This window comes from Streptomyces sp. NBC_01390 (genome assembly GCF_045040105.1).
In the GTDB taxonomy this organism is placed as follows: domain Bacteria; phylum Actinomycetota; class Actinomycetes; order Streptomycetales; family Streptomycetaceae; genus Streptomyces.
In genome coordinates this window covers 5041212-5156554 of record NZ_CP109551.1, presented here as the reverse complement: position 1 = coordinate 5156554, position 115343 = coordinate 5041212, and the positions used below count along the sequence as shown (strand labels likewise).

General features: G+C 67.7%; 107 protein-coding genes and 1 pseudogene (2 of these 108 cut by a window edge). 75 read left to right on the top strand and 33 right to left on the bottom strand.

The features are described from left to right. Window positions 1-1444 carry the 3' portion of an acyl-CoA dehydrogenase gene (locus OG241_RS23235; RefSeq protein WP_405817482.1) on the top strand. Its footprint begins 347 nt before the window's first position, so the window shows 1444 of its 1791 coding nt (coding positions 348-1791); the start codon falls outside the window, past its left edge; it ends in the stop codon at window positions 1442-1444. Between the two features lie 213 nt (window positions 1445-1657). On the opposite strand, the gene OG241_RS23230 is transcribed toward OG241_RS23235, so the two are convergent. Both OG241_RS23230 and OG241_RS23225 read right to left on the bottom strand, forming a co-directional pair. Further along, on the bottom strand, window positions 1658-3049 hold the full coding sequence (locus OG241_RS23230; RefSeq protein ID WP_405817480.1) for a purine-cytosine permease family protein: 1392 nt from the start codon (window positions 3047-3049) through the stop codon (window positions 1658-1660). 157 nt (window positions 3050-3206) lie between these two features. Then, complete coding sequence (locus tag OG241_RS23225; RefSeq protein WP_405817478.1) at window positions 3207-3611, bottom strand: PLD nuclease N-terminal domain-containing protein; 405 nt, start codon at window positions 3609-3611, stop codon at window positions 3207-3209. Between the two features lie 97 nt (window positions 3612-3708). Between OG241_RS23225 and OG241_RS23220 the strand changes: the two genes are divergently transcribed. Both OG241_RS23220 and mqnP read left to right on the top strand, forming a co-directional pair. Further along, window positions 3709-5166 (top strand): menaquinone biosynthesis decarboxylase, encoded by a 1458-nt coding sequence (locus OG241_RS23220; protein ID WP_405817476.1) that lies wholly within the window; start codon window positions 3709-3711, stop codon window positions 5164-5166. 115 nt (window positions 5167-5281) lie between these two features. Further along, complete coding sequence (gene mqnP / locus OG241_RS23215) at window positions 5282-6184, top strand: menaquinone biosynthesis prenyltransferase MqnP (RefSeq protein WP_405817474.1); 903 nt, start codon at window positions 5282-5284, stop codon at window positions 6182-6184. A gap of 97 nt (window positions 6185-6281) precedes the next feature. Here the strand turns inward: mqnP and OG241_RS23210 are convergent, their stop codons facing one another. Further along, window positions 6282-6830: a rhomboid family intramembrane serine protease gene (locus tag OG241_RS23210; protein ID WP_405826392.1), complete on the bottom strand. Its 549-nt coding sequence runs from the start codon at window positions 6828-6830 to the stop codon at window positions 6282-6284. Window positions 6831-7117: 287 nt separating this feature from the next. Here OG241_RS23210 and OG241_RS23205 point away from each other — a divergent pair, with 287 nt between their 5' ends. The 7 genes from OG241_RS23205 to OG241_RS23175 all read left to right on the top strand — a co-directional run bounded on the left by OG241_RS23205 (window position 7118) and on the right by OG241_RS23175 (window position 11883). After that, the gene (locus OG241_RS23205; protein ID WP_405817472.1) at window positions 7118-7792 is read left to right on the top strand and encodes a UbiX family flavin prenyltransferase; all 675 of its coding nucleotides are present in this window, start codon (window positions 7118-7120) and stop codon (window positions 7790-7792) included. A gap of 142 nt (window positions 7793-7934) precedes the next feature. Beyond that, a complete protein-coding gene (locus tag OG241_RS23200; RefSeq protein WP_319090557.1) occupies window positions 7935-8390 on the top strand; it encodes an Lrp/AsnC family transcriptional regulator in 456 nt (151 codons plus the stop codon). A 57-nt stretch (window positions 8391-8447) separates the two neighbouring features. Further along, window positions 8448-9611, top strand: coding sequence for an aminofutalosine synthase MqnE (gene mqnE, locus OG241_RS23195; RefSeq protein WP_405826390.1), 1164 nt, complete (start codon window positions 8448-8450; stop codon window positions 9609-9611). A 125-nt stretch (window positions 9612-9736) separates the two neighbouring features. After that, window positions 9737-10156 carry a hypothetical protein gene (locus tag OG241_RS23190; protein ID WP_405817470.1) on the top strand — a complete coding sequence of 140 codons (420 nt, stop codon included), beginning with the start codon at window positions 9737-9739 and terminating at the stop codon, window positions 10154-10156. A 71-nt stretch (window positions 10157-10227) separates the two neighbouring features. After that, window positions 10228-10752 carry a GNAT family N-acetyltransferase gene (locus OG241_RS23185; protein WP_405817468.1) on the top strand — a complete coding sequence of 175 codons (525 nt, stop codon included), beginning with the start codon at window positions 10228-10230 and terminating at the stop codon, window positions 10750-10752. 97 nt (window positions 10753-10849) lie between these two features. Further along, a complete protein-coding gene (locus OG241_RS23180; protein ID WP_405817467.1) occupies window positions 10850-11179 on the top strand; it encodes a DUF4229 domain-containing protein in 330 nt (109 codons plus the stop codon). Window positions 11180-11229: 50 nt separating this feature from the next. Next, the gene (locus OG241_RS23175) at window positions 11230-11883 is read left to right on the top strand and encodes a TetR/AcrR family transcriptional regulator (RefSeq protein WP_405817465.1); all 654 of its coding nucleotides are present in this window, start codon (window positions 11230-11232) and stop codon (window positions 11881-11883) included. A 93-nt stretch (window positions 11884-11976) separates the two neighbouring features. On the opposite strand, the gene OG241_RS23170 is transcribed toward OG241_RS23175, so the two are convergent. Next, window positions 11977-12903: a MaoC family dehydratase gene (locus tag OG241_RS23170; RefSeq protein WP_405817464.1), complete on the bottom strand. Its 927-nt coding sequence runs from the start codon at window positions 12901-12903 to the stop codon at window positions 11977-11979. 388 nt (window positions 12904-13291) lie between these two features. Here OG241_RS23170 and OG241_RS23165 point away from each other — a divergent pair, with 388 nt between their 5' ends. Then, window positions 13292-15190, top strand: a complete 1899-nt coding sequence (locus OG241_RS23165) for an AMP-dependent synthetase/ligase (RefSeq protein WP_405826388.1) — start codon at window positions 13292-13294, stop codon at window positions 15188-15190. Window positions 15191-15279: 89 nt separating this feature from the next. On the opposite strand, the gene OG241_RS23160 is transcribed toward OG241_RS23165, so the two are convergent. Then, window positions 15280-16170 (bottom strand): LysR family transcriptional regulator, encoded by an 891-nt coding sequence (locus tag OG241_RS23160; RefSeq protein WP_405817462.1) that lies wholly within the window; start codon window positions 16168-16170, stop codon window positions 15280-15282. Between the two features lie 294 nt (window positions 16171-16464). On the opposite strand from OG241_RS23160, the gene OG241_RS23155 reads away from it, so the two are divergent. After that, window positions 16465-16962, top strand: a complete 498-nt coding sequence (locus OG241_RS23155; protein ID WP_405817460.1) for a DUF6817 domain-containing protein — start codon at window positions 16465-16467, stop codon at window positions 16960-16962. Window positions 16963-17137: 175 nt separating this feature from the next. Continuing rightward, window positions 17138-18286, top strand: a complete 1149-nt coding sequence (locus OG241_RS23150) for a N(5)-(carboxyethyl)ornithine synthase (protein ID WP_405817458.1) — start codon at window positions 17138-17140, stop codon at window positions 18284-18286. 31 nt (window positions 18287-18317) lie between these two features. Here OG241_RS23150 and OG241_RS23145 read toward each other — a convergent pair whose 3' ends face one another. The 3 genes from OG241_RS23145 to OG241_RS23135 form a co-directional block, all read right to left on the bottom strand. Further along, on the bottom strand, window positions 18318-18803 hold the full coding sequence (locus OG241_RS23145) for a hypothetical protein (protein WP_405817456.1): 486 nt from the start codon (window positions 18801-18803) through the stop codon (window positions 18318-18320). Window positions 18804-18866: 63 nt separating this feature from the next. Further along, complete coding sequence (locus tag OG241_RS23140) at window positions 18867-19109, bottom strand: DUF397 domain-containing protein (protein ID WP_405817454.1); 243 nt, start codon at window positions 19107-19109, stop codon at window positions 18867-18869. After that, window positions 19106-20056: a Scr1 family TA system antitoxin-like transcriptional regulator gene (locus OG241_RS23135; protein ID WP_405817452.1), complete on the bottom strand. Its 951-nt coding sequence runs from the start codon at window positions 20054-20056 to the stop codon at window positions 19106-19108. The genes OG241_RS23140 and OG241_RS23135 overlap by 4 nt, the downstream gene beginning before the upstream one ends. Window positions 20057-20101: 45 nt before the next feature. Here OG241_RS23135 and OG241_RS23130 point away from each other — a divergent pair, with 45 nt between their 5' ends. After that, window positions 20102-20539, top strand: a complete 438-nt coding sequence (locus OG241_RS23130; protein ID WP_405817450.1) for an ATP-binding protein — start codon at window positions 20102-20104, stop codon at window positions 20537-20539. A 30-nt stretch (window positions 20540-20569) separates the two neighbouring features. Here OG241_RS23130 and OG241_RS23125 read toward each other — a convergent pair whose 3' ends face one another. After that, window positions 20570-21307 (bottom strand): SDR family oxidoreductase, encoded by a 738-nt coding sequence (locus OG241_RS23125; protein WP_405817448.1) that lies wholly within the window; start codon window positions 21305-21307, stop codon window positions 20570-20572. Between the two features lie 93 nt (window positions 21308-21400). On the opposite strand from OG241_RS23125, the gene OG241_RS23120 reads away from it, so the two are divergent. Further along, entirely contained in the window at window positions 21401-22264 is an 864-nt protein-coding gene (locus OG241_RS23120) for a LysR family transcriptional regulator (protein ID WP_405817446.1), read from the top strand. Window positions 22265-22319: 55 nt separating this feature from the next. Here the strand turns inward: OG241_RS23120 and OG241_RS23115 are convergent, their stop codons facing one another. Next, window positions 22320-22889, bottom strand: coding sequence for a YciI family protein (locus OG241_RS23115; RefSeq protein WP_405817444.1), 570 nt, complete (start codon window positions 22887-22889; stop codon window positions 22320-22322). A 74-nt stretch (window positions 22890-22963) separates the two neighbouring features. On the opposite strand from OG241_RS23115, the gene kstD reads away from it, so the two are divergent. From kstD to OG241_RS23100, 3 genes are all read left to right on the top strand, one after another. After that, entirely contained in the window at window positions 22964-24754 is a 1791-nt protein-coding gene (gene kstD, locus OG241_RS23110) for a 3-oxosteroid 1-dehydrogenase (protein ID WP_405817442.1), read from the top strand. A 168-nt stretch (window positions 24755-24922) separates the two neighbouring features. Further along, on the top strand, window positions 24923-25669 hold the full coding sequence (locus OG241_RS23105) for a DsbA family protein (protein ID WP_405817440.1): 747 nt from the start codon (window positions 24923-24925) through the stop codon (window positions 25667-25669). 128 nt (window positions 25670-25797) lie between these two features. Next, on the top strand, window positions 25798-28182 hold the full coding sequence (locus tag OG241_RS23100) for an alpha-L-fucosidase (RefSeq protein ID WP_405817438.1): 2385 nt from the start codon (window positions 25798-25800) through the stop codon (window positions 28180-28182). Window positions 28183-28286: 104 nt separating this feature from the next. Here the strand turns inward: OG241_RS23100 and OG241_RS23095 are convergent, their stop codons facing one another. Then, entirely contained in the window at window positions 28287-28490 is a 204-nt protein-coding gene (locus OG241_RS23095) for a cold-shock protein (RefSeq protein ID WP_006380707.1), read from the bottom strand. A gap of 289 nt (window positions 28491-28779) precedes the next feature. Between OG241_RS23095 and OG241_RS23090 the strand changes: the two genes are divergently transcribed. Further along, window positions 28780-29628 carry a menaquinone biosynthetic enzyme MqnA/MqnD family protein gene (locus tag OG241_RS23090; protein WP_405817435.1) on the top strand — a complete coding sequence of 283 codons (849 nt, stop codon included), beginning with the start codon at window positions 28780-28782 and terminating at the stop codon, window positions 29626-29628. Between the two features lie 67 nt (window positions 29629-29695). After that, window positions 29696-31372: a serine/threonine-protein kinase gene (locus OG241_RS23085; RefSeq protein WP_405817433.1), complete on the top strand. Its 1677-nt coding sequence runs from the start codon at window positions 29696-29698 to the stop codon at window positions 31370-31372. Window positions 31373-31675: 303 nt separating this feature from the next. Here the strand turns inward: OG241_RS23085 and OG241_RS23080 are convergent, their stop codons facing one another. Next, a complete protein-coding gene (locus OG241_RS23080; protein ID WP_405817431.1) occupies window positions 31676-36307 on the bottom strand; it encodes an FtsK/SpoIIIE domain-containing protein in 4632 nt (1543 codons plus the stop codon). A gap of 298 nt (window positions 36308-36605) precedes the next feature. Here OG241_RS23080 and OG241_RS23075 point away from each other — a divergent pair, with 298 nt between their 5' ends. Then, entirely contained in the window at window positions 36606-36905 is a 300-nt protein-coding gene (locus OG241_RS23075; RefSeq protein ID WP_006380729.1) for a WXG100 family type VII secretion target, read from the top strand. A 134-nt stretch (window positions 36906-37039) separates the two neighbouring features. Here OG241_RS23075 and OG241_RS23070 read toward each other — a convergent pair whose 3' ends face one another. Continuing rightward, window positions 37040-37720, bottom strand: coding sequence for a hypothetical protein (locus OG241_RS23070; protein ID WP_405817429.1), 681 nt, complete (start codon window positions 37718-37720; stop codon window positions 37040-37042). Window positions 37721-37931: 211 nt separating this feature from the next. Between OG241_RS23070 and OG241_RS23065 the strand changes: the two genes are divergently transcribed. The 6 genes from OG241_RS23065 to OG241_RS23040 all read left to right on the top strand — a co-directional run bounded on the left by OG241_RS23065 (window position 37932) and on the right by OG241_RS23040 (window position 43106). Continuing rightward, on the top strand, window positions 37932-38255 hold the full coding sequence (locus OG241_RS23065; RefSeq protein ID WP_405817427.1) for a hypothetical protein: 324 nt from the start codon (window positions 37932-37934) through the stop codon (window positions 38253-38255). A 26-nt stretch (window positions 38256-38281) separates the two neighbouring features. Continuing rightward, entirely contained in the window at window positions 38282-39781 is a 1500-nt protein-coding gene (locus OG241_RS23060; protein ID WP_405817425.1) for a hypothetical protein, read from the top strand. After that, window positions 39774-41138 carry a hypothetical protein gene (locus tag OG241_RS23055; protein ID WP_405817423.1) on the top strand — a complete coding sequence of 455 codons (1365 nt, stop codon included), beginning with the start codon at window positions 39774-39776 and terminating at the stop codon, window positions 41136-41138. Before OG241_RS23060 ends, OG241_RS23055 begins: the two co-directional genes overlap by 8 nt. After that, a complete protein-coding gene (locus tag OG241_RS23050) occupies window positions 41135-41773 on the top strand; it encodes a hypothetical protein (RefSeq protein WP_405817421.1) in 639 nt (212 codons plus the stop codon). The genes OG241_RS23055 and OG241_RS23050 overlap by 4 nt, the downstream gene beginning before the upstream one ends. Next, a complete protein-coding gene (locus tag OG241_RS23045; RefSeq protein ID WP_405817420.1) occupies window positions 41770-42363 on the top strand; it encodes a hypothetical protein in 594 nt (197 codons plus the stop codon). The genes OG241_RS23050 and OG241_RS23045 overlap by 4 nt, the downstream gene beginning before the upstream one ends. A gap of 131 nt (window positions 42364-42494) precedes the next feature. Continuing rightward, entirely contained in the window at window positions 42495-43106 is a 612-nt protein-coding gene (locus OG241_RS23040; protein WP_405817418.1) for a hypothetical protein, read from the top strand. A 19-nt stretch (window positions 43107-43125) separates the two neighbouring features. Here the strand turns inward: OG241_RS23040 and OG241_RS23035 are convergent, their stop codons facing one another. Next, window positions 43126-43578 carry an ATP-binding protein gene (locus tag OG241_RS23035; protein WP_405817416.1) on the bottom strand — a complete coding sequence of 151 codons (453 nt, stop codon included), beginning with the start codon at window positions 43576-43578 and terminating at the stop codon, window positions 43126-43128. Window positions 43579-43818: 240 nt separating this feature from the next. On the opposite strand from OG241_RS23035, the gene OG241_RS23030 reads away from it, so the two are divergent. Then, a complete protein-coding gene (locus OG241_RS23030; RefSeq protein WP_405826386.1) occupies window positions 43819-44670 on the top strand; it encodes a helix-turn-helix domain-containing protein in 852 nt (283 codons plus the stop codon). 9 nt (window positions 44671-44679) lie between these two features. Continuing rightward, complete coding sequence (locus tag OG241_RS23025; protein WP_405817414.1) at window positions 44680-44883, top strand: DUF397 domain-containing protein; 204 nt, start codon at window positions 44680-44682, stop codon at window positions 44881-44883. Between the two features lie 46 nt (window positions 44884-44929). Here OG241_RS23025 and OG241_RS23020 read toward each other — a convergent pair whose 3' ends face one another. The 8 genes and pseudogenes from OG241_RS23020 to OG241_RS22985 form a co-directional block, all read right to left on the bottom strand. Further along, entirely contained in the window at window positions 44930-45484 is a 555-nt protein-coding gene (locus OG241_RS23020; RefSeq protein WP_405817412.1) for a hypothetical protein, read from the bottom strand. Beyond that, window positions 45477-46148 carry a hypothetical protein gene (locus OG241_RS23015; protein ID WP_405817410.1) on the bottom strand — a complete coding sequence of 224 codons (672 nt, stop codon included), beginning with the start codon at window positions 46146-46148 and terminating at the stop codon, window positions 45477-45479. The genes OG241_RS23020 and OG241_RS23015 overlap by 8 nt, the downstream gene beginning before the upstream one ends. Beyond that, window positions 46145-46657, bottom strand: coding sequence for a hypothetical protein (locus tag OG241_RS23010; RefSeq protein WP_405817408.1), 513 nt, complete (start codon window positions 46655-46657; stop codon window positions 46145-46147). The genes OG241_RS23015 and OG241_RS23010 overlap by 4 nt, the downstream gene beginning before the upstream one ends. A gap of 100 nt (window positions 46658-46757) precedes the next feature. After that, window positions 46758-47966 carry a putative T7SS-secreted protein gene (locus OG241_RS23005; protein WP_405817406.1) on the bottom strand — a complete coding sequence of 403 codons (1209 nt, stop codon included), beginning with the start codon at window positions 47964-47966 and terminating at the stop codon, window positions 46758-46760. Continuing rightward, window positions 47963-48274 (bottom strand): hypothetical protein, encoded by a 312-nt coding sequence (locus OG241_RS23000; RefSeq protein WP_405817404.1) that lies wholly within the window; start codon window positions 48272-48274, stop codon window positions 47963-47965. Before OG241_RS23000 ends, OG241_RS23005 begins: the two co-directional genes overlap by 4 nt. Before the next feature lie 38 nt (window positions 48275-48312). Further along, window positions 48313-49401 carry a hypothetical protein gene (locus OG241_RS22995; protein ID WP_405826384.1) on the bottom strand — a complete coding sequence of 363 codons (1089 nt, stop codon included), beginning with the start codon at window positions 49399-49401 and terminating at the stop codon, window positions 48313-48315. Next, a complete protein-coding gene (locus OG241_RS22990; RefSeq protein WP_405826382.1) occupies window positions 49392-50063 on the bottom strand; it encodes a hypothetical protein in 672 nt (223 codons plus the stop codon). Before OG241_RS22990 ends, OG241_RS22995 begins: the two co-directional genes overlap by 10 nt. Window positions 50064-50343: 280 nt before the next feature. Next, a pseudogene (locus tag OG241_RS22985) lies at window positions 50344-50565 on the bottom strand (flavin-dependent monooxygenase); the annotation flags it as partial. 1722 nt (window positions 50566-52287) lie between these two features. Between OG241_RS22985 and OG241_RS22980 the strand changes: the two are divergent. The 16 genes from OG241_RS22980 (at window position 52288) to OG241_RS22905 (ending at window position 69642) form a co-directional block, all read left to right on the top strand. Next, complete coding sequence (locus tag OG241_RS22980; protein ID WP_405817402.1) at window positions 52288-57417, top strand: DUF6531 domain-containing protein; 5130 nt, start codon at window positions 52288-52290, stop codon at window positions 57415-57417. Window positions 57418-57437: 20 nt separating this feature from the next. Further along, complete coding sequence (locus OG241_RS22975; RefSeq protein WP_405817400.1) at window positions 57438-57884, top strand: hypothetical protein; 447 nt, start codon at window positions 57438-57440, stop codon at window positions 57882-57884. A gap of 345 nt (window positions 57885-58229) precedes the next feature. After that, a complete protein-coding gene (locus OG241_RS22970) occupies window positions 58230-58616 on the top strand; it encodes a hypothetical protein (protein WP_405817398.1) in 387 nt (128 codons plus the stop codon). 125 nt (window positions 58617-58741) lie between these two features. Further along, window positions 58742-59191, top strand: coding sequence for a hypothetical protein (locus OG241_RS22965; protein ID WP_405817397.1), 450 nt, complete (start codon window positions 58742-58744; stop codon window positions 59189-59191). A 254-nt stretch (window positions 59192-59445) separates the two neighbouring features. After that, window positions 59446-60114, top strand: coding sequence for a hypothetical protein (locus tag OG241_RS22960; RefSeq protein WP_405817395.1), 669 nt, complete (start codon window positions 59446-59448; stop codon window positions 60112-60114). Next, a complete protein-coding gene (locus tag OG241_RS22955) occupies window positions 60111-60809 on the top strand; it encodes an ABC transporter ATP-binding protein (RefSeq protein ID WP_405817393.1) in 699 nt (232 codons plus the stop codon). The genes OG241_RS22960 and OG241_RS22955 overlap by 4 nt, the downstream gene beginning before the upstream one ends. A 494-nt stretch (window positions 60810-61303) precedes the next feature. Next, window positions 61304-61945: an ABC transporter permease gene (locus OG241_RS22950; protein WP_405817391.1), complete on the top strand. Its 642-nt coding sequence runs from the start codon at window positions 61304-61306 to the stop codon at window positions 61943-61945. 837 nt (window positions 61946-62782) lie between these two features. After that, complete coding sequence (locus OG241_RS22945; RefSeq protein ID WP_405817389.1) at window positions 62783-63511, top strand: hypothetical protein; 729 nt, start codon at window positions 62783-62785, stop codon at window positions 63509-63511. A gap of 16 nt (window positions 63512-63527) precedes the next feature. Further along, window positions 63528-64466 (top strand): hypothetical protein, encoded by a 939-nt coding sequence (locus OG241_RS22940; RefSeq protein WP_405817387.1) that lies wholly within the window; start codon window positions 63528-63530, stop codon window positions 64464-64466. Continuing rightward, the gene (locus OG241_RS22935) at window positions 64463-65773 is read left to right on the top strand and encodes a CpaF family protein (protein WP_405817385.1); all 1311 of its coding nucleotides are present in this window, start codon (window positions 64463-64465) and stop codon (window positions 65771-65773) included. Before OG241_RS22940 ends, OG241_RS22935 begins: the two co-directional genes overlap by 4 nt. 83 nt (window positions 65774-65856) lie before the next feature. Beyond that, window positions 65857-66831, top strand: coding sequence for a type II secretion system F family protein (locus OG241_RS22930; RefSeq protein ID WP_405826380.1), 975 nt, complete (start codon window positions 65857-65859; stop codon window positions 66829-66831). Next, complete coding sequence (locus OG241_RS22925) at window positions 66828-67751, top strand: type II secretion system F family protein (protein ID WP_405817383.1); 924 nt, start codon at window positions 66828-66830, stop codon at window positions 67749-67751. Before OG241_RS22930 ends, OG241_RS22925 begins: the two co-directional genes overlap by 4 nt. Window positions 67752-67825: 74 nt before the next feature. After that, entirely contained in the window at window positions 67826-68077 is a 252-nt protein-coding gene (locus OG241_RS22920; protein WP_405826378.1) for a hypothetical protein, read from the top strand. Window positions 68078-68342: 265 nt separating this feature from the next. Further along, window positions 68343-68723, top strand: a complete 381-nt coding sequence (locus OG241_RS22915) for a TadE family protein (RefSeq protein WP_405817381.1) — start codon at window positions 68343-68345, stop codon at window positions 68721-68723. Next, a complete protein-coding gene (locus OG241_RS22910; protein WP_405817379.1) occupies window positions 68723-69142 on the top strand; it encodes a TadE/TadG family type IV pilus assembly protein in 420 nt (139 codons plus the stop codon). The genes OG241_RS22915 and OG241_RS22910 overlap by 1 nt, the downstream gene beginning before the upstream one ends. Before the next feature lie 14 nt (window positions 69143-69156). After that, window positions 69157-69642 carry a pilus assembly protein TadG-related protein gene (locus OG241_RS22905; RefSeq protein WP_405817377.1) on the top strand — a complete coding sequence of 162 codons (486 nt, stop codon included), beginning with the start codon at window positions 69157-69159 and terminating at the stop codon, window positions 69640-69642. A gap of 39 nt (window positions 69643-69681) precedes the next feature. Here OG241_RS22905 and OG241_RS22900 read toward each other — a convergent pair whose 3' ends face one another. Further along, window positions 69682-70029, bottom strand: a complete 348-nt coding sequence (locus OG241_RS22900) for a hypothetical protein (RefSeq protein WP_405817375.1) — start codon at window positions 70027-70029, stop codon at window positions 69682-69684. A 150-nt stretch (window positions 70030-70179) separates the two neighbouring features. Here OG241_RS22900 and OG241_RS22895 point away from each other — a divergent pair, with 150 nt between their 5' ends. The 5 genes from OG241_RS22895 to OG241_RS22875 all read left to right on the top strand — a co-directional run bounded on the left by OG241_RS22895 (window position 70180) and on the right by OG241_RS22875 (window position 77099). Next, a complete protein-coding gene (locus OG241_RS22895; RefSeq protein WP_405817374.1) occupies window positions 70180-70827 on the top strand; it encodes a hypothetical protein in 648 nt (215 codons plus the stop codon). 94 nt (window positions 70828-70921) lie between these two features. Further along, complete coding sequence (locus tag OG241_RS22890) at window positions 70922-75553, top strand: DUF6531 domain-containing protein (protein ID WP_405817372.1); 4632 nt, start codon at window positions 70922-70924, stop codon at window positions 75551-75553. 22 nt (window positions 75554-75575) lie between these two features. Continuing rightward, complete coding sequence (locus OG241_RS22885; RefSeq protein ID WP_405817370.1) at window positions 75576-76040, top strand: hypothetical protein; 465 nt, start codon at window positions 75576-75578, stop codon at window positions 76038-76040. 17 nt (window positions 76041-76057) lie between these two features. Next, a complete protein-coding gene (locus OG241_RS22880) occupies window positions 76058-76555 on the top strand; it encodes a hypothetical protein (protein WP_405817368.1) in 498 nt (165 codons plus the stop codon). 214 nt (window positions 76556-76769) lie between these two features. Then, the gene (locus OG241_RS22875) at window positions 76770-77099 is read left to right on the top strand and encodes a hypothetical protein (RefSeq protein ID WP_405817366.1); all 330 of its coding nucleotides are present in this window, start codon (window positions 76770-76772) and stop codon (window positions 77097-77099) included. 208 nt (window positions 77100-77307) lie between these two features. On the opposite strand, the gene OG241_RS22870 is transcribed toward OG241_RS22875, so the two are convergent. Next, entirely contained in the window at window positions 77308-77502 is a 195-nt protein-coding gene (locus tag OG241_RS22870; protein WP_405817364.1) for a DUF397 domain-containing protein, read from the bottom strand. Window positions 77503-77512: 10 nt separating this feature from the next. After that, window positions 77513-78364 (bottom strand): helix-turn-helix domain-containing protein, encoded by an 852-nt coding sequence (locus OG241_RS22865; protein ID WP_405817363.1) that lies wholly within the window; start codon window positions 78362-78364, stop codon window positions 77513-77515. Between the two features lie 236 nt (window positions 78365-78600). Here OG241_RS22865 and OG241_RS22860 point away from each other — a divergent pair, with 236 nt between their 5' ends. Beyond that, window positions 78601-79050, top strand: a complete 450-nt coding sequence (locus OG241_RS22860; protein ID WP_405817362.1) for an ATP-binding protein — start codon at window positions 78601-78603, stop codon at window positions 79048-79050. A 45-nt stretch (window positions 79051-79095) separates the two neighbouring features. After that, a complete protein-coding gene (locus tag OG241_RS22855) occupies window positions 79096-79998 on the top strand; it encodes a hypothetical protein (protein ID WP_405817361.1) in 903 nt (300 codons plus the stop codon). 30 nt (window positions 79999-80028) lie between these two features. Here the strand turns inward: OG241_RS22855 and OG241_RS22850 are convergent, their stop codons facing one another. Both OG241_RS22850 and OG241_RS22845 read right to left on the bottom strand, forming a co-directional pair. Continuing rightward, entirely contained in the window at window positions 80029-81081 is a 1053-nt protein-coding gene (locus OG241_RS22850) for a hypothetical protein (RefSeq protein WP_405817360.1), read from the bottom strand. Then, on the bottom strand, window positions 81078-81734 hold the full coding sequence (locus OG241_RS22845; protein ID WP_405817359.1) for a hypothetical protein: 657 nt from the start codon (window positions 81732-81734) through the stop codon (window positions 81078-81080). Before OG241_RS22845 ends, OG241_RS22850 begins: the two co-directional genes overlap by 4 nt. Before the next feature lie 243 nt (window positions 81735-81977). Here OG241_RS22845 and OG241_RS22840 point away from each other — a divergent pair, with 243 nt between their 5' ends. The 4 genes from OG241_RS22840 (at window position 81978) to OG241_RS22825 (ending at window position 87702) form a co-directional block, all read left to right on the top strand. After that, a complete protein-coding gene (locus OG241_RS22840; RefSeq protein ID WP_405817358.1) occupies window positions 81978-85067 on the top strand; it encodes a BTAD domain-containing putative transcriptional regulator in 3090 nt (1029 codons plus the stop codon). Next, window positions 85064-85867 carry a prepilin peptidase gene (locus OG241_RS22835; RefSeq protein WP_405817357.1) on the top strand — a complete coding sequence of 268 codons (804 nt, stop codon included), beginning with the start codon at window positions 85064-85066 and terminating at the stop codon, window positions 85865-85867. The genes OG241_RS22840 and OG241_RS22835 overlap by 4 nt, the downstream gene beginning before the upstream one ends. Window positions 85868-86014: 147 nt before the next feature. Next, a complete protein-coding gene (gene mqnC, locus OG241_RS22830; RefSeq protein ID WP_405826376.1) occupies window positions 86015-87208 on the top strand; it encodes a cyclic dehypoxanthinyl futalosine synthase in 1194 nt (397 codons plus the stop codon). A gap of 23 nt (window positions 87209-87231) precedes the next feature. Further along, entirely contained in the window at window positions 87232-87702 is a 471-nt protein-coding gene (locus OG241_RS22825) for an imidazolonepropionase-like domain-containing protein (RefSeq protein WP_405817356.1), read from the top strand. A gap of 12 nt (window positions 87703-87714) precedes the next feature. Here OG241_RS22825 and OG241_RS22820 read toward each other — a convergent pair whose 3' ends face one another. Continuing rightward, complete coding sequence (locus tag OG241_RS22820) at window positions 87715-88788, bottom strand: chitinase (RefSeq protein WP_405817355.1); 1074 nt, start codon at window positions 88786-88788, stop codon at window positions 87715-87717. Between the two features lie 228 nt (window positions 88789-89016). Here OG241_RS22820 and OG241_RS22815 point away from each other — a divergent pair, with 228 nt between their 5' ends. From OG241_RS22815 to OG241_RS22800, 4 genes are all read left to right on the top strand, one after another. Then, the gene (locus OG241_RS22815; RefSeq protein ID WP_405817354.1) at window positions 89017-89490 is read left to right on the top strand and encodes a hypothetical protein; all 474 of its coding nucleotides are present in this window, start codon (window positions 89017-89019) and stop codon (window positions 89488-89490) included. A gap of 18 nt (window positions 89491-89508) precedes the next feature. Then, complete coding sequence (locus OG241_RS22810) at window positions 89509-91941, top strand: bifunctional polysaccharide deacetylase/glycosyltransferase family 2 protein (protein WP_405817353.1); 2433 nt, start codon at window positions 89509-89511, stop codon at window positions 91939-91941. Further along, window positions 91941-93218, top strand: a complete 1278-nt coding sequence (locus OG241_RS22805) for an acyltransferase (RefSeq protein ID WP_405817352.1) — start codon at window positions 91941-91943, stop codon at window positions 93216-93218. Before OG241_RS22810 ends, OG241_RS22805 begins: the two co-directional genes overlap by 1 nt. Window positions 93219-93354: 136 nt before the next feature. Continuing rightward, window positions 93355-94050, top strand: a complete 696-nt coding sequence (locus OG241_RS22800; protein ID WP_405817351.1) for a demethylmenaquinone methyltransferase — start codon at window positions 93355-93357, stop codon at window positions 94048-94050. 24 nt (window positions 94051-94074) lie between these two features. On the opposite strand, the gene OG241_RS22795 is transcribed toward OG241_RS22800, so the two are convergent. Next, window positions 94075-94386, bottom strand: a complete 312-nt coding sequence (locus OG241_RS22795) for a PASTA domain-containing protein (protein WP_405817350.1) — start codon at window positions 94384-94386, stop codon at window positions 94075-94077. Window positions 94387-94519: 133 nt separating this feature from the next. Next, window positions 94520-95026: a GNAT family N-acetyltransferase gene (locus OG241_RS22790; RefSeq protein WP_405817349.1), complete on the bottom strand. Its 507-nt coding sequence runs from the start codon at window positions 95024-95026 to the stop codon at window positions 94520-94522. 99 nt (window positions 95027-95125) lie between these two features. On the opposite strand from OG241_RS22790, the gene OG241_RS22785 reads away from it, so the two are divergent. Next, the gene (locus tag OG241_RS22785) at window positions 95126-96409 is read left to right on the top strand and encodes a geranylgeranyl reductase family protein (RefSeq protein WP_405817348.1); all 1284 of its coding nucleotides are present in this window, start codon (window positions 95126-95128) and stop codon (window positions 96407-96409) included. Between the two features lie 15 nt (window positions 96410-96424). Here the strand turns inward: OG241_RS22785 and def are convergent, their stop codons facing one another. After that, entirely contained in the window at window positions 96425-97060 is a 636-nt protein-coding gene (gene def / locus OG241_RS22780) for a peptide deformylase (protein WP_405817347.1), read from the bottom strand. A gap of 147 nt (window positions 97061-97207) precedes the next feature. Further along, entirely contained in the window at window positions 97208-98062 is an 855-nt protein-coding gene (locus tag OG241_RS22775; protein ID WP_405817346.1) for a C40 family peptidase, read from the bottom strand. A 723-nt stretch (window positions 98063-98785) separates the two neighbouring features. Between OG241_RS22775 and OG241_RS22770 the strand changes: the two genes are divergently transcribed. The 14 genes from OG241_RS22770 to nuoN are packed head-to-tail and all read left to right on the top strand — an operon-like array spanning window position 98786 to window position 114728. After that, entirely contained in the window at window positions 98786-99145 is a 360-nt protein-coding gene (locus OG241_RS22770; protein WP_257566486.1) for an NADH-quinone oxidoreductase subunit A, read from the top strand. A gap of 14 nt (window positions 99146-99159) precedes the next feature. Next, complete coding sequence (locus tag OG241_RS22765; RefSeq protein WP_006382209.1) at window positions 99160-99714, top strand: NADH-quinone oxidoreductase subunit B family protein; 555 nt, start codon at window positions 99160-99162, stop codon at window positions 99712-99714. After that, on the top strand, window positions 99711-100472 hold the full coding sequence (locus OG241_RS22760) for an NADH-quinone oxidoreductase subunit C (protein WP_405817345.1): 762 nt from the start codon (window positions 99711-99713) through the stop codon (window positions 100470-100472). Before OG241_RS22765 ends, OG241_RS22760 begins: the two co-directional genes overlap by 4 nt. After that, window positions 100469-101791 (top strand): NADH-quinone oxidoreductase subunit D, encoded by a 1323-nt coding sequence (locus OG241_RS22755; protein WP_405817344.1) that lies wholly within the window; start codon window positions 100469-100471, stop codon window positions 101789-101791. The genes OG241_RS22760 and OG241_RS22755 overlap by 4 nt, the downstream gene beginning before the upstream one ends. Before the next feature lie 29 nt (window positions 101792-101820). Next, on the top strand, window positions 101821-102642 hold the full coding sequence (nuoE, locus tag OG241_RS22750) for an NADH-quinone oxidoreductase subunit NuoE (RefSeq protein ID WP_405826374.1): 822 nt from the start codon (window positions 101821-101823) through the stop codon (window positions 102640-102642). After that, window positions 102642-103988 carry an NADH-quinone oxidoreductase subunit NuoF gene (gene nuoF, locus OG241_RS22745; protein WP_405817343.1) on the top strand — a complete coding sequence of 449 codons (1347 nt, stop codon included), beginning with the start codon at window positions 102642-102644 and terminating at the stop codon, window positions 103986-103988. The genes nuoE and nuoF overlap by 1 nt, the downstream gene beginning before the upstream one ends. Continuing rightward, window positions 103985-106489: an NADH-quinone oxidoreductase subunit G gene (locus tag OG241_RS22740; RefSeq protein WP_405817342.1), complete on the top strand. Its 2505-nt coding sequence runs from the start codon at window positions 103985-103987 to the stop codon at window positions 106487-106489. The genes nuoF and OG241_RS22740 overlap by 4 nt, the downstream gene beginning before the upstream one ends. Continuing rightward, entirely contained in the window at window positions 106486-107850 is a 1365-nt protein-coding gene (gene nuoH / locus OG241_RS22735) for an NADH-quinone oxidoreductase subunit NuoH (protein WP_405817341.1), read from the top strand. The genes OG241_RS22740 and nuoH overlap by 4 nt, the downstream gene beginning before the upstream one ends. Next, the gene (gene nuoI / locus OG241_RS22730) at window positions 107843-108454 is read left to right on the top strand and encodes an NADH-quinone oxidoreductase subunit NuoI (protein WP_405817340.1); all 612 of its coding nucleotides are present in this window, start codon (window positions 107843-107845) and stop codon (window positions 108452-108454) included. The genes nuoH and nuoI overlap by 8 nt, the downstream gene beginning before the upstream one ends. Further along, the gene (locus OG241_RS22725) at window positions 108451-109293 is read left to right on the top strand and encodes an NADH-quinone oxidoreductase subunit J (protein WP_405817339.1); all 843 of its coding nucleotides are present in this window, start codon (window positions 108451-108453) and stop codon (window positions 109291-109293) included. Before nuoI ends, OG241_RS22725 begins: the two co-directional genes overlap by 4 nt. Then, window positions 109290-109589, top strand: a complete 300-nt coding sequence (gene nuoK / locus OG241_RS22720; protein WP_006382214.1) for an NADH-quinone oxidoreductase subunit NuoK — start codon at window positions 109290-109292, stop codon at window positions 109587-109589. The genes OG241_RS22725 and nuoK overlap by 4 nt, the downstream gene beginning before the upstream one ends. Window positions 109590-109603: 14 nt before the next feature. Continuing rightward, window positions 109604-111505, top strand: coding sequence for an NADH-quinone oxidoreductase subunit L (gene nuoL, locus OG241_RS22715; protein ID WP_405817338.1), 1902 nt, complete (start codon window positions 109604-109606; stop codon window positions 111503-111505). 5 nt (window positions 111506-111510) lie between these two features. Beyond that, the gene (locus OG241_RS22710) at window positions 111511-113082 is read left to right on the top strand and encodes an NADH-quinone oxidoreductase subunit M (protein WP_405817337.1); all 1572 of its coding nucleotides are present in this window, start codon (window positions 111511-111513) and stop codon (window positions 113080-113082) included. Then, window positions 113079-114728, top strand: coding sequence for an NADH-quinone oxidoreductase subunit NuoN (nuoN, locus tag OG241_RS22705; protein ID WP_405817336.1), 1650 nt, complete (start codon window positions 113079-113081; stop codon window positions 114726-114728). The genes OG241_RS22710 and nuoN overlap by 4 nt, the downstream gene beginning before the upstream one ends. A gap of 64 nt (window positions 114729-114792) precedes the next feature. Here the strand turns inward: nuoN and OG241_RS22700 are convergent, their stop codons facing one another. Beyond that, a protein-coding gene (locus OG241_RS22700; protein ID WP_405817335.1) for a hypothetical protein crosses the window boundary here: on the bottom strand, window positions 114793-115343 show its 3' portion. 91 nt of this gene lie beyond the right edge of the window; 551 of the gene's 642 nt are visible here — the last part of the coding sequence; its start codon lies beyond the right edge, outside the window; its stop codon occupies window positions 114793-114795.

Below are 115343 nucleotides of genomic sequence, written 5' to 3'. Positions count from 1 at the left end.
GGTCTCCCCGCAGCGCGAGTTGACGGACTTCGCCACCATGTCCCGTATAGGCACCTTCCTGTGCACCGAGCGCGCGCACGGAAACGACGTGGCCGCGCTGGAGACCGTCGCCCGGTACGACAGGGAGCGCGACGAGTTCGTCCTGCACACCCCCCACCCCGGCGCGCAGAAGTACATGCCCAACACCAGCTCCGCCGGCGGGCCCAAGACCGCGGTGGTCGGCGCCCGGCTGATCGTCGACGACAAGGATCTGGGCGCCTTCCTCTTCCTCACCCCACTGAGCGACGACTACGGCACCCTGCCCGGCATCACCGTCACCCTGCTGCCCGAGCGCGTCGGCGCCTCGGTGGACCACTGCGCCACGAACTTCGACCACGTACGGCTGCCCCGCACCGCCCTCCTCCAGGGCGCCCACGGTCAACTCCTGCCCGACGGAAGCCTCGTGAGCTCGGTCGGCAGTCCGCGCAAGCGGTTCCTGCACGCGATCAGCCGGGTCACGGCAGGCAAGCTGTGCATGAGCGCGAGCGGGCTCGGGGTGGCCCGTACGGCGCTCGCCATCGCCGTCCGGTACTCGTACACCCGGCACATCTCCGGGCCGGTGGCCGGGCAGCGTGTCCCGCTCGCCGCACACCGCAGCCACCACACCCGCCTCCTCGACCACACTGCCACCGCCTACGCCATGACGTTCCTGCACCGCCTGGCCACCGAGCGCTGGGTCAACCACGCGCCCGAGGAACGCGCCGACGCCGAGCGGCTGGTCGCCGTCACCAAGGGGTGGGTCACCTGGCGGTCCCGCGAGATCGCGACCGAGAGTCGCGAACGGTGCGGAGCCCGGGGCCTGTTCGGCGTGAACGGACTCGCCGCCCTGGCCGGCGACATCGACGGCGCGATCACCGCCGAGGGCGACAACCTGGCGATCTGGTGCAAGGCCGGCGCCGAGATGATCTTCGGGCACGATCTGGCGCCGGAACCCCTCCGGCCCACCGGCGACGAGCCGTTGACCGACCCGGGACTGCTGCGCCGCGCCCTCACCACCGCCGAGCGCTACTGGCACACCGCCGCCCGTCGGGACCTGCGGCGCGGTGACAGCGGCGACGCCCTCGGCCGCTGGAACAACGCCTCCGACGCCGCCCTCGCCCTCGTGGAGGTGTACACGGTGGGTCAGGCGGCCGACGCTTTACTCACTGCCTGCGCCAAGGTCTCCGACCCGATCACGCGCGCCGTCCTGGAGGACCTGGCCACGCTCTTCCTCCTCCGTCAGGTCAGTGCCCGCAGTGGCCTGCTGCTCGCCGAACAGGCCCTCACCGCCGACCAGGTACGCGCCCTCCCGGAGACCCTGCACGCCCTCACCACCCGGCTCGCCCCGCACCTCTCCACCCTGACGCAGGCTTTCGACGTCCCGGAGGAGCTCCTGTCGGCGCTGCCGATGCTCTCCGGCGCCTGACCGGTGTGGCGGGTGTCTCGGGTGAGTCGGACGAGGCAATTCTTGACCTAAAGGTGACGTGCACATGACGCTCAATTGATGTGCCCTGACTGACGTAAGCGACAAACGACAAGCGACAAGTGCCGGGCGTGTAGGGGATGTACGCCCGGCCGATCCGCGAACCAGTACCCGAGCCGTTCCGTCGACCGGTACCCGAGCCGATCCGGGATCCGGTCAGTCCGCCCGCCGCAACACCCAGTACAGCCCCGCGCTCACCGCGAACCCCACCAGGCACGTGATGTCGCCGAAGGACGGCCACTGCTGCGGCACCCACCCCACGTACTTCTCCTGGTTCGAGAAGAGCGGCACCGACACCGCGATGCCCGCCAACAGGGCAGCCATTCCGGGCCAGTTGGTGAAGGCCCGGTCGGACAGCCGCGCGCTCAGCGCCTCCACCGGGGTCCGGGCCCGAAGCCACCGCTCCACCAGCACAACCCCCAGCCACGGCCCCACCCAGTACGCGATCACCAGCAGAAACGCCTCGTACGCCTGCCCTGCGTCGGCCAGCGACGACCAGGCCGCCGCCGTACCCGCGAGCCCGCACAGCACCACGATCGCGCCGCGCCCCAGCCACACGGGCAGCCGGAAGCCCAGGGACGTGACCGACATCGCGGAGGAGTAGACGTTCAGGGCGTTCGCCGAGACCGCGCCCAGGATGATCGCCAGCAGCACCAGGTCGCTGAGCCAGCCCGGGAGATGACCCGTGAAGGCCGCCGTCGGGGTCGCGCCCTCGGGAGCGACGATCGTCGCCGAGGCCGCGCCGATCAGCGACACGACGGCCACGGACACGAACAGTCCGACGGCCGGGTAGAGCGCGGTGCGGAAGCGGTTCGCCGTACGCGGAAGGTAGCGGGAGTAGTCGGAGGCCCCCGGGTTCCAGCCGGCCGTGTACCCCCAAGCCGCGCTGAAGGCGAGCAGGAAGCCGCCGATACCGCCGCCGGCGCCGGGCGCGCCCAGGTGCGCCTCCTTGAACGTCCACACGCCGGCCAGCAGGAAGACGACGGCCAGCGCCGGGAACGCGTACTTCTCGAAGGCGTGTACGAAGTTGTGGCCGATGAAGCCGATCACGATCTCCGCCGCCACCACGAGGAGCAGGGAGGGGAGCGGACGCAGACCGGTCAGCGTGTTCAACGCGAAAGCGGCGCTCACACTGTTGACCGCGAACCAACCGACGCCCGCGACAAGGGCGTTCACACCGGCGGGCAGCAGATTCCCCCGGAACCCGAAGGCGAACCGCCCGATCGCCATCTGCGGTACGCCGAAGCGGGGACCGTCCAGCGAGAGGATCCCGTGCGTCAGCGAACCGAGCGCGGTGCCCAGCAGCAGGGCCGCGGACGCCTGCCAGAAGTCGAGGCCGAAGAAGAGGACCGAGATCACGCCGATGTAGACGGTCGCGAACTCGATGTTCGGGGAGGCCCAGGTCCACAGCAACTGGAGCGGGCCGCCGTGCCGTTCGGCGTCCGGAATGGGTTCCGAGCCCGCCGTCTCCACGGCGATGACCTTGTCGCCGTACTCAGGGGCCGGGGTCACGGGGGTACCGGCCGAAGCAGCCGAAGCAGTCGTCATGCGAGGCAAGTGTCCGGTCCGCGCCGGCTCCGGCCCAGGGGCGCGATGTCCGCTTCGGGGGGCTCGCCGGCGTACACCTTGTACGGGGGCAGGCGACCACCCCGTACGCGCGACCCCTTACGCGCTGCCCCGTACCTGGTTACTCCTTGGGGCCTGGTTACTCCTTGGGGTCCTCGCCGCTCTCCCGGCGCTTCAGCTCCTCCTCGCGGCGGCGCAGGTCGGCCTCCCAGTCCCGCAGATGGGTGTCGTCGTCCACCACGGGCTCCGAGTCCTCACCCTTGTCACCCTTCTCGTTCTTCTCGTCCTTGAGGGACTTGAGGAACTCCGGGTTGTCGTCCGGGGCGATCCACTGGCCGCCTGCGCCGCCCAGGCGCTGGGAGGTGGCACGGTCGCGGCCGATGATCAGCCAGGAGACGGAGCCGACCAGCGGGAACAGAAGAATGAGGATGGCCCATACGGGCTTGGGCATGAAGCGGACGTCCTTCTCCTGCGTGGTGACGCAGTCGATGAACGCGTAGATGCTCAGTGCGAGAGGCACCAGGATCATCAGCACCCGGAGCATGTATTCGATCCCCTTGAGTCGCTGTCCGGGCGCGCTGACGGTCGCGTCCGGCCCCCGCTGACCAGTCCAGGGTAGTGCGTGACGGATACTGGAACGCATGGCTTACGACGATCTTCGCTCCCTGCTCAGGGCGCTGGAGCGCGAGGGTGACCTCAAGCGCATCAAGGCCGAGGTGGACCCGTACCTGGAGGTCGGGGAGATCGTCGACCGCGTGCAGAAGGCAGGCGGGCCCGCGCTGCTCTTCGAGAACGTGCGCGGGTCGGCGATGCCGCTGGCCATGAACGTGTTCGGCACCGACCGGCGGCTGCTCAAGTCGCTCGGGCTGAAGTCGTACGCGGACATCAGCGACCGGATCGGCGGGCTGCTGAAGCCCGAGCTGCCCCAGGGGTTCGTGGGTGTGCGCGAGGCCTTCGGCAAGCTCGGATCGATGGTCCACGTACCGCCGAAGAAGGTGAAGTCGGACAACGCGCCGGTCCAGGAGGTCGTCCTCAAGGGTGACGAGGTGGACCTCGACAGCCTCCCGGCGCTCTTCACCTGGCCCGAGGACGGCGGCTCCTTCTTCAACCTGGGGCTGACCCACACCAAGGACCCGGAGTCCGGCGTACGCAACCTCGGTCTCTACCGGCTCCAGCGGCACGACAAGCGCACGATCGGGATGCACTGGCAGATCCACAAGGACAGCCGCAACCACTACCAGGTGGCGGCCAGGAAGGGCGAACGACTCCCGGTCGCCATCGCCTTCGGCTGCCCGCCCGCGGTCACCTACGCGTCGACGGCCCCGCTCCCCGGTGACATCGACGAATACCTGTTCGCCGGGTTCATCGCGGGCAAGCGGATCGAGATGGTCGACTGCGAGACGGTGCCGTTGCAGGTGCCGGCGCAGGCGGAAGTGGTGCTGGAGGGCTGGCTGGAGCCCGGTGAGATGCTCCCCGAGGGCCCCTTCGGCGACCACACGGGCTTCTACACCCCGCAGGAGCCGTTCCCGGCGCTCACGATCGACTGTGTGACGATGCGGCGGCGCCCGCTGCTCCAGTCGATCGTCGTCGGCAGGCCGCCCACGGAGGACGGCCCGCTGGGCCGCGCGACGGAGAGGTTCTTCCTCCCCCTCCTCAAGATCATCGTTCCGGACATCGTGGACTACCACCTCCCCGAGGCCGGCGGCTTCCACAACTGCGCGATCGTCTCGATCGACAAGAAGTACCCCAAGCACGCGCAGAAGGTCATGCACGCCGTCTGGGGCGCCCACATGATGTCCCTGACCAAGCTGATCGTCGTCGTCGACTCGGACTGCGACGTCCACGACCTGCACGAGGTCGCCTGGCGGGCCCTCGGCAACACGGACTACTCCCGCGACCTGAGCATCGTCGAAGGCCCCGTCGACCACCTCGACCACGCCTCCTACCAGCAGTTCTGGGGCGGCAAGGCGGGCATCGACGCGACGAGGAAGTGGCCCGAGGAGGGGTACACGCGGGACGGCGGCTGGCCCGAGATGGTGGTCTCGGACCCGGAGACGGCCGAACGGGTGACGCGACGGTGGAAGGAGTACGGGCTGTGAGGTCCGGGACGAGCATGGGACGCGGCAGCACGGCGGTGTCATCGGCGGGGCTGCTCCGCCGACGCGGAGGTGTTCCGGTCGAGAGACGCTGGAGACGCTGGATGGAGTACGGACTGTGAGTGCCTCTGCCGCCGCGATGCCCCAGCCGGGCCGGACACGCGCCTTCCTGCGCCTGGTGATGATCGAACACTCGGTCTTCGCACTGCCCTTCGCCTATATCGCCGCGCTGACGGCGATGTTCCAGCTGGACGGGAACATCCACTGGAGCCGACTGCTCCTGGTCACCGTCTGCATGGTCGGTCTGCGGACCTTCGCGATGGCGGTCAACCGGATCATCGACCGCGAGATCGACGCCCGTAACCCGCGCACGTCCCACCGCGAACTGGTCACCGGCGCGATGTCGGTCAAGCACGCCTGGACCGGCGCCCTGATCGCCGTCGTCGTCTTCCTCGGCTCGGCGGCCCTTCTGAACCCCCTGTGCCTGGCCCTGGCCCCCGTCGCGGTGATCCCGATGGTGGTGTATCCGTACGGCAAGCGGTTCACGAACTTCCCCCAGGCCATCCTGGGTCTCGCCCAGGCCATGGGCCCGGTCGGCGGCTGGCTGGCGATCACCGGGGAGTGGTCCTGGGACGCGGTGATCCTGGGGCTGGCGGTCGGCATCTGGATCGGCGGCTTCGACCTGATCTACGCCTGCCAGGACGTCGACACGGACCGCGAGACCGGCGTGCTGTCGGTACCGGCCCGCTTCGGCATCCCGGCGGCGGTGTGGAGCGCCCGCGTCTGCCACACCCTGACGACAGCCCTGCTGGTCTGGTACGCGCTGGCCACGGACGCGGGGGCGTTCTTCTGGCTGGGGCTGCTGGTCGTCGCGGGGGCGTTCCTGTACGAGCACACGATCGTGCGACCCGATGATCTGTCGCGACTGAACCGGGCGTTCTTCAGCGTCAACGGGTTCATCGGCATCGCTCTTTTCGGGTGCGCTCTGCTCGACCTGCTCGTCCGTGGGCTCACGGTCTGACCCGATCGGATGATCGGGGATCCGCCGGATCCGGTGGCCCGCTGGTCTGCCGGTCGAGTGAAGGCTCGCCCCGGAGGACACCCCCGGCCGCGCCCCGCTACGGCATGAGCGGCGCAGCCTGACGCACCCGTCGTCGCCGGAACACGAACGCCGCGCCGACCCCCGATATCAGCCCCGCAAGGTGACCCTGCCAGCTGATGCCCGTCTGAGTCGGGGCCAGGCCCGTCAGAATCGAGGTGCCCCAGACCGCCGCCACGAGCAGACCGACCAGGATGCCCGACGGACGGCGCTCCACGAAGCCCGTCACGATCAGGTAGCCGAAGAGGCCGAAGATCAGACCGGAGGCACCCGCCGTGTTGCTGTGCGCGGGCGCCACGAGCCAGACCCCCAACCCGTCGGCGACGATGATCAGCGCGCAGATCGCGGCGAACCGGCGCAGGCCGCCCAGAGCCGCGAGGAAGCCGAGGACCAGCAGGGGGACGCTGTTGGCGGCGACATGGCCGAAGCCGAAGTGGACGAAGGCGGCGGGCACGACATCGACCAGCTCGGAGGCCGTACGGGGTGTGATGCCGAGGCCGTCCAGCGCGTGGCCGCTCACCACGTCGACGACCTCCAGCAGCCACAGCAGCGCCACCCAGCCGAGCATCAGCTTGGCCGCCGCCCTGGCGCGTTCCCTGCCGGACAACAGCGCGCCGGACGCCTCGCCGTCACGCGCGAGCCGGTCGCTTCGCGACGGACCTCGGCCCGCACCGGCCCGGCCCGCTCTCGCAGCGTTCCACTTGTCCCACACGACAGACCCCCGGCCCCCGCCCGTGACGGGCGATTCAAGTCGCCCCCACAGGGAACGCCCGGACGCCCTCGCCCGGTTCCCGCCCCACGATGCCGGATAAGCTCCGTGTCGTGAACCCACTCAAGCCAGGAGAGACGCCCCGCGTGCCTTGGATCGTGGGGGTGTCCGGCGCCTCCGGCACTCCTTACGCCGCCACGGTGCTGCGCGGCCTTCTCGACGCGGGCGAGAGCGTCGACCTGATCGTGTCCCGGGCCTCCCGGCTCACGCTGCTCGACGAGACGGGGATCTCCTTCCGGGACGCCCACTGGCAGGACGACCTGCGGGAATGGCTGGCCCGGGGCGCCGACGGCAAGCCCGGCACCTTCGACGTGGACATCAGCGGCGTACGGCACTGGAGTGCCGGGGATCTGGCGGCCGGGCCCTCCTCCGGGTCGTACGCCACCAAGGGGATGCTGATCGTGCCCGCCTCGACGGCCTGCGTGGCCGGGGTCGCGCTCGGCCTGTCCAAGGACCTGCTGCAGCGGGCGGCCAGCGTGACCCTCAAGGAGCGGCGCGCTCTCGTCGTCGCCGTACGGGAGTCCCCGCTGAACGGGCAGACCCTCCGCCACCTGGTGACCCTGGACGACGCCGGCGCGAGCGTCGTACCGGCGTCGCCCGCCTTCTACGCCGGCGCCACCCACATCCAGGATCTCGTGGACTTCGTCGCCGGGCGCGTGCTCGACGCGGCGGGCGTCCCGCACGGGCTGTACCGCCGCTGGAAGGGTGAACTCGGCGGCGCGGCCGGGACATCCCGTACGTCCCGTACTGATAACGACTGACCCGGCGTACGTATCAGCAACTGGCAGTACCACTCATGACTTTCAGGAACCTCCAGTACGCGCAGCAACCTTCACCCGCAGCATTCTTCACCTTCAGCAATCTTCAGGACTCTCAGCAATCTTCATCGGAAGGCTCGATCGCATGGACGCCGTGGACAGGCAGCTCATCCAGGCCCTGAGGGAGAACGGCCGGGCCTCCTACGCCGAGCTGGGGCGCCTCGTCGGTCTGTCGGGACCCAGCGTCACCGACCGCATCAACCGGCTGGAAGCGGCCGGTGTCATCACCGGGTACCGCGCCACCGTCGACTCCGCCTCGCTCGGCCTGGGAGTCATCGCGCTGATCGGCATCTCACTCTCCGACGCGGCCGACCACGAGGACGTGGCACGCCGGATGCGGGACCTCAGCGAGATCGAGGACTGCTGGTTCATCGCGGGCGACGACTCGTTCATGCTCAAGGTGCGGGCGAGCGATGTCGACGGCCTGGAGAAGACCATCCGGCGGCTCAGCGGGACCCAGGGCGTCTCCAGGACCCGTACGACCATCGTGCTCTCCACGAAGTGGGAGAACAGGGTCGGTGAGCTGCCGGAGGAGCAGTAGGGGCGGGGGCGTACGGTTTACAAAGTTGTACGAAGTCGGTCTGGGAGAGGGATGAGCATGGACGTCGGGCTCAAGCGCGAGCTGGAGGAGAAGGTCAGGGCCGGTGAGCGGCTGACCCGCGAGGACGGCATCGCGCTGTACGAGTCGGACGACCTGGCGTGGCTGGGCGGGCTGGCGCACGAGGTGCGGACCCGTAAGAACGGCGACGTCGTGCACTTCAACGTCAACCGGCACCTCAACATGACGAACGTCTGCACGGCCTCCTGTGCCTACTGCTCGTTCCAGCGCAAGCCGGGCGAGAAGGACGCGTACACGATGCGCATTGAGGAGGCGGTGAAGCTCGCCAAGTCGATGGAGGGCGAGAACCTCACCGAGCTGCACATCGTCAACGGCCTGCACCCGAGCCTCCCGTGGCGCTACTACCCGCGCTCCCTGCGGGAGTTGAAGGCCGCCCTCCCGAGCGTCTCCCTCAAGGCGTTCACGGCGACGGAGATCCACCACTTCGAGACGATCAGCGGTCTGTCGGCGTCCGAGATCCTCGACGAGCTGATCGACGCGGGCCTTGAGTCGCTGACCGGTGGTGGCGCCGAGATCTTCGACTGGGAGGTCCGCGAGCACATCGTCGACCACCGGACGCACTGGGAGGACTGGTCGCGCATCCACCGCCTCGCGCACGAGAAGGGTCTCAAGACCCCGTGCACGATGCTGTACGGCCACATCGAGGAGCCCCGGCACCGGGTGGACCACGTCCTGCGCCTGCGTGAACTCCAGGACGAGACGAACGGCTTCCAGGTCTTCATCCCGCTGCGCTACCAGCACGACTTCGTCGACATGAAGGACGGCAAGGTCAGGAACCGCCTCCAGGCACGCACCCAGATGGCGACCGGCGCCGAGGCCCTGAAGACCTTCGCGGTCTCCCGGCTGCTCTTCGACAACGTCCCGCACGTCAAGGTCTTCTGGGTCATGCACGGCGTCCAGACCGCCCAGCTGGCCCTCCAGCACGGCGCCGACGACATGGACGGCTCGGTCGTCGAGTACAAGATCACCCACGACGCCGACAACTACGGCACCCCCAACAAACTCACCCGCGAGGACCTCCTCGACCTGATCCGGGACGCCGGCTTCCGCCCGGTCGAGCGCAACACGCGCTACGAGATCATCCGCGAGTACGACGGCCCGGACCCGGCCCGACGCGAGTCGCCGCAGCCGATGCGGGTGTGAAGGCCTGACGGACATCAGTGCCCGGAGACCGCACAGCTCGCGGCCGCCGGGCCCGGACCTCGGTCGGGCGACGGGGATCACCGTCGCCCGCCTGGGCGCGAGAGGACGGACTCCTGTCCAGGACCGTGGACGTCGGCTTCTCTTTCGGCGAGCCGATCTCGGTCGCGGACGTGCTGCGCGGTCTGCTGGCCGGCGGGCTCCGTACGCCGCCGGATGACGAGGTGTCGTACCTCATCGACGAGGACGGCATGTTCGAGTGGCGGTCGGCGGCCGCCTCCGACGTGGACGACGTGATCTCCCGGCTGGCGGACAAGCGGTGGGAGGACAGGGTTGTCGGCATGACCCTGCTTCTGCCCGGAGGCCCCCACGGCGGTGATCTCCTGTTCCACCCGGGACGGACCTCGGTCTCGTTCGTGATCGCTGTCCATCCCCGGCTCCTGCCCGGTTCCTCCTGCTTCTGCGACCTGGGCTGGTACTTGGCGAGACTCGTCCCCCTGCTGGAGCCGCTGGGCCTGTCAGAGGTCGAAGCCCTGGACACGACGTAGGTGTGCCGCCTGTGCCGCCCTGTGTGCCAGGTCCCCACCCGGCATCCATGGGTAAGGCTTACGATGCCCAGGTGTCCCTTACCTTCACTCTTGATCCCGCAGTCACCCCCGATCTCCGTGACGGGCTTCTCGATCTGTGGACGGACGTCTCCAATGCGGGTGGTGCCGTCGGGTTCGTCGCTCCGGTGGAGAGGGAGACGGTTCGGCCCGAGTTGGTGAAGCACTTCGCGGCGATGGCGGGTGGGCGTACCCGGCTGCTGGTCGGGCACGACGAGGACGGGCGGGTCGCCGCGAGCGTCTTTCTCGGCTTCAACAGCCACCGGCTCATGACCCACTGGGTGTGGCTGTACACCGTGATGGTGCACCCCCGCCATCAGGGGAAGGGCTACGGCCGCACCCTGCTGGCGGCGGCGGCCGACGCGGCCCGCACCGTCGAGGGCATGGAGGCGATCCGCCTCACCTGCCGAGGCGGCCTCGGCCTGGAGCGTTTCTACGGCTCCTGCGGCTACAAGGAGGTCGGCCGCATACCCGGCGCGATACGGGTCGCGCCCGGCGACGACCGCGACGACGTCATCATGCTGCTGCCCCTGCTGTGAGCCCCTGCTGTGAGGCCCTGGACCCCCGTGCAAGATCGGGACCTCGCCGTGCTTCACTGGACGGTGCCCCTTTTTGGAACCGGAAGAGTGGATTGAGATGCTCCGCTACACGCTGATGCGCCTCGGGATCTTGGTGGCCTGCCTGCTGGTCGTCTGGGGCGCCGTCTACTCGGGTATCGCCCCGCGCGGCCTGGGCGGCTCCAACGGCATGTGGATCATCCTGCTCTCCCTGGTGATCTCCGCCCCGATCAGCTTCGTGGTGCTCCGCAAGGAGCGGGACCGAGCGTCGGTGCAGATCGTCGAGCGGGTCGACCGCGTCAAGGCCAACCTGGACGCGAACCGCAGCCAGGAGGACGAGGCGATCGACGAGGCGGCTGCCCGCACGCAGGCACAGGAGCAGGCGCAGGCCCAGAGCCAGCCCTCCTGACCGACGGCCCACAGGCTCCCGCACCGGCCCGCGCAACTACCCTTGCCCTCATGGGTGCTGTGAAGAACAAGCGGATGCCGCGCGCCGTCCGTGAGCAGCAGATGCTGGACGCCGCCGTACGGACCTTCGGTCAGCGCGGCTACATGGCCGCGTCGATGGACGAGATCGCCGAACTCGCCGGTGTCTCCAAGCCGTTGGTCTATCTGTACCTGAACTCGAAGGAAGATCTCTTCACCGCCTGTATCCGGCGCGAGGCCAGTTCGCTCACCGCGGCGGTGCGCGCCGGCGTCGAACCGGCGCTGCCGGCCGACCGCCAGCTCTGGGACGGCCTGCGCGCGTTCTTCACGCACACCGCCCAGAACCCGGACGGCTGGTCGGTACTGCACCTCCAGGCCCGCACGCACGGCGAGCCGTTCGCGACCGAGGTCGCGGCGATGCGCGAGGAGCTCGTAGCGTTCGTCACGCAGCTGATCGTGGTCGCCGCCCGAGAGGTCCACTCCGACCCCTCGCTGCCCGAGCGGGAGGTCGCCGGCCTCGCCGTGGCCCTGGTCGGCGCCGCCGAGTCCCTCGCGGCCTGGGCGAACACCACCCCGGGCGTCACCGCGAGACAGGCGGCGACAACCCTGATGAACTTCGCCTGGGCAGGCCTGGACAGCATGATGGCGGGCCGCCCTTGGTCCCCCCCACCGGACCCCGAAGCCTGAAGAGGGCCGCAGGCCCCTCCAGGGGCGCGGGGAACTGCGCGACGAGCCACAACGGCGCAGCAGCGACCCGACAACCCCAACACCCCACCCCCCTCACGGCCCCTTGAGCGGAGCGCTCCGCACCTCACCCCGTAGGTGTACGCGTCCCCCGCCCCGCAGTTCGAAGCTCCCGAAGCCGTCCGCCCCGTACTCCACCGTGCCCGGCAGCAGTACCGGCGCCCTGAAGTCGGTGCGGACCAGGGCCGATTCGGGGGTGCCGTGGGCGGCGAGGCAGCGGGCGGCGGTCCACATGCCGTGGGCTATCGCGCGCCGGAAGCCGAAGAGGCGGGCGGCGAGGGCGTGCAGGTGGATGGGGTTGCGGTCGCCGGAGGTGGCGGCGTACCGCCGGCCGATGTCCTCGCCGAGCCGCCACCGGGTGACCAGGGGCAGCGCCGGCGCCTCGGGCTCGTCGCCGCCGCCCCGTGCACCGGCGCCGGGCGCGTCACTCCGGTGCGGCACCGGATGCCGGGCCAGATAGGTGCTCCGCGACTCCCACACCGGTTCCTCGCCCCCACTCTCAAGCTCACCCTCACCCTCCCGTACCTCCGTCCGCACAGACGCTTCGGTGCCGCGCCGGTGGGGCGTCAACTCATCGACGTACACCGAGAGTTCGTAGGTGCCGGTGGCGGCGAGCGGGCGTCGGTGGACGATCTCCACCGAGGTGTGGACCAGCCCGAGCAGCGGGAGCGGGAAGCTGCTCTCGGTCATCAGGAGCATGGCCAGCGGGAAGCCGAGGACGTGCGGATAGGTGACGGGGAGGGCGTCGTCGCCGACGGGGAACCCGCAGACCCGTTCGTAGGCGGCGAGGCGGGCGAGATCGATGCGTACGCCGGGCAGGACGAGGCGGGTTCCCGGGAGGGTGTCGGCGGGGCGGGGTCGGTTGAGTGCGGCCTTCTTGAAAGGGGACGCGAAGGCGCCCCGGGCGAGCAGGGGTGCCAGGGCCGGAGACCGGTCGAGGGTGCGAAGCGCGCGGTCGGGCATGGTCAACTCCCACCTCGATACCTTACTTACCCTAGAGTCAGGTTACCGGAGGTAAGTCCTGGATCACCCCTGGACGAAAGTGTGAAGAAGGGCTGGGAAGGCGCATGGGGCCGGTGCTAACGTGAAAAACGCTCAGGACAGGGCAAGATGACCCATCGGTAACCTGTGTGACACCTGAGCTTGCACATCCCCGCCGCTCCACCGCCCCGGAACCCGCACGACCCCCACACGTGCGAGCCGTACGATCCGGTTTCTGAACAGCGGCACCGCCGAAGTCGTACATCTGTGGTGAACACCGTCAGAGGTGTACACGCCGGAAGGCCGCCGCACGTCACAGGAGCCGCTCGTGTCCTCGTCGTTCCCGTCCTCCCCGACCTCGCCGCAGATCGTGACCGCCGTCGGCTACGACGGCGAACCCCTGCTGGTGGAGCCCGAGATCCGGCGACTGGACGGAGCCGTGCGGGAGGTGTCCGTACCGGCGTTCGTCACGCCCGTGACGTACGGCTCGCTCGCGGACCTTCCCTTCGACAACGCGAACGAGGACCCCGAGGTGAAGGCCCTCAGCCGCCGTACGCCGGACGGCAGTTGGGAGGACGTCACGGCGGCCGAGTTCGCCGCGCAGGTCCTCGCGCTGGCCAAGGGGCTGATAGCCGAGGGCCTGTTGCCCGGCGACCGGCTGGCCATCATGGCGCGGACGACGTACGAGTGGACGCTCATGGACTTCGCCGCGTGGGCGGCGGGACTGGTGACCGTACCCATCTATCCGACGTCCTCCGCCTTCCAGACCCGCTGGATCCTCCAGGACTCCGGCGCCGTGGCCCTCGCCGCCGAGACGATCGCCCAGGCCTCCGCCCTCGGCCCGGAACGCGACCGCATCCCCGACCTCAAGCACATGTGGGTCTTCGAGAAGGGCCACGTGGAGCGGCTCGCGGAGCTCGGCAAGGACGTACCGGACCAGGAAGTCGCCGTACGCCGTGGGGTGTTGGGGCCGGACACCCTCGCCACGCTCATCTACACCTCGGGCACCACCGGCCGCCCGAAGGGCTGCGCGCTCACGCACGGCAACTTCTTCGCCGAGGTCGACAACGCCATCGAACTCCTCTACCCCGTCTTCCGGGAACGGACGAAGGAGGAGGCGTCGGTGCTGCTGTTCCTGCCGATGTCGCACGTCTTCGGCCGGATGGTGGCCATCGCCTGCATACGGGCCGGCGTGCGCCTCGGCCACGCCCCGAGCCTCAGGTCGGAAGACCTGCTGGGGGACCTGGCGGCCTTCCAGCCCACCTGTCTGCTCGCCATCCCGTACATGCTGGAGAAGGTCTTCAACACGGCCCGCGCGAAGGCCGAGACGGGCAAACGGGTCTCGTCCTTCGACCGCGCGGTGAGCGTGGCCCGCCGCTTCAGCGAAGCGGTGGAGGACCAGCGGCACGGCATCGGCAACGGCCCGAGCCGCTCACTGCGCACCGCACGCGCCTTCTACGACCCGCTCGTCTACCGCCGTATCCGCAACGCCATGGGCGGCAGGGTCCGTTACATGATCTGCGGCGGCTCCCCGCTCGGCCGCCCGCTGGCAGGCTTCTTCGCCGGGGCGGGCATCGAGATCTACGAGGGATACGGCCTGACCGAGTCCACCGGCGCGGCCACGGTCACGCCACCGCTCAAACCCCGTGTGGGCACGGTGGGTTGGCCCCTGCCCGGCACCCGGGTCCGGATCGCCGCCGACGGTGAGGTGGAGCTGTCCGGTGAGCAGATCCTGCGCGGCTACTGGGATCCGAGCGCGGGCGGCGTCGTCCCGGCGGCACCGGAGGGCTGGCTCGCGACGGGCGACATCGGCTCCCTCGACGAAGAGGGCTATCTGACGATCACCGGCCGCAAGAAGGAGATCCTGATCACGGCCGGCGGCAAGAGCGTGGCCCCGGCGCCCATGGAGAACTGGCTGCGGGCCCACCCCCTGATCTCCCAGGCGATGGTCCTGGGCGACGGCCGCCCCTACATCTCGGCCCTGATCACCCTCGACGCCCCCGGCCTCACCCACTGGCGCCAGATGCAGGGCAAGCACCCGGTACCGGTCGAACTCCTCATGGACGACGCCGACTTGAGGGCCGTCATCCAACGCGCGGTGGAGGAGGCCAACAAACTCGTCTCCCGCCCGGAGTCGATCCGCCGCTTCACCATCCTCCCCGTCGACTTCACGGAGGAGGCGGGTCATCTGACGCCGTCGATGAAGCTGCGCCGCTTCGAGGTCATGCGGGACTTCGCGGAGGAGGTGGAGGGACTGTACGAGCGCTGACGGGCGCTGACAAGCGCCCCGACAGGGGCGCGGGGAACTGCGCGACAAGCCCCCACGGCCCGCAGCCGACGAACAACCTACCTACGTGCCTACCTGCCGCAACTCTCAGCGACGGTATCCGCAAAAGCCCGGGCAGCCGGACTGAGCGCATCCCACCTCCGCACAGCCCACCCCACCGCCAACGGCCGAAGCGCGGGCAACGGAACAAGCCGCACCGGCCCGCCGGAACCCGGCACCGCCAGGTCAGGCACAGCAGGGACGATGGCGGCCCCGAGCCCCAACTCGGCCAGCAGCAAAGCCGTATCCCAGTCGGCGACACTCGTGTCGAACACCGGCCGCACCCCCACCTCCGCGAACGCCGCGTCCAGCCGGGCGGCAGAAGTGGAGTTGGGCGGCAGCCGTATCAGCCGCAGGTCGCGCAGATCGTCGACCTCGGCGTAGGCCCGCCGGGCGAGAGCCTCACCGGCACCCACAGCCAGCACCCACGGCAACTCCATCACCACCCGCTGCTCGATACCCCGCACCGGCGCCCCGATGGTGACCCACGCGAGGTCCAGCTCACTGTCGGCAAGCGCGGCGAAACATCCCCGGCTGGAGTTCTCCGTACGGAACTCCAGGCTCACCTTGGGGTGTTGACGCCGAAAGGCCACCACCGCGTCAGCCATGAAGTGCCGCACAGTGGTGGCGCCGGTGGCGACCCGCACGGACCCGCTCTCGCCGTCGACGAGCTCCTTGAGCTGTCGCAGAGCGAGGTCCAGCCCGGCTATGCCCTGCGAGGCGGCGGTCTGCAACACCCGTCCGGCCTCGGTCGGTACGACTCCCCGAGCATGCCGCTCCAGCAGGGCGACGCCCGTCTCCCGCTCCAGCCGCTTCACATGCTGACTCACCGCCGACTGTGTACACGCGAGGTCACGGGCGACCGCGCTCAGGCTCCCGGCCCGGCACACGGCGACGAACACACGCAGGTCATCCAGGGTCACAACACCCAAGCTAACACCCAAGCAAACACTTGGAGTTGATGACAGAACCTTAGGATTGACTGGTTGCGGGCGAGTACGTCACGCTCTGGACAGGGCCCAGGCGGCAACCCGTCCCGCGCCCCCGCCGGGGTCCGGACCAAGGGGTGGGGAGCGGACGGGTGCCGACCTTTCGCGCACCGAGAGGACGCCACCCCCATGTCCGCTTCCCTTCCCTCTCCTCCCTCCCCCTCAACTTCTTCTCCTCCCGCTGTCGTCACGTCCACGGCAGCCCAAACCGTGGGGTTTCTACGGCAGTTGGGCGCCGAACAGATAGGGCACCCCGGCGGCACCCTGCTCGCCCACCTCTGCCGGGTCTACCGACTGCTCGCCGCCTGGGAGGCCCGGCCGGCCCTCCGCCTGGCGGGCCTCTGCCACGCCGCCTACGGCACGGACGGCTTCCCCACCGCCCTGCTCTCCCTCGACCGCCGCGTCGAGCTGGCGAGGGTGATCGGCCCGGAGGCGGAGGAGATCGTCCACGTCTACGCCGCCATGGACCGCAAGGCCACCTATCCGGGCCTGGCCCGCCCGAACACGCCGTTCTACGACCGCTTCACCGGCGGCGCCCGAGCCGTGAACCGGAGCCGGCGCGAGGACCTCGCCGAGCTGACGGCCGCGAACGAACTCGACCTGGCCCGCGTGAGCCCGGTGTTCCGCGACCAGTGGGGCCCGGACCTGCTCGCCCTGTTCAGCGGCTTCCGGCCACTGCTGAGCGGACGGGCGTGGGAGGACGTAGAGGCGACGCTGGGTCGCTGAAGGCACCGATCCCGATCCTTCGAGCTCAAACGAGCGGCGGGCGCCCCGCTGGCCTGGACCGGAGTACGGTTGCGATACCGAGCGCACTTCGCACGCCGTCATCCGTTTCGGCGTCGCCCTCGGGGAACGGCAATGCCGGATCGCCTCGCGTCCGGTCGGAAATGAGCCGCCCCACATGAGCCTGATGACTCTCGGAGTACTCGCCTCCTCGCACAAGGAGAACGAGTTCCGTCTGCCGCTGCACCCCAGCCACCTCGACCGGATCGCCCAGGACCTGCGCGACAAGATCTTCCTCGAACAGGGCTACGGCGAGCGGTTCGGCATCGCCGACGACGCGCTGAGCCCCCTGGTGGCCGGGCTGCGCACCCGCGAGCAGCTCCTGGCCGAGTGCGACGTCATGCTGCTGCCCAAGCCCACGCACGAGGACGTCGCCGAGCTGCGCGAGGGCCAGGTGCTGTGGGGGTGGCCGCACTGCGTGCAGGACGAGAAGATGACCCAGCTCGCCATCGACCGACGGCTGACCCTGGTCGCCTGGGAAGCCATGAACCACTGGACCTCGACGGGCGCCTTCAGCGTCCACGTGTTCCACAAGAACAACGAGCTGGCCGGCTACTGCTCTGTCCTGCACGCCCTCCAGCTCGGCGGCCTGACCGGCCACTACGGCCGCCGCCTGCGCGCGGTGGTCATCAGCTTCGGTGCCACGGCGCGCGGAGCGGTCACGGGCCTGGGCGCGATGGGAGTCACCGACGTCACTGTGCTCACCCAGCGCGCTGCGGCGGCGGTGGCCTCGCCGATGCCCTCGGTGGTGATGGCCCACTTCGAGGAGCAGGAGGACGACCCGTCACGCCTGCAGGCCGCCACCCCGGCCGGTCCCGTGCCGCTGGCCGAGTACCTGGCCGGGTTCGACGTCATCGTCAACTGCGTCCTGCAGGACACCGACGCGCCACTCACGTTCGTCACCGACGAGGAACTCGCCCTGTTCCGGCCGGGGACCTTCTTCGTCGACGTCTCCTGCGACGAGGGCATGGGCTTCGAGTGGGCCCACCCGAGCACCTTTGTCGCGCCCATGCACACCGTGGGACCGGGCTGCCACTACTACGCGGTCGACCACAGCCCGTCCCACCTGTGGAACTCCGCCACGTGGGAGATCAGCGAGGCGCTCCTGCCCTACCTGCGCAAGGTCATGAGGGGCCCGGCGGCCTGGGACGCCGACGTCACGGTCCGCAAGGCCGTCGAGATCCGGGACGGCGTCATCCAGAACCCGAAGATCCTGTCCTTCCAGCACCGGTCGGCGGCCTATCCCCATGCTCCCTCGCTGAGCTGAGCGGCCCCCTAGCGGGTTTGCGGGGGGTTGGTCACTGCCCGGCGGAGACCGACCAACGCACGCCGGAGGTGCCGGTGACCTGGAGGTAGGCGTCCGGGTGCGCTTCGCTGACCTCGGTCTCGTTGTAGATGCTGGCGACCTTGCCGGGCACGCATTCCTCGGTGAAGGTCCAGGCGCGGTAGGAGACCTCGACCTTCACCGTGCCCTTGCCCTCGCAGTTGAGGGCGATCCCGAGGGTTCCCTTACGGAGGCCGCCCTTGAAGGGGATGGCACGCCCGAACTGCCCGTTGGCGAACGAGGCGATGGTCTTTCGCTCGATCTTCGGAGCCTTGGTGACGGTCTCGCCGGCGACGACCTGAACGGCGTCGTCGTCGGCGGTGTGGACGGGCTTGGCGGGGGCGGACTTCTTGGCCGAGGTCTTCGGGGCGTCGCCGCTGCCGCTGGTGCAGGCGGTACCGGTCAGCAGTACCGCCGCGCAGAGCGCCGCCGTTGTGGTGGCGCGGGTGATCGTGGTCATGTCCGGATCATCACCGGGAGGGGTCCCGGCGAATCGGCCCCGGCCGGGTGTGCAGCAGGGCTGTTACACAACGGCCTGACGGAGGAAGGTGGCCCACGTGGTGGGGGAGAGGGTGAGGTGCCCTCCGGTGGGGTTCTTGGAGTCACGGAGGTGGATGGCGTGGGCGCAGGTGGCGACCTCGACACATTCGCCGCCCTCGCCGCCGCTGTGGCTGGACTTGCGCCAGGTGTAGGCGGCTTCCAGGCATTCGCCGCCCTCGCCGCTGCTGTAGCTGGACTTGAACCAGTTGAGTACCTCGCTGCTCATAGCTCCTCCAGCTTCTTTTCGATCAACGACCGGGAATCTCGGGGCGAAAGCGCCATCGCTCGCATGATCCCATAGCGGTCGGCAATCATCCTGACCTCCTCCTGTTCGGTGATCAGGCGGGGGTGGCCCTGCGCCTCGGTGTACGCGACCTGTCCGCGACTCTTGGGGGTCACCAGGTTGAACGCGCTGTCCAGGTTGGGGTGTTCCTCCCGGTGGGTGGACATCACCTGGATCTCCACGTTGCGCATGCTGCCCACGCGCAACAGATTCAGCAACTGGTCCTTGAAGATGGCTCGCCCACCGATCGGCCGGTCCAGCATGACCTCTTCGAGTACGTAACTCACGGCGGGCGGCGGCCACCGGTCGAAGACCTGTTGCCTGTCGAGCCTGTCGGTCACCCTCCTCTCGATGGTCTCCTCGCTCAGAAATGGACGCCGGTTGCGGAACACGGCTCGCGCGTAGCCCTCGGTCTGCAAGAGGCCAGGTACGCCTTGATTGGCGTAGAAGTGCAGCTCGATCGCCGTCTTCTCCATCTCGGCGTGGCTCCGATACCACTCGGGATGACGCGTCCGCGCTCTCTTCATCGCCTCCTCGACCTCAGGAATCGCGTCAGTCAACAATCCACCCGCGTTGAGGATTTCGTCCGCGTTCAGAAGCAACTCGGGCCTCGTGATCCGCACCCCCCGCTCCATCGCGGAGATGGCGTCCGGCCCGTACCCCACGATCTCCCCGAACTGCTTCTGCGTCAGTCCAGCCCGTTCCCGCAGACGCTTGAGCATCTTGCCCAGCGCCGTGAACAACCCCGTCGTACCCTCTTCCTCCGCCGGAGTCTCCGGCTTCCGCTCGGCATCCTCGGTCACGTACGCCACCGCCCTCACCTCGTCGTGGTCACGGCCGACAATCCGTACCCCTGACTCACCGCATCCGTACGGATACCCGGAGTCCACCGTCGCCCCTGGTCAGGGTAGGGCGAACCGGCCACGCTCAGTGACGTGAACTCACAAATCTCCACCCCCCTCCCCGCCCCCACCGACGAACTGACCCAGCGCCTCAGCTGCACCCCGCGCGGCGCCCGCCTCGCCAGACGCCTCACCGCTCAGCAACTCGCCGAGTGGGGATACCCGCACGACAGCGACGCGAACGACGCCGCGCAGCACGTCGTCGCCGAACTCGCAGCGAACGCCGTCACGCACGGCCGCGTACCGGGACGGGACTTCGAACTCCGCCTGCTGCTGCTCCCGGAGGCCACCCTGCGTATCGAGGTGAGCGATACGCGAGGTGACCGGCGACTGCGCATGGTGCCCAGATGGGAGGTCGACGAGGGCGGCCGGGGCCTGATCATCGTGTCGGTGCTCGCCCGCACCTGGGGCGTGGCGGAACGGGACGTCGGCAAGACGGTGTGGGCGGAACTGCCCCTCAAGGACAGGTGAGTCGGGACAGGCCGGGACGGGTCACCAGGGTCACCAGGGGACGACGCCGTCGTCCTCGAAGAACGCACCCGTGGGGCCGTCGTCGGGCAGTGTGGCGAGCCGGATCGGTGTGGCCGCGCCCTGCTCGGGAGTGCGGGGTCCGTAGAAGCCGTTGAAGTCGGTCGCGACCAGGCCCGGACAGGCGGCGTTGATCAGGATGTTCGTCCCGGTGAACTGCCGGGCGTACTGCACGGTGACGGCGTTGAGGTACGACTTCGACGGGGCGTAGGCCGCCATGACGGGGCCGATCTGGATGTCCGGGTCCGCCTGCCGGGTCAGGGAGCCGACGGAGCTGGAGACGTTGACGATGCGTGGAGACGCCGAGCGCCGCAGCAGCGGCAGCATCGCGTTGGTCACCCGGATGACACCGAGGACGTTGGTCTCCAGGACGGTACGGACCATGTCGAGGTCGAGGGCGGTCGGGTCCTGTTCCCAACCCGGCCCCGTCTCTCCGGAGATGCCCGCGTTGTTGACCAGGACGTCCAGGCGTCCGGCCTGCCGTTCGACCAGTTCCGCGGCCTCGGTGACGCTCCGGTCGCCGGTCACGTCCAGCGGGACCCCGAAGGCGTCCACTCCTCCGGCGCGCAGCTTCTCGACAGCGGTCGCGCACCGCGCCTCGTCGCGGGCTCCCACGGCCACCCGGTAGCCGAGGGCGCCCAGCCCGCTCGCGATCTCGTACCCGATTCCCTTGTTCGCGCCGGTGATCAGCGCGATCTTCTTTTCACTCATGCCGTTGATGCTCGCTCGCCGACCGGCGGCGCATCCAACACCGATACGGTGGCCTGTGATACCCGGTGAGTATCACGGGCGTACTCTGTGACCGTGGACAGCTTGGAGACCCGCGAACTGAGGTACTTCGTCGCCGTCGCCGAGGAGCAGCACTTCGGTCGTGCCGCCGAGCGCCTGGGCATGGCCCAACCGCCGCTCTCCAGGGCGATCCAGCAGCTCGAACGGCGCCTCGGCGTCTGCCTGTTGGACCGTAACCGCCGCGGAGTCTCGCTGACCGGCGCCGGAGAGGTGCTGTTGCACGAGGGCCGCGCGGCGCTCGACGCGACCGCCGCCGCGGCTCGCCGCGCCCGTCGTGCCGGTGGCGCCGACGGCCCCGGAGGGTCTCGTGAGCGTCTGGTGCTGGCGGTGAAGGCCGCCGCGGCCCACGAACTGCTGCAGAAGCTTCTCGATGCCTACGCGGCCGAGCCGGATGCCGCCGAGGTCGAGGTGCTGCCGTGCGGCTTCTGTGAGCAGGAGGAACTGCTGCGCGACGGCCGTGCCGATGTGGCGCTCATGCACACGCCGTACAACTCCCTTGCCGGGTTCGACAGCGAGGTGCTGATGTCCGAGGGGCAGATCGCGATCCTGCCCGCCGGACACCCCCTTGCCGCGCGCAGGACTCTGACCATGGCCGACATCAGTGACGTCCCCGACCTCCCGCATGCCCGTTGGCCTCGCCACGGCACCTACCCACCCGGCCCGGGCCCCGAGATCCGCGACCAGACGCAGCTGGCCCAGTTGATCGCCCTCGGCCGCACGATGGCCGCCTTCCCCGAATCCGCCCGCGCCTGGCTGTGGGGCGAGCACGCCGCCGTGCCCCTGACCGACGCGCCTCCCGTCGTCACCCACATCGTCTGGCCCGCGCACAGCCGCTCCCTCTCCCTCGCCGGGCTGATCCGTACGGCCGCACGACTGTGACCGCTCGATCAGCCCACCGGTGGCGTACGGTGGGCCGGCTGTGCGAGGCGCCCGCTCACGACCGCCCGCCGAACTGCCAGTTGTGCACCTCGATGTCCGCGTACCGCTCGGGGGTCGTGAGGACGGCGCGTGCCGCGTCCCGGTCCGCTGCCCGCAGGAGTGCCGCCGTGCCCAGCCAGGTGTCGCCGTCGTCGGCGAGCAGCGGGCCGTAGGCGATCAGGTCGCCCAGGTCGACTCGCGCCGGCAGGGCGAGGTCGATCGCCTCGCCTGCGTCGACGCGGTGTCCGAGGCCGATCACCAGGTATCGGTCGCCCTCCGTCGGGCCGCCCGGGAACTCCCACATCGTGCGGCCCAGCGTGTTGCGCCAGCGGCGGAGCATCACGTCCCGGTAGACGCCCGCCTGGTAGCCCGGCTCGTCGAAGGCGAACGCGCGGGCGGTGGCCGGATCCGGCAGGTCGAGGATGTGCACGCTGCCGGTGGCTGTCTCGCGGTCGTCGGTGAGGGTCGGGCCGCGGGCGATCATCTCCTTGGCGTACCCGTCCATGTACGACCAGTGGTCTTCGAGCAGTTCGTCGCGCAAGGCCCCGGAATCGGGGCGGTCACGGTGGTAGCAGAGAAACTCCATGTCCGCAGACCTACCAGGTTTCGCCCGGGCATGCTTCTTGACTTCACAAGACCCAAGTACGACATTCCCGCCCCATGAACCCAGAAACGGACTCAAAGAGACGTACCGAACTCCCTTCCAGGCGAGGCGTGTTGGCCGGAGCCGCCGCTGCCGCCGGTGTCGCGGCGGGTGTCACGGTCGCGGCAGGTGGCACGGCCGAGGCAGCGGCGCCGCCCCTCCTCGGGACGTACGACGTCGTGGTCGTCGGAGCGGGGGCCGCCGGGATGACCGCCGCGCTGACCGCCGCCAAGCAGGGGTTGACCTGCGTTGTCGTCGAGAAGGCGCCCACCTTCGGCGGGTCGGCCGCCCGTTCCGGTGCCGGGATCTGGATCCCGAACAACCCCGTGATCCTGGCGGCCGGGGTGCCGGACACCCCCGCCAAGGCCGCCGCCTATCTCGCGGCGGTCGTCGGGCCGGATGTCCCCGCCGCGCGTCAGCAGGCCTTCCTCGCCCACGGGCCCGCCATGCTCTCCTTCGTCATGGCGAACAGTCCGCTCCGCTTCCGCTGGATGGAGGGATACAGCGACTACTACCCGGAGTTGCCCGGCGGGCTGCCCAACGGGCGTTCCATAGAGCCTGATCAGCTCGACGGGAACGTCCTCGGCGCCGAGCTCGCCCACCTCAACCCGCCCTATCTCGCGGTCCCTTCGGGCATGGTCGTCTTCAGCGCCGACTACAAGTGGCTGGCCCTGGCCGCCGTGAACGCGAAGGGCACGGCCGTCGCCGTGGAGTGCCTGGCGCGCGGCACGAAGGCGGCCCTCAAGGGGCAGACCCCGCTCACCATGGGCCAGGCCCTCGCGGGCGGACTCCGCGCGGGGCTGGCGTCGGCAGGGGTGCCCGTCTGGCTCAACACCCCGCTCACCGACCTCTACTTGGAGTCCGGAGCGGTCACCGGAGCCGTCGTCACCCGGGGCGGCACCGCCGGTCTCCTCCGTGCCCGGCGCGGCGTGATCGTCGGCTCGGGCGGCTTCGAACACAACGCGGCGATGCGTGCCCAGTACCAGCAGCAGCCCATCGGCACGGAGTGGACGGTCGGCGCGAAGGAGAACACCGGGGACGGAATCCGGGCGGGTGAGCGCGCCGGCGGTTCCCTCGCCCTGATGGACGACGCCTGGTGGGGCCCGGCGATCCCGTTCCTCGACGAGCCGTACTTCTGCCTGGCCGAACGCACCCTCCCCGGCGGCCTGTTGGTCAACGCGGCGGGCTCCCGCTTCGTCAACGAGGCCGGGCCCTACAGCGACGTCGTCCACACCATGTACGAGCGGAACGCCGCCGACCCGGACATCCCGGCCTGGCTGATCGTCGACCAGAACTACCGCAACCGCTACCTCTTCAAGGACGTCACCCCGACCTTCGTACTCCCGGCCGAGTGGTACAACTCCGGTGCCGTGTACAAGGCGTGGACGGTCGACGCTCTCGCGACCGCCATCGGCGTTCCGGCCGCCGCCCTCCGTACGACCGTCAGCCGCTTCAACTCCCTTGCCCTGAACGGCGACGACACCGACTTCGGGCGCGGCGACAGCGCGTACGACCACTACTACACGGACCCGGCCGTCCTCCCGAACTCCTGCCTGGCCCCGCTGTGGCTGCCCCCGTACTACGCCTTCCGGATCGTCCCCGGCGACCTCGGCACCAAGGGCGGCCTACGGACCGACGCCCGGGCGCGGGTACTGCGGGCCGACGGTACGGCGATCCCCGGCCTGTACGCCGCAGGCAACGCCAGTGCCGCCGTCATGGGCCACAGTTACGCGGGCGCCGGCTCGACGATCGGCCCGGCGATGACGTTCGGGTATGTGGCGGCACTGGCGGCTGCGGGGGTGATCTGACGGAAGGGGGCCCCGGACGGGATATGCCTGTGCGTTCCGCATGAACATGCCCTAGTGTCACGCTGATTGCTGGGGAGGCAACAGGTGCGTGTGAGGCACGGGGGGCGGTTCGCCGCGTCGAGAAGGACCAGAAGGCCGAGAAGGGTGACGGCGGTCGCTGGGGTCGTCATGGCCGTAGTGGGAATGGCGTTCGTCGCGGGATGCGGGCAGAGATACGGGGATCCGGAGCCGTACGACACTCTGGCGCAGGTGCCGGAGAAGCTCGCGGTGAGCGGGACGACCATCACGGTCGGCGACCCGACAGCCGAGGTCACCGTGCACATGTACGAGGACATGCGCTGCCCGTTCTGCGAGAAGTTCGAGACGGTCGGCGCCGGCCCGGAACTCCAGGCCGCCGTGCTGCGGCGGGAGGTGAAGACCGAGTACACCCTGGCCTCCTTCCTCGACGACCGGCTCGGCGGGAGCGGCTCGAAGAAGGCGGCCAACGCGCTCAGGGCGGCCCTGGACGTCGGCAGGTTCGCCGAGTACCACGACGTGCTGTACGCCAACCAGCCCGAGGAGGAGGACGACGGCTTCACCGACGCGCGCCTCCTCCAACTGGCGGAGAAGGTCGACGGGTTGCGCACCCCCGCCTTCGAGTCGGCGGTGAAGACGATGAAGTACCGCTCCTTCGTGACCGCCTCCGAGGATGCCTACGAACGCGTCGGCACGGCGGAGGAGCGGAGCAAGGGCCAGGGGCCGGGCACACCCACCGCCGTGATCGACGACGTCAAGGTCCCCGCGGAGATCAGCGGGGTGCTGTACGACCCGAAGCTCTTCGCGGAGCTGCTGCAGCTGGTCCAGGACCGCCCCGGAGAGTGGCAGGCGTACAAGGACTACCAGCCGCTTCCGGACCCCGAGGACTACGGATTCTGAGCCGGACGCCCTGACCGTCCCGACCTTAATTGACCCGACCTATCCATCAAGTCCTGTGCCTGTGCGCACCATTGACAGCCCTACACCCCTCCTCAATCATCAAGACACCCGATGATTTGGGAGCCGCCATGAGTACGTATCCACGACGTCATGTCCTGGGCGCCACCGCGGGAGTCGCCGCTTCGGTCGCCCTTCCCCTCGCCGCCACGACGGACGCGCACGCCGCCGAGACGGTCGAGCGACAGACCGGAGCCGGAACGGGAGCAGGCACCGGAGCCGGGACCGGTGTCTGGGTTCCCGTGCCGAGTCCGGTGCCCGTCTCCCTCTCCGGCCTCTACGACAACGACGGCGTGGACACCGCCTCCGCGCGGGGCGGCGACTTCGACGGGTCCGGCTACACCTTCCCGGGCGAGGAACTCCCGTCGGGACAGGTGCGGGTGGAGGGCGTTCCCTTCGACTTCCCCGCCTCCACCGCCGGCGCCAAGAACAACGTCGTGTCGCTCGGGCAGCGCCTCGACATCCCCAAGGGCCGCTACCTGACAGCCCACTTCCTCACCGCCGGGAGCTACGGCAACGCCTCCGGCAAGGCCACGGTCCACTACGCGGACGGCTCGACCACGACGGCCGGCCTCGGCGGGTCCGACTGGTACGCGTCGGGCGGCGCACTGTCCGCCCCGTACCGCTACCGTCCGGACGGCACGAAGGACGAACACAGCGTCGGCATCGGGACGTCGGACCTGTGGATCGACCCACAGCGCGAGGCCGTCGCCATCACCCTGCCGGTCACCAACCCGGCCGAAGCGAACAAGGCCTGCCTGCACGTGTTCGCGCTCTCCCTCCAACCGGTCGCCCAGGGACGGGCGTTGACCCTGCGCGACGCCCACTCCACGAACTCGCTGCTGGAGTCCACCGGAGCCCAGAGCGTCGAGGCCACCGTCGTCAACGCGGGCACCGTCGCCGTCCTGGCCCACGACAACGTCACGGTACGGGTGGACGTGCCCGGCGCCCGCACGGTGGAGCCCGCGCGAGTCCGCCGCCTCGACCCCGGCGAACAGGCCCGCGTCCGGGTCGGCATCCGCAACCGGACAGGCACCGCGCCGGGCACCTTGCAGGAGGGCGTGGTCACGGTCACCGGACGAGGAGCCCAGGCCGCCGCGCAACGCAGCCCGCTCTCCCTCGGCGTCGCCGACTACCGGCCCACCGAGGAATCGCTCTCCGGCCACCAGGCGCCGTACTGGTTCCACAGCGCCAAGTTCGGCATCTTCATCCACTGGGGCGTGTACTCGGTGCCCGCCTGGTCGCCGGTCGGGGAGCAGTACGCCGAGTGGTACTGGAACCACCTCCAGGACCCGAACAACGCCGTGCACGCCTACCACCGGCAGACATACGGCGAGAACTTCGCGTACGACGACTTCATCCCCATGTTCACGGCCCAGCGGTTCGACCCGCGCGCCTGGGTCGAGCTGTTCCGGGACGCCGGCGCCCAGTACCACGTACTGACCTCGAAACACCACGAGGGATACGCGCTGTGGGACACCAAGCTCTCCGACCGGAACTCCGTGAAGACGGGTCCGCGACGGGACCTGGTCAGGGAACTCTTCGAGGCGTCCCGTCGCTACACGCCCGAGCTGCACCGGGGGCTCTACTTCTCGATGCCCGAGTGGTTCAACCCGGACAGCCCGTGGATGGGCCACGCCCCGCGCAACCCGTACACCCTCGACCCGGTGCCGTACACCGGATACACCGCGGGCAAGGACTTCGTGAAGGACTACCAGGCCCCGCAGCTGCTGGAGCTGATCCACGGCTACGAGCCCGAGCTCATCTGGTGCGACATCGGGGGCGCCAACGACAGCCTGCACGTGCTCGCCGAGTACTTCAACAACGCCAAGAACCGCAAGCGCCCCGCCGAGGTCACCGTCAACAACCGCTCAGGCATCGCCTTCCACGACTTCACAACCCCCGAGTACACGACGTACGACAACACGGTCGTCGCCAAATGGGAGTCCAGCCGCGGACTCGACCCGTTCAGCTACGGGTACAACCAGGCGACGCCCGACGGCAAGTACATGACCACGGAGCAGGTCGTGCACAGCCTGGTGGACATCGTCTCCAAGAACGGCAACTTCCTGCTCGACATCGGTCCGCGCGCGGACGGCACCATCCCGGAGATCATGCAGACCCGGCTGCGCGAGACGGGCCGGTGGCTGAGCACCAACGGCGAGGCGATCTACGACACCACGTATTGGTCGAGGATGGCGCAACTGGGCGACGACCTGCGCTTCACGGTCCGCCCCGACCAGGCCTTCTACATCCACTCCCTGGCCGAGCCGGGCGCCCGGCTCACCGTCGAGGCCCCCGTACCCATCCGCAGCGGCGACACGGTGACGATGCTCGGCCACGACCGACCCCTGACCTGGACCGTCAGCAACGGCGCACTACGAATCGACGTCCCCGCGACGGCCCGAAAAGCCGGGCAGCACGCCTGGGTCTTCAAGGTGCACTGGAACTCCTGACCCCGGAAAAGGCAGGAGCTCCGATGCCGTCGAGACGGCTCGGAGCTCCTTGGGGTACTGCACACGTTCCGGATCAGAGCAATCGGCTCAGCTGAGCCGAAGACTTAGATCGGGCTGACGTTCTCCGCCTGCGGGCCCTTCGGACCCTGCGTGACGTCGAAGGAAACCGCCTGGTTCTCTTCGAGAGAGCGGAATCCGCTCGCGTTGATCGCGGAGTAGTGGACGAAGACGTCCGGGCCGCCGCCTTCCTGGGCAATGAAACCAAAGCCCTTTTCGGCGTTGAACCACTTCACGGTTCCGGTAGCCATAAGCCCTCCCTGGGCCCAAAGGGTTGCCCTGCTCCAGAACCTGCAAGGTGTAAACAAAAGCTTGTAAACAACTGCATTCATCTGAATACGACGAGAGCCCGCGGTCACATGCTCCGCAGGCTCTGTACTGCAAGGGAAACCAAACTGCAACTTGCGGCGAGCCTAGCATGCAGGCACCGGAATGCAATAGAGGTCAAGATCACGTCACCCGGACGTTTGAGAGGCGGCGCGCGGCCTTGACAGCCCCCCGGGAGGGCTCATGGTAAGGACGGCCCGTTAGCCTCGCGAGGTGGACAATTCTCGCACCCGGCCGCGCGTCGGCCACATCCAGTTCCTGAACTGCCTGCCCCTGTACTGGGGGCTCGCGAGAACAGGCACGCTCCTCGACTTCGAGCTGACCAAGGACAGCCCTGAGAAGCTCAGCGAGCAGCTGGTGCGCGGCGACCTCGACATCGCGCCCATCACGCTCGTCGAGTTCCTCCGCAACGCCGATGACCTGGTCGCCTTCCCTGACATCGCCGTCGGCTGCGACGGCCCGGTGATGTCGTGCGTACTCGTCTCACAGATCCCCCTGGACCGCCTGGACGGCGCACGGGTGGCACTCGGCTCGACCTCCCGCACCTCCGTACGCCTGGCGCAACTGCTCCTGTCCGAGCGCTACGGCGTACAGCCCGACTACTACACGTGTCCGCCCGATCTCAGCCTGATGATGCAGGAGGCGGACGCGGCGGTGCTGATCGGCGACGCGGCCCTGCGCGCCAACCTCCTGGACGGCCCGCGCTACGGCCTCCAGGTGCACGACCTGGGCACCCTGTGGAAGGAGTGGACGGGGCTGCCGTTCGTCTTCGCGGTGTGGGCGGTCCGTAAGGACTACCTGGCGCGCGAACCGTTCGTGACCCGCAAGGTCCACGAGGCGTTCCTCGCCTCCCGCGACCTCTCCCTGGAAGAGGTCGGCAAGGTCGCCGAGCAGGCGGCCCGCTGGGAGGAGTTCGACGCCCAGGTCCTGGAGCGCTACTTCACGACCCTCGACTTCCGCTTCGGCGGCCCGCAGCTCACGGCCGTACGGGAGTTCGCCCGACGTGTAGGCCCCACAACGGGCTTTCCCGCGGACGTGGAGGTGGACCTGCTGGAGCCGTAGGCTGCTGCTCGTCGCCGGCGGGCGCGGGGTCGGCGTATGAGGTGTGTACGGGGGAGAGGTGGGGGCCATGCAGCCGCTGGACGTCGGTGAGTCGGACGTCGTGGGGCCCTACCGGCTGCTCGGGCGGCTCGGCGCGGGCGGGATGGGCCGGGTCTACCTGGGGCGCAGCACCGGCGGCCGTACCGTCGCGGTCAAGATCGTGCACCCGCACTTCGCGCTCGACGAGGAGTTCCGGGCCCGGTTCCGGCGCGAGGTCGAGGCCGCCCGGCGGGTCGGCGGCGCCTGGACGGCCTCCGTCCTGGACGCGGACCCCGACGCCCCGGTGCCATGGGTGGCGACGGCGTACGCGGCCGGCCCCTCCCTGACGGCGGCGATCACGAACGACGGCCCCTTGCCCCTGAATTCCGTACGGGCACTCGGCGCGGGCCTTGCCGAGGCACTGACCGCCGTCCACGCCCTGAACCTCGTCCACCGCGACGTGAAGCCCTCGAACGTCCTGCTCACCCTCGACGGCCCCCTCCTCATCGACTTCGGCATCGCACGGGCCACCGACGGCACGGCGTCCCTGACGTCGACCGGCGTCTCGGTCGGCTCGCCCGGCTACATGTCCCCGGAACAGATCCTCGGCCATCCGGTCACCGGAGCGGCGGATGTCTTCTCCCTGGGCGCGGTACTGGCGTACGCGGCGACGGGCCGCTCACCTTTCCCCGGCGACTCGTCGGCCGCGCTCCTCTACAAGGTCGTGCACGAGGAGCCCCAGCTGGGCGGTCTTGGTGGTGAGTTGCGGGAGGTGGTCGAAGGCTGCCTGGCGAAGGACCCGGCCACTCGACCGGCCCCCGCCGAGGTGGGCCGGCGGCTCGCCCCTCAGGGGGCGGCACGGCTGGTGGCGGGCGGGTGGCTGCCGGGGGCGGTGGTGGAGCGGGTCAGCCGGGACGCGGTGGCGTTGCTCAACCTGGAGGTCGCGGAGGCGGCGGCTCAGGAGGGCGCGCTGTCCGGGCCGGTGGGGTTCAGTACGCCCATGGTCGCGGGGGCGGGCGTAGGCGCGGGCGAGTTCGGGCCGCCGCCGGTGATGCCGGGGCCCCGGGACGCGGAGCCGGAGCCGGAGCCGTCGGATCGGGTGCCCGGCAAGGTCTCCGTCAGCGTGGCGGCGACCTCCGTACCCGGTGCCGACGGGCGCGGACGGAAGCTGAGCTGCACGGTGGCCCTCGCGGTGGCCGGCGCGCTGGCGGTGGTGACGGTGGGCTCGGCGTTCCTGTTCGACCTGCTGCCGGGCGGGGCCGAGGACAGGGGTACCGACGCGGCAGGGAAGAGTTCTGCGTCGAGTGAGGACTCCGACCGGGCAACGCAGAGTCCGCCACAGAGCACGGTGCCCGGGCCGGCGAGCGGCACGATGACGGTGCCCGCGTCCTACGTCGGCACCTGGGAAGGTCCGGCCGTCGCCCTCGACGGCACGCTGCCGATGGGGACGTTCCGGGTGACGGTCCAACGGGCCGCCGTGGGCGACAAGTTGGGCACCTTCCGGCAGACGGACCAGATCGGCGGCATCTGCGACGACGATCTGTTCCTGAAGGAGGTCACGAAGACCCGGCTCGTCGTCACGTCGATCGCCGACAAGTCGAACAGAAGCGTGTGTACGACGGGCTCGCACAGGGTGCTGCTCACGCCGGTCGGCGACGACCTCAAGTACGAGACGGACAACCCGGAGGCGGGGGATCCGGTGGCTCGGATGTCGCGGGTGGGGTAGGGGTGGGGGCGGGCCGCGTTATCGGCGTCCGGCGTTCACAGGGTGGGGGCGGGTGCAGCTCAGGCCGCGGGTTTCCCGCCCGCCCACCCGTTCGCCGCATGTGTCCAGCGCAGGTCGCGGGTTTCCCGCCCGCCCACCCGTTCAACCGCATCTGTCCAGCCCAGGCCCGCTTTCCAGCCCGTCCGGCGTTTGAGGACAAGGCCCGTTCAGGGCCGGCAGCGGGGTCTGGGGGCGCAGCCCCCAGGTACAGGATGGGACGGGTAGGGGCGGCGGGGGCGAAAACCTCACCGCCCACACACCAACTCACCCAGGAATAACGACCGTCCGCAACTCCCCGTCCCCCAAATGCAACATCCCCTTACCCGGCGCGATCTGCCCACCCACCATGCTCCGGTTGATCCGCACCCCGATCAGATCCCCACTCGAAGACTCCTGCGGAGACAGCAGAATCCCCCGCCGCCCCTTCTTCGCGTCGACCTGCCATCCACTGAACCCACTGCAGACATCTTCCTCGTCACCCGCGATGACCAGCCCGAGCCCCCGCTCCGCCCCCCGCGAGACGATCTTCTTCATCTGGCTCGCGGCATCGCAGTCCTCCAGGATCTCCCCGTCGTCGATGAGGACCACGATCGGCTCCTCCAACGACGCCTGGTCGATGATCTCCTCGAAGTCGTCCTCGTCGATGTCGTCCCCGGTGTACACCTTCAACACGCCATCCGCACCGTCCAGTTGCCGCAACGGCGACTGACGAGGCGCCGCGATGACCAGTCGTACACCCTGGGACAGATACGACTGCGCGAAGTTCATCAGCACCGTCGAGCGGCCCGACTTGGCCGGCCCCGCGATGACGAACGTAGGCACACCGGTCGCGAGATCAGGCCCGAAGCCCGTGATGTCGTCACCGCCGATGCCCACGAGGCCCCACAGACGGGAGCCGGACGTCTCCGGGTCGCGCATGCCCCACGCGTCCGCGAACGAGATCCGCGACGGCAGGCTGTCCACCCTGAACGGGCGCCGGGAGCGCGGGACTTGGGCGTCCCGGGCCGCCGCGGCCTCACCGATCGCCGTGATCGCGGCCGCCTGTCCCTGCCCGGTCGTGTCCTGCGACAGCAGCGCGAACTGGGTCTCGATACCGGACTCGTTCTTGTAGCCACGCCCCGGCGGAATCTCCTCCGGGACCTTGCGGTGCGGGATACCGAGCGCCGAGAAGTCGCTGCGGTCGGCGAGCCGCAGCCCGTACTTGTCCTCGGTGAGGGTGGCGATCCGGCCGACCAGCAGGGTGCGGTCACCGGTCAGGACCAGGTGGATGCCGATGCTCGCACCCTCGCGCATCATCGTCGTCAACTCGTCGGTGAGCGTGCCGTGGTCGATCTCGCCGAGGGTGGGCACCCAGCCCTCCCAGCGGTCCAGCAGCACCACGATGTGCGCCAGGCGCTCCTCCTCCGGAGACGCGGCGCGCTGCTCGCCGATGTCCGCGAACCCCTTCTCCGCCAACAGGTCCTGGCGGCGCGCCATCTCGGCCTTGAGCCGGTTCACCAACCGAATGACCCGCTCGGTCTGGTTACGGCTGACGACAGCACCGCAGTGCGGCAGCCGGGTCAGCGCGTTGAGTGCGCCGTTGCCGCAGTCGATGCCGTACAGGTGGACGTCGGCGGTGGAGTGGGTGCGGGCCAGGGAGGCCGCGATCGTACGCAGGATCTGTGAGCGGCCGCTGCGCGGGGCGCCGCCGATCATGAGATGGCCGAAGGTGGAGAAGTCGACGACGACCGGGCGGCGGGCCTGCGCGGACGGCAGGTCCTCGACGCCGTACGGGACGGGCGCCAGCTTGCCGGTGCCGTGGTCGGCGAAGGCCGGGACCTCGATCTCGTCGAGCAGCAGCGTCTCGGAGAGGGCGGGCAGCCAGGGGCTGTGCTGGGGCGGGATACCGAGCGACCGGTTGGCGTCGCGCACGGCGTCGACGAGCACCTTGAGGTCGGTGATCTCCTCGTCCTCCCGCTTCTCGACCTTGGGCTTCTTCAGCGCGGCCCGGCCCAGGTCCTCCCAGGCCAGCGAGCCGGACCAGGGCATGAGGACCGCGGGGTCCGCCGCTCCGGGCCGGCGTCCACCGACACGTCCGGACTGGAAGGGCACGAGGGAGGCGTGGCCGAGTCGTACGTACGCGCGACCGGGCGTGTTCTTGGAGATGTGCCCGGCCTCGGGCGAGTCGATGACGTCGGACGACTCACCGCCGTCCGTCACGCGCAGCGCGATACGGAGGTTGGTGTTGGCGCGGATCTCGGGGGACACGACACCCGACGGCCGCTGTGTGGCGAGGAGCAGGTGGATGCCGAGGGAGCGGCCTCGCTGGGCGATGTTCACGAGACCGGTGACGAAGTCGGGCAGGTCACGCACCATCGAGGCGAACTCGTCGATGACGATGAGGAGTCGGGGGACGGGGGCATGGGACGGATCCCGACGCACCAGATCCTGGTAGTCCTCGATGTCCTTGGCGTCGGCGTTGGCCAGGATGTGTTCCCGGCGGTGCAGCTCGGCGCCGAGCGATTCGAGGGCGCGCTCGACGAGATGGGCGTCGAGGTCGGTCACCATGCCGACGGTGTGCGGGAGATGCACACAGTCCTTGAAGGCGGCGCCACCCTTGTAGTCCACCAGCACGAATGTCATGTTCTCGGGGGTGTTGGCGACGGCGAGCGCGGCCACGATGGTCTGCAGCAGCTCCGACTTGCCCGAACCGGTCGTACCCGCGATGAGCCCGTGCGGCCCGTCCTTCCGGATATCGATGCCGAACGCCCCGTCGTACGACTCACCGATGACGGCCATCGTCGACTGCCCGCCCATACGCCAGCGCGCGGTGATCGCGTCGGGCGTCGGCGGCTCCAGCTGAAGCACGTCGAGCAGCCGACTCGACCCGGGCAGCGCCGAGTCCTCGGTCTCGCCGCTGATGTCACGCAGCGCGGACAGCGACCGGGCCAGGCGCAGACACCAGGCGGCGGAGACGAAGTCGGGCCGTACGTCCCGTACGCCCTCCGCGCTCTCCTCCTCGACGCGCAGCCGCAGCTTGTCGGCCTGGGCGCGCCGGTCGGGTTCGCTGTCGGCGGCATGCCACGCGTGGAACGACGGGAACCCGCCCGCGACCTGCGGCTGAGCCGGTGTGCTGCTCGCGTACGCCGGGTCGGTGTGTTCCTCGGCCCTGGGCTCGGCGACGACGAAGGCCTGGCACTCGCCGGGCAGGAACCGCTCCTCGGCGTCGAGGCAGAGGGCGTACATCGCCACGGCCGGCCCCTCGCGCAGCAGCTTGACGACACCGGGAAGCGACCGCAGCCGCCGGGACCCGTCCCATACGACGACGATGTCCGGGTCGCTGAACGACGCCCGCTGACCCTTGTTCTGCTCGGCGGCCTTCTTGCGCGCGTCGAGGATCTGGGTCAGCTCGCCGATCCGCGCGCCGACGGTCTCCGCGTCGGTGCCGATGAGGACGTTGACGTCCTGCCCGCCGGACGGCCTGGTGTGCGGCAGCCAGCGGACCCAGTCCCAGCTGTCCTGCGCGGTGCTCTCGCTCAACACGTAGAACTGGACGTCCATCGGGCTCTGCAGCGCGGCGGTCTGGGCGACGGCCCACCGCCCGAGCGCGCGCGCCGAGTCCCCGGGGCCCGCCATACCGATGACCCCGAGCGAGCGCAGCGACAGCGCGACGGGCGCGTCCTCGATCTTCCACGTCACCTGACGCCGGTGCTCGTCCTGTTCCGGGTCGTCGAGCACGACCTCGGACGGCAACTGCCCGGTGCCGACGCGCAGGAGGAGATGGTCGCGGTCGGTGCGTCGGCGCTCCCAGAGTCTCGTACGGGGGCCGGTGCCGAGGGAGAGGACGGTGGCGGGGTCGGGAATGGCGTGCCGTCGGTCCTGCCGCTCGGCGAGCAGGGCGTCCTGCGCGTCCTTCTCGATCCGCTCCTTCTGCTCCTTGTACTCCTTGACCTGCTTGGCATGGGACTTGCGCCCGTGCTTCTTGTCCATGAAGTAGTTGGCGAAGAGCATGATCGGGCTGAGGCCGGCCATGATCAGGTAGTACCAGCGCCCGAAGATGGTCACGGCCACGATCGCACCCACCAGGGGCGTCAGCGCCATCAGCCAGGGCAGCGGCCGGGCCTCGAACTCACGCGGCGGCGACGGCAGCCGGAACTTGGTCTGCCGGTCGGGGGAGCGCAGCCGGGGCGGCCGGTTGTAGTCGAGACCCACGCCGTCCTCGGACCACTTGAGGGCCGCGTTGGGTGGGGTGTAACGGGCCAGCTCGACAAGGGAGTTGCCGACGGCGATCTGCCCACCGAGGGGCCACTCGACCCCCTTGGCGTCTTTGGCCCCGTTGCCGTCTTTGGTGTCCTTGGCGCCCTTGGCATCCTTGGCGGCCTTGACGTCCTTTATCGGTGTGCCGTCGAGGGTGACGTCGTCCGTCTCTCCGTGCACGGTGACCTGGCAGGTTCCGTCGGTTGCAACTGACAACGTGAGGGCGCGCGCGTCGACCTCGGGATCGTCGATCCGGATGTACGAGGCGGGCCCGCTGCCGATGTCGTAGCGCCCCACCCCGAGCCGGTGCACGAACCCGGCGACGGGCCCGCCCACGACCCGCAGCTCGACGAGCCCGGTCGGCTCGCCGGGCAGACACCCGGCGGGATCCTGGAGGCTGACCACGGCGCCTTCGCGCAGGGGCGACCCGCCGACGTTGGCGGACGGGTCGACGGCGTAACCGTCCACATAGACAAGGGGGGAGTTGTTCGCGGGCACCTGCCCGTGGTGCCCGAGCGGAATGATCTGGGCACCGCTGTGGCCGACCTGTTTGGCCAGTTCCTGTGCGATGTCCCCGACGGTGGACTCGGGATCCGCGTCGAGCACGACGTCGGCGGTGCTCCCGCCGAACGGATCGACGACGGTCAGAGTCAGGCGCACGGTTGTCCTCCCCAACGGCCCCCGTGGCCGCTCACGCAACGCCGGCCACCGTACGGAGTGACGATATCCGCTCCATATGACAGAAGGGCAACGGGTGGGCCGGAGAGGCGCTGGGACCCTTTCCTATGGTGAATTGGTGACGGAACGGTGTTGAACGGTCTTGTTCCAGAACCGAGATGTATCCACTCGCGCCACACCCGTAAGCTGCTGCCTCAGCCAGCTGAAACCAGTTGGTACCAGTTGGAACAGGGAAGCCACGGGGGTTGGCCCTGCGGCACTTTGACGAGGGAGCGGCTTCATGGCCAAGGACCTTGATGTCACATATCAGGACATGCGGGATGCTGCCAAGCATGTCGTGAAGGAGAAGGAAAAGCTCCAGGAGAAGCTGGACGGCCTGCGCAAGTACATCGCGAACCTGGTCGAGTCCGGCTATGTCACGAAGAGTTCGTCGAAGGCCTTCGACGAGAACTTCGAGGAGTTCACGCGCGGCGCGAAGGACACGCTGGACGGTCTCGACGGCATGGGTGACTACCTGACCATGGCCGCGGACAAGTTCGAGCAGATCGACGAGGAACTGGCGAAGTCGGCGAAGAAGTAGCAGAAGTAGCCGAGGCGCGGTTCAGCGGCAGAGCCTGCGAGGCGCCCGCTCGGTGCGGCAGTGAACGCCGTACGCACCGGGTGGGCGCCGCCCGCTAGTCGCCGTCGCCGCCCGGAAGGCGCCCTGTTTCGCCGTCAGTTGTCGGACCGGGGCTGCCTGAGTGCGTACATGTGGAGCTCGCTGCGCAGCTCTTCCGTGTCGACTCGCAGCCAGGATCCGTCACGGAAACGGATCAGCAGCATCCTTGTCTCGAACTCCCCGAAGAAGGGGTCGACGAGGGTCGCTTCGGTGGCGGGGATGCGGGCGACGATCTGCATGTGCTTCTCCCGCCCCACGCTGACCCGCTCCGGCGGAGCGGCCAGGACGATCCCGTCCTCGGTGGCGAGCAGCAGTCGCTGGTGGTGGGTGGAGTGGCCGTACCAACGCAGCAGGAACTGCCCGGCGTCGGCGTGCCAGTCCCCGTCGAAGACCTTGTCGAGGCCTTGGGCGGCGATGGTGGCGTCCCGGCGCCTGCCATCCTCCTTCTTGGCTTGCCACCGCTCCTTTTCTTCCTTCGAACCGAGGGAGCGCTCGACGGCTTCCTCCGCGTCCGACAGAAGGCTCAACAGCATGATGAGTGGTATGAAAGGCGCACCGAGCACCGCGCCGACCATGCCCAACGGGGGCAGCCTGGCAGGACGGAGCTGTGGATTGCCCGCAGCCTGGAGCACGTCGGCCGGCGGCTGCGGGATCTTCTCGATCCAGCACCATTCGCCGGCCTCGGCGCGGATGCCGAGGCGGTCCGTTATCAGGCGCTGCTTGCCTCTGGATGTCACGTCGGGACTCTCCTTGCCGATGCGGACGGGACTGGACACCGTCGAGATCCTGTTGTCCCGCGGGCCTGGGAACCGACAGCCCCACCCGTAGGATCCTTGCTCATACGGAAGGCTGAGAGACGCACACGACGCAGCCAGCCATGGAGGTCGCGGGAAGCCGCCTTCGGCTGCGCTACGCGAGCCTCTCGAAGCCTGCTCGATAGGGGGGGCCATGTCGGACCAGACTGCCGATGTCACGCGCATCAAAGAGAGCGCGCGATCACTCTCCAAGATCCATCGGGAGTTTACCCAGAACGCGAATCCGGCCGACGGCCTCGGCGTCGATGTGCTCGGTGACCGGAGTCTGGTCGACACCTTCGATGACTTCGGCGACAACTGGAAGATCCACCGAGAGCGGCTCACGGACGAGATCGAGAAGCTTTCGAAGATCCTCTCCACTGCGGCCCAGGCCTATGAAGACATTGATCACCAACTCGCCGAAGCCCTTCGCGGCACTGACAAACAGGGTCCGAGCGGTAAAGGGGGAGCGAAGTGACGCGCCCTCGGTCTGACGAGTGGGCTGTGATCGGGGAAACGTCGGACCCGATCCCTGGTGATCCCGAGCAGGTTGCTGGGCTCGGCCGTGATTTCCGTAGGACCGCGGAGTCCATCAAGAAGCAGGCGGACGAGATCAAGGCGCTCGCGTCCGTCGAAGCCTGGAAGAGCAAGACGGCTGACGAGTTCCGTACGCAGGCTGAAGGGGCCGAGGGGAAGCTGCGAAAGGCTTTCAAGCGCTACGACGCGGCGGCGGATGCCCTCGGTGAAAAGGTGATCGAAGGCGGCTCGTCGAAGGAGTATGCCTCGGAGTTGCATCACGCCCAGACCATGGCCGACAAGGCACTCCGCGACGCCCAGGACGCGGACACGGACCAGAAGACGAGCACCGGCGCGATCGACGGGCTGCCCAAGGATACGGCGGACGACGATCCCGGCCGGAAGAAGCTGGAGAAGCGCCAGGAAGCGGCGACTTCGGCGATGGAGCGGGCGAAGAGGGACCTTGAGGCTGCCAAGGGCATCCGTGACGCGGCGGTCAAGCGTGCACGCGATGCCATTCGCACCGCGATCGACAACGACGGCCTGAAAGACGGCAACTGGGACAAGTTCAAGGACTGGGTCCACGACAATGCCGGCTGGATCAAGCAATTGGTCGACGTTCTTGGCTGGGTTGCCACTATCTGCGGAGCTTTGTCCCTGGCGGTCGGGTGGATTCCTATTGTCGGTCAGGCGCTTGCGGCGATTCTGGGCACCATCGCGCTTGTCGCTACGCTGATTTCCCTTGTCGGTCATGTTTTGCTTGCCCTCGCGGGCGAGGGTAGCTGGTTCGATGTCGCACTGGATGTGGTGGGGTTGGCCACATTCGGAATCGGCCGGAGTGCTATTGCAGGCGGCCGAGGCGCCGTGACCGCCGCGAAGACCGCTTCCCGTTCGGCCGCTTTTCGGAATGCCATGGCGGGCGTCACGGCAAAGCGGGGCACTGCCGCGTACAACAAGGCTGCCCAGAAAGCATGGAAAGAGGCGAATCGACTGAGCGGCGGTGCTCTGCGAGGAAAGGCGGGCGCAGAGGCATTTTCTGGTGCCCCGAAGGGGTGGTTTCCCGGGGCGGGAAGAATTTCCGAAGCGTTCAACCCTAAGATCATCGGAAAGGAAATGGTCGACAGCGTAAAGGATCTTAGGGCGTTCAAAGATTCTGGAGACCTTTTCAAGGGGAGCACCTGGACCCAGGCGTGGAGGAGTGGAGTTCGGCCCGGAGTGGGGGATGCGACGCTCGACTCGGTGAGTGGAGGGTTCGATGAGATCGCCGAATCCGTTCGTTCCACCAGCGCGGTGTCAGCACTGTCCGACACTTTCCAGACGCAGACACGAATTTGGGCCGGTGCGACCGGGATAGCCTCCTTCACCGATGCTGCGGACAAGGGGCCCATTACCGGAGGGTTGGGGAGCCTGGTCGGCGTCGATGGGCTGGACGACGGGCTCTGGTCGGCAACTGGGATCAAGGATGCGTGGACGACTAGTGATGGCTGAGCAGTCGAAGGGCGAAAAAATGCTTCCGGAGCCGGTGCTGCGTCCCAGCGGTATGCGCTTCCCCACTCTCGATGTCGTACGCAATGCACGCGTCTATGCCGATGAGGAAACGTTGGTTGTCAGGGATCGGCGTGGGCGTGAGAAGCGGTACCCGATTGGTGGTGAGGGAATCCGCGGGGCCATTTTCTTCCCGCCCGCTGATGTGTGGGAGACCACCATGAAGCATCCTGCGGCGCGTTGGGGAGTCCTGATCTTCGTGGATGCGGAAGGGCGCTACGTACTCCAGATTCCGCTCGCCCAATGGCTTCCAGAGGCAGGCGTCATCGGGACAGCGCGGCTGAGGCCACTGGAATGCCTGAGCCGGACAGGGCTGAAACAACTGGTCGACACTCTTGGCGTTCCGATGACTGAGAGTGAGACGCCCTGGGGCCGTGAGGTTTTCACGAGCCCAGGAGGCGGCCGCTATGACTGGGCCGGCAATACGGGCCATATCCTCTGGCACAGTTGGCTCAGAGGCATCGGGATCTTCGGATGGTTCATCGCACTGGTCGTCGCCTTCTCAGGGGGAGACGGCTACGGCTGGGTCTTGCTCGTGGCGGCAGGTGCGCTGTTCCTGGTGCCTGGCAGTGATGTCGTCGTGCGGGCGCTGGCTTGGTGGCGTACCCGGGGTGATGGACAGCTAGCCCGGGCTTGTGTGATCGCACCGTCTCCTGAACCGGGCGCGGGCGCTACACGCCGATTCCGCGAAACAGCGGCTGTGCGGATCCTGCCCGGGGAGGTCGTGCTGACCAACACCTTCGGGGAGGAGCGTTGGTACGCGCTGGGGGGAACTCACGGAATTGCGCGGCTGGTGCGGTTGACGCACCCGAAGACGCGGGCGGACCTGGGCGTCGAACTGCGCGATGGTGACGGCAGGGCACGTGGGTTGCTGCCATGGCGATGGTGGTTCGCCGGCTCGGTTGGTGAACAGCACTGGGCGGAGTTGGTGGAGGCGTTTCAGCTTCCCGTGTCCCAAGAGGCTTTCCGACCGGCGGATAATCCTAGCCATGCGGATAACCCGGACTTCTGGCGGGAGAAGCACGAACTCGGACGCGATGCCGAAAAGATGTCGCCGGTACACGGCAAGGCAGTGCGCAGGGCAACGATCTGGCAGGCCGGGAAGGGTGGGAACGAGCCCCTTTTGATTCCGATCTTCAGTGCGCTCCTCGTGGGCGGACTTTTTGCGGAGTCTGCCTTGGGACGAGCCGTAGGCATCGTCTCTGCTCTCACCATTGTTGCTGTTCTGGGCCCTTCTGTTGTGCATCAGCTCACCAGCCGTCTCTTCTGGGACCGGCCCGATGCCGGGGGGCCGTCGTGACCTCGACAACCCAGGGGGATGCAACGCCGCCGGCGGACTATCAACTGCTCCTACCAGAAGGCTGGTTCAGGGTTCACATCGATCTGGAACGCCGCGAGAAGTCAGTTGATGCCCTCGTGGAGAGGCAGTTCAAGGGCATTGACAACGCGCCCCAGATCAAGGCGCAGCTCAGGCGGGAATTGCTGGCCCAGGCGACCAGCGCCTTCGACGAAGGCGGCATCGAGCTCTATCTCAGTCTCCAGCAGGCAGGCCCGTTCACTGTCCCGGCATCGCTGCTGGTCGCGCTGGGCCTTCCTCCCCAGGGAGGGCGCCTTCCGGCCCTGGACGACATCGCCGGCCGGCTGGCCGCCGAGGGGACAGAAAGCCGGGAGGTGTCGGTCGTCGAACTCGCGGCAGGTCCGGCCCTGCGGGTCCGCGACGAATACGATCCCGCTCGCGCCCGCCCGCCCGTACCGAAGGAGACGGAAGCGGACTACGCGCTGCCTTCCGTCACGTTGGACTACCAGGTGCAGATCCCGAGAGCCCAGGCGATTCTGCTCCTCACCTTCTCCACGCCACTCATCCAGATCGCGGATGCCATGGTCGATCTCTTCGACGCGGTCGCGGGATCTCTCAGTTGGACGGACAGCGCATGAGCGACATTCGGGAATGCGGAATCGTCTGCCCGACGGACTGGGCCGAGCTCGCGATCGAGCCGACCAACAACGTCAAGCGCTGGGCCAGGAGCACGGCAGCCGAACTTCGGGAGCGGAGCCGGGCGGCGGGGTACGACGTAGACGCCAAAGTGTTGGAGAGAGACCTCCGCGCGCGGACGGAGGACAGCCGACGGCGCGACCCCTTCTACGCCTTCGCCCTCTACCCCGACGGCTTCGACAACGCGCTGGCCACCCTGGAAATCGACCTCATCCATCCGGATGCGGCGGTACCCCGGATCACCTTGGACTGGCTGGCCGAGACCTTCAGCGCCCACGACTTCGGCCCACCACTGATCACACCCACCGACATTCCCATCGGCCCCGCCGTACGCATCCGGCAGAACTTCGCCACGGCAGCCACCTCGTCCGGCGACCCAGGCATCCTCCTGGAGACGATCACGTACGGCGTGCTGCCGACGGGTGCCGAGAGCGCGCTGGTCTTCCTCATGTCCTGGACCGTGCCGGGCATCGCCGACGAGATGGAGGAGGCCGCGGCCGACATCGTCAAGACGCTGTCCGTGGCGTTCTGAACCAACCGTTGACGGATCTGCTCCAGTGCACAAGTGCAGGGGATGACATGGCGGCGAGGACGGCGGTGAACGTGTCCCGGACCGAGGTACAGCCAGAGCCTGCGGATGCGGTTTCCCGGTGGCGGATCACGATGATCCGCTGGTCTCTCTGCGCCCTCGCCTGCGCCTGCGCCGGCGGCTCTGCAGGACTGGGCTGGCTGGTGCCCGCGGCACCCCTACGGAACCCGTACGGCGGCGCGGCACTCCTGCTGGCCTGCATCGTGCTGCCGCTCGCGACAGTGCTCGTCCCCCTACTGTGGCTGCGCCGGGTTCCGCTCAGGCAGCGGAAGGTCGCCTGGCAGTTCATCGTGCCCGTCGTCGCGGGGGTGGCACTGGGCGTACTCGGCAAACAGGCGGGCGATCAGGTCGGTCTGGCGGATCGCGGCCGTTGGACCGAGGCCGTGGTCGTACACAAGGAGAAGGGCAAGACCGACAGCTGCCTGATGCGGGCATCCGACGGCCCCGAGATCTGGCCCTCCCTCTCGGAGGGCGACGGCTGCAGGGCGTGGGTGTCGGAGGGGACCACACTGCGCATCCGGTACGACCCCGAGGGTGTCGCCCGACCGGTCGAGCGCACGGACACGACCTCGTACGGGGAGCTGCTCGCGTACCTGATGGTGACGGCCGTGGCGATGGGTACGTGGGGCGGCGTACGGCAGAGCCGATGGGACCGGGAGTACGACGCCGGGGGCGCGCGGGGCTGACGCGTCTGCGACCAACAAGCTAGGCCGCGAGGAGGTCGCCCCATACGTATTTGCCTCGCCGGCCGTGCCTGGTCAGCGGCTGCCAGCCCCAGAGGTCGGCGCAGGAGCTGATCAGGGTGAGGCCGCGTCCGTTCTCCAGGCGCGTGAGCTGCGTCAGCGTCTCCGGGGAGGGTGGCGGTTGGGGTGGTTGGGGGTCGGCGTCCCAGGCTCCGACGCGGAGGTAGCCGTCGCGCATGCGCAGGCGTAGGGCGACGGGGCCCTTGGTGTGGCGTACGGCGTTACTGACCAGTTCGGTGGCGAGGAGTTCGGCGGTGTCGGTGAGGCGGATGAGGCCGTGCATCGTGAGGATGAGTCGGACGGTGCGGCGGCAGACGGTGACGGCGCGGAGGTCGTGGGGGATGTGGAGGACGTACTCCCAGGGCTCGTGCGGGGTGAGGGTGTGTCCTTCGGGTTCGACTTCGCTTTCGGGCATGCGTGAACTCCGTTGGTGGGGAGGGGAGTTGGTGGGCACAGCCAGCGAACGTCGGGTGGTGGCAGTGCCGCAGCCGTCGTGGCACGACGGAGCGGTGCGCTTCCGGAGGGCCCGGGTTCCGCGTTGTGTGCGTTGCGTCACTGAGAGTAGGTCTTAAAATTGCGACCACGCAAGTCGTTCGCGTAATCTGACGCCCGAACGGGGCACCCCCGACGGAGATTTGAGCCAGGGAGCTTGCACATGGCGACACGGCGACACCCGACGGCTCGGCAAGCGCGCCTGGGTGCTGAGCTGCGCAAACTTCGGGAAGCCGCAGGACTGAGGGCCGCCGAGGCCGGGACTCTGCTCGGAGTGAACTCGACTCAGATGAGTCAGATCGAGGCCGGCGTCGCAGGTGTGAGCGAGGAACGCATTCGGCGGCTCGCGGCCAACTATGCGTGTCCGGATGCGGAGTTGATCGATGCGTTGGTGGCGATGACCGCGGATCGGACTCGAGGTTGGTGGGAGGAGTTTCGGGGTGTTCTCCCCGCCGCCTACCTGGACCTTTCCGAACTGGACCACCATGCGACGTTCCGCCACGATGTGGCGGTCATCCACGTGCCCGGCCTCTTCCAGACGGAAGCCTATGCGCACGCACTCTTCTCCTACATGAACCCGGAGTTCCCGGAAGCCGAGTTGAAGCACCGGGTGAGCCACAGGATGAAGCGGAAGGCCGTCATCGAGGGACCCGATCCGATTCCGTACGAGACCGTGATCCACGAAGCAGCGCTCCGCATCAGGGTGGCGGGCCGCGCCGCTTCCCAGACCCAACTGGCCCGGATCCTGGAGCTGTCCGAAGAGGATCACGTAACCGTGCGAGTGATCCCGTTCGGTTTGGACGACTTCGCGGGAGGCGGTAGCACGATGGTGTATTTGGGCGGAGCGGTGCCCAACCTGGACACCGTCGTACGCGATGCCCCGCACAGTACGGCCTTCATCGACTCCCACGCCCAACTGGAACACTTCCGGAAGCTCTTCCGTAGGGTGAAGGGAGCGTCGCTCACCCCCGAACAGTCACGCGACCTCATCCACCAGATGGCCAAGGAACTGTGAGGAACCGTCATGATCACCCCCACCAGGTGGCGAAAGTCGTCCTTCTCCGGTGGCGGTGAGGGCAACGATTGCGTCGAGATAGCGCGCCTCCGCACCCGGGTAGCCATACGCGACTCAAAAGCCCCGGCCGACGCCACGCTCACCTTTCGCCGTGGCGCCTTCGAGGCGTTCGTCGAGGTACTGAGGGCCGACGCAGCACGCACGGATGCCTGACCGCGACCTGCTCGAAACGAGTCTCTCCGGGACCCTGGTCGGTCCGTCACACCCAGCGCAAGGAGCCTGCGATCGCCTCGCAGAGCTCGCCCAGAGGGCTGTCGATCCCGCTCAGCGGAACAGAGAAGGCGAGAAGCAGGTAGCCAACCCCGCCCGGCATCTGGACATAGAGATCCAGCGACGTCGGCGTGACGACACGAACTGTTTCTCCGGCGGGGAGAGATGCCACGGATACCTCTGCGGCGGTTTCCCTGCGAGCCGAAAGCGCCTCGGCGAGTTCCTTCGGTGGTGCGTTCAGGACTCCCCGCAGGGGCAACATCGAGATCAGCAGCGTCGCAGGGGTGGCCACGCCGATAGTGGATTCGGTACGCAGGAAGAGTTCCAGGGCCCCCTGCGCGACACCGCTCTCCGCGGTGTTGCGCAGGGTTGTCCAGAGTTCCTGTTTGGCTTCGGCAGGCATGGGCCGACGAGTGGCCTGCTGATCGACGAACATTTTCAGTTGCGGACGCCAGCGGTCGAGCGTGAGGTCGATCCGGAACCAGTCGCGGGGGACGAGGAGTTGGTAGTCCTCGGGTGCTTCTTGGTGTGTCGGCTCAGTCACGTGCGGGGCCAAGGAGTTTGCCCTGGTCGTCGAAAACGCTCAGGCTCTTGAGGACGCCCGCGAACATGGACGAGAAGACGTCCCAGCCTTCCTGGGACGGCGTCACCATCTCCAGTACGACGACCGTGCCGTTGGGCAGCGGCACGTGCACCTGGATGAACGACGTCCAGAAGGGCTCAGCCTGACCTGACGGTGCGAGGGACGCGTCGATGGTCGCTTGCCGGGCACCGATGCAGGACACGGCCGGGCCGCAGGGCAGACTGATCTCCGCCACCTCGCCCTGACCGAGCGCGCTCAAAGCGTCGGCAGTGGCGCGGACCGGGTTGAACCGGGCCTCCTCCGCGATGTCGTTGATGGATACATGCACCGTGGCTGTGCAGCGGGTTTCCTCGACCTCCGTGACGACGAAACCTGAGTACTGCACGCCCCCTTCGACGAAGGCGTCGTAGTTGCCGGCGCACAGAGCGGCCCACTGGTACTGCATGTCGGGTGTGCCCTTGGGCATCACCTGCTTCGCCAACTCGACAAGCTCGTCGGCGAGTTCATCGATCGATTCCACGTCCATGGGCAGCTCGAAGAAGCCGTCGGGCATGATCCAGCGCACGTGCACGGCCTCGCCGTCCACGACAGAGGCGACTTCGGACTCCGACGCGACTGTGCTCATCGGGTCTCTGCCTCACTGGGCAGTTCGAGGTCCTTGGCGTCGGCGTGGAAATTGGCGGCGAAAGGATACGGGCCGTAGTGCGGGTAGAAACCGGGAAGGTCGACGCCGCCACCAGCGGCGGCATGGGCGAACTTCCGGTACGCGGCTGCCCGAGCCCGGACCTTCTGGCGGGGGCGGCTTCCCCAGTGCCGAGTCAGGGTGATGACGTAGAGAAGAACGATCAGGGCGACCACACCGCCGGCCCCCGCGTAGTAGAGCGTCTGAGACTTCGACGACTCCCAGTACTGGACATATCCGCCCCAGTAGACGAAAAGTCCGGCAAGGGCCAATGCGGACGGAACACCCAACTTCATTCCGGCACTGTGCAACCGGGCCTCATCGAGGTAGCGGAGGCGAAGGAGCTTCAGTACGGCTTCGTCATCGAGAAAATCGAAGTGAAGCCGACGCCCCTCCGACTCGGCCACCTCCCGTGCGGCAGGTACTGAGACCAGAACCTCGCCCGGAACCATTTTCCTGATGATGCTGCCCCTAGCCCGGTACTCACCGGGGCCGGGCTCGCGGTCTTCGTCCGACATCTCTGACGCTCTCCTTTGTGGAGGATCGGGGTTACTACTGGGCCAGGGCAGTATGGAACGGCGCTGACCGAGGCGTGGGCGCCGGCTGAGGAGACGGACTCGGGGTCGCCTTCGGCAGGTCACCAGGGTCGCCGGTCGCCTTACCATTGTGCCCGGAGAAGATCTTTACCATCGCGCTGACGAAACTGCCGGTCTTGATGCCCGCTGTGATCTTCTCGCCCGCGATGGGTGCTTTTCCAGCCTTGACCAGGATCTTGTTCACCGCGTTGACGGCGATCCCGTTGAAGAACTTGAAGCCCACGCCTTCGAGCGCCGCACTGCCACTGAAGCCGATTCCCCGCAGCTTGGACAACCCCTTGAGCCCCTTGATGGCCCGGAAGCCTTTCAGAGCACCCAGTCCAGGCATGACCCCCAGCGCGTCGAAGAAGAGCTTGGACGCGCTGAATTTTCCGCCGCGCGCTGTCATGTCGTAGACGTGCCCGGCAAGGGCGAGGGCACTGGTGACCACAGCCAGGGTCGCGAAGATCGGTGCCAGCGCCTGGAGAGGAGGAACGAACACGCAGATGACGGCCAGGATGGAAAAAATAGCCGACAGGTTGGAGAGTCTGTCCGCCCAGTCCGCCAGGAAGTTCATAATTCCGCCGGGGTCGTGGACGCCATCGTGGTGGACGATGTTCTTGATGTGCTTCGCGGCAGCGCTCGCGGCGTCATCACGAATTATTTTCGCTCGCCCGATTTCGCTGTGACAGTCGCGAATGACGTCCATCGCGGCTTCACGCTTCTTCTCAAGCCGAGTGCGGTCGGTGACGTCGTCGCGGCTCGGAAGTGTGCCTTCGTACTGCTTGAGATCACCGGTGGCACCCTTGACGTCGGTCTCCGCGTCTCGGTATTTCTGCAGAGCCTTGTCCGCGATCAACTGCGCTCGGTGGAGTTCACTCGCATATTCGGAGGACTCACCGCCTCCGTCGACGACCTTGGTCCCGAGAGCCTTGGCCGCCTCGTCGTAGCGCTCGAAGGAACGCTTCAACCGCCCTGACGCGCCGTCGGCTATCTCGTGGAACGCTCGACCAGCGTCGCTGTCCCAGCTCTCGACCGACGCGAGAGCCTTGATGTTTTCAGCTTGCTTGTCGATCTCGTCGGCCATCTTGCGCAACTGCTTGCCGAGCCGCGCGACTTCGTACGGATCGCCGGGTATGGGGTCCCCGTCGTGCAGTGGTTCCCAGTCTCTCGGACGCGGACTCATTTCTTCCCCTTGGCCTGCTTGCGGGAGTCCCGAAGGGCCTTCGCGAGTTCCGCGTCGACATTGTCGTACGTATCAGCGGCGGTCTTGGTGTACTTGGCGAGGTTCTCGATGTCTTCCATCAGCTTCTTGCGAGTTTTCTTCCACGTGTCAGAGAACTCGTCGAAAACATCGCGGAGCTTGTCGCTGCCGAGAGCATTGTCGTAGTCGTCGGCAGGGTTGCCGTTGTCCTTGAACTCGCGATGGATCCTGTACAAGGAGTCCGAGCAGTCCCTGATCAGATCAAGGTCAGCTCTGGTTCTGTCGGCCATGAAAGTCCCCCGTTTATGTTCGGTCTGGCGTGCTGAAATCAGCGGTTGACGGCCTGGATCTCCTGCACGGTGATCGCCTGCTCGCTGCCGAATGTGCCGTCGGGCAGGTCTCCGCCCGCGCCGCCGGTTCCGGTCCAGGCGATGTCCCAGGTGATGGTCGCCCTCAGCTTGTACGTACCGTCGCCCGAGGAGCGGAGGTACTTGAGTCCGCACGGCGGTGTCTGGTTCGACTTGCCCTGGGCGTAGGGCTCGCCGATGGAGCCGTCGGCGTTGATGGCGCACTCGCCGGAGGCCGGGTAGATCTCGGCATCCGCGGTGCCCGGTTCCAGCTTGAGGGACACCGGCTTGGCGGTGGTCGTGGCCTGGATGTTGAAGCCGGGGGCGTTGAGGGCCGCCGTTGCCTGGACCTCGTCGAAGACGGCCTTGTCGAGCCAGGCCCAAGTCGGCAGGTTCACCTTGGTGTTGGCCGCGGGGGCCAACGTGACCTTGGTGTCGGGGAGTTGCATGTGCTGGTAGGCGAGTCCGGCGAGTATCTCCGGGCTGATGGCCTGTTCGTACCGGGCGGGCGGGGTTTCGCCGTTCTCGACCCAGAAGGGCAGGTCGGTGCACGAGGTCCGCTTGAGAACGTCCGGCTCGTTGGGGTTCTCGACGCCGGCCCAGAACATCCCCTCGCCGTCCTTGTCGACGTTGTAGTCCTTGTAGCCCGGGGTGTCGGTCCAGCCGTAGTCGTCCTCGTAGTGGCGCTGTACATCGCCGAGCGCCGAGCCTGCGGTGCCTCCCATGCCGGGCGTGTTCAACGAGTCATCGAGGCTCTTGGACATCTTCGCCTTGAAGTCCTTGGCACCGAGATAGGGGGCGTACCAGCACGGTGGGGGCGTCCAGTTGACGTCGGCCGAGGTCACGTTGCCGGTGCTGCCGCTCTTGGCAACTGAGCCGGAGTACTGGATCTTGGCGGCGGCGTAGATGCCGGTTTTGTCGCTGCCGCCCTGCTGGTTGGTGTCGCTGCCCTTGCCGAAGTTCACGGGTTTCGCTGTGGCGTTGGGGGTCGCGAGGATCAGAGCGCTTACTGCGATGGTCAGGACGGTGCTAGCGCCGAGGGTTGTACGGCGTGACTTCTTCACCGGCACGCCGCTGCCTCTGTCTCGACGATGACGTTGGAGGCCTGCCAGAGCTGATCGCTCGTGGGGAACTTGACCATGACGATCTTGAAGTGGTCGTAGTCCGCGATGCTGGGCGTGCTCGTAAGGATCTTCCCGGTCTTGACTTCCTTGCCGGGAAACTTGCTGGAGTCCGTGCAGAACGCGACCTCGACGGAGTTGCCGTTCGCGGCAGACCGTGTGGTGGCGTCGTAGTGGCGCAGAGTGCCGGAGGCGCTCCAACCGCCCTTGATCCATTCGTTGATCTGTACCTGTGCGTAGTGCAGCCCATTGCCCGTGGAGTACGCGGCCACAGCCGCGTCCTTGCTCGTGCGCTTGTCGACGCCGTGGTAGATGGCGCGGATGTAGTTGGCGGCGTCGTCCATCGCGGCCGCTTCGTTCTTGTTGCTCGGCTTGGTCCAGTCGAAGACCAGGTTGATGTCCTTGGGCAGGGACACGTCCACGCCGTCCGGGTTTTTCTCCGTTGTCGCCGCTGAGGGTTCCGCCGACTTCGTCGGTGTCGCCGTGGTCTGTTCGGCGCCGGCGATCTTGTTGTTGTCGCTGGACTTGTCGTCTCCGCTGCCGCAGGCCGTGAGTAGAAGGGCTGCGGTTGCGGTGAGCGCGGCGGCAACGGGCAAAGAGCGGCGCTTCAAGGTGGGCTCCCCGTGAGATGTCGATACAGCTGAGAGCCCTGACGGTATCTGGGGGGCCTGTGGTCCTGCCAGGCTGGACCGGGTTCACAGCGGAGGTGTTTGTGAATCTATGGGGGCAAAATCGATAGGTCCTGTGTCCTGATCGTGTCCACCCGGAGATGCCCATGGCCTTGGCGGCGGGACAGTATCCGGGACTACGTTGCTTCGTTGGCCTTCGTGGGGCTCTGATCCTGGCTCGCGCCTCCGGGGTGTACGGGGTGCCCGTAGTCGCCCTTGACTCGATCGTCGCCACGAAGTCAGCCGTCAGGAGTTCGGCGCACGTGATCTTCATCGCCGCCTCGGCCGCCTGGAGGTGGGTGACCGTGGCCTCGTTCTGGTGTTCGTGGAAGGTGTACGTGATGCCCCGGTGGTGAATGCGTTCCGTGAACTCCGTCAGTGCCGAGCGGGCTTGACCGAGGACGTTCGGGGGCGTCCAGGCGCAGAAGAGGAGCAGGACCGGCATGCCGTAGAACGGGTCGTCGGTGTTCGTCTTCGACGCGATGGTGCCGGTGAGTAAGGGTCCTACCGGTAGGACGCGGTGCGCGGGGACCACGACGTCACGGGCGACCACGCTGTTGCTTCCGCTGCCGGCCAGCCCCGACACGTACAAATCGTCGAGGATCTCCAGGTCGGTCATCGGGACGGCGACCCAGAGGAGTTCGGGAGGCCCGGGTGGGGCGTTTGACGTACCGGCATCGGGCTCGACGCGGACCGTCAGCAGGTGCCAGTCGGCGTCCCGGCAGCCGGTGGCGAAGGCGGACGTGCCGTTGACGACGTAGCTGCCGGCGGGTCGTGCAACGGCGGTTGCGTCGGGGATCAAGGTGCCGCCGACCCGTACGTCCGGGCTGGTGAAGATCTCGTCCTGGGCCTCGTCGGGGAAGAGCGCCGCGATGTAGGCGCAGTCGGCCTGGATCAGGGCCATGAAGGCGGCCGAGCCGCATGCGGCGGCTACCTCGGACAGGGTGTCGACCTGGGTATGCAGGAGGACCGGTAACAGAGCTCCTGCCGGGGGACGTTCATGCGGTAGATGCCGGGCATCCGTCGGGGCCGCGACCGCCTCGGGTGCCACCCGTCGTCCCTGCTCTATGCGAGTGGCGTGCTTGCGGATGAGGTGGCGCAGGGTCCGTTCGGTCTACAAGGCGATCGGCAGTAGAGGTAGGGCGAGAGGTTGTGGGCGAGGCCGTGGACGGACATACGGGCGCTTCTGGTACTCCGAGCGTGGCGAAGCTCTCGCCGTCGCGAGGGTAGTCACTCAGCCGAGCTGCGTGTTTCCGCTCGAGGGTGCACGGATCGACTCGTAGCGGGCGGTTGGCTCGAAGGCGTTTTTGAGCAGTCGACGATGGGGCAACCTGCGGCGCTTGGCTCATTGGAGAGTGGGGTGATTCATATCCGCAACGGTCGCCCCCACTTCGCCTGCGTATCCACCTTCACGTGAGCAAGAGGTTCATTACTCGGGTTCCATTCAGCGCGCCGCATTGGCTTTGCTTGCCGCAGCTGTCAGAGGGGGTCTCGCCATCACTGGCTCCCCAGCGTTGTTTTGACCCGACGAGGGGCGTAGCCAGCCGGTTATCTCCCGTGCGGCATTTCAGAAATTTAGATAGATAACGAGTTGATAACACCCCTGAACGAATGATGGGCGAGTCGGAGTAAGGGGAACTTTTCGGGCCTTGATCTTGAGTGACATGTACATCAAAGTTCTTCCACAGGTTGTGCGCTGAGTGACCAGCGATGCGCACGATGTATCGGGGGTGGGGGAACTGTGTTGACCTCTGTGTCTTCGCGTGCGCGCATTCTGATCATGGCGTTGGTGCTGTCCGTGGTTGCGGGCGGTGGCTGGCTGAGCCAGGTGGAAGGCGCCGTGTCCGACGGGGGTTTGGCGACCGTCGCGTACCAGGGGCCGCAGCCTGCCGCGCATCAGAAGCCGGTGTCGCTCGCGGAGCGGCGAGAGCAGACGCGGGGCCGGGCGAGGCCGACGAAATCTCACGGTCTGCCGGCCACGCGGAGCAAGCCGGTCACGGCCGAGCAGATCGCGTTGCTCAGGCAGAACCAGCGGCAGTTGCACGCTGTTGGGCCGAAGGCCGCTGGTGTGCCTTCCGGTTCAGGTGGCACGGCCAGTCAGGCTTCCTTCACGACCAGTGCGGCAGACACGGCTGCGGCTTCCTATTCGAGCGGTGCCCTGTATCAGGTGACGGCCGACCCGTTCGGCAGTACCGCAGCGCAGCAGGGCGGGTTCCTGATGTCGCTGGGCAACTACATCGGTGCGGCGGTGCCAGGTGAGCCGTTGCAGATGTCGGCTGCGATATGGCAGGCCGGGGGCACGGACACGGAGGTGCATCCGGTCAAGGTCCGTTGGAAGGTGGACTATTACGGCTGCCGTCTGAGCACCGACGACATGCAGTACGTCGACTTCGGGCAGACGGTGCAGGCGCCGACGCTGAACACCGACAAGGTGTTCCCGGTGGTGAACGCGTCGTTCACAGTGCCGACCACGCAGTGCACGCAGCAGGTCCCGTCTTTCACGGTCTCGGTCTGTACGACGGTGACGGACGATGCCACGGACACGGAGTCCTGTGGCTCGTACAACATGTTCTATATCGTTCCGGCTCTGCCGGACGGAGCCGAGTGTGCCGCGACCTGCGGGGGCGCGAGCGATTCGGCAGGTACGACCGTGATGCGTGCCGACCCGGTCAACACGGCGACGGGGGCGTTTACCGAAGCGTTCACGGACGCCCAGGTGCCGGCACCCGGGGTGCCGCTGACGGTCGGGCGGGTCTACTCCTCGGACAACGCCCTCACCGGTGCGCTGGGCAAGGGCTGGCAGTTGCCGTGGGAGACGCGGCTGCAGTTCGAGTCCGACGGTGACGCGGTGCTGGTGGGTGAGGGCGGTACCCGGCACACGTATGCCAAGAAGTCCGACGGGACGTTCACGGTTCCGGGGGAGTCCCGTTCCAAGCTGGTCGCCGACGGCAGCGGTTACAAGCTGACCACGGCCAACCGCTCGACGTACGGGTTCAACTCCTCGGGTCGGCTGACGGCGCTGAAGGACCGTACGGGCAAGGGCCTGACCCTGACGTACACGGGCAGTCAGCCCACGACGATCACGGATGCGGCTGGGCGCCCGGCCTCCCTGGCCTACACAGGAGACCGGCTGGACAAGCTGACGCTGGCCGACGGTCGGATGGTGGACTACACGTACACCGGTGACCGGCTGACCAGTATGAAGTCGCTGGACGACAGGACAGAGACCTACGGCTACGACACCTCCGGTCGCATCGACAAGGTCACCGATGCCGGCAACAAGGTCGTCACGGCGAACGTCTACGACGCTCAGGGCAGGGTGACGTCCCAGACGGATGGGCGGGACAAGACCACCGGCTTCGTGTACTCGAAGAACGGGCCCTTTGACCAGACCGATGTCACGGCCCCGGACGGGGGTGTGTGGACAGACATCTACTACAAGAACGTCCTGTTCACGCAGATCGATCCGCTGAACAACAAGGTCATTTACCGTTACGACAAGTTCTTCAACCGTACGAGCGTGGTCGACGCGGAGATCCGCAAGACCGACTCGACGTTCGACAGCACGGGCCGCATAACGTCGTGGTCGAACGCAGATGCCGACGCTTCGTGGACGTACGACAGCGCCGGCAATGTGGCCACGTCAACGGACGGCGAGTCCAACAGGACCGTCTACAGCTACAACGCGAACAACCAGCTCGCGACCGTCAAGGACCCGTTGAACAAGACAACGGTGTACGGCTACAACGCCACCACGGCGCTGTTGGAGACGGTCACCACCGCGCGCAACAAGATCACCCGCTATGGGTACGACGCGGACGGCAACTTGGCCTCGGTCACCACGCCCAAGGGCAACAAGACCACATACACGTATGACGCGTCGGGACGGGTGAAGACGGCCGTCGACCCGCGGGGCAACGTCAGCGGCGCCGACCCGGCGACGTACACGACGTCCTACACGTACGACGACGCTGACCGGGTCAAGACGGTCACCGACGCGCGCCGCAATGTCACGACCTACGACTATGACGAGGTCGGCAACCTCACCACGGTCACGGACGCCCTGAAGCGCGTCACTACCTACGGCTACGACGATGCGAACCGCCTGACTTCGATCACGGACCCGGTCCAGAAGCAGACCGTCCTGGAATACGACCCGGCGGGCCGCCTGAGCAAGGAGACCAACCGGCGGGGTGCGAGCACCACGTACCAGTACGACAAGGCGGGCAACCAGATAAAGGTGGTCAGCGCGCGCGGTAATGCGAGCGGCGCGGACGCCTCGAAGTACACCTGGACGATCGGCTACGACAAGGTCGGCAACCGCAAGACAGTCACCGATCCGCTGAGCAAGACGACGGCCTTCACCTGGGACGCCGACAACCGTCCGCTGTCGGTGACCGACCCGCTGAACCACACCCGCAAGGTCACCTACGACGACAACGGCAGCGTCACCCAGACCTCGGACGGGCTGGGCCACGGCAGCACGCTGGCCTATGACGACCTGGGCCGCCTTGCCTCGTCGAAGGACTGGTTCAACAACGCCACCACCTATGAGTACGACGACGACAGCCACCTGACCGCCGAGGTCTCCCCGGAGACCGAGCGCATCACCTACGGCTACGACGACGAAGGCAACCTCGCCACCGCGGTCGACCCCCGTGGCAACGTCTCCGGCGCGGACCCGGCGAAGTACACCTGGGCTTACGGCTACGACCCGGCGGGCCAGCCCACATCCGTCACCGACCCGCTCGGCCACCAGCGCGCGACCGCCTACGACGCCGTCGGCAACGTCTCCTCGGTCACCGACGCCCGCAACAAGCGGACGGCTTATGAGTACGACGAGCTGAACCGTCCCAAGAAGGTCACCGCCCCCGACACCGGTACCACCGGCTTCACCTACAACGCCGCGGGTCTCCTGGAGACCAGCACGGACGCCAACACCCACACCAGCACCTATGGCTACAACCCCGAGGGCCAGCTGGCGTCGGTCAAGAACCCGCTGAACAAGACCGTCGCCTACGAATACGACCTCGACGGCAACCGGACGAAATTCACCAACGCCCGCGCGCAGACCGTCACGACCACGGTCGATGCCCGCAACCTGACCTCGAAGATCGCGTACTCCGACGGCACGGCAGCGGAGACCTACACCTACGACGACGCAAGCCGTCTCACCGGTGTTACCGATGCCACCGGCAGCCGCATCCTGGCCTACGACAACGACGACAAGCTCCTGTCGATCACATCACCGGGCGCGTCCACTCCCTTCAGCTATGTCTGGAACGCGGACGACACCCTCAAGTCGCGTACGTACCCGGACGGCCGGGCCACCAGCTACGCGTACGACAAGGTCGGCCGGATCAAGAGCCAGACCACCAACAGCAAGGCCATCGGCTACGTCTACGACAAGGCCGGCAACCTCACCTCGGTCACGCTGCCCACCACCACGGCACGCACCGAGACCCGCGCCTACGACGAGGCCGGCCGCCTGGCCTCGATGACCACGCCGACCGGCACCAGCACCTACACGTACGACGACAACAACCGCCTGGTAGCCGACAAACTGGGCACCGGCTTCCCGGCCCGCTACGGCTACGACGACGCCGGCCGCATGACCCGGGCCTGCACCGACACCACGGCCACCTCCTGCCTGACCGGTACCACCGGCTCGACCTACACCTACGACAAGGTCGGCAACCTCAAGAGCGACGCCAAGTCCGGTGCTACCACGACCGCGTACGCCTATGACGCCGGCGACCAGCTGAGCACGACCACGGTCGGCACGACGGCCACCAGCTACACCTACGACGCCGACGGCAACCAGACCAAGGACGACGACGGCACCTACGTCTACGGCCCGGCCAACCGCCTCAAGTCCGCCACCATCGGAACCAACAGCTACGCGTTCCTCTACGACGCCGACGGCAACCGCACCACCACCAACACGAACAACGCGCTCGCCGGCACCGCCCGCTGGGACATCGTGGGCGACCTGCCCCAGCTCGCCACCGCCACCAACGCCACCGGCGCCCTGACAGGCGACTACCACTACGACCCCGACGGCACGGCCCGCTCCATGGACCGCACCACCGGCCCCTTCTACTTCACCCAGGACCGCCAGAACTCCACCAGCACCGTCTTTGACGCGGCAGGCGTCGACAACTACCGCTACACCTACGACGCCTGGGGCACCAAGACCGGCAAGGCCACCATCACGGGCGGCCAGCCCACCGTCTTCGGCTACACCGGTCAGTACAACGACCAGTACCTCCCCGACCGTCTCCAGTTGCGCGCCCGCTCCTACGACACCGCCCAGCACCGCTTCACCACCCAGGACCCGGTCCCAGCCAACGCGGACAACCCCAACCAGTCCCCCTACAACTACGCAGACAACGACCCCGCCAATCTCTCCGACCCCTCGGGCAACTGCCCGATGTGCATCGGCGCAGCACTCGGCGGCCTGGTCAGCGGAGGCGTCTACGCCTACCAGCACCAGGACGACTTCGACTGGGGCGACTTCGCTGCTGCCACCGCCACCGGCGCCGTCATCGGAGCAGGCGCAGGCTTCCTCGCCCCGGCCGGCATGGGCCTCGCCGGCACCCTCGGCCTCTCCGGAGGCCGCGCACTCGCTGTCGCAGCAGTCACCGACGCCGGCATCGGTATGGGCTACACCTGGGCCGTCAACACCGCCCTATGCCAGCCCACCACGCCGATGGACCTCCTCATCGGAGCTGTCACAGGCGGACTCGGTGCCTTCGTCAAGCCCGCCTGGGGCGCTCTCAGGGGCATGTTCGGCAAGTCGTCGGCGATCGCAACTCGGTCGCGTGTCGGGCCGGGTGCAGCGCATGCCAGCGACCCGGCCTTGCTGCCCAAGGGTGAAGCCAGTAATCCATTCCTCAACCGGGCGGACGCGGAGGCGGCAGCATTTGATGTGGCCGGGGTGCCGTACGGCACTGTTCCTGACGCTGCTTGGATTGTTACAGGTAACGTAAGATATGCACACGCACCTGGTTATACCTATTCGTCCAACCCTACTCACTGGGGTAATTTCCGACAGTTTGAAACGGCGCAAGGGTCCCGAGTGGTAGTTGAGCATACTTTCGATAAAGCCGGACCGCATTTTCATGCGGGAAAGCCGAAGTATGACTCATTGAGAAACTTCGTTAATTTTGGTTGGGGGAACCAGCGACCGCCAGGATCGATGAACCGCTACGACGCCGAGAAATATGCGAAAATGAACAAACCGGGGGGCGATCATCACTTCTTCTATGAGAATGGGTGGGGCACAGGGAACTGAGTCACAGACAGAGAGAGGGAATGATCGTGATTTCCCATTCGAGTGAGAATCGATCTATTCTGGCTTCTTGTGGTCTAGATCTATATGAAGATGAGGTCATCAAAGATGTACCAGAGACGCTTGCGGTCGTTCAAATTGTTTCGAGCACTCATGTTAGACCAGTTGTATCGATCTCAAAAGGCTTGCCGAATGCGATCGAGGAGCTGAGCAGGCGATGGCATCAGGAAGCCAAAGGGAATCGACTGGCATCTGAGCAAGGAAAATTCTTGCTTATGCCGGCCGGTGAGGGAGCTACCTCTAGAGGGTGGTTCTGCGTAAAGGATTCCTGCGGAGAAGACTTGCCTGCGCGGCTACTAAAAGCCAATGGATCGGTCGAGTTCATTGGGATGTCCTTGGACGGCGAACGCGTTTGTGCCGTAAGCGAGGAGGATGACGAGTACTGGATCGTTGTGGAGAATCTTGATTGAACACCTCTCGGTAAGTGCTGAGGTTGCCATACGGGCGGTTGCATAACTGATGCAATTTCGCTCACGAACTCACCTGATCTTGCGGTCAATCCCTATGGAGCGGCACCACTAGTGATGTGATCGCCATTTACGCGGACTGCGGCACCAGTGAGATTTTCGATGTCGCCAGGAATCGAGAAATTCTTGACGATCCGTACGGTGTATATCACTTCGCAAAACACCTTTACCATTTCGGGTATTGAAGCATTTCTTGAAATGGGAACGGGCGTCGTCCCATGATATGTTATTCTCGATCTGTCAATCTGTTCCTTGGGTGGGAGTGTGGAAATGAATAGATTTCGTGTGATGGTCACCATTGCTACCGCAATGGGAGCCGTGATGGCTCTGGCTGGTGGGGCTCAGGCGGATCCAGGGCGCCCGAACAATTACATCGCGGGTGATGTGGGAAGCGAGGGGTTTTGGGTTAAGTACTCCACTTACCGGACCATTCCGGCGTCTTGGCGCAACGTGGATATCTATTACGATAACAAGCCCGACAGTAAGATCCGGATATACCTTCGACACAGCCTGGACTACAGGCTCACGGATCCCGTTGAGCTCAGTTCAACGTCGAAGACATATCGCCTCGGTACTGGAATGGATGCGGGCACCGAATTCGCCATAACTGCTCAGGCAACCGAGTTTATGTGGAATAATGAGGATCATCACTGGGGTGGGCAGCTTTACTGGTAAAAAGTGAGAAGCTGGAATACTGTGTCCGGTTGAGGCGGATGCTGGGGGCGGGATCAGAAGAGATCCCGCCCCCAGTGCACATTTTAGGAGTGATTGTGAATATAGGTCACAGGCGTCGCATTGGGATGGTGGTCACCTCTGGGGCGATCATGGTCGCTATATCCAGCTGCTCCAGTGCGGATGGATTTACCGGATATGGTCCGGCGGCGGATGAGTACCGTGACGCTGCAGCGAAGCTTACTCTCCCTGGTGGTGTGAAGGGTTTTCCTGGATTGGCTAAGCCTGAGCAGGAGACGATCTATCAGCAGGGTTTTGGTTTGACGCAAGCGCAGTTCTATTGGAGATGCGCGTGGGAAAGGGAATGGCTGGATTCGCAAGGCTCAGATGGGAAACGCGCTAAATCGGCCTTGTTTGAGCTGCAAAAGGCGTCATCTATGGAATTTATGAGTGAGCAGCACTTGGATGACCTGGGGCGATCGAACTTCGACGCATACATGGATCAGGCGAAACTCGGTGACCCGAGTGGGTTCCAGCAGCATTTCCAGGCTAACTGTAAAGGGATGGATCGGCTGTAGAGGTGGCTATGTCATGTATCTAGATATCCTGTACCGTATTACGGTAGAAAGTGACCACCCGTATGCGTAAGAGAAGCATAGCTGCCTTGTTCTGCGGAGTTCTAGTTGTTGCAGGGGTATGGGCTGGAGGCTTCTTGCGGGTCGATTCTCAGGCTACCCCGGCAACTGATCGAGATATGGCAGGGCAGAGCGCTGGGATTGTCTCTGTTACTAAGGGCAGTATTCGAAGTGTGTTGTCATTTGATAGTGAATTGGTGAGCCGTCCCCGTTACGAGGTACTAGCGCCGGACAGTGGAATCTTCGAGTCGAAGACTAGCGTTGGTGAAATCGTTGAGCCCAGAGAAATCCTGGGAATCCTGCGGCGCGGTGTGAAAAGCATTGAAATCGTGGCGGAAACTCGTGCGCGCGTTGACAGTATTGCGGCTCAGAACGGGGAGGACGTTCCATCCGGCATCGCCTTGCTGGAGTTGGAGGCCCGAGGGTTCGCTTTGAAATCTGTAGTCGCTCCGAGCGACCGGTATCGCCTGACTTCCGTAAGCCCTAACAACACCGTGCGAGCATCCATAGACAAGGGACCCGGTCCCTTCGCATGCCCGTTGCTCGGTGGCCCCCAGCGGGGAGAGGGAGGAGAGCTCACCCTCCTGTGCGCTATCCCTAGCAAGCTTAGGGTTTTCGCTGGCCTTCAGGGCATCATGGCCGTCAGCCTGGAGCAGAAGGAGGAAGCCCTGCTACTGCCGATCTCTGCTGTAGCTGGAAGCGCCGACACTGGCCAGGTGAGTCTCATCGATGACTCTGGCAAGATCACGACACGGGACGTGATACTCGGCATAACCGACGGTCTCCGGATTGAAATCCGCTCGGGACTAGTTGCAGGCCAGAAAGTCAGTGGCCAAGCCCCCCTCCTCGGTTCGTCCAAGGGATGATGGTGACGAGCGACGTGGCTCCCCTGCTTGACCTGCGCAACGCGGTACGAGTTTTCCCCGGAGCCAACGGCAAGACCTTGGAAGTACTCCGGGACGTGTCCCTCAGTGTGTACGCAGGTACGAGTCACGCTGTCCTCGGCCGTTCAGGTTCTGGCAAGAGCACCCTGATGTCACTGCTCGGTCTGCTCGACATTCCGGATTCCGGTGCGTACACGATTGCGGGACAAGAGGTAACCGGACTGCGGGACCGCCAACTCGCGCATCTGCGAGGTGAATTCTTCGGCTTCGTCTATCAGCGTTTCCTGTTGCTACCCCACTTGACCGCATTGCAGAACGTCGAACTGGCCCTCGTCCATGGATCTCGGTGGGGTCGGCGTCGGCGCAAACAGGAAGCCATGGCTGCTCTGGAACGGGTCGGACTCCACGATCGCGCCAACCACCGCCCCGCTCAACTCTCCGGCGGCGAGCAGCAGCGTACGGCCATTGCCCGGGCGCTAGCCCGTACCCCTCGGGTCCTCCTCGCTGATGAGCCCACAGGCGCTCTCGATGAAACTACTGCGCAGGAAGTCATGTCGTGGCTGTTGTCGTTGTGCAGTGACGAGGACATTGCTCTCGTCGTGGTCACGCACGACCCACAAGTCGCGGTTCGAATGGACAACACCCATCATTTGCACGAGGGTCGGTGGAAGTGTTGATCCGTGCCATCCGTCGCGCACCGCTTTTCTTCTCCGCAATACAAAGCATGCGGAGCAGAGCAGGCCGCGCGTTGCTTTCCTGCCTGAGCTTGGTCCTCGGGGTTCTAGCCATCGTCATCGTGGAAGTAGCCTCGGCCACCGCCGAACAAGTCATCCTGCAGCCAGCAGAACTCCAGCACGGACGCGCAGGCACTTGGTCGATCTCGGCTGATGGGACCCCCCAGTCCCTGGAAGCCGCCCAGCAGGTCTACAGCCGATGGTCTGGCGACGCCGCACTACTTGTCACGGAACATGGGGCCACAGTGGAAGGCCCCGGTGATCAGCGGATACCCGTGACAGCGTTCGCCGGCTCGCTCCGATCTATTCGTCCGTTTCCTGTAATCAGTGGGGAGTGGCCCACCAACCGTGCCACACTCGTCCCCTCGATTGCGGTGAACCGTGCCGCAGCCCAACTCGGCGTCTTGACGCTTCGTCCTACGCCGGGGGTCGCGCCGATGGCAGTCACCATTGCCGCGGTGGTAGAGGACGGCCAAGAGACGCCGCAGGCCTGGCTGCCCTTGCAACAATTGCGTATCCGCGCTGGTGCAGATCCGGATGCAGCTCTCCAAATCATCGCACGTGACCCAGGGCATGATGAATCCATCGGATCTCGTCTCGACGAGGCCGCGTCACTGTGCGATCTGCGCATCAATGAGGGCGCGCAGCGCGTCGACATCGTCGAGACTCTTGCCAGCACACTCGACACCATGCGTGCCACTTTCCTCGGGGTGGGAGCGGTCACCTTGTTTGTGGGCGTCATCGGCATTCTGAACATCGGACTGGCCACCATCCATGAGCGGGCAGAGGAGTTCTCTCTGCGCCGCTCACTGGGAGCGACGAGACGCGACATAGCGCTTCTTGTACTGGCAGAGTCGATGATGATCGGGCTCTTGGGCGCTTTGGTTGCTTCAGGGGTGTGCTGGGGCCTGTACTCGACAGTGGCTCCTGCCGTTGCTAGTGGTGTGGGCACCGGATCGTTCCCTATCCAGGCCTGTCTCGTAGGTCTTGGAGTCGGGGCAGCCGCAGGTGCACTAGGCGGGGCGATGCCAGCCGTGCGGGCATCACGTCTGCCTATCGCCGTAGTCATGCGTGCCTGACTGAGCCCGGATCCACCGGCTCCGATGCCTGTGGACACATCTTCCGGAAACAAAGAAATGCCTTGTGACATGCGATGATGAGGCTTCTCTAGGACCACATCAGGCACGATCGCCATGGCACTTCCGAGATGCAGTCTTCCCATGCCGCGGCAGCGTTCTCATCCGCGTTCGACGACCCGAACCTGATCGCGTACGGCGGGCTGGAGCCGGTCGTGCGGCTGGCCGAGCAGTGCGGTCTGCCCGCGCTGGTTGGGGAGCAGCCGACGATCGTCAGGTCCGGCGCCGCGTCGTTCTCGACCGGGAAGGTGACCAGGACGTTGCCAAAGAGGCGTTCCCCCGCGGCTCCGGCTTCCCCCGACTTCCTCGAACGAGGGAGTCGGCGCCCGTCCCTGGATGGGCCGGTCAAGGATCATGGCGCGGCTTCTCCGGGGGCAGCCGGGCGTCGCGTGAGCGAATCGTGCAGGCCTCATGGGAGACCCGTGGTGAGGGTGGGGGGCGTGGCCGGAGTTGTCTGGCCTGCAGATGTCGGGTCGGCAACAGCTTCGCGCGTGCACAGCGGGGGCTGCGACCGGATCGCAGCGCTCAACGGGGAACCGTACGGCCGTAGTTGCACGTGAATAACGTTGTGCCCCGTGCCGTTCACGATTCAGAACGCGCCTTGAGGGGCTTATGTGCGGCTGATACGGTGCCATGGCTTGACACTCACTCCAGCGCTGGCTAGTTGGCCAGGTCGGGCGGTACGTCCGGCAAGGGGTGTATCGCGCACTTCGCGAGTGAAGTGTCCTATTTAGCACTTAAATTGGCAGAATTTTTCTTGGGTGTACGGGGAGCTGTTGCGTGAAGATCCAAGAGCGTACGGGTGCGGGCGGCGGCCGTTCCTCGGTGCCCGCTCCGCCGATGTCCGGCGAACGGCTCCCGTCGCCGCCTCGTGAGCGCAAACCAGCTCTCGCCGCTCTCGCGGTGCTGCTGATTCTCGTGGGTGCGCTGGGTGCGACCATGCTCGTGCTGCGGGCCGGGGACCGGATCGAGGTCGTCAAGGTGACCGCCCCCATCCCGGCCGGGGGGTCTGTCAGCAAGGAGAACACGGCGTCTGTCCTGGTCGCGGCCGACAAGAGCATCGACTACATCCGGTGGGAGCAGTTGACCAGCCTGATGAAGCTGAAGGCCGTCAGCGCGATCCCTGCGGGGGTCGTCCCCGTCGGGCAGATGTTCACCGGCGAGACCGGCCTCGGCGCCGGGCAGGCCATCGTCGGGCTCTCCCTCAAGGAGGGGCAGTACCCGAGCAACCTCGAGCAGGGTGACCTCGTCGCCGCCTACCGTGTCACCTCCAACGGCACCGGTACCGGCTCGAGTACGGGTTCCAGTGGCTCCTCCTCGTCCGGCGCCGGCACCAGTCTGATCGTGGACAAGGCGAAGGTCACCGACCTGAAGCGGTCCAAGGACAGCGAGGTAATAAGCAGCACCAACCTCCCCGTCACCCTCACCGTCGACGCCACCAAGGCCGCCGATCTCGCTCAGGCAGCCGCCGCCGGCCAAGTGGCCCTCGTGCTCATCCCCAGCAGCTGAAGGCGGCCCCAGAACCATGGCGCTCATCGTTCTTGCCGCCGACAAGGGCTCACCCGGCGTGACCACCGCGGCCGTCGCGCTCGCGGCGGTCTGGCCTCGGCGGGCTCTGCTTGCCGAGACCGACCCGGCCGGCGGTGATCTCGTCTACCGGAGTGCCGCCGCGCACGGCGGGATGCTCAACCCCAACACCGGCATGCTGTCCATTGCCGCGACCGCTCGGCGCGGGCTCGTTCCCGATCAACTCTGGGATCACGTGCAGCCGTTGAGCGGCGGGCTCGAAGTGCTCGTCGGACTCGGTATCGCCGAGCAGGCCGCCGGGCTCGCCGGGCTCTGGCCCACCCTCGGCAGCGCCTTCGCGCAGCTCGGTGACTCCCCGAACGCGCCCGCCGACGTCATCGCCGACTGCGGACGCATCAGCGGGGACACCCCTGTCGTCGAGCTGTTCCCGCATGCCGCGCTCGTGCTGCTCATCTCGCGTACCGAGCCGGAGGCCATCGCCCGCGTGCGCGACCGGGCCGCCGCTCTCTCGACCAAGCTGCACGGCGGTCCGCGCGGCGCCGCCAGTCTCGCCACACCCCTCATCGGGGTCGTCCTCATCGCCGACCCGAACAACTCGGGCAAGTTGGTCAACCAGGTCAACGACATGCTCGTACACGCGCAGACGGGTGCCCGGGTTGTCGGCACTCTCGCCGAAGACCCGTCCGGGGCCGAGCAGTTGGCCGGGCGTAAGCGCGGGCGGCTCGACAAGTCGATGCTCATCCGGTCGGCCCGCAAGGTGACTTCGGATCTGTATCAGCAGTACGGCGCCGCATGGTCCGTGCCCAGCCAGGTCCAGGTCCAGGGCCAGGGTCACCAGGTCCCGATGCCCGGTCAGCCTGGTCAGCAACACGGCCATGGCGGCGGTCAGTCCGGCTACGCCGGCGGTCAGCCCGGCCATGCCGGAGCCGGGCGATGACCGCTGTCGACCACTCGTTGGTCAAGCGGTTCCGGCAGGACGCCGGTGACCGGATCGCCGAGCAACGTCGACTCGACCAGGCATCCAACGTCACGCCGATGTCCGGCGAGGACGAGCGGCAGTACGCGCGTGCCGTCATAGCCCAGATCCTCGAGGACTACGCCCGGACCGAGATCAACGCCGGGCGTACGCCGCTGGATGCCGAGACCGAGGAGCAGTACGCGGCCGCCGTGCACGCCGCGCTCTTCGGGGTCGGCAGGCTGCAGCCGCTGCTCGACAACGTCGACGTCGAGAACATCGACATCAACGGGTACGACCAGGTCTTCGTCGGGTATTCCGATGGGCGGGAAGTGGCCGGGGATCCCGTTGCCGAGTCCGACGAGGAGCTCATCGAGCTGATCCAGGTGCTCGGCGCCTACTCCGGGCTCTCCTCCCGGCCATTCGACTCCGCCAATCCGCAGCTCGACCTGCGGCTGCCGGACGGGTCGCGTCTGTCGGCCGTCATGGACGTGACTCGGCGCCCGGCGCTCTCCATCCGTCGTGCGCGCATGGGCAAGGTCTTCATCTCCGACCTCGTCGGGAACGGCACCGTGACTCCGGAAGTCGCGCACTTCATGGCCTGTGCCGTGCGCGCCCGGAAGAACATCATGATCGCGGGCGCCACCAACGCCGGTAAGACGACGCTGCTTCGAGCCCTCGCCAACGAGATCCCGCCGCACGAGCGACTCATCACCGTCGAGCGTGCGCTGGAGCTGGGCCTCGACCAGTTTCCCGAACTCCACCCCAACGTCGTGGCGTTCGAGGAGCGACTGCCCAACTCCGAGGGCCAGGGCATGATTTCGATGGCCGAGCTGGTGCGACGCTCGCTGCGTATGAACCCTTCGCGCGTCATCGTCGGTGAGGTCCTCGGCGACGAGATCGTGACGATGCTCAACGCGATGTCGCAGGGCAACGACGGCTCGCTCTCCACGATCCACGCCAACAGCTCGCACGAGGTCTTCAACCGTATTTCCACGTACGCGCTCCAGGCATCGGAGCGGCTGCCCATCGAGGCCAGCCAGATGCTCGTCGCGGGCGCCGTTAACTTCGTCGTCTTCATCACGCGGCGCAACAACTTCCATACGGGCGGCCGGCTCCAGCGCATGGTGACCTCGGTCCGCGAGGTCAACGGCGTGGACGGCCGGGTGCTGTCCAGCGAGGTCTTCGCCGAGACCCCGGACGGCCGCATCGTGCCGCACGCGCCCATTTCCTGCCTCGACGATCTGGTCGCGCACGGGTACCGGTTGCCCGGCGGGAACTGGGGGTGACCATGACGACGTATAACAATGCCTATGACAACGCCCACGTGTACGGGGACATGTACTCGGCGGCGGCCGGTCCGCTCGGCTCCATGGGGGGACTGTTCTCCACCGAGGTCCTGTACTCGCTCGTGGCCGGCGTCACCGTCGGTGGCGGGCTCGCGCTGCTCCTGATCGCGATCCGCGGGCTGCCGGTCAAGCCGGAGCACGAGAAGCAGAAGGCCAGCGAGCGGGCGAACGAACTCATCCGGTTCGCGGGGCAGCGCGGTTCGCTCGCCGCCCTCGTCGGACTCGCAGTGCTGGTGCTCACCCGGTGGGCGGTGGCCGGTATCGCGGCCGGTGTCCTCGTCTTCTTCTGGGACCGTCTCTTCGGCGGCGCGGCGGAGGAACGGGCCGGTATGCGGCGCGTCGAGGCTCTCGCCTCCTGGACGGAGTCGCTGCGCGACACGATCGCCGGCGCTGTCGGCCTGGAGCAGGCGATCCCGGCGTCGGCGCGCGCGGCGGCCCCGGTACTACGTCCGCACCTGGACGCGATGGTCGACCGGCTCCGCTCCCGTACTCCGCTCCCCGAGGCGCTTCAGCAGCTCGCGGACGAGATCAACGACGCGTCCGCCGACATCATCGTCGCGGCGCTCATCCTCAACGCGCGGCTGCGCGGCCCGGGTCTTCGTCAAGTCCTGGGCGCGCTCGCCAAGTCGGCGCGCGAGGAGGTCGACATGCGGCAGCGGGTCATGGCGCAGCGGTCGTCAACTCGTCGGTCCGTACAGATCGTTGTCGTGGTGTCGGTGGGCTTCGTCCTCGGACTCGCCATCTTCAACCGGGAGTTCGTGGAGCCGTACGGCACGCCGATCGGACAGCTCGTACTCGCGTGCGTCTGCGGCCTGTTCGCGCTCGGCTTCTGGTGGCTGCGCAAGCTGTCCACCATCGAGACACCCGAACGCTTCCTGGTACGGGACCAGTCGTCCGTGCAGTTCGTACGGCCGCCCCGGGCGCCCGCACCAGGAACGCAGGGACCGGCACCGTACGGGGCTGCTGCTCCTGGCACCGAAGAGGGGGTACGTCGATGAACGACCTGACCATGCCCGTGCTGGTCGGCGCGACTCTGGGGCTCGGCATCTACGTCCTCGTACGGGCGTTGATGCCGTCGAAGCGGAGTGCGGTCTCGCAGGTCGCGCGCATCGACGCGATGCGGGCGCGGGGAGCGGCGTACGAGTCGGCTCAGCGCACCCAGGACGCAGGTCGGATCGGATCCTTCCGTGCCCAAGTGGGCATCCGGGTCTCGGACTTCTACTTCCAGCAGGGCTGGGAGCAGCGCTCGTTGCGGTCCGACCTTGCTGTCCTGGACCGGAGTTGGGAGAACTTCCTCGCGACGAAGGTGCTGCTGGGGGCGGCCGGTCTGTTCTTCGGCCCGTTCCTCTTCGTCATCGTGCTGACGCTGGGCCTCGGCAGGAGCCCGGCCATCCCGGTCTGGATGGCGCTGCTCTTCGCACTTGTCTTCTTCTTCCTTCCCGACCTCGAGGTCCGGCGGGACGCGGCCGACAAACGGCGTGACCTGCGACGCGTGATCGGGGCGTATCTCGACCTGGTGTCGATGAGCCTGGCCGGCGGCCGGGGGCTGCCCGAGGCGCTGATGGCGGCGGCGGAGGTGTCGGACGGCTGGGCGACCCAGCGCATCCGCAACGCTCTCGCGGACGCCCGTATCACCGGCACCAGCCAGTGGCAGGCGCTCGGTGCGCTGGGTGAGGAACTCGGCATCGAGGAACTCAAGGACCTCTCCGCCTCCCTCGCCCTGGTCGCGGACGACGGCGCCAAGGTGCGCGAGTCGCTCGCCTCCCGTGCGGAGACCATGCGGCACCGCGAGCTGGCCGAGATCGAGGGCAGCGCGGGCGAGAAGTCGCAGTCGATGCTCGTGGCGCAGCTGTTGCTGTGCGCCGGGTTCCTGGTGTTCCTGATCTATCCGGCGGCGATGCGCGTGTTCCAGGTCTGAGTTCGGCGTCCCGCGCCGACAACTACTTTCTTCAACTCCTGAGATTCCTGAGAGGACAACTCACCATGAACGGATTGAACGGGCGGAACTTCCACACCGGGATCCCGGCGATGGACTTCCTGGTCACTTTTCTGCAGGCCCGCGTGCAGCGCGCCCGCTCCGGCGAACTCGACCGCGGTGCGTCGGCGGTCGAGTGGGTCATCATCTCCGCGGTCGTCGTGGCGATCGTCGGCGTGGTCGCCGCGATCATCAACACCGCGCTGAGCGACGGTGCCAACAAGGTCGGTGACTGCATCAAGGGCGCCAAGGCGAGCGGCACCTGCTGATCGCGCGTACGAAAACGGGGTGTACGGGGTCGAGTTGACGGGGTTGTTGCTCGTGGGTGGTGCAGGCAGATGGGTACGCCGCAGGGTGGAGGCCGCACGGAAGTCGGCGTCCGCCTGCGGTGACTCCGGGATGTCGGGCGGCGGCAGGTCCGGCGCCGGCAGCTCGGGCGCCGGCCCAGCTGGCTCCCGTACGGCTGGCTCCCGTACGGCTGGCTCCCGTACGTCTGACTCCCGTACGTCTGACTCCCGTACGTCCGATTCCGGTATGACCGCAATCGAGTTCGTGCTGCTGACGCCCGTACTCTTCTTCATGATCTTCGCGACGGTGCAGTTCGCGCTGTACTTCTTCGCGGACCACGTGGCCCAGGCGGCGGCCCAGGCCGGCGCCCGCAAGGCCCGTGCCATGGCGAACGACCAGCCGGGTGTGTGGCGGGGCGAGGCGCAGGACGTGGTGGACAGCTACATCCAGCAGTTGGGTCCGAGCCTGGTCCTGTCGCCCAACGTGACGATGCTCCAGCCGGAGCAGAACACGGTCGGTGTGGAGATCACGGCACGCGTACCCACGGTGTTCCCCGGGTTCGATCTGACGGTGCACGCGCAGTCGGTCGGGCCGGTGGAGCGGTTTGTGCGGGACGGGGTGAACTGATGAAACCGCCTTCCCGCATGCGGAGTTACGGCGACCGCGGCCTTTCCACCATCGAGGTGGTGATCCTCGCCCCGGTGATGCTCATGTTCATCCTGGTGCTGGTGGCGTTCGGGCAACTGGTCGACGGGCGCGGGGCGCTGGACGGGGCCGCGCGGGACGCGGCTCGGGCCGGGTCGATCCAGAAGGATCACGCGACGGCGATGGCGGAGGCCAGGAAGGCGGCGGAGGCCGACCTCACGGACGTCTGCTCGGGCCCGGTCACCGTCACCCAGACCAGCGCCGGTTTCGAGCCCGACACCATCTTCTCCGTCGAGGTGAGCTGCGAGGTGCGAGGCCTGGCGATGCTCGGCCTGGACATCCCGACGACGCTGACGGCGACCTTCAGTTCACCGCTGGACCCGTTCCGGAGGACAGTGTGACGCTGAGAACGAGGGTGCCCTCTGCAGTACGTGAGTGGTCCGCGCGGCGGTGGGGCCGGCTGGACGACCGCCTGAAGAACCGCTTGGACGACCGCGGCTCGGGCGCCGGTGCCGTGATCATCTTCGCCCTTCTCTTCATCTCCCTCTCCGCCTTCGTGATCGACGGCGGCATGTCCATCTCGAAGCGGGAACGGGCGGCGGACATCGCGGAACAGGCGGCGCGCTATGCCGCCCAGGACATAGACCTCGACGCCCTCTACGGCAACGCGGCGGCCGGCGCCCCCATCAACTTCCAGAACTGCGACGCCCGTGTGAAGGCCTTCGCCCAGGAGATGGACATGTCCGCGGCGGACACGGCGGCCTCCCACTGCGTGGCGGCGAACGCCAACGAGGTGCAGGTCGAGGTCCAGTTGACGTACTCGCCGGTGTTCACGGGGCTGTTCTACGGCGGGGACGTGACGGTACGGGGTGAGGCGGTGGCGGAGAACGAGGTGGGGTGAGCGGCCAACGGCGCGGAGCCAGCGGGTCCGGGGCTCAGCTCACTTGTTGCCGCCGCTGCCGCTGTTGCCACCCCTGGTGTCCTTGGTCGTCATCTTCTCGTTGACCTGCTTGGCCAGTTCGTCGTCCAGCTTCTTGAACTCGCGTACGACGGCGTCCGACATGTCGGCGAGGGCGTCGAGCTGCTGGGTGATGTCCTCGCGGCCGTCCTCCCAGTTGGACTCGAAGTCCTCCAGCGCGTCGTTCACGCTGCCGTCGCCGATGTCGTCCTTGTAGGACTCGAAGAGCTTCTTGGTGTGGTTCAGCCGGCTCTTGACGGAGCGCAGTCGGCTGCCGTAGTCCTCCAGCTCGCTCAGCGGCAGTGTGAGGTCGGATTTGCCCTTGCCCATGTGTGAGTCCCCCAGGAGCGCCTCGTAGTCTGATCGGCGTCTGACCGACGTCTGATCGGCACCGTACAACGGATCGATGCCGATATGGGCGAACGAGTGCCCGAGTGAACGAGTGCTCGGGTGAACAAGCGAACGGGGTGGAGTGCGGACATGGCCCGCTACAGCGAAGCGCAGACGGTCGAGCGAGGCGGGTTCCGGATCAAGGTGCCCGAGTCGTGGTGGGAGTTCGACGTACGCCCAGAGTCACGGGACGACTCCATCCGGCGCATGGTCGACGAACGGGTGCGGCAGCGACCGGAGTTGGCCCCGTACCGCGACACGTACACCACCTTCCTGCGGAAGGCCGCGGCCGACGCGTGGAAGTCGGGCGCGCTGTACTGCGGCTGCATGGCGGAGAGCTTCGGCGGCGACACCCCGATCACCGGCTCGGTGACCGTCTCGATGGTCGGCGGCCGTACGCAGGACGGTACGCCGCTCTCGACCGACCCGGCGGCCATCGCGGCCCAGCTGGCGGTCAAGGAGGCCAAGCGGGAGGGCGACTCCTGGCGCAAGGTCACGACCGTCGACATTCCCGGCGTCGGCCCGGCGGCGCGTACGTACGGCATCGAGGACATCGCCGTACCGGACGACGAACTCGGCCGCACCGTCCGGGCCGTGCTGACGCAGACGTTCATCCCGGTGCCGGGTCAGGAGGGCAAGGTCGCTCTGGTGGCGGGCAGCAGCCAGGTGCTGGACCTGGCGGAGTCCTTCTTCGACATCTTCGACGCGATCACCTCGACGTTCCGGTTCGCGGAGTAGCCGCTTCACATCGAACGACCGTTCCTTGTAGGTTCACGTGTGCACACGGTTGTTGGTGGCGTGTATGTGACGTGTATGCGACGGGGGTTGCGGGATGGCGGGGTACCGGCCGGCGGACTGGCATGTGCTGGACCTGGACAAGGACCCGACGCCGGGGGATCCGGACCGCGTCCGCCAACTGGCCCGTACGCTGCATGACTTCGCGGACGATGTCGCGGATGCGCTGCGCCTGATCAAGGGGATGGCGTCGGAGAACGAGACGCTGGAGTGGGCGGGCAAGACCGCCGAGGTGTTCCAGGACGAGTTCTCGGACGTACCGAAGAACCTGAAGAAGCTGAAGAAGTCGTACGACCTGTGCGGTGACGCGCTCACTGACTACTGGCCGAAGCTGGAGCGTGCGCAGGCCCTCGCCGACAAGGCGCTGGCCAAGGGCAGGGAGGCGCAGGCGGACCTGTCCTCCGCCAAGTCCCGTCTCTCCTCTGCTGATTCGTGGGTGACGCGGGCGGCGAAGGAGTCGGACAAGTACAAGGACGATCCGACGGGCAGCAAGTCGGCGGAGAAGCCGGACGAGGCGAAGGTCCGGGCGGCCACGCGTGACGCCCAGCATGCCAAGTCGGCGCAGAGCAGCGCCCAGTCGGACGTCAGCGGTGCGCAGTCCGCTCTCGACGCGGCGAAGAAGATGGCCGAGGACGCGCGCAAGATGCGTGAGGACGCGGCGGGCGAGGCGAAGCGGAAGATCGACGAGGCCTCCGACGCCGGTATCCAGAACCGGAGTTGGTGGGAGGACGTCGGCGACTGGTTCGTCGACAACTGGGACACCATCGTCGCGGTCTGCAAGATCGTGGTCACGGTGGTCGGGGTTGTCGCGATGATCATCGGGGGGCCGATTCTCGGTGCGATCGTGCTGATCGCGGCCCTGGTCGTGCTCGCGGACACGCTCTACAAGTATTCCAAGGGACAGGCGTCCCTGTGGGATGTCGGTTTCGCCGCGCTGGACTGCATCCCGGGCATGAAGGGTCTGACGACGCTCGGCGGGCTCGCCAAGGGCCTGAAGGTCCTGGGCAAGGGCGGTCTCAAGGCCATGGCGAAGGGGCTCGGGAAGAAGGGCCTGCGCAGGGAGGCCGACAATGCCGTGGCCAAGAGCAAGCCCGCGAAGGGCCGTTGCAAGAACGGCGACCCCATCGACATGGTCTCCGGCGAGATGCTCATGGAGAAGACCGACGTCGAACTGCCGGGCCTGCTCCCGCTGGTCCTGCGACGGACGCACCTGTCGACGTACTTCTCGGGCCGCTGGTTCGGCCCCTCCTGGGCGTCCACGCTGGACGAACGCCTCGAACTCGACCACGAGGGCGCCCTGTTCGCCACCGAGGACGGCATGATCCTCGTCTATCCGGTGCCCGTGCCCGGCACCTCCGTCCTGCCGGTGGCAGGCCCGCGGTGGTCCCTGGACTGGGACGGCACCCCGGGCGCCCCCATCCGCATCACCGACCCGGACAGCGGCCACACCCGCCACTTCGCGCCGACAGGCCGCGCCGCGGCTCCCGACGAGGCGTTCATCATGCCGCTCGCCGCGGTGACCGACCGCAACGGCCATCGCATCGACTTCGACCGCGCCGCCGACGGCACCCCCGTGGCCGTACGCCACTCGGGCGGCTACCACATCGAAGTAGATGTAGAGGTAGATACCGATGCTGACGGGGGCGGTGATGGCGGCCGGGTGTCCGGACTGCGCCTGCGTGACCCCGAGGCCGGGCCGGACGACCCGGCCTCCACGACCCTGCTGCGCTACCGGTACGACGCCGACGGCAATCTGAGCGAGGTCCACAACTCGTCCGGACTGCCCTACCGCCTCGGCTACGACGACCGGGCCCGGGTCACCTCCTGGACCGACCGCAACGACTCCTGGTTCCGCTTCACCTACGACCACGAGGACCGTTGCGTGAGCGGTGAGGGCGCCGACTCCGCCCTCAACTGCGTCATCGGCTACGACCCCGACAACCGCGTCACCCGCTACACCGACTCCCTCGGCCACACCACCGAGTACCACCACGACGAGCGGCTCCATCTCACCCGCGTCGTCGACCCGTTGGGCTTCGCCGTGCACACCGAGTACGACGCCCGCGGCCACCTGCTCTCCCGCACCGACGAGTTGGACCGTACGACCCGCTTCACCCTCGACGGATTCGGCCAGCCGCTGCGCATGGACCGCCCGGACGGCACCAGCGTCCACGTCGAGTACGCGGACGACGTCCTGCCGGTCGCCATCACCGAGGCCGACGGGGCACGTTGGGAGGGCACGTACGACGACCGGGGCAACCTGCTCACCAGCACCGACCCCATGGGCGCGGTGAGTTCGTACGGCTACGACGAACGCGGCTGCCGGATCACCGAGACCGACGCGCTCGGCAACACCGTCCGGTACGACAATGACGGGGCCGGTCTTCCGGTACGCGTCGTCGATCCGCGCGGCAGCGTCGTCACCGTACGCAGGGACGCGTTCGGCCGCGTCGTCGAGATCCACGACGCGGTCGGCGGGACCGTACGCCAGGGCTGGAACACCGAGGGGCTGCTGCTGTGGCGGGAGCGCGCGGACGGCGGCCGGGAGACCTGGTCGTACGACGCGGAGGGAAACGTCACCGAGCACCGCGACGCGGCCGGCTCCACCACGGCATTCGAATACGGGGCGTTCGACCTGCCGAGTGCCAGAACGGACCCGGACGGCACCCGCTACAGCTTCACCCACGACACCGAGCTGCGGCTCACCTCGGTGACCAACCCGCGCGGCGACGACTGGAGTTACCGCTACGACGCCACGGGCGCCCTCGTCGGCGAGACGGACTTCGAGGGCCGCACGCTCAGCTATCTCTGCGACCCGACAGGCCGCCAGATCGAGCGGACCAACGGCACCGGTCAGACGGTACGGGTGACCCGCGATCTCGCGGGCCGCGCGGTGACCTCCCGCACGAACGACGGCACGGTCACCTCGCTCCGCTACGACCCTTCCGGACGCCTCCTGGAGGCCGCGAGCCCCCTCGGCAGCGTCTCGTACGCCTACGACGTGGCCGGCCGGATCGTCGCCGAGACCGTCGACGGCCGCACCGTCACCAGCACGTACGACCCCCTCGGCAGGCGGGTACGCCGGACCACGCCCTCCGGTGCCACCTCGCACTGGTCGTACGACACCGCGGGCCTGCCCACCTCACTGGTCACGGCGGGCGGCGAACTGACCTTCGCGTACGACGCGGCCGGCCGGGAAACCGCCCGGGGCCTGGGCGCCGCTGCCACGCTGACCCAGGCCTGGGACGCCGGACACCGACTCGTCGAACAGATCATCCGGTCGGGCACCACCCACCGAGGCGACCCCGGCGACGTTGACCCGGCTGTCCGGCAGTCCCGCTCGTACTCCTACCGCGCGGACGGATACCTGACCGGGGTCACGGACCTCCTGGCCGGCACCCGCATGTTCGACCTCGACCCCGTGGGCCGCGTCACCCGGGTCTCGGCCCGGACCTGGACCGAGACCTACGCCTACGACGACCTCGGCAACCTCACCGCGACCGGCCACCCGGCGCCCGGCGGACAGGACGCGCAGGGCCCGGCACACCACTCGGACACCAGGGTCACCTCGGCCGGCCGCAGCACGTACGAGCACGACGCCCAGGGGCGCGTGGTCCGCGTGATCCGGCGGACCCTGTCCGGCCTGCGCCGGATCTGGTCGTACGCCTGGGACGCCGAGGACCGGCTCACCGGCGCCGAGACACCTGACAGCGGCATGTGGCACTACCGCTACGACGTACTCGGCCGGCGGACCGCCAAGTCGCGTCTGAACGGCGACGGTTCGGTCGCCGAGGAGATCCTCTTCACCTGGGACGGCGCCACCCTCGCGGAGCAGCAGTCGCTCCGGGACGGCCTGACGGAGACCGACACCTGGGACTGGGAACCGGGCACCCACCGCGCGGCGGCCCAGGTCCGCAGCCGCTGGCGCACCGCCGCCCCGGACGAGATCACCCGGCAGTTCTACGCGATCGTCACCGACCTGGTCGGCACCCCCAGCGAACTCGTCGGCGACGACGGCACCATCGCCTGGCGCTCCGCCACCAGCCTGTGGGGCAGGCCCCTGTCCGGCGAGGCCGGCGGCGGCCTGTGCCCGCTGTCCTTCCCGGGCCAGTACCGCGACCCGGAAACAGGCCTCCACTACAACCTGTCCCGCTACTACGACCCGGACACGGCGAGCTACCTCTCACCCGACCCCCTCGGCCTGATCCCCTCCCCGAACCACCATGCGTACGTCGACAACCCGCTGCGGTGGAGCGACCCGCTGGGGCTGGAGGGGGACAGCACCGATCCGGTCCGTATCTACGATGACTCGGAGTACACGAAGCACGGTTCGGGCAGCAGTTCGTCGGCCAAGGGCGAGGTCAGCCGAGCGCCCGCCAACGGCCAGGCCGCGTTGGATCGGTCCATTCCGTTGGGCGATCCCAATAATCCGGCTTCTTTCCGGCGGATCGGTGTGGATCATGCCAATAACGAGATTGTGGTCCTGGACCGGCACAAGTACTTCACCGACAAGGACGGCAATATCATCAAGGAGATCTACCACGGCCATGTGCAGGGCGCTTACCCGTCGAAGAGTGTTACAGAAGGCGATCTGAATAAACTCAAGAAGGCGGGAATGATCAACAACACCAAGAAACAGCGTGTGCTCCCGCCGCCGTGCGACGGGTGACGGGCCGAAAGGAAGGTTGGCCATGGCATCCGGGTGGGACTGGAAAAGCGGCGAGGGATTGCTGGGACTCGACGACCCCGAGGAGTGGGACGCCGCGTTCGAGCGCGGCGAAGATCATCTCGGTACAGCGGTGATCGGGTTGGCGTTCCAGTGCTCACTGGAGGAGGCGTCGCCCCGGATTGCCAGAGCGATGCGGCTGCCGGACATCGGCCAGCGGGGGTTCGCGTTCACCGCGGCCGGTCACGCCGCTCGGCTCAATGGGGAGTTGACCCCGGAGCTGTACGCGGCCCTGCGCGCCGAGGGGCCTGGCGGCATCGCCGAGCACCCCATCAGAGACACGCTGGGGTTCGTACCGTTTCGGAAGCTGCCCCCGTGGTTCAAGCGGCGGTGGGTGCTTGTGACTGTGCGCAACAAGCTGGAGAGCTGGTGGCTGCGGTCCGGGGAAACGGTCGAAGAAGTTTGGCGGGCCCTGCGCCGTCGTCGCTGATGGAAGGAGAATCGGTCATGGGGTCCGAGTGGAACTCGGTCATGGGGTCCGAGTGGAACTGGGAGAGCGGCGAGGGTCTGCTGCGTCTCAACGACCCCGCCGAGTGGGACGCTGCCTTCGAGCGTGGCGCGGATGGCCTCGGTACGGCGGTGATCGGGTTGGCCTTCAACTGCTCGCTGGAGGAAGTGTCGCCGCGGATTGTCAGGGCGATGCACTTGCCGGACCGAGGGCAGCGGGGGTTCGCGTTCACTGCGGCTGGTGTCGCGGCGCGGCTCAACGGTGAGCTCACCCCCGAGTTGTACGCCGCGCTTCGGGCGGAGGGCCCTGGTCGCAAGAGCATCGCTGTGAACGCTATCGACGACACCCTTGACTACGTGCCGTTCCGGGATCTTCCGCCGTGGCTCAAGAGGTGGAAGGTCGCGTCAAAGGTGCAGGACAAGCTGAAGACCTGGCGGCTGGAGACGCAGTACATGGTCGAAGACGCCTGGCAGGCGCTGCGCGGCCGCCGGTCCTGAGGGAGCGTGAGATTGGGCGGTTGAGGTGGTCAGGGGTACCTGCTGCCCGAGTACTTCGCCGTACTTCGCCGGGGCGTGGTCACTCCGGAGGACGCCCGGCGACCGATCCGTTCTCGGCAGGCGTCCTGGGCGACTTGATCGAGGCCTTCGGTCTGTCGGCTCGCTCGTGACAAGGCACTGTTCGAGAGCCTGCCCTGCGGAGAGTGGGTCCATCGTGAGGACTGAGGAGTTTCTCATCGCGCTCGACGACGGAATGCTCGACTACTTCCGGCAGATCGCAGAGGAGATGGTCAGCCGGTTCGGAATCCCCCGAGCCGAAGCCGTGGCCGGGATCAACTCGACGTACGAGGGCGCCCGGATCGAGCCGTACCCCGACCTCATGTGCCACGAAATGCCGGAGTACTGGGCCTACGGTCTCTACCTCGAGCCACGGGACGGGCAGTTGCCGTACGGCGCGCCTGGCGAGGATCTCTCCGAGTGGGAAGTGCGCTCGGCTCCTTCACCGGACTCGCATGTCTGGACGCTCTGGACGCTCAGGACGTGAGCCCAGAAAGCTCCCGAGGCTGTGCAACAAGTAAGGACGAAGGGTCGGGTGACACGGTGGCTGACGACGTGCTGATGGAGCGTGCGGACGGCATCGTCGCCGGCCGTGGATACGTGGGCCGGGAGAGGGCCACTGAAGTGGCGGTGGCCGTACCCGAGTCGCGCACCCGCATTCTCGACTGGCTACGGAACCTGTCAGCGTCGCCCCCTCACCTCGCCGAATCCGCCTTGAGTACCTCGATGAAGGTGGTGAAGGCCCGGGGCGGGAAGGTGAGGGAGCCGTGGGCCGGGTCTTTGGAGTCGCGTATGGCGATGCGGGTGCGCTGGTCCGCTATCTCCACGCAGGTGTTGCCCTCGGCGCCGCTGGAGTATGTGGACTTCCGCCAGTTCAGGGATTGGGTCATGGGACGCGCCTCACAGATCCTTGGACAGTCGGTGAATGAAGTCCCGGGACGCTGTGGGGTCCAGCGTCGCCTCCTCCACCTTACGGAAAAGCGTTCGAAGCGCACCCAGTTGGGGTTCCCTGTCGATGATCGCGGTGTCGGCTGCGCCGTCCCGGAATCCGGTGTCGAGCTGAGGAACGGGCCCGCCCATGTACATCATCGATGCGCCGGCACCGCCGAAGCCGTCCTGATCGGTAGGGATGACGCGCACGGTGACGTGCTCCCGCTCGATCTGGTCCAGGATCTGCCGGAGTTGGGCGTGGGAGACTCGACGGTCGGCCACGCGGATACGCAGGGCGAACTCGTGGACGATCGTCTCGTACGGGGTGGAGTCGTCGCCCTCGATGACGGCGCGCCGTCGCATGCGGTGCTCCACTCGGGGTGACAACTCGCTCTCCGGCAACTCCGGGCGCATGTATCCGAAGACGGCGCGGGCGTAGTCCGGAGTCTGGAGGAGCCCGGGAACGTGCGTGATGACGATCTCGCGCAGGAATGTCGCGTGGTGCTCCGTCTCAGCCACGTCCAGGTTCACCGGAGGCAGGACTCCCCGGTACTCCTCCCACCAGCCACGCGTGCGATCGGTCGCCATCGCCGCCAGGGCTTCGATCAACGCCTCGTCCGTGCAGGCGTAGTGGGCTGCGAGGCGACGTACGCGTTCGACGCTCACGCCCGCGACTCCGGACTCGATCTGGCTCATCTGGACCGAGTCGGCTCCGAGTAGTGCCGCGGCCTCGCGGGCCTTCATCCCCGTTGCCTCGCGCAGTTTGCGCAGCTCAGTACCCAATCGCACTCTGTGGGCCGTGAGATGCCTCCTCGGCGGCACCGATTCCTCCTCGTTTCAACTGCCCCATGTGTATGCCTCGTTCGGGTGTCAGCGTACGGCAGTGAGTTGCGCATTCCTAAAGTTAGGAAATACCGTCGGTGTCGCGACGCACACGCTGCGGAATCACCGGGACTCCGGAAGCGCACCGCCCCGTCCTGCCATGACGGCTGCGGCACAGCCACCGCCCGTGTCCCCAGCGGTTAATCAACTCCCATCCCCAGCAACGGAGTTAACGCATGCTGTCGGAAACCGAAGGAAACGCCCGCGGCCCTGCCGCACACGAATCCTGGGAGTACGTCCTCCACATCCCCCACGACCTCCGTGCCGTCACCGTCTGCCGCCGCACCGTCCGTCTCATCCTCACGATGCACGGCCTGATCCGCCTCACCGACACCGCCGAACTCCTCGCCACCGAGCTGATTTCCAACTCCGTGCGCCACACCAAGGGCCCCGTCGCACTACGCCTGCGCCTGCGTGACGGCTACCTGCGCATCGGAGCCTGGGACGCCGACCCCGAACCACCCGCGCCCCCGCCCTCGGCAGCAGCGCTCACGCAACTCACCTACCTGGAAGACGGGCGCGGCCTCGCCCTTGTCAGCTCCTGCGCCGACCTCTGGGGCTGGCAGCCGCTGACCAGGCATGGGCGGCCAGGCAAGTACGTCTGGGGTGACCTCGTCGCGGCCTAGCTCGTTGATCGAACCGAACAGACGATGGAATGGAAAGGAGAGCGGATGGTCGGCTCGTCGCATGAGGGCCTGCACCGGATCTGCCAGAAGGACCCGGCGGGTTTCACGCGCACGCTTCAACGCGTGCTGCACATTCCCATCCCCGAGCCCCGTGACTTCGCGGTGCTGAACGCGGATCTGACCGAGATCGAGCGGATCGAGCGACGCGTGGACACGTTGCTGCGGGCGGAGACGGACGAGGGTACGTACCTCTTGATCGTCGAGTCGCAGGGAAAGCCGGACGACAGGAAACGGAGCAGCTGGGCGTTCTATCTCAGCTACCTGTACGCGAAGTACCGTTGGGAGCCGGTGCTGATCGTCCTGACCCAGAGCAGGTCCACGGCTCGCTGGGCTGCACGGCCGATCCGTCTGGGGTTGCCCGGATGGGACTCGCTCACCGTACGGCCGCTCGTGCTCAGCCCGGAGAACGTGCCGCTCATCGCCGACGAGGCCGAGGCCAAACGGGATGTGTTCCTCGCGGCCTTCTCCGCGATGACGCATGGAAAGGGCCCGGGTGCCGCTGCCATACTGAAGCCGCTGGCGGCAGCTCTGGAGACCACCGACACCGAAGGCGCGGGGATGCTCGCGCAGTTCGTCGAGTCCTGTCTGGGCGATGCCCAGGCCAAGCAGATCTGGAAGGAACTGATGATGCCGGTCAACTACTTCTTCCGACACGAGGTCGCCGAGAAGGTTCGCGAAGAGGGCCGCGAAGAGGGCCGCGAAGAGGGCATCGAGCAGGAACGCGCGTCGATGATCCTCCACATCCTCAAGTGGCGCGGCATCAGCATTCCGGACTCCGTACGTGACCGAGTGGAGGCCTGTTCAGACCTGGGGCAGCTCGAAATCTGGGCCCGGCGGGCAGTCAGCGCGACGGACGCGGAGGACCTGTTCGCCGACCGTACGGGCTGATCCGTTCCACCCGTCACGACCTGGCCCGCGTCACCGGTTGACCGCCTGGATCTCCTGGACGTTGATGCCCTGCGTCGTATCGAATGTGCCGTTCGGGAGGTCGCCCCCGGTGCCGTCGCTGCCCTGCCAGGTGATCTGCCAGGTGACGGAGGCCTTCAGCTGGTACGGGCTGCCATCGGTGGCGCGGAGGTAGGTGATCCCGCACGGCGGGCCCTCGGCTGCCCTGCCCGCCGTGTACGGCGTACCGATCGAGCCGTCTTCGTTGATCGTGCAGTCGCCCGAGGCCGGGTAGGCGGTGGCGTCGGGCGTGCCCGGGTCCAGGTGGAGGGCGACCGGTTTGGCGGTCGTCTCCGCCCACAGGGCCGTGTTGGGGAGCTCGGCGCGGACCTTGACCTCCTGGAAGGTGCCCTTGTCCAGCCAGACCCAGGTGGGCAGGTTGACGGTGGACTTGGCCGTCGGCTTCAGCTGGACCTCGGTCTCGGGGACCTTGACCTTGTCGTAGGCGTACTCGGCGAGGGTCTTGGAGGTGGGTGCGTTCGGGACGTCGGGGATCTCACCGGCGTTCTGCCAGAACATGAGGCGACCGCACAGTGACGTGTCGTCGACCTCGTCGATGTGCGGCGCGACTCCGCGCCAGAAGTAGCCGTCCTTGCCGAGGTTGTAGTCCTTGTATCCCGGAACGGTCGACGGGGCGGCGAAGTAGTTGGCGGCGGTTTGCTCGTCCTTGAAATGGTCGGTCCACAGGCGAGTTCCCTGCCACCCCTGGCGAAGGGCGACGTCACCGTTGCCGTTGGTCTCGGAGAAGTTCTTCAGCTGTGCCGGAGTGAAGACGGGTTCGTACCAGCAGGGCGGCGGCTTCCAGTTCACGTCCACCGACGAGAGGGCGCCCCGCTTTCCGCCGGTGGGGCCGCTCACTTGGGCGACCTTGATCCTGGAGCGGGCTGAGGCGGAGATGCCTCCCTGGCTGTCGGTCGACCCGTTGACGCCACCGTCTCCGATGGCGTGGGCCGACGTCGACGCGAGAACGACAGTGACGAGCGACGCAGCTGTCAGAGAGGGCCAACCGCGAAGCGGGCTGGTCACGAGCAGGCGCCCCTCTCCGACCGGAGCGAGACGTTCTGCCAGACGCCCTGTTCGTTCTTGGCCAGGCTGGCCATATAGAAGATCTTGGGGTTCGTCCCAGCGGGATTTCCCGCCACCTCACCGGTCTTGCGGTTCTTCGAGTAGGCCTTGCTCTCGTCGGTGCAGTAGTAGAGGGCCGCCGAGGTCTTGTTCTTGCCGATGGTGACCTTGGGGTCGAATGCGGGCAGCTTGCCGAATACCGTCAGGTTCTTGCCCGTGTACGTCTTGATCCACTGACGGTCCTGCGAAAGACCCGATTTGGTGTCGTAGAAGGCAAGCGCTTCATTGCCATCGGGCTTGTTCGCGATGATCGACGCGTATCCGGCTCGGAGCTGTTCCTTGGCGTCCGTGAGGAGGGTCTGCTTCTCGGGATCGCTGCTCGTCCAGTTCTCGAACGTCAGCTGGAAGTTGTCCGGGAGCGTGACCACCGGCCGCGTGACCCCCGCCGGCGCGGATGCCGACGCCGAAGCAGACGCCGAAGGACTGTTCGCCCCCGAATCCGCCCCCTTGATGTCGTCCGGCGTCGAATCGTCGCCTCCGCCGCATCCGGTGAGCAGGAGCGCCGCTGTCGCGGTGAGCGTGGTGACGGTGATGGACAGCGCGCGGCGGGCCACGGTTGATCTCCCCCGGAGTCGGACTGATGCGTGTGTACGGCAGAGAACGAAGCTATCAGGGGTGCGTAGAGGGCATTTGTGTGCCGCCAGGGGGTTGTGTGGGGACTGTGAGGAGTGTGTCGTGGCGGTTGCGAACGGTCTCTGTGTCGACCGGCACCCGCGTCCGAAATAAGATCCCGATAGGCTCAGCACACCCCCATGTCCCGCTCCCACCCCACACGACACGAACCCAGGACACCCGCCATGCCGCGACGCAGCACATCAAGCCGGACGGGAAGCCGGACGGGCAGCCGGAACGCAGGCTCGGCGGGAGGATCGTCGACGCCGAGGAACCGCACCCCCCAGCCTCTGCCCCGGCGGCGCCGCAGTTTCGGGGACTTCGTCAAGGCGTTTCTCGCGTTCGTCGCCCTCGTCGGGCTGCTCGTCGGGGTGCCCTACGCGCTCGCCGTGAACATCGGCTGGCCGTTCCCGAACGGGTCGCCGTCCCTGGACTGGCTCCAGGAAGAGATCACCGTCAAGACCTTCCTCGGTGTCCTCGGCGTCATCGTGTGGATCGCCTGGGCCCAGTTCACCGCGTGCGTGCTCGTCGAGATAAAGGCCGCGCTGTCCGGGGTCGGGATGCCGGGACGCGTGCCCGGGGCCGGGCCGAGTCAGCTGCTCGCGCGGCAGCTCGTCGCCGCGCTGCTGCTCGTGGGTGCCACGGCCGCCTCCCTCACGCCGGGCCTCTCGCAGCTCGGGCAGCACGGCATGGACGGGAACCAGCAGGGCACCGTCGCCTCCGCCCAGGCCACGCCGGGCGGTTCGCTGAGCGGGATGTTCGCGCAGCAGCAGGAGCAGGCGGCCAACACCGCCGCCGCGCTCGGCCGGCAGGCCGCCGATGCGGCCAGTCACGCGCAGGTCGGGGGGCCATCGGTCAAAGCCGAGGACACCAAGTTCTACCGGATCCAGCCGCCCGAGGGGCGTCACCACGACTCCCTCTGGGAGATAGCGCAACGCCACCTCGGCGACGGGCGCCGGTACGGCGAGATCTACCAGCTCAACAAGGACCGTGTGCAGCCCGACGGTTCGCGGCTCTCCGAGGCCAGTCTGATCCGGCCCGGCTGGATCATGGAGATGCCCGGCGACGCCCGCGGCGGCGACCTCGTCGAGATGCCCAGCACCGGCACCACCCCCACCGCATCCGGCACCAGCGCACCCGACGCCGGTTCCACCGTCACCCCGCAGGTCGCCCAGCAGATCAACCAGTACGCCCAGACCGGCGACCACGCACAACAGGCCGGCGGCGGTCAGCAGGGCGCCGCCGCCTCCCTCGACACCAACACCACCCGCATCAGCCTCCCCCAGCAGCGCCCCGCGACCGGCGCATCCCAGGCCACGCCCGCCGTGCAGCACGAGCAGTACGCGGCGGCGGAGACCGCGACCGCCGCCGAATCCGACGCCGGTTTCTCCTTCGGCCTCCCCGAAGCCCTGGTCGGTGCCCCGCTTCTCGCCGCCGGTCTCCTCGGCGCCCTCGGTCGCCGGCGCCGGCAGGCCCTGTGGCAGTCGGCCCTCGGCGCGGTCGGCGGGCGGCGCGGTATGGAGCCGCCCACGCCGACCGGTGCCGCCGCCGACGCCCAGGACGCGCTCCTCATCGGCGCCGACCCCGACGGCGTACGCCTGCTGGACCGCTCACTGCGCGGCCTCGCCGCCTCCCTCGCCGGCGAGTCCCGCCCGCTCCCCACTGTCTACGCCGCCTGGCTCAGCAACGGTGACCTGCATCTGCAACTGGCCCAGCCGGCCGGGAAGCCGCCCGCCCCGTGGCAGCTCGGGCAGGACCAGACCTTCTGGCTGCTGTCCCGGACCGACGCCGAGCGCTACGAGGATGTCGACACCGCCGCTCCCTACCCGGGCCTCGTCAGCCTCGGGACCATGGACGACTCGCGTCTGCTGCTCAACCTGGAGTCGGTGCCGGGCATCGTCTCGCTCAGCGGCAGCGAGTCCGACCGGGCCGCCGTGTTCGCGTCCGTAGCCGCCGAGTTGGCCACCAACGGGTGGTCGGACCGCATGACCATCACCCTCGTCGGATTCGGCCAGGACCTCACCCCTCTCGCCCCCAACCGGCTGCGCCACCTCGACGACATCGAGGCCCTCGTCGAGACGATGGAGGCCGAGACCCGGCAGCGGCGCGGCGCGCTCGGCGCCGCCGGTCACGACTCGGTCCTCACCGGCCGTACCGGGCCCGCCCAGCACACCCGTTGGGCCCCGCACCTCGTCCTCCTCGCCGCCGAGCCGTCCGCCGACGACGCCGTCAAGCTCGCCGAACTCGCCGCCGACGCAAGCCGGTTGGGCATCGGATACCTCGTCGGCACCGACAGTGGTGATCTGCCGGGCGCCGCCTGGGAGATGGAGATCACCAGCGAGGGCAAGCTCCTCGCGCCCCTCCTCGGCCTCGAACTCGACGCCCAGACGCTGCCCGTCGCCCAACAGCGGGCGATCGTCGAGCTGTTCGTCGACGCCGACCCCGAACACGCCCCGGACGGACCGGCGACGACGCCCCCCTTCCTCGTCGACATCAGCGAGCAGGGGCGCCCGGCGGTGTACGCGCGGCTCGTGGGCCCGTACGAGATCATCGGCCTCGACACACCGGACGGAGAGCGCAGCCCACTCCAACACGAGGCGCTCGCCCTGCTGTTGCTGCACCGCGAGGGTGTCCACCCGCGTGTGCTCGCCTCGGCGCTCTGGCCGCGCGGTGTCACCGACGACGTACGCGAGGCGCTTCTCGAGCGGCTGCGCGTCTGGCTCGGCACCGACCCCGACGGCACCCCCCGTCTGGCTACCGATGCCAACGGGCGGCTCACGCTCGCCAAGTCGGTCGTGTCCGACCTCGATGTGCTGCGCTCCCTCTATCACGAGGCCACGCAGGGCAAGGGCGTCGACAGCCGAGTCGTACGCGGCCGGCTCCTGACCGACGCGCTCGTGCTGGTGCGCGGACCGCTGCTCGCCGACCGTACCGAGGGTCGCTACGGCTGGCTCACGCACGAGATCATCGACGCCCAACTCCCGCTGCTGGTCGCGGACATCGGGCTCGCGCTCGCCGAGTTCCACCTGGTGAAGGACCGCGCCGAGCGGGCCATCGAGGCGCTCACCGCCGCGCTCAACTCCGCCCCCGGTGACGAGCGGCTGTGGCACGAACTCCTGCGCGCAACGCACGCCACCGGCGACACCGGCAAGCTCCAGCAGGTCGCCGCCGACCTGATCGGCCGCAGCGGTGCGCGAGGCCTGCCGCCCCGTACCGAGGCGCTCCTCGACGAGCTGCTGCCGACGTGGCGCGACGGCAGCGCGGCCGTGGGATGAGCCTCGACCAACTGCTCGTCGCCGTCGCCGCGTTGTGGGGTGCGGCGGCCGGGACGCTCGTACCCCGCGCCGCCTACCGGTTCTCCGTCCCGCCCGAGGAGACCTGGCGGGACAGCTGCCCCCAGGGCCACCCCCTGGGCGGCTGGCTGGGCCTGGCCCGGTGCGCGAGCTGTGCTGGTGCGGACACCAAGGGCCGGCCCGACGCCGGGCATGTGACAGTGAACGTGGCCGGCACCCCGTACGACAAAAGGGCGTCGTACGGGCCCAGCACCCCCCTCCTCGCCCTCGCCACCGCGCTCGTGTGTGCCGCGCTCGCCGCCGCGACCGGTACCCGGCCCGAGCTCGGTGCCTGGCTGCTGCTCGCGCCCCTCGGGGTGCTGCTCGCGGTGGTGGACTTCCGGGTGCAGCGGCTGCCCGACCCGCTGACCCTGCCGCTGGCCGCCGCCGCCCTCGTCCTGCTGGGCGTCGCCGCGCTGCTGCCCGAACACGCCGGTGACTGGCTCACCTCCCTGCTGGGCGCCCTGGCACTGGGGGGCGCGTACTTCGTGCTCTTCCTCATCAGTCCCAATGGCATGGGCTTCGGCGATGTGAAGCTCGCCCTCGGACTGGGGGCGATCCTGGGCTGGTACGGCTGGGGGAGTGTCGTGCTCGGCACCTTCGCCGGGTTCCTGTTCGGCGGCCTGTACGGTCTCGCCCTGGTCGTCGCGCGGCGCGCCGGGCGCAAAACGTCCATCCCGTTCGGCCCGTTCCTGATCACGGGCGCGTTCGTCGGGCTGCTGATCGGGGCGTACGCGGCGTGACGCGAACCGCTGCCCGGCGGGCGTACTCGGCCTGACACCAGGCGTGACGGGACGCTGGCGTCAGGCCCGGTGGGACGCTGACGTAGGCTGGAACGGTCCGCCTCACGCCTGCCGAAGGGACGCCCGGTGACCGAGAACGCCGCCCCCATGTCGTTTGATGTCACAGCCGTCCTCGACCGTGCCGCGGCAGGCGAGCGGATCACCCCCGAAGAGGCACTCCACCTCTACCGGGACGCCCCGCTGCACGCGCTCGGCTCGGCCGCCGACACCGTACGCCGCCGCCGGTACGCGGGTACGGAGCACATCGCGACGTACATCATCGAGCGCAACATCAACTACACGAACGTGTGCGTCACGGCGTGCAAGTTCTGCGCGTTCTACGCCGCCCCCAAGGACACCGCCAAGGGCTGGACCCGCGACCTCGACGACATCCTGCGCCGGTGCGCGGAGACCGTCGAACTGGGCGGTACGCAGATCATGTTCCAGGGCGGCCACCACCCGGACTACGGCGTCGAGTACTACGAGAAGCACTTCGCCGCGATCAAGGCGGAGTTCCCGCAGCTCGTCATCCACAGCCTGGGGGCGAGCGAGGTCGAGCACATGGCCCGGATCTCGAAGGTCTCGGTCGAGGAGGCGATCACCCGTATCCACGCGGCCGGTCTCGACTCCTTCGCCGGCGCCGGCGCGGAGCTGCTCCCCGCGCGCCCCCGCAAGGCCATCGCGCCCCTCAAGGAGTCCGGCGAACGCTGGCTGGAGATCATGGAGACCGCGCACGGGCTGGGCGTCGAGTCGACGTCCACCATGCTCATGGGCACCGGCGAGACCAACGCCGAGCGCATCGAGCACCTGCGGATGATCCGTGACGTACAGGACCGGACGGGCGGCTTCCGCGCCTTCATCCCGTACACCTACCAGGCCGAGAACAACCACCTCAAGGGCCGTACGCAGGCCACGATCTTCGAGTACCTGCGCATGATCGCCATCGCGCGTCTCTTCATGGACAACATCGCCCACATCCAGGGCTCGTGGCTCACCACGGGCAAGGAAGCCGGCCAACTGTCCCTGCACTACGGCGCGGACGACCTCGGCTCGATCATGCTGGAGGAGAACGTCGTCTCCAGCGCCGGTGCCAAGCACCGCTCCAACCGCATGGAGATCATCGACCTGATCCGCAAGGCGGGCCGCGTCCCCGCCCAGCGGGCCACGACGTACGAGCACATCGTCGTCCACGACGACCCGGCGAACGACCCGGTCGACGAGCGCGTCATGTCCCACATCTCGTCCACCGCGATCGAGGGCGGCACGGCCCACCCCGAGCTGAAGCTCCTCGCCAGCAACTGAGCGACTGAGCAACTGGCCTTCCTGTGCTGACGATTCACGCCGCCGACGAGGTGCGTACCAACTCGGACGCGGACCCGTTGAAGGACGGCGCCGTCGCGGTCGACGGCAACCGGGTCGCCGCCGTGGGCCCGCTCAGCGAGGTGGCGGAGCGGTTCCCGGGGGCGCGGGTCCGGCACTGGCCGGGCGTGCTGGGCCCGGGGCTCGTCCACGAGGGCCCGCTCCCGGACGCCCCGACCCCGCGCGAACGCGTGCACGCCGTGCTGAAGGGGGGCGCGGTGGCGGTACTGGCGGAGTACGTCACCTCACCGGACCTTCGATCAGCCGCCGCCCGTAACGACGTCGCCGTACTGATGGGGACGGGGACGGGGATGGGGACGGGGGCGCGGCTCCCGGCGATCGTCGAGGGCGAGCGAGCCGACCTGGCCGTTTTCGACGAGGACGGCGCATGCATAGCGACGGTGTGCGCGGGCCGCCTGGTGCACAGACGTCGGTGAGGGCTGTCATTCTCACCCCGTAAACGCCACCCCAAAAGCCCCCGCATCCTGAGAAACCCCACTGCAATTGGTCGCCGCGTCATCAGAAGTGGCAATTCCCTCCTCGCACTCCTGATCCCGAAAAGTCGCCCACATCGAAACCCACGCGACCTCCTTCTCCTCCGCGAATGCGCGCACTTCCGCCGCGTCCGTCAGAGAGAACGTCTCGTTGTCGACGTCATTCACACCGATCATCGACGTCAACGCCATGCCCTGCCACGCCCCCGCCTCCGAGAGCCCGAAGATGTCTGCCAGCTGATCGTGCGTCGCCGCGGCCGATGCGAGCGCGTACTGCCCCATGTCGCCGGCGTACTCGCTGCTGTAGTTCATCGTCATGATGTTGACGGTGGACACCTGTACGGAGTTGTTGTTGGCCGAGTCGAGCAGGGCCACGCTGTCGTCGTCGAGGCCGCTCGGCATGACGGGCAGGGTGAAGGTGACGCTCAGGTCGGTGCGCTCCTTCTGCAGCAGGGCGATCGCCTTCGAACGCAGCTCGACGGAGGCGGAGTCGGTGAGCGTGTCGCCCTCGACGTCGAAGTCGGCCTGGGTCGAACCTGCGGCGTCCAAGGCGTCTCCGTAGGCCTTGGCCAGCGCGGACGCACTGTCGCAGACCTCGGCTAGCTCCTTGCCGGAGGCGCCGCCGAAGGACACGCGGACCGAGCCACCGGTCGCCGTGAGCTTCGCTGTACGGGACTTGACGGCCGAGTCGCCGATGGCCGTCGTACCGTTCCACTTCGGTGTGCAGGTCGTGCCGTCCGAGATGACGAACGCCAGGTTGTACGTCGTCGGCGAGCCCGCGCTGTCGTTGTCGGACGCGTCGGTGGCGCTGACGTACGGGGCGAACTCGGTGGCCGAGGCCGTGCTCGCCGAGGGTGAGGCGCTCGACCGGGCCTGTTGGGAAGGAGTCTCGGAGGCGGCGTCGGAGCCGCCGGCCGCAGCGCTGCCCGCGGCCTTGTCCGTATCGCTGTCCGAGCCCGATGAGCACCCCGCGCAGGTCAGTGCCACCAGACATGTGAATCCGGCGGCCGACCTCAGAAAACGCCTCATCGCGCATGCACCCGCTCTCGTGATGTATGTCCCAGGACGGAAACAAAAGTGCGTTTCCGTAGTGGATTCGGAGTGGAAAGTTCTCACACGAACCTGTCCTCATCGGGAGCGGGTTGCGCAGGCTTCCGGGGAATCTCTCAGAAGATGCACAGGTTAAGGACTTTCTCATGGGCGTCTCACATGAGAATCAGAGTTTCAGTCACATGAAGACCTCCTAATGTCCGGGGAATGCATTCCGAGCCTGCCATCGAAAACCGCGCCGCCGGCCGCGGCCCTGGCCCCGGCCGTCGCCGTAAGAGCGGCAAGGGGTCCGACGGGTCCGCGGACGGCCCCGTGTTCGTGGACAACTCCGGCCGCCGGGCGAAACTGCTCCGCCGGTTCGGCACCCTCGTCGGTGTCGTCTGTCTTGGGTATGCCGTCGTGCTCGGCATGGCCTTCATGGGCTGGGGCACGTCGCTCACTTCGTCCTCGATGCTGCCCTTCGGGCGCGGTGGCCCCGGCGGCAGCCAGCGCCCGGGCACCAACCAGCAGCCGCAGGGCGGCTTCGGTGCGGCCCGGTCGGGCGCGCCCACCGGCGGCGCCACTCCGCCCGCCAGGCCCTCCGGCACTCCGCCGGCGGGCATTGCCACGGGCGAGCCGCCCGCTTCGACACGGACCATCACCGCGACCGCCACTGCGTCCGCTTCCGCGGACGCCAACTGACCGGAACGCAGCCACCACATGACTACGACGACCACCTCGCGCGGCCGCAGGCGCGCCCCCTCGAAGGTGCAGCGGGCCGCCGGCAAGGCCGCGGCGCTGCAGAAACCGCGAGTCATCCTCGCCCTGCTGCTTCTGCTCGCGCTGACCAGCGTGATGCTGCTCGACGGCTATCTGCGCGCGGAGGTCGGCGGCGACCAGCGCGTACGCACCGGGGCCAGCTCGAACGACGTCCCCGACAAGGTCATCGACGGCGGACCGATCCTCAGCTTCCGCAACGGGCAGGCCGTGACCCAGTCCGTGCCGGAGAAGACCATCGCGCTCACCTTCGACGACGGTCCGAACCCCACCTGGACGCCCCAGGTCCTGAAGATCCTTGAGGAGTACGACGTCCCCGGCACGTTCTTCGTCGTCGGGTCGATGGTGTCGCGCTACCCGAGCATCGTCCAGACGATGGTCGACCAGGGCAACGAGATCGGCATCCACACCTTCACGCACGTCGACCTCTCTTATCAGAGCGACGCCCGCGTCAACCGTGAGATGCAGCAGACCCAGCTCGCGCTGGCGGGCGCGGCCGGCATCACGACGACGCTGTTCCGGGCGCCGTACTCGTCGGAGGCGGACGCCATCGACAACTACAGCTGGCCCGTCTACAAGAAGCTCGGCGAGGAGGGCTACACCAGCGTCTTCGTCGACACCGACAGCGACGACTGGAAGCGGCCCGGCGTCTCGGAGATCATCAAGGGGGCCACACCGGAGGACGGCAAGGGCGCCTCGGTGCTCTTCCACGACGCCGGCGGCGAGCGCTCACAGACGATCAAGGCGCTGCCGACGTACATCAAGAAGATGAAGGCCGCCGGCTACACCTTCACCACCATCAGTGGCGCGATCCAGCAGGACGTGAGCACACAGCAGACGGCCACGGCCACCGGGACGGGGACAGGCACTGGTACGGGTGCCACAGCGGGCTCGGATACCGGCACAGGCACCGCCACGGGTGCTCCGGACACCGGCGAGGGCCGGCGCGCCGGCGGTGCACCGACCGGCCGGCAGGGCAACGGCCAGCAGAGCAACGGCCAGCTCGGCAACGGGCAGGCGGGCAACGGCCCCGGAGGCGCGGGGAGGTCGAGTCTCCAGGCCGCCCACCGCACCGCCACCGGCGCGACCCTCTACGAGGGCAAGGCCCTCATCGCGGCCGTGGCGGTCGCCGAATGGGCCGTACCGGGGTTGGCGACCGGACTCGCGGTCGTCGGCTTCGCCGTCATGGGCCGGTTCGGAATGATGGTGCTCCTCGCCCGCCGCCACTACCGGCAACGCAACCGGAAGCGCGGCCGGGGCGGAAAGTTCAGCTGGGGACCGACGGTCACCCGTCCGGTCACCGTGATCGTGCCCGCGTACAACGAGAAGGAGTGCATCGCCAACACCCTTGAGTCGCTGGCGAAGAGCACCCACCCGATCGAGGTCATCGTCGTGGACGACGGCTCCGACGACAACACGTCCCAGATCGCCCGCGACGCCGCCCTCTCCTTCGGTATGACGAACGTCCGGGTCATCCGCCAGGAGAACGCCGGCAAGCCCGCCGCCCTCAACAACGGTGTCCGCAACGCCAGTTACGACATCGTCATCATGATGGACGGCGACACGGTCTTCGAGCCGGACGCCGTGCACCAGCTCGTGCAGCCCTTCGCCGACCCCGAGGTGGGCGCGGTCGCGGGCAACGCGAAGGTCGGCAACCGCAACACGATCATCGGCGCCTGGCAGCACATCGAGTACGTGATGGGCTTCAACCTGGACCGCCGTATGTACGACCTGCTGCGCTGCATGCCCACCATCCCCGGTGCGATCGGCGCGTTCCGCCGTGACGCGGTCCTGGAGGTCGGCGGCATGAGCGAGGACACGCTCGCCGAGGACACCGACATCACCATCGCGATGCACCGCGCGGGCTGGCGGGTCGTCTATCAGGAGCACGCCAAGGCCTGGACGGAGGCGCCGGGTTCGCTGAAGCAGCTGTGGAGCCAGCGCTACCGCTGGTCGTACGGCACGATGCAGGCCCTCTGGAAGCACCGAAAGTCCCTTACGGACAAGGGCCCGTCGGGCCGCTTCGGCCGCGTCGGCATGCCTTTGGTGGTCATCTTCCAGATCATCACGCCGGTCTTCGCCCCGCTGATCGACGTCTTCACGGTCTACTCGATGATCTTCGTCGACTTCCGGGCGGCGATCCTGGCCTGGCTGGCGGTCCTTGGCATCCAACTTGTCTGCGCGGCCTACGCGTTCCGTCTGGACCGGGAGCAGTACCGGTACCTGCTGATGATGCCGCTGCAGCAACTGGCCTACCGCCAGATGATGTACCTCGTCCTCATCCACTCCTGCATCACCGCCCTCACCGGCGGCCGCCTGCGCTGGCAGAAACTGAAGCGCACGGGCGAGGTCGGCACTCCGGCGGGGGCAAGCTGATGAGCTGGGGGACGGATCAGCAGGGTTACGGCCACGGCTACGACAGCAACTACGGATACGGCTACAGCTACGAGTACGCGTACGGGCAACAGCCGTACCCCCAGCAGTACGCCGAACAAGGCCAAGCCGCCTACGAGCAGCAGGAGTACGTGCCGGAGTACGCGGAAGAGCTGAACCCCGCTGCCGAGGACACCAACGTCAGCGACACCAAGGAGACCCAACTCCCGCCGCAGGCGAGGAAGCCGGCGGGTCGCGACCGCTACTTCGACACCCTCCGTGCCGTCGCTCTCGTCCGAGTAGTGACCTACCACACCTTCGGCTGGGCCTGGGCCGGCATGGTGTTCCCGTCGATGGGGATCATGTTCGCCCTCGCCGGCACACTGATGGCGAAGTCCCTGGAACGCCCCGCCCTCAAGGTGATCAGGAGCCGGGTCCGCCGGCTCCTGCCCCCCTTCTGGTTCTGGGGCTTCTTCGTGATCGTCGCGATGATGGTCCACGACTGGATGCCGGGCTGGCAGATCGTCTTCTGGGTCGTGCCGCTCGGCGACCCGCCGGGCAGCGCCTGGGGCGAGCAGGCCTGGGAGATCCTCTGGTACCTGCGCACATACCTCTGGTTCGTCCTGCTGTCCCCGCTGCTGCTGCGGACGTTCCGCCTGGCCCCGGTGGCCGTGCTGCTCCTCTCCCTGGCCCCGATCGTGGCGTTCCACTACCTCTGGGAGCCCCCGGACAACCGCTTCGGCAACGGCGCCACGGACCTGGCCACCTTCCTCTTCTGCTGGGTGCTCGGTTTCGCGCACCGCGAGGGCGTCCTGCAACGGCTCAAGCCGGCGCTGGTGGTCCTGCTCTCCCTGGCCGCCATCGGGTTCGGCGGCTGGTACGCGTTCACTCACCAGGCCGAGACGGGCTCCTACGACCTCGACGACATCCCGCTCGCGCAGGCGTTCTGGTCGGCGGGCTTCGTGACGCTGCTGATGTACGCGAAGGCGCACTTCGAGATCGGCTTCGGGTGGCTCACCCGCTACAAGCGGCTCGACCGCATCGTGACGATCTTCAACGCGCGCGCCGTCACGCTCTATCTCTGGCACGAGATCGCCCTGATCCTGGCCGTCCCCCTGATCGACCAGTTCTGGAACGTCCCTGCCTTCGAGAAGTACCTGCCGCTGGAGAGCCAGTGGTTCATGTTCGGCGTCGGCTGGATCCTGATCGCCGTGTTCATCCTGCTGTGCGGCTGGGTGGAGGACGTCGCCGCCAAGAAGAAACCGACACTGCTCCCGTAGGCGACTGACTGACCGACCGGCCGACTGGTGCGGTGACGGGCCGGGCGCTTCAGGCACGCCCGGGCCGCCCCGGCCGCGCCCGGCCCGCACTCGTGCCGCCGGGAGGCCGTGACGTACGTACTGCCACAATGGGCACGTGACCCGCGCATCCCTGAACAAGCAGCCGCACGAAGTCGCCTCGATGTTCGACGACGTGGCGGAACGGTACGACCTCACGAACGACGTGCTCTCGCTCGGTCAGGACCGAGTGTGGCGCAAGGAGGTCGCGAAGGCGGTCGACGCCCGCCCGGCGCAGAAGATCCTCGACCTGGCCGCCGGTACGGCCACGTCCTCCCTCCCCTTCGCCCGCACGGGCGCGTACGTCGTCCCCTGCGACTTCTCCCTCGGCATGCTCAGGGTCGGCAAGCGGAACAACCCCTGGCTGCCCTTCACGGCGGGCGACGCCACCCGGCTGCCCTTCAAGGACGACACCTTCGACGCGGTGACGATCTCCTTCGGGCTGCGCAACGTCCAGGACACCGGCGCGGCGCTGCGCGAGCTGTACCGGGTCACGCGCCCCGGCGGACGGGTCGTGATCTGCGAGTTCTCGCACCCGACCTGGGCACCCTTCCGCACGGTGTACACGGAGTACCTGATGCGCGCCCTGCCCCCGGTCGCCCGCGCGGTCTCCTCGAACCCCGGCGCGTACGTCTACCTCGCCGAGTCCATCCGCGCCTGGCCCGACCAGCCGGCCCTGGCCGAACTGCTGCGCGACGCGGGCTGGTCGAAGACCGCCTGGCGCAACCTCACGGGCGGCGTCGTGGCCCTGCACCGCGGCTTCAAACAGCCGTAACCGTCGAGGTTCTCTCCCCGCCGGTCATCCGATCACCTCGAACGCGTCCCGGGGCCGGTCCAGTTCGCGCTCCAGCCCGCCCCTTGGCGGCTTCGGCAACCGTGGCTCACGCACCCCCGCGCCACCGCCGCCCTCCCCGTCCCCGAAGTCGAACCACACGGTGACGAAGGCGCCGCGCGGTATCTCGACACCGGGCGGCGGATACTGCCGTACGACGTAGTCGACGACGGTGAGATGGAATTCGGGCCGGTCGGGCGCGGCGAGCAGCACCCCGTGAGCCCTTGCCCTCTCGCGCGCGTCCATGGCCATGAGGCCGACTAGCTTCGGCACACGCACGTCGGGTGTGTTGGGTGTTGTGCGCACAGACGTCACCCCCAGCGGTACGGGCAGGGTAACCCCGGCCGCGTACCGTCCGGAAGCGTTGAGTGATTTTCAGCGCCGAATAACTACCCTCTGCAACCGATGGCGATCACAGATCAAGCCGGTAGCAGTGCCCCTCCTGCTCCAGCGTCGGCGTCGTGAAGACGTCCGTGAGCCGCATGCCCAGCCGTCGGGTGACCGCGATGGACCGCACGTTGCGGGAGAGGACCATCGCGACCACGCTGGACACGCCCGCCGAACGCACCCTGTCCAGCGTCAACCCGGCCGCGGCGGTCGCGTACCCCTGCCCCCAGTAGGCCCGTCCGAGCCGCCAGCCGATCTCGATCTCCCCCTTGGGACCCCAGTCCTGCGGCCACGGCTGGGCGCCCGTGAAGCCGATGACCTGGTCCGACTCGTCGAGCATGGTCCAGAAGCAGAACCCGTACTCGGCGTCGTGCCGGCGCTGGCGGGCGGTGAGTTCCTCGTAGACGGACAGTTCCGCCGACCTGCCCCCGTGGAACTCCATGACATCGGGGTCGTCGAAGACCCGATGCCACGCGAAGGCGTCCTCGTCGGTGGGAACACGGAGGCGTACTACGGGGAGCGCTCGGTTCACGGGGCAGCCCTTCAGCCGGGTGATCAGTACTGCTGAATAGACTGCCCATGTCCAGTGCCGGTCGGCACGCAGATTTGAGAGTCTTGGGGAGAACCCGTCGTGACCGAGCCCCTCTCCGAAAACACCGCCGATGTGATCGTCGTCGGGGCCGGACCAGCCGGTTCCACGACCGCGTACTACCTGGCGAAGGCCGGACTCGACGTACTGCTGCTGGAAAAGACCAGCTTCCCGCGCGAGAAGGTGTGCGGCGACGGCCTCACGCCGCGGGCGACCAAGCAGCTCGTCGCGATGGGCATCGACATCTCCGAGGAGGCCGGCTGGCTGCGGAACAAGGGCCTCCGCATCATCGGCGGCGGTGTCCGCCTCCAGCTCGACTGGCCGGAACTCGCCTCCTTCCCGGACTACGGCCTCGTCCGCAAGCGCGACGACTTCGACGAACAGCTCGCCCGCCAGGCCCAGAAGGCGGGCGCGCGCCTGTACGAACGCTGCAACGTCGGCGCCCCGATCACCGACGACCGCACCGGCCGTATCACCGGCGTGCACGCGAAACTCGGTGAGGACAAGCGCGAGGTCACCTTCCACGCGCCGCTGGTGGTCGCGGCCGACGGCAACTCCACCCGCCTGTCCCTGGCGATGGGGCTGCACCGCCGAGAGGACCGCCCGATGGGCGTCGCGGTCCGTACGTACTTCACCTCTCCGCGCCACGAGGACGACTACCTGGAGTCCTGGCTGGAACTCTGGGACCGGCGAGGGGCCCAGGACCGCCTGCTCCCGGGCTACGGCTGGATCTTCGGCATGGGCGACGGCACGTCCAACGTCGGCCTCGGCGTCCTCAACACCTCGGACGCCTTCAAGGAGCTGGACTGGCGCGAGGTGCTGAAGGCCTGGTGCGCGTCGATGCCGGAGGACTGGGGCTACACCCCCGACAACATGACCGGCCCGATCCGCGGCGCCGCCCTTCCCATGGCCTTCAACCGGCAGCCCCACTACACGAAGGGCCTGCTGCTCGTCGGCGACGCCGGCGGCCTGGTGAACCCCTTCAACGGCGAGGGCATCGCCTACGCCATGGAGTCCGGCCAGATCGCCGCCGACGTCATCGTCCAGGCCCACGCGCGGGCCACACCGGCCCAGCGGGAGATCGCGCTCCAGCGCTACCCGCGCGTGCTCAAGGACACCTACGGCGGCTACTACACGCTGGGCCGCGCCTTCGTGAAGCTCATCGGCAACCCGAAGGTCATGAAGATCGCGGCCGAACGCGGCCTGACCCACCCCCTGTTGATGAAGTTCACCCTGAAGATGCTGGCCAACCTGACCGACCCGACAGGCGGCGACGCGATGGACCGGATCATCAACGGCCTGAGCAAGGTGGCCCCGAAGGCGTGAAGGGCAGCGGCCCTGTCAGGAACTGCGGGAGCTGAGGGTCTCCTGCTTGGCGGCCCGTCGCGCGAACACTTCGTCGCGACGGGCCGCCACCTGCCGCAGCGCGTCCTTCCGCTCCCGCTTGGAGAGCCGGTCCAGATACACGCGTCCGTTCACGTGGTCCGTCTCGTGCTCCAGACACCGGGCGAAGTACCCGGTCCCGTCGACGACAAGAGGTTTCCCGTCCTGGTCGAGCCCGCGCACGGCGGCACGATCCGGACGCGGTACGTCCATCACGGCCCCCGGCACGGACAGACAGCCCTCGCCCTCGTCGAGGAGGCGCCGGTCGCCCGCGTCGAGCGGATCGAGCACCGGGTTGACGATGTGCCCGACATGCCGGACACCGTCGTCGTCCGAGCAGTCGTAAACGAACAGCCGCAGACCGACGCCGACCTGGTTCGCCGCGAGCCCGGCTCCGTCGGCCACGTACATGGTCAGGAACATGTCGTCGATGAGCGCGGCGAGTTCGGGCCCGAACTCGGTCACGTCCCGGCACGGCTTGTGCAGGACCTCTTCGCCCACTTCGGTGATGCGCCGTACGCTCCCACGCTGCGCCTCGGGCGTGAGCCGCGGATACGAGTCGACGGGCCTGCCCTGTACGAAGACACGAGGCATCGCTGTCTCTCCTTCTGCTGTGCGGAGTGCTGAAAGCACCGAGGCCTCAGCCTCACACAGCCACCCCCTCAGGGGACGGAGAAGGGCCGCTGCCCACCAGCGGCAGCGACCCTCACCCGTGAATCCCGTGAATCCTCGACGGTCCGCTCAGAGAACGCGCACCGCGCCCGACGCCGGGTATCCCGAGAGGTCCTGGACGACGACGCCCTTGGACGGGTTGGCCGCGTCCAGGTACTGGCCGTTCCCCACGTACACCCCGACGTGGTACGCCGAACCCTTCGCACCCCAGTACAGGATGTCGCCGACCTGGATGTTCGACAGCGAGACCTCGGTGCCCTGCATCGACTGGTCCTGCGAGACCCGGGGGAGATCCACGCCGACCTGCTTGAACGCGGCCTGGACCAGGGAGGAGCAGTCCCACGCGTTGGGTCCCGTGGCGCCCAGGACGTAGGCGTCGCCCAGCTGCGCGTTGAGGAAGGCGATGACGGTCGCGACGCTGCCACTCGCGGGGGCGGCCACCTGCGACGTCTGAGAGCTCGAGGTCGAACCCGAGGCGGCCAGGGTCGTGCGCTCGGCAGAGCGGGAGACAGCAGCCTCCGCAGCGGCCTTGCGAGCGGCCTCCGCCTTCTCCTTGGCCTCCGCCTTCTGCTTCGCCTCCGCGAGGTCCTTACGGGCCTCCTGGGCGGCCTTGGAGGCCGCGGCGTCACGCTCCGCCTCGAGCTCGTAGTTCGCGGCGGCCTGCTGCGTGGCGTCCGCGGACTCGGCGATCTGAGTAGCCAGGTCGGCCGTGAGGGTGGGCAGTTCGAGTGTCTGCGTCACAGGTTCGGCGGCGTTCGCCGCACTGGACGCACCCGCCACTGCCAGGGTGCTGAGAACGCCACCGGCGACTCCGGCGCGCATCGCCAGCGACGAGGTGCCGGCACGCCGGGGTTTCCGGTGGCTTCGTATGTGAGCGGTAGCGGTGTGGGACATGGGTACTAGCGGTACCAGCGACTCCTCCATACCTTCAAGAAACGTGTGCTGCGCCACAGTTGTTCAATCGAGCCCCCAAATTCCCGGACTGTCACTCTTTATTGACGCCGTAACGGGCATTGCGGACACAGGTGATCATGCCTGTGATCATGCACTTTCGTTGGTACGCCCGAATTGCCCGCTGCTTACCATCGGTTGCGGTCCGTGGCCAACCCCCGATCTTCACAGGCCTTCACAGGTGTGGTGGAGGTCACGGAACGGTCACCGGTCGGGGTGCGTCTCGCGGGGGAACCGCCGATCACGGCCGCTCGTGAACGCGTGCACGCACGGACAGGCGTCCACATTCACCACTTCTTCCCCTCGCGGGTGTGAACGCGCTCCACTATCAAGCGCTCCTGTCCACCGCCAATTTGCATGCAGGGGAAGTCTCTTGATATGGAGACGCCACCTCTGACCAGCGGTAACCGGGGAAAATGTCACCTCTGGTGATCGCGTGGACGCTTCGCGTGTGAAGATCACCGCTCATCCGACTTCATGATCCTTCGTCAGGTGGTGGAGATCACAAAGGTTCGGCAATACCCCGTGTCGCAGATCACAGACCCCCGGGCATAGGATGCGGGGCAGTTGGGCTTGTGACCTGCTTCACATGTTCTCGATCTTCGCCGGGACGGGCGGGGTTCGCAGGGCGGACGAGGCGGCACCGGCCCCAAGCAATCGCCAGCAGTCAGTGCCGACTGAGAGGAGCGAGGAGCGGTGAACGCGTATGCGCCCATCCTCGTACTGGGAGCCCTCGGGGCAGGCTTTGCGATCTTCTCCGTGATCATGGCTTCGCTCATCGGCCCGAAGCGGTACAACCGGGCCAAACTCGAAGCTTATGAATGCGGGATCGAGCCGACACCCACGCCGGTCGGCGGTGGGCGATTCCCCATCAAGTACTACCTGACGGCGATGCTCTTCATCGTCTTCGACATCGAGATCGTCTTCCTCTACCCCTGGGCCGTCACCTTCGACGCCCTGGGTGTTTTCGGGCTCGTGGAGATGTTGCTCTTCGTGCTCACCGTCTTCGTGGCGTACGCGTACGTATGGCGGCGCGGCGGCCTGGAATGGGACTGAGGGGCCTCTAAGACATGGGACTCGAAGAAAAACTGCCGAGCGGATTCCTGCTGACCACCGTCGAGCAGGCCGCGGGCTGGGTGCGCAAGGCGTCCGTCTTCCCCGCCACGTTCGGACTCGCCTGCTGCGCCATCGAGATGATGACCACCGGCGCGGGCCGCTACGACCTGGCGCGCTTCGGCATGGAGGTCTTCCGCGGCTCACCCCGCCAGGCGGACCTGATGATCGTGGCCGGCCGGGTCAGCCAGAAGATGGCCCCGGTGCTGCGGCAGGTCTACGACCAGATGCCCAACCCCAAGTGGGTGATCTCCATGGGGGTCTGCGCCTCGTCGGGCGGCATGTTCAACAACTACGCCATCGTGCAGGGCGTCGACCACATCGTGCCGGTCGACATCTATCTGCCCGGTTGCCCGCCACGGCCCGAAATGCTGATCGACGCGATCCTCAAGCTGCACCAGAAGATCCAGAGCTCCAAGCTCGGGGTGAACGCCGAGGAAGCGGCCCGCGAGGCGGAGGAGGCCGCGCTCAAGGCACTGCCCACGATCGAGATGAAGGGGCTGCTGCGATGAGCGACGCGAACGGCACCGGAGCGGACAGGCCGGCCGAGGGGGTCAACCCCGAGAAGGACCTCGCCGCGTCCAACCTCCCCGGCCAGCGCGGCGACGGCGGCGAGGAGATCCGCGTCCAGCGCGGCATGTTCGGCGCCAACAACGGTGGCGACACCTCCGGTTACGGCGGCCTGGTCCGCTCCGTCCGGCTCCCGGGCGACTCGGCGAGGCCGTACGGCGGCTGGTTCGACGAGGTCGCCGACGAACTCGAGGGCGCCCTGGAGGAACAGGGACTGGTCCCCGAGAACGTGATCGAGAAGACGGTCGTCGACCGTGACGAGCTGACGTTCCACGTCGAACGCGCGTACCTGCTCAGCGTCGCCCAGACCCTGCGCGACGACCCCGCCCTGCGCTTCGAACTCTGCACGGGCGTGAGCGGAGTCCACTACCCGCACGACAAGGGCCGTGAGCTGCACGCCGTCTACCACCTGCGCTCGATCACCCACAACAGGCTGATCCGCCTCGAAGTCAGCGCCCCGGACAGCGACCCGCACGTCCCGTCGCTGGTCTCCGTCTATCCGACGAACGACTGGCACGAACGCGAGACGTACGACTTCTTCGGGATCATCTTCGACGGCCACCCGGCCCTCACGCGGATCATGATGCCGGACGACTGGCCGGGCCATCCGCAGCGCAAGGACTACCCCCTCGGCGGCATCCCCGTCGAGTACAAGGGCGCCCAGATCCCGGCTCCGGACCAGCGGAGGTCGTACTCATGAGCACGCAGCACGCAACTCCGCGCGACACCACCGAGGGCGCCGTATACACGGTCACCGGTGGCGACTGGGACGAGGTCGTCCAGTCCGCGGCCCGTGCCGACGACGAACGCATCGTCGTCAACATGGGTCCGCAGCACCCCTCCACCCACGGAGTGCTCCGCCTCATCCTGGAGATCGACGGAGAGACGGTCACCGAGGCCCGCTGCGGCATCGGCTATCTGCACACCGGTATCGAGAAGAACCTCGAGTTCCGCACGTGGACGCAGGGCACGACCTTCGTCACGCGCATGGATTACCTGACGTCCTTCTTCAACGAGACCGCCTACTGTCTCGCCGTCGAGAAGCTCCTCGGCATCGAGGACCAGATCCCCGACCGCGCCACCCTCATCCGCGTGCTCCTCATGGAGCTCAACCGGCTGTCCTCGCACCTCGTGTGCATCGCCACCGGCGGGATGGAACTCGGCGCCACCACGATCATGATCTACGGATTCCGTGATCGTGAAATGATTCTCGACATCTACGAGCTCATCACGGGCCTGCGGATGAACCACGCGTACATCCGGCCCGGCGGACTCGCCCAGGACCTGCCGCCCGGCGCGGTGGACCACATCCGCGAGTTCGTGAAGAAGATGCGGAAGAACCTCCCCGAATACGACAAGCTCGCCACCGGGAACCCCATCTTCAAGGCCCGTATGCAGAACGTCGGTCACCTCGACCTGGCCGGCTGCATGGCCCTCGGCGCCACCGGCCCGATCCTGCGCTCCACCGGCCTCCCGCACGACCTGCGCAAGTCCCAGCCCTACTGCGGCTACGAGACGTTCGACTTCGACGTCCCCACCGCCGACTCCTGCGACTCCTACGGCCGCTTCCTGATCCGCCTGGAGGAGATGCGCCAGTCGCTCAGGATCGTCGAGCAGTGCCTGGACCGGCTGCAGCCCGGCCCGGTCATGGTCACCGACAAGAAGATCGCCTGGCCTGCCCAGCTCGCCCTGGGACCGGACGGACTGGGCAACTCCCTGGACCACATCAAGAACATCATGGGCACCTCCATGGAGGCCCTGATTCACCACTTCAAGCTGGTGACCGAGGGGTTCCGCGTCCCGCCGGGACAGGCGTACGCGGCTGTCGAGTCACCCAAGGGCGAACTCGGGGTGCACGCCGTTTCCGACGGAGGCACCCGCCCCTTCCGGGTCCACTTCCGGGACCCGTCCTTCACCAATCTGCAGGCCATGGCGGCGATGTGCGAGGGCGGCCAGGTCGCCGACGTCATCGTCGCTGTCGCGTCCATCGACCCCGTGATGGGAGGCGTCGACCGGTGACCACCACCCCCGAGGGCGTCAGCCTGGGCATGCCCCAACTGCCCGCGCCCGACTACCCGGACGATGTTCGAGCCCGACTCGAAGCGGACTCCCGCGAGGTCATCGCCCGCTACCCGGACTCCCGGTCCGCCCTCCTGCCGTTGCTGCATCTCGTGCAGTCGGAGGAGGGCCATGTCACACGCACCGGGATGCGGTTCTGCGCGGACATGCTGGGCCTGACCACGGCCGAGGTCACCGCGGTCGCCACCTTCTACTCCATGTACCGCCGGGGCCCCTCCGGCGACTACCAGGTGGGCGTCTGCACCAACACCCTGTGCGCGGTGCTGGGCGGCGACGCCATCTTCGAGACCCTCCAGGAGCACCTCGGTGTCGCCAACGGCGGGACGACCGAGGACGGCAAGGTCACTCTGGAGCACATCGAGTGCAACGCGGCCTGCGACTTCGCACCCGTCGTGATGGTCAACTGGGAGTTCTTCGACAACCAGACGCCGGCCAGTGCCAAGCGCCTCGTCGACGACCTGCGCGCGGGCGTGGAGGTCGAACCCACGCGCGGTGCCCCCCTGTGCACGTTCAAGGACACCGCCCGCATCCTGGCGGGCTTCCCCGACACCCGGGACGGAGCCGTCGAGGCGAGCGGCAGCGCGGGTCCCGCCTCGCTGACCGGGCTCCGGCTGGCCAAGGGCGAGAGCCCCGCGCGAGTGGTGCACCCCAGGGGCGGCGACTCCAGGGACACGTCACCGCAGGCCTCGTCCTCCGCCGCCGAGCACCTCAGTTCGCACGACGCGCCGCAGGACACGGCGGCGTCCGACCCCTCCCACCCGGCGGGGCCCGTCACCGAGGAGGGGGAGTGATGACAATGGCACCTGCAATCAACGAGACCAGCCCGGAGAAGCTGCTCGCACCCGTGCTGTCGGCCTTCTGGGACGAGGACCGGTCCTGGAGCCTCGACGTCTACCGGAGGCACGAAGGGTACGAGGGACTCCGCAAGGCCCTCGCGATGACCCCGGACGACCTCATCGCGTACGTCAAGGAGTCCGGTCTGCGCGGTCGCGGCGGTGCGGGATTCCCTACGGGAATGAAATGGCAGTTCATTCCTCAGGGTGATGGAAAGCCACACTATCTAGTTGTCAACGCCGACGAATCGGAGCCGGGAACCTGTAAGGACATCCCGCTCCTCTTCGCGAACCCGCATAGCCTCATCGAGGGCATTGTGATCGCGTGTTATGCCATCAGGTCTTCGCATGCCTTCATCTATCTGCGCGGTGAAGTCGTACCAGTGCTGCGGCGGTTGCACGAGGCCGTACGTGAGGCCTATGCGGCGGGCTACCTCGGCAAGGACGCACTCGGCAGCGGACTCGACCTCGAACTCACCGTGCACGCGGGCGCGGGCGCGTACATCTGTGGTGAAGAGACCGCACTGCTCGACTCGCTCGAAGGCCGCCGGGGTCAACCGCGGCTCCGTCCCCCCTTTCCTGCTGTCGCAGGGCTCTATGCGTGCCCAACTGTTGTAAATAACGTCGAGTCGATCGCGTCAGTTCCCGCGATTCTGCAAAAGGGCAAAGAATGGTTCCGCTCGATGGGGAGCGAGAAGTCCCCGGGCTTCACGCTCTACTCGCTCAGCGGCCATGTCACCAATCCGGGCCAGTACGAGGCCCCGCTCGGCATCACGCTCCGCCAACTCCTCGACATGAGCGGCGGGATGCGCTCCGGCCACCGGCTGAAGTTCTGGACACCGGGTGGCTCCTCGACACCGATGTTCACCGACGAGCACCTCGACGTCCCTCTTGACTACGAAGGAGTGGGCGCCGCGGGTTCCATGCTCGGCACAAAAGCACTCCAGTGCTTCGACGAGACCACCTGTGTCGTCCGGGCGGTCACCCGCTGGACCGAGTTCTACGCCCACGAGTCCTGCGGCAAGTGCACGCCCTGCCGTGAAGGAACGTACTGGCTCGTGCAGTTGCTGCGCGACATCGAGGCGGGCAAGGGCGTCATGTCCGACCTCGACAAGCTGAACGACATCGCCGACAACATCAACGGCAAGTCCTTCTGCGCCCTCGGCGACGGCGCCGCCTCGCCGATCTTCTCCTCCCTCAAGTACTTCCGCGAGGAGTACGAGGACCACATCACGGGCCGGGGCTGCCCCTTCGACCCGGCCAAGTCCACGGCCTGGGCCGACCGCACGGAGGTGAACGCATGACGGTGACCACGAGCGCCCCCTCCGGAGGGGGCGACGCGGCGGTCCCGCCGGAAGATCTCGTCTCGCTGAAGATCGACGGCATCGACATCAGCGTGCCCAAGGGCACCCTGGTGATCCGCGCCGCCGAACAACTCGGCATCGAGATCCCGCGCTTCTGCGACCACCCCCTCCTCGACCCGGCCGGCGCGTGCCGCCAGTGCATCGTCGAGGTCGAGGGTCAGCGCAAGCCCATGGCGTCCTGCACGATCACCTGTACGGACGGGATGGTCGTCAAGACTCACCTCACCTCACCTGTGGCCGAAAAGGCCCAGCACGGGGTGATGGAGCTGCTCCTCATCAACCACCCGCTCGACTGCCCGGTCTGCGACAAGGGCGGCGAGTGCCCCCTGCAGAACCAGGCCATGTCCCACGGCCAGTCGGAGTCCCGCTTCGAAGGCAAGAAGCGGACCTACGAGAAGCCGGTACCGATCTCCACGCAGGTGCTGCTCGACCGCGAGCGGTGCGTGCTGTGTGCCCGCTGCACCCGCTTCTCCAACCAGATCGCCGGCGACCCGATGATCGAGCTGATCGAGCGCGGCGCCCTCCAGCAGGTCGGCACCGGTGAGGGCGACCCCTTCGAGTCGTACTTCTCCGGGAACACGATCCAGATCTGCCCGGTCGGCGCGCTGACCTCGGCGGCGTATCGCTTCCGCTCCCGCCCCTTCGACCTCGTCTCCTCACCCTCGGTGTGCGAGCACTGCTCCGGCGGCTGCGCGACCCGCACCGACCACCGGCGCGGCAAGGTCATGCGGCGCCTGGCCGCACCCGACGCCGAGGTCAACGAGGAGTGGCTCTGCGACAAGGGACGCTTCGGCTTCCGGTACGCGCAGAGGCCGGACCGGCTCCAGACGCCCCTGGTACGCAATGCCGACGGCGTCCTGGAGCCCGCCTCCTGGCCCGAGGCGCTGGAAGCGGCGGCACAGGGACTCCTCGCGGCCCGCAGCCGTACGGGCGTTCTCACCGGCGGCCGGCTCACCGTCGAGGACGCCTACGCGTACAGCAAGTTCGCGCGCGTGGCCCTCGACACCAACGACATCGACTTCCGCGCGCGCGTGCACAGCGCCGAGGAGGCCGACTTCCTGGCCGCCAGGGTCGGCGGACGCGGACGCGACCTCGACGGTACGGGTGTCACGTACACCTCCCTGGAGAAGGCGCCCGCGGTCCTGCTGGTCGGGTTCGAGTCCGAGGAGGAGGCACCCGGCGTCTTCCTGCGGCTGCGCAAGGCCTGGCGGGGACACGGACAGCAGGTCTTCTCGCTCGCCACGCACGCGACCCGTGGCCTGAGGAAGGCCGGCGGCACGCTGCTGCCCGCCGCCCCCGGCACCGAGACCGAGTGGCTGGACGCGCTCGGAAGCGGGTTCGGGCTGGAGGAGAGCGGGACGAGGGCCGCCGAGGCGCTGCGCACCGAGGGCGCCGTGATCGTCGTCGGTGAACGGCTTGCCGCAGTGGCGGGCGGGCTCACCGCCGCCGTACGGGCCGCTTCCACGACCGGCGCCCAGCTGGTGTGGATCCCGCGCCGGGCCGGGGAGCGCGGTGCCGTCGAGGCCGGCGCGCTGCCGTCGCTGCTGCCGGGCGGACGTCCGGCGACCGACCCGCGCGCGCGGGACGAGGTCGCCGTCGCCTGGGGTGTGGCCGAGCTTCCCCACCGCTTCGGCCGCGACACCGGTCAGATCGTCGAGGCCGCCGCCGGAGGCGAGCTGCGGGCCCTGGTGGTCGCCGGCGTGGAGGTCGCCGACCTGCCCGATCCGGCACGCGCGCGTGACGCCCTTCACGAAGTGGGCTTCCTGGTGTCGCTGGAACTGCGGCCCAGCGAGGTCACCGAGCACGCGGATGTCGTACTCCCGGTCGCCGCGGTCGCCGAGAAGGCGGGCACCTTCCTCAACTGGGAGGGCCGGGGCCGCCCCTTCGAGGCCGCGCTCAAGCCCGACCAGATGACCCGGCGCCTGGTGCCGTCCGACGCCCGCGTGCTCCAGATGCTGGCCGACGCCATGGACGTACACCTGGGCCTGCCGGATCTGCGCACCGCGCGACTGGAACTCGACCGGCTCGGGGTCTGGGACGGGACGCGGGCCGGCAACCCGCTGGAGATCGGCGCCCAGTTGCCGCGTCCGGCCGCCGGGGAAGCCGTGCTCGCCGGGCACCGCCTGCTGCTCGACCAGGGGCGCCTCCAGGAGGGCGACGACGCCCTCGCCGGGACGCGGCACGCCGCACACGCGCGCGTGTCGGTCGCCACGGCCGCCGAAGCGGGGGTCAAGGACGGCGATCTGCTGGCCGTGACCGGTACCGCCGGGACGGTCGAACTCCCCCTCCTGGTCACCGAGATGCCCGACCGCGTGGTCTGGCTGCCGTTGAACTCCACCGGAGGCGGCGTCGCCTCCGACACCGGGGCGCTGCCCGGCGCACTCGTCCGCATCGGCCCGGCGACCCTCGCCTCCGACGCACCCAAGGAGGTGGAGGCATGAGCCCGTACCTCGCCGCTGAAGACCTCTCCATGTTCGGCACCGACCCCTGGTGGCTGGTCGTCGTCAAGGCGGTCTTCTGCTTCGCCTTCCTGATGATCACCGTGCTGTTCTCCATCGTGTGGGAACGCAAGGTCGTCGCCTGGATGCAGTTGCGCGTCGGCCCCAACAGGCACGGCCCCTGGGGGATGCTCCAGTCGCTCGCCGACGGCGTCAAACTGATGCTCAAGGAAGACCTGATCGTCAAGCGCGCGGACAAGGTGGTGTACATCCTCGCGCCGGTCATCGCGGCCATCCCGGCCTTCATGGCCATCGCGGTGATCCCCTTCGGGCCGGCCGGCAACGAGGTCTCGATCTTCGGCACCCGTACGACGATGCAGCTCACCGACCTGCCGATCGCGATGCTCTACATCCTCGCGGTCGCGTCGGTGGGCATCTACGGCATCGTGCTGGCGGGCTGGAGCTCCGGGTCCACCTACCCTCTGCTGGGCGGTCTGCGGTCCTGCGCCCAGATGATCTCGTACGAGATCGCGATGGGCGCCGCCTTCGCCTCGGTGTTCCTCTACTCGGGGTCGATGTCGACCTCGACCATCGTCGAACAGCAGCACGACCGCTGGTACGTCGTTCTGCTGCCGGTGTCCTTCCTCATCTACATCGTGACGATGATCGGCGAGACCAACCGCGCCCCCTTCGACATGCCGGAGTCCGAGGGCGACCTGGTCGGCGGCTTCAACACCGAGTACTCGTCCATCAAGTTCGCGCTGTTCATGCTCGCCGAGTACGTCAACATGGTGACCGTCTCGGCCGTGTCGGTGACGCTCTTCCTGGGCGGCTGGAGGGCTCCCTGGCCCATCAGCACCTTCTGGGAGGGCGCCAACCACGGCTGGTGGCCGATGGCCTGGTTCGTCATCAAGGTGCAGCTGCTGCTGTTCTTCTTCATCTGGCTGCGCGGCACGCTCCCGCGTGTCCGCTACGACCAGCTGATGAAGCTCGGCTGGAAGGTCCTCATCCCGGTTTCGCTGGTCTGGCTGATGCTGGTCGCGACCGTACGGACCCTGCGCAACGAGAACTACGACTTCGCCGACATCGCCCTCTACGTGGGCGGCGGCGTCCTCGCCCTGCTCCTGCTCTCGTTCGTGGCCGACATCTTCCGCGACAGGGGCAAGGCGCAGCAGACGGCAGCCGCCGAACCCGTCGTGTTCGACCCGATGGCGGGCGGATTCCCCGTACCGCCACTGCCGGGACAGGAGGCGCCGGCGGTGCCGCGCAGGCGTCCGCGCCGGGAGCGCGAGTTGATTGTCAGTGGTGGACCGGATACTGGCAGTGACGGATCTCTGGATGGAAAGGAGGCGTCCGATGGCTGAGGAGCCTAAGGAGACCGGGCAGTCGAAGCCCGGCTTCCAGAACCCCGTGGCCGGCTTCGGCGTGACCTTCAAGGCCATGTTCAAGAAGCGGCTGACCGAGCAGTACCCCGAGCAGCAGAAGACCACCGCTCCCCGGTTCCACGGACGGCACCAGCTCAACCGCCATCCGGACGGCCTGGAGAAGTGCATCGGCTGCGAACTGTGCGCCTGGGCCTGCCCCGCGGACGCCATCTATGTGGAGGGCGCCGACAACACCGACGAGGAGCGCTACTCGCCGGGCGAGCGGTACGGCGCGGTCTACCAGATCAACTACGCCCGCTGCATCCTGTGCGGGCTGTGCATCGAGGCGTGCCCCACGCGCGCGTTGACGATGACAAACGAGTTCGAGCTGGCCGACAGCAGCCGCGCCAACCTCATCTACACCAAGGAACAGCTGCTCGCCGGACTGGACGAGGGCATGGTCGACTCGCCCCACTCGATCTTCCCCGGCACCGACGAGCAGGACTACTACCGGGGGCTGGTCACCGAGGCAGCACCCGGCACGGTCCGCCAGGTCGCCGTCTCCAAGGGCGAGAGGCCCGAGGAAGAGGGGGTGGAGGCATGAGCGCGCAGCTCGCCGCCTACTCCACCTCCACGGGTGAGGCGTTGCAATTCTGGGTGCTGGGCACCGTCGCGGTGGCCGGAGCCCTGTGCACCGTCTTCATGAAGAGGGCCGTGCACAGCGCGCTCTGTCTCGCCGGAACCATGATCATCCTGGCGGTGTTCTACCTGGCCAACGGCGCCTACTTCCTGGGCGTCGTCCAGATCGTCGTCTACACCGGCGCGATCATGATGCTGTTCCTCTTCGTGGTCATGCTCGTCGGTGTCACCGCCGCGGACTCCCTCAAGGAGACCATCAAGGGGCAGCGCTGGCTGGCCCTGGTGTGCGGGCTCGGCTTCGGCGTCCTGCTGGTCGCGGGCGTCGGAAACGCCTCCCTGAAGGAGTTCACCGGTCTCGGTCAGGCGAACGCGAACGGCAACGTGGAGGGCCTGGCCGCCCTCATCTTCACGAAGTACGTGTTCGCCTTCGAGATCACCGGCGCCCTGCTGATCACGGCCGCCGTCGGCGCCATGGTGCTCACGCACCGCGAGCGCACCGAGCGCGCCAAGACCCAGCGCGAGATGGCCGAACAGCGTGTGCGGGAAGGCAAGCACCTGCCGCCGCTGCCCGCCCCCGGTGTGTACGCCCGGCACAACGCGGTGGATGTCGCGGGCCTGCTGCCCGACGGCACCCCGGCCGAGCTGTCGGTCATGCAGACGCTGCGTCAGCGCGGCCAGATCCGCGATGTGTCCGCCGAGGCCATCAATGACCTCAAGGCCCTTGAACAGCGCGCCGAGGACCGTCTGGAGCGCACCAACGTCGGCTCGAACGGTCGCTCGAGCAGTGGGGAGGCGTCCAAGTGAACCCGGTCAACTACCTCTATCTCGCCGCCCTGTTGTTCACGATCGGCGCCACCGGCGTCCTGATCAGGCGCAACGCGATCGTCGTCTTCATGTGCGTCGAGCTGATGCTCAACGCCTGCAACCTCGCGTTCGTCACCTTCTCCCGGATGCACGGCAATCTCGACGGCCAGGTCATCGCCTTCTTCACGATGGTCGTCGCCGCCGCGGAGGTCGTCGTCGGGCTCGCGATCATCGTGTCGCTGTTCCGTTCCCGCCACTCGGCCTCGGTCGACGACGCCAGCCTGATGAAGCTGTAAGGGGTCGCTGAACCGTGAACGCTGAGAATCTGATTGCGCTGCTGGTGGCGGCGCCTCTGCTCGGAGCGGCCGTACTGCTGTGCGGTGGCCGGCGGCTGGACGCCGTCGGCCACTGGATCGGCACGGCCCTCGCCGCCTGCTCCTTCGTGATCGGCGTGATCCTCTTCGCCGACATGCTGGGCAAGGACGCCGAGCACCGCGCCCTGATGCAGCACCTGTTCAGCTGGGTCCCCGTCGAGGGCTTCCAGGCCGACGTCGCCTTCCAGCTCGACCAGCTGTCGATGACGTTCGTCCTGCTGATCACCGGCGTCGGCTCGCTGATCCACGTGTACTCGATCGGGTACATGGAGCACGACGAGCGGCGCCGCCGCTTCTTCGGCTATCTGAACCTGTTCCTCGCGGCGATGCTGCTGCTCGTCCTCGCCGACAACTACCTCCTGCTGTACGTCGGCTGGGAGGGCGTCGGCCTCGCCTCGTACCTCCTGATCGGTTTCTGGCAGCACAAGCCCAGCGCCGCGACCGCCGCGAAGAAGGCCTTCCTGGTCAACCGCGTCGGTGACATGGGCCTGTCGATCGCCATCATGCTGATGTTCACCACCTTCGGGACCTTCGCCTTCGGACCGGTTTTCGAAGCCACCGGCGAGACGGGCGAGGGCAAGCTCACCGCCATCGCGCTGATGCTGCTGCTCGCGGCCTGCGGCAAGTCCGCCCAGGTGCCGCTGCAGTCCTGGCTCGGGGACGCGATGGAGGGCCCGACCCCGGTCTCGGCCCTCATCCACGCGGCGACGATGGTGACCGCCGGTGTGTACCTGATCGTCCGCTCCGGGGAGATCTTCAACGCGGCGCCCGACGCCCAGTTGGTGGTCACCGTGGTCGGCGCCGTCACGCTCCTCTTCGGTGCGATCGTCGGTTGCGCGAAGGACGACATCAAGAAGGCGCTGGCCGGCTCGACCATGTCGCAGATCGGCTACATGATCCTCGCGTCCGGTCTCGGGCCCATCGGCTACGTCTTCGCGATCATGCACCTGGTGACCCACGGCTTCTTCAAGGCCGGACTGTTCCTCGGTGCCGGCTCGGTCATGCACGGGATGAACGACGAGGTCGACATGCGCAAGTACGGCGGCCTCCGCAAGCACATGCCCGTGACCTTCGTGACCTTCGGTCTCGGCTACCTCGCCATCATCGGCTTCCCGGGTCTGTCCGGCTTCTTCTCCAAGGACAAGATCATCGAGGCGGCGTTCGCCAAGGGCGGCGTCGAGGGCTGGATCCTGGGCAGTGTGGCTCTGCTGGGCGCGGCCATCACCGCGTTCTACATGACGCGCGTGATGCTGATGACGTTCTTCGGCGAGAAGCGCTGGCAGCCCGACGAGAACGGCAACGAGCCGCACCCGCACGAGTCCCCGAAGTCCATGACGATCCCCATGATCGTGCTGGCCTTCGGGTCGGTCTTCGCGGGCGGGTTCTTCAGCATCGGCGACCGCTTCCTGAACTGGCTGGAGCCAGTCACCGAGCACTCGCACGGAAATCCGCCGGTCAGCGCCCTCACGGTCACGCTGTCCACCATGGTCGTGCTCGTCATCGGCGTCGGCGTCGCGTACCTCCAGTACGGGCGCCGTCCGGTCCCGGTCGTCGCCCCGCGCGGATCGCTGCTCACCCGGGCCGCCCGCCGCGACCTCCTCCAGGACGACTTCAACCACGTCGTCCTCGTGCGCGGCGGGGAGCACCTCACCCGCTCCCTGGTGTACGTCGACCACACCCTGGTCGACGGGGTCGTCAACGGTACGGCGGCCTCCATGGGCGGCCTCTCCGGACGGCTCCGCAAGCTGCAGAACGGCTACGCGCGCTCGTACGCGGTCTCGATGTTCGGCGGTGCGGCGATCCTCATCGCCGCGACCCTGCTGATGAGGGCGGTCTGATACCGATGTCCTTTCCCCTCCTGACAGCGACGGCGGCGCTCCCGGCCCTCGGAGCGATCGCCACGGCGGCCGTGCCGGCCGCGCGGCGTAACGCCGCCAAGTGGCTCGCGCTGCTGGTCTCGCTCGCCACTCTGGCGCTCGCCGCGATCGTCCTGGTGCGCTTCGACCCGGGCGGTGACCGCTACCAGCTCACCGAATCCCGCGCCTGGATCAAGGACTTCGGGGTGCAGTACGAACTGGGCGTGGACGGCATCGCCGTGGCGCTCATCGCGCTCACCGCACTGCTGATCCCGTTCGTGATCCTGGCCGGCTGGCACGACGCCGACCCCCTGGAGACCGGGAACACGCGGTGGCGGCCCACCCAGGGCTTCTTCGCGCTGATCCTGGCCGTCGAGGCGATGGTGATCATCTCCTTCGAGGCCACCGACGTCTTCCTCTTCTACATCTTCTTCGAAGCCATGCTCATCCCGATGTACTTCCTCATCGGCGGCTTCGGCGACCGTGCCCACGAGCACGGCGAGGAAACGGCGTCCACGCAACGCTCGTACGCGGCGGTGAAGTTCCTCCTCTACAACCTCGTCGGCGGCCTGATCATGCTGGCGGCCGTGATCGGCCTCTATGTGGTGGCGGGGAGCTTCTCGCTCTCGGAGATCGCCGCGGCGCGGGCCAACGGTTCGCTGGACATGGCGACGAACACCGAACGCTGGCTGTTCCTGGGCTTCTTCTTCGCCTTCGCGGTGAAGGCGCCCCTGTGGCCGCTGCACACCTGGCTGCCCAACGCCATGGGGGAGGCCACCACACCGGTCGCCGTGCTGATCACGGCGGTCGTCGACAAGGTGGGCACCTTCGCGATGCTCCGCTTCTGCCTCCAGCTGTTCCCGGAGGCGTCGAAGTGGGCGACGCCCGTCATCCTCGTACTGGCGCTGATCAGCATCATCTACGGGGCGCTGCTCGCCGTCGGGCAGCGGGACATCAAGCGGCTGGTCGCGTACGCGTCGATCTCGCACTTCGGGTTCATCATCCTGGGCATCTTCGCGATGACCAGCCAGGGCCAGTCGGGCGCGACGCTGTACATGGTCAACCACGGGATCTCGACGGCCGCGCTGATGCTGGTGGCCGGCTTCCTGATCTCGCGGCGCGGCTCACGGCTCATCGCCGACTACGGAGGCGTCCAGAAGGTCGCCCCGGTGCTCGCCGGCACGTTCCTGATCGGCGGGCTCGCGACCCTGTCGCTTCCGGGCCTCGCGCCCTTCGTGAGCGAGTTCCTGGTCCTGGTGGGCACGTTCGCGCGCTACCCGGTGGTCGGCATCATCGCCACCTTCGGCATCGTCCTCGCCGCGCTCTACACCCTCGTCCTCTACCAGCGGACGATGACGGGCCCGGTGAAGGCGGAGGTCGCCGAGATGCCGGACCTCAGGGTGCGTGAACTCGTGGTGGTGACACCGCTGATCGTGCTGCTGATCTTCCTGGGCGTCTATCCGAAGCCCTTGACCGACATCGTCAACCCGGCGGTCAAGCAGACCATGTCCGACGTCCAGAAGAAGGACCCCCAGCCCGAGGTGGAGGCGGCCAAGTGAGCGCATCAGCCGTCCACAGCCTGTGGACAACGGCGGCCGACCCGATCTCCAAGATCGACGCGCCGAAGATCGAATACGGGCAATTGTCGCCCACCCTGATCGTCATCGGTGCGGCGGTCGTCGGGATCCTGGTCGAGGCGTTCGTGCCCCGCAAATCCCGCTACTACGTACAGCTGTTCGTGTCCGTCGTCGCTCTTGTCGCCGCGTTCGCCGCGGTCGTGGGGCTCGCGACGAGCGGCTACGGCACCACCAAGGCCGGCATCGCGGCCATGGGCGCGATCGCCGTCGACGGGCCCGCACTGTTCCTGCAGGGCACGATCCTGCTTGCGGGACTGGTCGGGCTGTTCACCTTCGCCGAACGGCGGCTCGACCCCGAGGCGCACGGCAACCGCGTCGACTCGTTCGCCGCGCAGGCCGCGTCCGTACCGGGCAGCGACAGCGAGAAGGCCGCGGTGAAGGCGGGGTTCACCACCACCGAGGTGTTCCCGCTGCTGCTGTTCGCGGTCGGCGGCATGCTGATCTTCCCCTCGGCCAACGACCTGCTGACCCTGTTCGTGGCCCTGGAGATCTTCTCGCTGCCGCTGTACCTGCTGTGCGCCCTGGCCCGCCGCAAGCGGCTCATGTCGCAGGAGGCCGCGGTCAAGTACTTCCTGCTCGGCGCCTTCGCCTCCGCGTTCACCCTGTTCGGCATCGCACTGCTGTACGGCTACGCGGGCTCGGTGTCGTACGGGACGATCGCCCAGGTCGTCGACGGCACCATCAAGAACGTCGACCCGGCACTCGCCGACACCATGGGCAACGACGTGCTGCTGCTCATCGGCGCCGCGATGATCGTCATGGGTCTGCTCTTCAAGGTCGGCGCCGTCCCGTTCCACATGTGGACGCCGGACGTCTACCAGGGCGCGCCCACCCCGGTGACGGGTTTCATGGCGGCGGCGACGAAGGTGGCGGCGTTCGGCGCGCTGCTGCGGCTGCTCTACGTCGTGCTGCCGGGCCTGCGCTGGGACTGGCGGCCGGTCATGATGGGCGTCGCGGTCGTCACCATGCTGGGCGGCGCGATCGTCGCGATCACCCAGACCGACATCAAGCGGCTGCTCGCGTACTCCTCCATCGCGCACGCGGGGTTCATCCTCGCCGGTGTCATTGCCATGACACCGGACGGGGTCTCGTCCGTCCTGTTCTATCTGGGCGCGTACTCGTTCGTGACGATCGGGGCGTTCGCCGTGGTCACCCTGGTGCGGGACGCCGGGGGCGAGGCGACCCACCTGTCCAAGTGGGCGGGGCTCGGACGCCGTTCGCCGCTGGTGGCCGCGGTGTTCGCGGTGTTCCTGCTGGCCTTCGCCGGCATTCCGCTGACCTCCGGTTTCGCCGGGAAGTTCGCCGTGTTCAAGGCGGCGGCCGAGGGCGGGGCGGGAGCGCTGGTCGTGGTCGGTGTGATCTCGTCGGCGATCGCCGCGTTCTTCTACATCCGGGTGATCGTGCTGATGTTCTTCAGCGAGCCGCAGGCCGACGGACCCACCGTCGCCGTGCCCTCGCCGTTGACCATGACGGCGATCGCGGTGGGGGTGGCGGTCACCGTGGTGCTGGGTGTGGCGCCGCAGTACTTCCTCGACCTGGCGAACCAGGCGGGCGTCTTCGTGCGCTGACCAGCGGATTTCACGGATTGCGCCGGGCCCCGGTCCCCTTGTGGGACCGGGGCCCGGCGCGTGTTCACGGCTTCGGGCACGTCACCGTCGGGTTCCAGCGGGCGAACATGCCGCTGGGGTTCTTCTTCCAGAGCCAGACGTGCAGGTCGTAGTGGATCGGCATGCCGGGCTCGTGGCCCAGCATCGGACCGTCGAAGGGCACACCGAACAGGCTGGGGCGATCGTCGGCGGTCGCCAGATTCTGGTCCTTGTCCACCACGATCCACTCCGCGCCGACGAGCCTGCGCGACTCGGTGGCGGCGCTCTGCGCGGTGACAGCGGGGCCGTCCCCGTCCAGGGAGTCGAGGTCGTCGACCCAGCTCGCGTCGGAGGCCTCGTCCATCCAGTCCTCGTTGGCCCCGTTCTCGTACAGCAGAGCGGCCGGTTTCGCCGGATCGAGTGAACCGTAGAGCTTGTCGTTGATGTAGTGGAAGCCCATCCCGCCGAGTGTGGGGTGAGCCCCGCAGAAGGCGGGCTTGTAGCCGGCCGTGACGGCGAACGGGGCGTACTGGTACTTCGCTGTCGCTTCGAGCGCCTTGGCCAGCTCGGTCCAGACCGTGGGGTCGGCGGGGTCGC

Coding starts and splice junctions, on each gene's coding strand:
- OG241_RS23125 (WP_405817448.1), bottom strand. CDS start 21,307: ATGAGTGAAAAGAAGATCGCGCTGATCACCGGCGCGAACAAGGGAATC.
- OG241_RS23045 (WP_405817420.1), top strand. CDS start 41,770: ATGAGCGACATTCGGGAATGCGGAATCGTCTGCCCGACGGACTGGGCC.
- OG241_RS22740 (WP_405817342.1), top strand. CDS start 103,985: ATGACGGTGACCACGAGCGCCCCCTCCGGAGGGGGCGACGCGGCGGTC.
- OG241_RS22895 (WP_405817374.1), top strand. CDS start 70,180: ATGGCCCGCTACAGCGAAGCGCAGACGGTCGAGCGAGGCGGGTTCCGG.
- OG241_RS23140 (WP_405817454.1), bottom strand. CDS start 19,109: ATGAGCAGCGAGGTACTCAACTGGTTCAAGTCCAGCTACAGCAGCGGC.
- OG241_RS22710 (WP_405817337.1), top strand. CDS start 111,511: ATGTCCTTTCCCCTCCTGACAGCGACGGCGGCGCTCCCGGCCCTCGGA.
- mqnC (WP_405826376.1), top strand. CDS start 86,015: ATGTCGTTTGATGTCACAGCCGTCCTCGACCGTGCCGCGGCAGGCGAG.
- OG241_RS22805 (WP_405817352.1), top strand. CDS start 91,941: ATGAGCTGGGGGACGGATCAGCAGGGTTACGGCCACGGCTACGACAGC.
- OG241_RS23225 (WP_405817478.1), bottom strand. CDS start 3,611: ATGCTCCGGGTGCTGATGATCCTGGTGCCTCTCGCACTGAGCATCTAC.
- OG241_RS22870 (WP_405817364.1), bottom strand. CDS start 77,502: ATGACCCAATCCCTGAACTGGCGGAAGTCCACATACTCCAGCGGCGCC.
- OG241_RS23040 (WP_405817418.1), top strand. CDS start 42,495: ATGATCCGCTGGTCTCTCTGCGCCCTCGCCTGCGCCTGCGCCGGCGGC.
- OG241_RS23180 (WP_405817467.1), top strand. CDS start 10,850: ATGCTCCGCTACACGCTGATGCGCCTCGGGATCTTGGTGGCCTGCCTG.
- mqnE (WP_405826390.1), top strand. CDS start 8,448: ATGGACGTCGGGCTCAAGCGCGAGCTGGAGGAGAAGGTCAGGGCCGGT.
- OG241_RS22930 (WP_405826380.1), top strand. CDS start 65,857: ATGGGGGGACTGTTCTCCACCGAGGTCCTGTACTCGCTCGTGGCCGGC.
- OG241_RS22885 (WP_405817370.1), top strand. CDS start 75,576: ATGGCATCCGGGTGGGACTGGAAAAGCGGCGAGGGATTGCTGGGACTC.
- OG241_RS22925 (WP_405817383.1), top strand. CDS start 66,828: ATGAACGACCTGACCATGCCCGTGCTGGTCGGCGCGACTCTGGGGCTC.
- OG241_RS22775 (WP_405817346.1), bottom strand. CDS start 98,062: ATGGAGGAGTCGCTGGTACCGCTAGTACCCATGTCCCACACCGCTACC.
- OG241_RS22955 (WP_405817393.1), top strand. CDS start 60,111: ATGATGGTGACGAGCGACGTGGCTCCCCTGCTTGACCTGCGCAACGCG.
- OG241_RS23000 (WP_405817404.1), bottom strand. CDS start 48,274: ATGGCCGACAGAACCAGAGCTGACCTTGATCTGATCAGGGACTGCTCG.
- nuoI (WP_405817340.1), top strand. CDS start 107,843: ATGGCTGAGGAGCCTAAGGAGACCGGGCAGTCGAAGCCCGGCTTCCAG.
- OG241_RS22860 (WP_405817362.1), top strand. CDS start 78,601: ATGCTGTCGGAAACCGAAGGAAACGCCCGCGGCCCTGCCGCACACGAA.
- OG241_RS22765 (WP_006382209.1), top strand. CDS start 99,160: ATGGGACTCGAAGAAAAACTGCCGAGCGGATTCCTGCTGACCACCGTC.
- OG241_RS22725 (WP_405817339.1), top strand. CDS start 108,451: ATGAGCGCGCAGCTCGCCGCCTACTCCACCTCCACGGGTGAGGCGTTG.
- OG241_RS23230 (WP_405817480.1), bottom strand. CDS start 3,049: ATGACGACTGCTTCGGCTGCTTCGGCCGGTACCCCCGTGACCCCGGCC.
- OG241_RS23145 (WP_405817456.1), bottom strand. CDS start 18,803: ATGACCACGATCACCCGCGCCACCACAACGGCGGCGCTCTGCGCGGCG.
- OG241_RS23210 (WP_405826392.1), bottom strand. CDS start 6,830: ATGCTCGGCTGGGTGGCGCTGCTGTGGCTGCTGGAGGTCGTCGACGTG.
- OG241_RS23015 (WP_405817410.1), bottom strand. CDS start 46,148: ATGAGCACAGTCGCGTCGGAGTCCGAAGTCGCCTCTGTCGTGGACGGC.
- OG241_RS22900 (WP_405817375.1), bottom strand. CDS start 70,029: ATGGGCAAGGGCAAATCCGACCTCACACTGCCGCTGAGCGAGCTGGAG.
- OG241_RS23055 (WP_405817423.1), top strand. CDS start 39,774: ATGGCTGAGCAGTCGAAGGGCGAAAAAATGCTTCCGGAGCCGGTGCTG.
- OG241_RS22975 (WP_405817400.1), top strand. CDS start 57,438: ATGATCGTGATTTCCCATTCGAGTGAGAATCGATCTATTCTGGCTTCT.
- OG241_RS22835 (WP_405817357.1), top strand. CDS start 85,064: ATGAGCCTCGACCAACTGCTCGTCGCCGTCGCCGCGTTGTGGGGTGCG.
- OG241_RS23035 (WP_405817416.1), bottom strand. CDS start 43,578: ATGCCCGAAAGCGAAGTCGAACCCGAAGGACACACCCTCACCCCGCAC.
- nuoH (WP_405817341.1), top strand. CDS start 106,486: ATGAGCCCGTACCTCGCCGCTGAAGACCTCTCCATGTTCGGCACCGAC.
- nuoE (WP_405826374.1), top strand. CDS start 101,821: ATGCCCCAACTGCCCGCGCCCGACTACCCGGACGATGTTCGAGCCCGA.
- OG241_RS23095 (WP_006380707.1), bottom strand. CDS start 28,490: ATGGCTACCGGAACCGTGAAGTGGTTCAACGCCGAAAAGGGCTTTGGT.
- OG241_RS23005 (WP_405817406.1), bottom strand. CDS start 47,966: ATGAGTCCGCGTCCGAGAGACTGGGAACCACTGCACGACGGGGACCCC.
- def (WP_405817347.1), bottom strand. CDS start 97,060: ATGCCTCGTGTCTTCGTACAGGGCAGGCCCGTCGACTCGTATCCGCGG.
- OG241_RS23200 (WP_319090557.1), top strand. CDS start 7,935: ATGGACGCCGTGGACAGGCAGCTCATCCAGGCCCTGAGGGAGAACGGC.
- OG241_RS23170 (WP_405817464.1), bottom strand. CDS start 12,903: ATGCCCGACCGCGCGCTTCGCACCCTCGACCGGTCTCCGGCCCTGGCA.
- OG241_RS22935 (WP_405817385.1), top strand. CDS start 64,463: ATGACCGCTGTCGACCACTCGTTGGTCAAGCGGTTCCGGCAGGACGCC.
- OG241_RS23030 (WP_405826386.1), top strand. CDS start 43,819: ATGGCGACACGGCGACACCCGACGGCTCGGCAAGCGCGCCTGGGTGCT.
- OG241_RS23085 (WP_405817433.1), top strand. CDS start 29,696: ATGCAGCCGCTGGACGTCGGTGAGTCGGACGTCGTGGGGCCCTACCGG.
- OG241_RS23100 (WP_405817438.1), top strand. CDS start 25,798: ATGAGTACGTATCCACGACGTCATGTCCTGGGCGCCACCGCGGGAGTC.
- OG241_RS22855 (WP_405817361.1), top strand. CDS start 79,096: ATGGTCGGCTCGTCGCATGAGGGCCTGCACCGGATCTGCCAGAAGGAC.
- OG241_RS22755 (WP_405817344.1), top strand. CDS start 100,469: ATGAGCACGCAGCACGCAACTCCGCGCGACACCACCGAGGGCGCCGTA.
- OG241_RS23075 (WP_006380729.1), top strand. CDS start 36,606: ATGGCCAAGGACCTTGATGTCACATATCAGGACATGCGGGATGCTGCC.
- OG241_RS22840 (WP_405817358.1), top strand. CDS start 81,978: ATGCCGCGACGCAGCACATCAAGCCGGACGGGAAGCCGGACGGGCAGC.
- OG241_RS23175 (WP_405817465.1), top strand. CDS start 11,230: ATGGGTGCTGTGAAGAACAAGCGGATGCCGCGCGCCGTCCGTGAGCAG.
- OG241_RS22880 (WP_405817368.1), top strand. CDS start 76,058: ATGGGGTCCGAGTGGAACTCGGTCATGGGGTCCGAGTGGAACTGGGAG.
- OG241_RS23220 (WP_405817476.1), top strand. CDS start 3,709: ATGGCTTACGACGATCTTCGCTCCCTGCTCAGGGCGCTGGAGCGCGAG.
- OG241_RS22940 (WP_405817387.1), top strand. CDS start 63,528: ATGGCGCTCATCGTTCTTGCCGCCGACAAGGGCTCACCCGGCGTGACC.
- OG241_RS22965 (WP_405817397.1), top strand. CDS start 58,742: ATGGTGGTCACCTCTGGGGCGATCATGGTCGCTATATCCAGCTGCTCC.
- OG241_RS23010 (WP_405817408.1), bottom strand. CDS start 46,657: ATGGTTCCGGGCGAGGTTCTGGTCTCAGTACCTGCCGCACGGGAGGTG.
- OG241_RS23150 (WP_405817458.1), top strand. CDS start 17,138: ATGAGCCTGATGACTCTCGGAGTACTCGCCTCCTCGCACAAGGAGAAC.
- OG241_RS22820 (WP_405817355.1), bottom strand. CDS start 88,788: ATGAGGCGTTTTCTGAGGTCGGCCGCCGGATTCACATGTCTGGTGGCA.
- OG241_RS22810 (WP_405817353.1), top strand. CDS start 89,509: ATGACTACGACGACCACCTCGCGCGGCCGCAGGCGCGCCCCCTCGAAG.
- nuoF (WP_405817343.1), top strand. CDS start 102,642: ATGACAATGGCACCTGCAATCAACGAGACCAGCCCGGAGAAGCTGCTC.
- OG241_RS23025 (WP_405817414.1), top strand. CDS start 44,680: ATGATCACCCCCACCAGGTGGCGAAAGTCGTCCTTCTCCGGTGGCGGT.
- OG241_RS22915 (WP_405817381.1), top strand. CDS start 68,343: ATGACCGCAATCGAGTTCGTGCTGCTGACGCCCGTACTCTTCTTCATG.
- OG241_RS22910 (WP_405817379.1), top strand. CDS start 68,723: ATGAAACCGCCTTCCCGCATGCGGAGTTACGGCGACCGCGGCCTTTCC.
- OG241_RS23115 (WP_405817444.1), bottom strand. CDS start 22,889: ATGGAGTTTCTCTGCTACCACCGTGACCGCCCCGATTCCGGGGCCTTG.
- OG241_RS22970 (WP_405817398.1), top strand. CDS start 58,230: ATGGTCACCATTGCTACCGCAATGGGAGCCGTGATGGCTCTGGCTGGT.
- OG241_RS23105 (WP_405817440.1), top strand. CDS start 24,923: ATGGCCGTAGTGGGAATGGCGTTCGTCGCGGGATGCGGGCAGAGATAC.
- OG241_RS23065 (WP_405817427.1), top strand. CDS start 37,932: ATGTCGGACCAGACTGCCGATGTCACGCGCATCAAAGAGAGCGCGCGA.
- OG241_RS22950 (WP_405817391.1), top strand. CDS start 61,304: ATGGCAGTCACCATTGCCGCGGTGGTAGAGGACGGCCAAGAGACGCCG.
- OG241_RS22890 (WP_405817372.1), top strand. CDS start 70,922: ATGGCGGGGTACCGGCCGGCGGACTGGCATGTGCTGGACCTGGACAAG.
- OG241_RS22760 (WP_405817345.1), top strand. CDS start 99,711: ATGAGCGACGCGAACGGCACCGGAGCGGACAGGCCGGCCGAGGGGGTC.
- kstD (WP_405817442.1), top strand. CDS start 22,964: ATGAACCCAGAAACGGACTCAAAGAGACGTACCGAACTCCCTTCCAGG.
- OG241_RS22815 (WP_405817354.1), top strand. CDS start 89,017: ATGCATTCCGAGCCTGCCATCGAAAACCGCGCCGCCGGCCGCGGCCCT.